The sequence below is a fragment of the Rhizobium pantanalense genome, assembly GCF_030182525.1.
GTDB lineage: Bacteria > Pseudomonadota > Alphaproteobacteria > Rhizobiales > Rhizobiaceae > Rhizobium.
Window position 1 is genome coordinate 113,119 of sequence record NZ_JAQJCH010000003.1, and the last position, 109,719, is coordinate 222,837.

General features: G+C 60.1%; 122 protein-coding genes, 3 tRNA genes and 1 riboswitch (2 of these 126 cut by a window edge). Of the genes, 54 read left to right on the forward strand and 71 right to left on the reverse strand.

Features of this window, described 5'->3' with window-relative positions; translation table 11 throughout:
* The 7 genes from PH558_RS09890 to PH558_RS09920 all read right to left on the reverse strand — a co-directional run.
* Positions 1-63: the 5' end (the start) of a phage portal protein gene (locus PH558_RS09890; protein ID WP_285203944.1), read on the reverse strand. It extends 1,392 nt beyond the left edge of the window; the window shows 63 of its 1,455 coding nt (coding positions 1-63); its start codon is at positions 61-63; its stop codon lies off the left edge, out of view.
* Between the two features lie 8 nt (positions 64-71).
* Complete coding sequence (locus PH558_RS09895) at positions 72-272, reverse strand: phage head-tail joining protein (RefSeq protein WP_285203946.1); 201 nt, start codon at positions 270-272, stop codon at positions 72-74.
* On the reverse strand, positions 272-2,146 hold the full coding sequence (locus tag PH558_RS09900) for a phage terminase large subunit family protein (RefSeq protein WP_285203947.1): 1,875 nt from the start codon (positions 2,144-2,146) through the stop codon (positions 272-274). The genes PH558_RS09895 and PH558_RS09900 overlap by 1 nt, the downstream gene beginning before the upstream one ends.
* Positions 2,147-2,283: 137 nt before the next feature.
* Positions 2,284-2,919: a winged helix-turn-helix domain-containing protein gene (locus PH558_RS09905; RefSeq protein WP_285203949.1), complete on the reverse strand. Its 636-nt coding sequence runs from the start codon at positions 2,917-2,919 to the stop codon at positions 2,284-2,286.
* Between the two features lie 411 nt (positions 2,920-3,330).
* Positions 3,331-4,140, reverse strand: a complete 810-nt coding sequence (locus PH558_RS09910) for a hypothetical protein (RefSeq protein ID WP_285203952.1) — start codon at positions 4,138-4,140, stop codon at positions 3,331-3,333.
* Between the two features lie 310 nt (positions 4,141-4,450).
* Positions 4,451-6,256 (reverse strand): DNA primase family protein, encoded by a 1,806-nt coding sequence (locus PH558_RS09915; protein WP_285203954.1) that lies wholly within the window; start codon positions 6,254-6,256, stop codon positions 4,451-4,453.
* 1 nt (position 6,257) lies between these two features.
* Positions 6,258-7,505 carry a DUF7146 domain-containing protein gene (locus tag PH558_RS09920; RefSeq protein WP_285203955.1) on the reverse strand — a complete coding sequence of 416 codons (1,248 nt, stop codon included), beginning with the start codon at positions 7,503-7,505 and terminating at the stop codon, positions 6,258-6,260.
* Between the two features lie 240 nt (positions 7,506-7,745).
* Here PH558_RS09920 and PH558_RS09925 point away from each other — a divergent pair, with 240 nt between their 5' ends.
* Positions 7,746-8,270, forward strand: coding sequence for a hypothetical protein (locus PH558_RS09925; protein WP_285203956.1), 525 nt, complete (start codon positions 7,746-7,748; stop codon positions 8,268-8,270).
* On the opposite strand, the gene PH558_RS09930 is transcribed toward PH558_RS09925, so the two are convergent.
* From PH558_RS09930 to PH558_RS34225, 8 genes are all read right to left on the reverse strand, one after another.
* On the reverse strand, positions 8,237-8,569 hold the full coding sequence (locus PH558_RS09930; protein ID WP_285203957.1) for a hypothetical protein: 333 nt from the start codon (positions 8,567-8,569) through the stop codon (positions 8,237-8,239). The genes PH558_RS09925 and PH558_RS09930 overlap by 34 nt on opposite strands.
* A gap of 192 nt (positions 8,570-8,761) precedes the next feature.
* Complete coding sequence (locus tag PH558_RS09935) at positions 8,762-9,157, reverse strand: hypothetical protein (protein ID WP_285203958.1); 396 nt, start codon at positions 9,155-9,157, stop codon at positions 8,762-8,764.
* Positions 9,150-10,181: a DNA-methyltransferase gene (locus tag PH558_RS09940; protein WP_285203959.1), complete on the reverse strand. Its 1,032-nt coding sequence runs from the start codon at positions 10,179-10,181 to the stop codon at positions 9,150-9,152. The genes PH558_RS09935 and PH558_RS09940 overlap by 8 nt, the downstream gene beginning before the upstream one ends.
* The gene (locus PH558_RS09945) at positions 10,178-11,566 is read right to left on the reverse strand and encodes a DEAD/DEAH box helicase family protein (RefSeq protein WP_285203960.1); all 1,389 of its coding nucleotides are present in this window, start codon (positions 11,564-11,566) and stop codon (positions 10,178-10,180) included. Before PH558_RS09945 ends, PH558_RS09940 begins: the two co-directional genes overlap by 4 nt.
* Complete coding sequence (locus PH558_RS34220; RefSeq protein WP_350223803.1) at positions 11,566-12,225, reverse strand: GcrA family cell cycle regulator; 660 nt, start codon at positions 12,223-12,225, stop codon at positions 11,566-11,568. The genes PH558_RS09945 and PH558_RS34220 overlap by 1 nt, the downstream gene beginning before the upstream one ends.
* Entirely contained in the window at positions 12,222-12,491 is a 270-nt protein-coding gene (locus PH558_RS09950) for a hypothetical protein (RefSeq protein ID WP_285203961.1), read from the reverse strand. Before PH558_RS09950 ends, PH558_RS34220 begins: the two co-directional genes overlap by 4 nt.
* The gene (locus PH558_RS09955; protein ID WP_285203964.1) at positions 12,488-12,958 is read right to left on the reverse strand and encodes a phage regulatory CII family protein; all 471 of its coding nucleotides are present in this window, start codon (positions 12,956-12,958) and stop codon (positions 12,488-12,490) included. The genes PH558_RS09950 and PH558_RS09955 overlap by 4 nt, the downstream gene beginning before the upstream one ends.
* 87 nt (positions 12,959-13,045) lie before the next feature.
* The gene (locus PH558_RS34225) at positions 13,046-13,327 is read right to left on the reverse strand and encodes a helix-turn-helix domain-containing protein (RefSeq protein ID WP_350223804.1); all 282 of its coding nucleotides are present in this window, start codon (positions 13,325-13,327) and stop codon (positions 13,046-13,048) included.
* On the opposite strand from PH558_RS34225, the gene PH558_RS09960 reads away from it, so the two are divergent.
* From PH558_RS09960 to PH558_RS10000, 9 genes are all read left to right on the forward strand, one after another.
* A complete protein-coding gene (locus tag PH558_RS09960) occupies positions 13,236-14,018 on the forward strand; it encodes a S24 family peptidase (RefSeq protein WP_285203965.1) in 783 nt (260 codons plus the stop codon). The genes PH558_RS34225 and PH558_RS09960 overlap by 92 nt on opposite strands.
* A gap of 116 nt (positions 14,019-14,134) precedes the next feature.
* On the forward strand, positions 14,135-14,368 hold the full coding sequence (locus PH558_RS09965; RefSeq protein ID WP_285203966.1) for a hypothetical protein: 234 nt from the start codon (positions 14,135-14,137) through the stop codon (positions 14,366-14,368).
* Positions 14,369-14,377: 9 nt separating this feature from the next.
* On the forward strand, positions 14,378-14,554 hold the full coding sequence (locus tag PH558_RS09970; protein ID WP_285203967.1) for a hypothetical protein: 177 nt from the start codon (positions 14,378-14,380) through the stop codon (positions 14,552-14,554).
* Entirely contained in the window at positions 14,551-15,222 is a 672-nt protein-coding gene (locus PH558_RS09975) for a hypothetical protein (RefSeq protein WP_285203968.1), read from the forward strand. The genes PH558_RS09970 and PH558_RS09975 overlap by 4 nt, the downstream gene beginning before the upstream one ends.
* A gap of 1 nt (position 15,223) precedes the next feature.
* Positions 15,224-15,520: a hypothetical protein gene (locus tag PH558_RS09980; RefSeq protein ID WP_285203969.1), complete on the forward strand. Its 297-nt coding sequence runs from the start codon at positions 15,224-15,226 to the stop codon at positions 15,518-15,520.
* On the forward strand, positions 15,520-16,026 hold the full coding sequence (ssb, locus tag PH558_RS09985; RefSeq protein WP_285203970.1) for a single-stranded DNA-binding protein: 507 nt from the start codon (positions 15,520-15,522) through the stop codon (positions 16,024-16,026). The genes PH558_RS09980 and ssb overlap by 1 nt, the downstream gene beginning before the upstream one ends.
* A gap of 10 nt (positions 16,027-16,036) precedes the next feature.
* Positions 16,037-16,417, forward strand: a complete 381-nt coding sequence (locus PH558_RS09990) for a hypothetical protein (RefSeq protein WP_285203971.1) — start codon at positions 16,037-16,039, stop codon at positions 16,415-16,417.
* Positions 16,404-17,543: a DNA polymerase III subunit beta gene (gene dnaN / locus PH558_RS09995; protein WP_285203972.1), complete on the forward strand. Its 1,140-nt coding sequence runs from the start codon at positions 16,404-16,406 to the stop codon at positions 17,541-17,543. The genes PH558_RS09990 and dnaN overlap by 14 nt, the downstream gene beginning before the upstream one ends.
* 99 nt (positions 17,544-17,642) lie before the next feature.
* The gene (locus tag PH558_RS10000) at positions 17,643-18,248 is read left to right on the forward strand and encodes a MazG-like family protein (protein ID WP_285203973.1); all 606 of its coding nucleotides are present in this window, start codon (positions 17,643-17,645) and stop codon (positions 18,246-18,248) included.
* 2 nt (positions 18,249-18,250) lie between these two features.
* Here the strand turns inward: PH558_RS10000 and PH558_RS10005 are convergent, their stop codons facing one another.
* Complete coding sequence (locus PH558_RS10005; protein ID WP_285203976.1) at positions 18,251-18,562, reverse strand: DUF982 domain-containing protein; 312 nt, start codon at positions 18,560-18,562, stop codon at positions 18,251-18,253.
* Here PH558_RS10005 and PH558_RS10010 point away from each other — a divergent pair.
* Genes PH558_RS10010 through PH558_RS10020 form a run of 3 tightly spaced genes read left to right on the forward strand, consistent with a single transcriptional unit; the run spans position 18,561 to position 20,167 of the window.
* Complete coding sequence (locus PH558_RS10010) at positions 18,561-18,929, forward strand: HNH endonuclease signature motif containing protein (RefSeq protein ID WP_285203977.1); 369 nt, start codon at positions 18,561-18,563, stop codon at positions 18,927-18,929. The two genes, PH558_RS10005 and PH558_RS10010, sit on opposite strands and share 2 nt — an antisense overlap.
* Position 18,930: 1 nt before the next feature.
* Positions 18,931-19,137, forward strand: a complete 207-nt coding sequence (locus PH558_RS10015) for a hypothetical protein (RefSeq protein WP_285203978.1) — start codon at positions 18,931-18,933, stop codon at positions 19,135-19,137.
* Positions 19,118-20,167 (forward strand): tyrosine-type recombinase/integrase, encoded by a 1,050-nt coding sequence (locus PH558_RS10020; RefSeq protein ID WP_285203980.1) that lies wholly within the window; start codon positions 19,118-19,120, stop codon positions 20,165-20,167. The genes PH558_RS10015 and PH558_RS10020 overlap by 20 nt, the downstream gene beginning before the upstream one ends.
* 80 nt (positions 20,168-20,247) lie before the next feature.
* Here PH558_RS10020 and PH558_RS10025 read toward each other — a convergent pair.
* Positions 20,248-20,321: transfer RNA gene (locus tag PH558_RS10025), tRNA-Gly, on the reverse strand.
* A gap of 59 nt (positions 20,322-20,380) precedes the next feature.
* Entirely contained in the window at positions 20,381-21,475 is a 1,095-nt protein-coding gene (locus PH558_RS10030; protein ID WP_069611245.1) for a 2'-deoxycytidine 5'-triphosphate deaminase, read from the reverse strand.
* A 72-nt stretch (positions 21,476-21,547) separates the two neighbouring features.
* Positions 21,548-21,626: riboswitch (SAM riboswitch) on the forward strand.
* Between the two features lie 43 nt (positions 21,627-21,669).
* On the opposite strand from PH558_RS10030, the gene PH558_RS10035 reads away from it, so the two are divergent.
* The gene (locus tag PH558_RS10035; protein ID WP_285203981.1) at positions 21,670-22,857 is read left to right on the forward strand and encodes an O-succinylhomoserine sulfhydrylase; all 1,188 of its coding nucleotides are present in this window, start codon (positions 21,670-21,672) and stop codon (positions 22,855-22,857) included.
* A 70-nt stretch (positions 22,858-22,927) separates the two neighbouring features.
* Here PH558_RS10035 and PH558_RS10040 read toward each other — a convergent pair whose 3' ends face one another.
* The gene (locus tag PH558_RS10040) at positions 22,928-23,641 is read right to left on the reverse strand and encodes a DNA helicase (protein WP_095433885.1); all 714 of its coding nucleotides are present in this window, start codon (positions 23,639-23,641) and stop codon (positions 22,928-22,930) included.
* Between the two features lie 611 nt (positions 23,642-24,252).
* Between PH558_RS10040 and apaG the strand changes: the two genes are divergently transcribed.
* Positions 24,253-24,645 carry a Co2+/Mg2+ efflux protein ApaG gene (gene apaG, locus PH558_RS10045; RefSeq protein ID WP_095433884.1) on the forward strand — a complete coding sequence of 131 codons (393 nt, stop codon included), beginning with the start codon at positions 24,253-24,255 and terminating at the stop codon, positions 24,643-24,645.
* Positions 24,646-24,715: 70 nt separating this feature from the next.
* Here apaG and PH558_RS10050 read toward each other — a convergent pair whose 3' ends face one another.
* The 3 genes from PH558_RS10050 to PH558_RS10060 all read right to left on the reverse strand — a co-directional run bounded on the left by PH558_RS10050 (position 24,716) and on the right by PH558_RS10060 (position 28,056).
* Positions 24,716-25,705 (reverse strand): Hsp33 family molecular chaperone, encoded by a 990-nt coding sequence (locus tag PH558_RS10050; RefSeq protein ID WP_113406730.1) that lies wholly within the window; start codon positions 25,703-25,705, stop codon positions 24,716-24,718.
* Between the two features lie 159 nt (positions 25,706-25,864).
* Complete coding sequence (argF, locus tag PH558_RS10055) at positions 25,865-26,782, reverse strand: ornithine carbamoyltransferase (RefSeq protein ID WP_113406731.1); 918 nt, start codon at positions 26,780-26,782, stop codon at positions 25,865-25,867.
* A 74-nt stretch (positions 26,783-26,856) separates the two neighbouring features.
* Positions 26,857-28,056: an aspartate aminotransferase family protein gene (locus PH558_RS10060; protein WP_113406732.1), complete on the reverse strand. Its 1,200-nt coding sequence runs from the start codon at positions 28,054-28,056 to the stop codon at positions 26,857-26,859.
* Positions 28,057-28,481: 425 nt separating this feature from the next.
* Here PH558_RS10060 and PH558_RS10065 point away from each other — a divergent pair, with 425 nt between their 5' ends.
* Positions 28,482-29,009 carry a GcrA family cell cycle regulator gene (locus PH558_RS10065; RefSeq protein ID WP_095433881.1) on the forward strand — a complete coding sequence of 176 codons (528 nt, stop codon included), beginning with the start codon at positions 28,482-28,484 and terminating at the stop codon, positions 29,007-29,009.
* A 193-nt stretch (positions 29,010-29,202) separates the two neighbouring features.
* Here the strand turns inward: PH558_RS10065 and phoB are convergent, their stop codons facing one another.
* From phoB to phoR, 7 genes are all read right to left on the reverse strand, one after another.
* Entirely contained in the window at positions 29,203-29,886 is a 684-nt protein-coding gene (phoB, locus tag PH558_RS10070; RefSeq protein WP_285203984.1) for a phosphate regulon transcriptional regulator PhoB, read from the reverse strand.
* Between the two features lie 31 nt (positions 29,887-29,917).
* A complete protein-coding gene (gene phoU, locus PH558_RS10075) occupies positions 29,918-30,631 on the reverse strand; it encodes a phosphate signaling complex protein PhoU (protein WP_015338719.1) in 714 nt (237 codons plus the stop codon).
* Positions 30,632-30,682: 51 nt separating this feature from the next.
* Positions 30,683-31,498 (reverse strand): phosphate ABC transporter ATP-binding protein PstB, encoded by an 816-nt coding sequence (pstB, locus tag PH558_RS10080; RefSeq protein WP_095433880.1) that lies wholly within the window; start codon positions 31,496-31,498, stop codon positions 30,683-30,685.
* Positions 31,499-31,513: 15 nt separating this feature from the next.
* Positions 31,514-32,848: a phosphate ABC transporter permease PstA gene (gene pstA / locus PH558_RS10085; protein ID WP_483314136.1), complete on the reverse strand. Its 1,335-nt coding sequence runs from the start codon at positions 32,846-32,848 to the stop codon at positions 31,514-31,516.
* Positions 32,845-34,326 (reverse strand): phosphate ABC transporter permease subunit PstC, encoded by a 1,482-nt coding sequence (gene pstC, locus PH558_RS10090; protein WP_285204420.1) that lies wholly within the window; start codon positions 34,324-34,326, stop codon positions 32,845-32,847. The genes pstA and pstC overlap by 4 nt, the downstream gene beginning before the upstream one ends.
* Positions 34,327-34,388: 62 nt before the next feature.
* Entirely contained in the window at positions 34,389-35,423 is a 1,035-nt protein-coding gene (locus PH558_RS10095; RefSeq protein ID WP_285203989.1) for a substrate-binding domain-containing protein, read from the reverse strand.
* 185 nt (positions 35,424-35,608) lie between these two features.
* Positions 35,609-36,835 carry a phosphate regulon sensor histidine kinase PhoR gene (gene phoR, locus PH558_RS10100; protein WP_350223805.1) on the reverse strand — a complete coding sequence of 409 codons (1,227 nt, stop codon included), beginning with the start codon at positions 36,833-36,835 and terminating at the stop codon, positions 35,609-35,611.
* Positions 36,836-37,108: 273 nt separating this feature from the next.
* On the opposite strand from phoR, the gene ppk2 reads away from it, so the two are divergent.
* Positions 37,109-37,990, forward strand: coding sequence for a polyphosphate kinase 2 (ppk2, locus tag PH558_RS10105; protein WP_285203993.1), 882 nt, complete (start codon positions 37,109-37,111; stop codon positions 37,988-37,990).
* Between the two features lie 24 nt (positions 37,991-38,014).
* On the opposite strand, the gene PH558_RS10110 is transcribed toward ppk2, so the two are convergent.
* Positions 38,015-39,262 (reverse strand): hypothetical protein, encoded by a 1,248-nt coding sequence (locus PH558_RS10110; RefSeq protein WP_285203995.1) that lies wholly within the window; start codon positions 39,260-39,262, stop codon positions 38,015-38,017.
* Between the two features lie 368 nt (positions 39,263-39,630).
* On the opposite strand from PH558_RS10110, the gene PH558_RS10115 reads away from it, so the two are divergent.
* The 4 genes from PH558_RS10115 to PH558_RS10130 all read left to right on the forward strand — a co-directional run bounded on the left by PH558_RS10115 (position 39,631) and on the right by PH558_RS10130 (position 41,655).
* Entirely contained in the window at positions 39,631-40,590 is a 960-nt protein-coding gene (locus tag PH558_RS10115; protein ID WP_285203998.1) for an NAD(P)H-dependent flavin oxidoreductase, read from the forward strand.
* A 139-nt stretch (positions 40,591-40,729) separates the two neighbouring features.
* Positions 40,730-40,805: transfer RNA gene (locus PH558_RS10120), tRNA-Thr, on the forward strand.
* A gap of 275 nt (positions 40,806-41,080) precedes the next feature.
* Entirely contained in the window at positions 41,081-41,329 is a 249-nt protein-coding gene (locus PH558_RS10125) for a DUF982 domain-containing protein (RefSeq protein WP_285203999.1), read from the forward strand.
* Positions 41,330-41,403: 74 nt separating this feature from the next.
* Entirely contained in the window at positions 41,404-41,655 is a 252-nt protein-coding gene (locus tag PH558_RS10130) for a DUF982 domain-containing protein (protein ID WP_285204000.1), read from the forward strand.
* A gap of 262 nt (positions 41,656-41,917) precedes the next feature.
* Here PH558_RS10130 and PH558_RS10135 read toward each other — a convergent pair whose 3' ends face one another.
* Positions 41,918-42,523: a class I SAM-dependent methyltransferase gene (locus PH558_RS10135; RefSeq protein ID WP_350223806.1), complete on the reverse strand. Its 606-nt coding sequence runs from the start codon at positions 42,521-42,523 to the stop codon at positions 41,918-41,920.
* 305 nt (positions 42,524-42,828) lie between these two features.
* Here PH558_RS10135 and PH558_RS10140 point away from each other — a divergent pair, with 305 nt between their 5' ends.
* Together PH558_RS10140 and PH558_RS10145 are read left to right on the forward strand one after the other, a co-directional pair.
* Positions 42,829-43,707, forward strand: coding sequence for a glycosyltransferase family 2 protein (locus PH558_RS10140; RefSeq protein ID WP_285204006.1), 879 nt, complete (start codon positions 42,829-42,831; stop codon positions 43,705-43,707).
* A gap of 152 nt (positions 43,708-43,859) precedes the next feature.
* Positions 43,860-44,159, forward strand: a complete 300-nt coding sequence (locus tag PH558_RS10145) for a putative quinol monooxygenase (protein ID WP_285204008.1) — start codon at positions 43,860-43,862, stop codon at positions 44,157-44,159.
* A 78-nt stretch (positions 44,160-44,237) separates the two neighbouring features.
* On the opposite strand, the gene PH558_RS10150 is transcribed toward PH558_RS10145, so the two are convergent.
* From PH558_RS10150 to PH558_RS10160, 3 genes are all read right to left on the reverse strand, one after another.
* The gene (locus PH558_RS10150; protein WP_285204009.1) at positions 44,238-44,636 is read right to left on the reverse strand and encodes a hypothetical protein; all 399 of its coding nucleotides are present in this window, start codon (positions 44,634-44,636) and stop codon (positions 44,238-44,240) included.
* 265 nt (positions 44,637-44,901) lie between these two features.
* Complete coding sequence (locus PH558_RS10155; protein ID WP_158225417.1) at positions 44,902-45,051, reverse strand: hypothetical protein; 150 nt, start codon at positions 45,049-45,051, stop codon at positions 44,902-44,904.
* A 165-nt stretch (positions 45,052-45,216) separates the two neighbouring features.
* The gene (locus tag PH558_RS10160) at positions 45,217-46,413 is read right to left on the reverse strand and encodes a LysR family transcriptional regulator (protein WP_285204423.1); all 1,197 of its coding nucleotides are present in this window, start codon (positions 46,411-46,413) and stop codon (positions 45,217-45,219) included.
* Between PH558_RS10160 and PH558_RS10165 the strand changes: the two genes are divergently transcribed.
* From PH558_RS10165 to PH558_RS10185, 5 genes are all read left to right on the forward strand, one after another.
* Entirely contained in the window at positions 46,310-46,600 is a 291-nt protein-coding gene (locus PH558_RS10165) for a hypothetical protein (protein ID WP_285204445.1), read from the forward strand. The genes PH558_RS10160 and PH558_RS10165 overlap by 104 nt on opposite strands.
* Before the next feature lie 288 nt (positions 46,601-46,888).
* Positions 46,889-47,797 carry a glycine betaine ABC transporter substrate-binding protein OsmF gene (gene osmF / locus PH558_RS10170; protein ID WP_095433868.1) on the forward strand — a complete coding sequence of 303 codons (909 nt, stop codon included), beginning with the start codon at positions 46,889-46,891 and terminating at the stop codon, positions 47,795-47,797.
* 233 nt (positions 47,798-48,030) lie between these two features.
* Positions 48,031-49,197, forward strand: a complete 1,167-nt coding sequence (locus PH558_RS10175) for an ABC transporter permease (protein WP_285204012.1) — start codon at positions 48,031-48,033, stop codon at positions 49,195-49,197.
* On the forward strand, positions 49,194-50,141 hold the full coding sequence (locus tag PH558_RS10180; RefSeq protein ID WP_285204013.1) for an ABC transporter ATP-binding protein: 948 nt from the start codon (positions 49,194-49,196) through the stop codon (positions 50,139-50,141). The genes PH558_RS10175 and PH558_RS10180 overlap by 4 nt, the downstream gene beginning before the upstream one ends.
* Positions 50,138-50,887 carry an ABC transporter permease gene (locus PH558_RS10185; protein ID WP_095433865.1) on the forward strand — a complete coding sequence of 250 codons (750 nt, stop codon included), beginning with the start codon at positions 50,138-50,140 and terminating at the stop codon, positions 50,885-50,887. The genes PH558_RS10180 and PH558_RS10185 overlap by 4 nt, the downstream gene beginning before the upstream one ends.
* A gap of 25 nt (positions 50,888-50,912) precedes the next feature.
* On the opposite strand, the gene PH558_RS10190 is transcribed toward PH558_RS10185, so the two are convergent.
* The gene (locus PH558_RS10190; RefSeq protein WP_095433864.1) at positions 50,913-51,296 is read right to left on the reverse strand and encodes a YciI family protein; all 384 of its coding nucleotides are present in this window, start codon (positions 51,294-51,296) and stop codon (positions 50,913-50,915) included.
* A gap of 178 nt (positions 51,297-51,474) precedes the next feature.
* Here PH558_RS10190 and PH558_RS10195 point away from each other — a divergent pair, with 178 nt between their 5' ends.
* Complete coding sequence (locus PH558_RS10195; RefSeq protein ID WP_095433863.1) at positions 51,475-51,870, forward strand: VOC family protein; 396 nt, start codon at positions 51,475-51,477, stop codon at positions 51,868-51,870.
* A gap of 57 nt (positions 51,871-51,927) precedes the next feature.
* Here PH558_RS10195 and PH558_RS10200 read toward each other — a convergent pair whose 3' ends face one another.
* Complete coding sequence (locus PH558_RS10200) at positions 51,928-52,320, reverse strand: PRC-barrel domain-containing protein (RefSeq protein ID WP_095433862.1); 393 nt, start codon at positions 52,318-52,320, stop codon at positions 51,928-51,930.
* A 347-nt stretch (positions 52,321-52,667) separates the two neighbouring features.
* Here PH558_RS10200 and PH558_RS10205 point away from each other — a divergent pair, with 347 nt between their 5' ends.
* Together PH558_RS10205 and pgi are read left to right on the forward strand one after the other, a co-directional pair.
* On the forward strand, positions 52,668-54,365 hold the full coding sequence (locus PH558_RS10205) for a long-chain fatty acid--CoA ligase (RefSeq protein WP_285204016.1): 1,698 nt from the start codon (positions 52,668-52,670) through the stop codon (positions 54,363-54,365).
* 175 nt (positions 54,366-54,540) lie between these two features.
* A complete protein-coding gene (pgi, locus tag PH558_RS10210; RefSeq protein ID WP_095433860.1) occupies positions 54,541-56,166 on the forward strand; it encodes a glucose-6-phosphate isomerase in 1,626 nt (541 codons plus the stop codon).
* A 145-nt stretch (positions 56,167-56,311) separates the two neighbouring features.
* On the opposite strand, the gene PH558_RS10215 is transcribed toward pgi, so the two are convergent.
* The 3 genes from PH558_RS10215 to PH558_RS10225 form a co-directional block, all read right to left on the reverse strand.
* A complete protein-coding gene (locus tag PH558_RS10215; protein ID WP_285204017.1) occupies positions 56,312-57,238 on the reverse strand; it encodes a carbohydrate kinase family protein in 927 nt (308 codons plus the stop codon).
* Positions 57,239-57,315: 77 nt separating this feature from the next.
* Positions 57,316-58,014: an orotate phosphoribosyltransferase gene (locus PH558_RS10220; RefSeq protein WP_285204018.1), complete on the reverse strand. Its 699-nt coding sequence runs from the start codon at positions 58,012-58,014 to the stop codon at positions 57,316-57,318.
* A gap of 126 nt (positions 58,015-58,140) precedes the next feature.
* Positions 58,141-58,791, reverse strand: coding sequence for a TetR/AcrR family transcriptional regulator (locus tag PH558_RS10225; protein ID WP_285204020.1), 651 nt, complete (start codon positions 58,789-58,791; stop codon positions 58,141-58,143).
* A gap of 99 nt (positions 58,792-58,890) precedes the next feature.
* Between PH558_RS10225 and PH558_RS10230 the strand changes: the two genes are divergently transcribed.
* Positions 58,891-59,061: a hypothetical protein gene (locus PH558_RS10230; RefSeq protein WP_285204022.1), complete on the forward strand. Its 171-nt coding sequence runs from the start codon at positions 58,891-58,893 to the stop codon at positions 59,059-59,061.
* Entirely contained in the window at positions 59,058-59,537 is a 480-nt protein-coding gene (locus PH558_RS10235; protein ID WP_285204023.1) for an anthrone oxygenase family protein, read from the forward strand. The genes PH558_RS10230 and PH558_RS10235 overlap by 4 nt, the downstream gene beginning before the upstream one ends.
* 39 nt (positions 59,538-59,576) lie before the next feature.
* Here PH558_RS10235 and PH558_RS10240 read toward each other — a convergent pair whose 3' ends face one another.
* The 6 genes from PH558_RS10240 to PH558_RS10265 all read right to left on the reverse strand — a co-directional run bounded on the left by PH558_RS10240 (position 59,577) and on the right by PH558_RS10265 (position 65,787).
* A complete protein-coding gene (locus tag PH558_RS10240; protein ID WP_285204424.1) occupies positions 59,577-60,728 on the reverse strand; it encodes a GGDEF domain-containing protein in 1,152 nt (383 codons plus the stop codon).
* A gap of 197 nt (positions 60,729-60,925) precedes the next feature.
* Positions 60,926-61,966, reverse strand: coding sequence for a dihydroorotase (gene pyrC / locus PH558_RS10245; protein ID WP_285204024.1), 1,041 nt, complete (start codon positions 61,964-61,966; stop codon positions 60,926-60,928).
* 144 nt (positions 61,967-62,110) lie between these two features.
* On the reverse strand, positions 62,111-62,743 hold the full coding sequence (locus PH558_RS10250; RefSeq protein WP_285204025.1) for a nucleoside triphosphate hydrolase: 633 nt from the start codon (positions 62,741-62,743) through the stop codon (positions 62,111-62,113).
* Positions 62,740-63,549, reverse strand: coding sequence for an ATP-binding cassette domain-containing protein (locus PH558_RS10255; protein ID WP_174718587.1), 810 nt, complete (start codon positions 63,547-63,549; stop codon positions 62,740-62,742). Before PH558_RS10255 ends, PH558_RS10250 begins: the two co-directional genes overlap by 4 nt.
* Positions 63,525-64,589, reverse strand: a complete 1,065-nt coding sequence (locus tag PH558_RS10260; RefSeq protein WP_095433853.1) for an ABC transporter permease — start codon at positions 64,587-64,589, stop codon at positions 63,525-63,527. Before PH558_RS10260 ends, PH558_RS10255 begins: the two co-directional genes overlap by 25 nt.
* Positions 64,590-64,761: 172 nt before the next feature.
* Complete coding sequence (locus tag PH558_RS10265; protein ID WP_095433852.1) at positions 64,762-65,787, reverse strand: sugar ABC transporter substrate-binding protein; 1,026 nt, start codon at positions 65,785-65,787, stop codon at positions 64,762-64,764.
* 251 nt (positions 65,788-66,038) lie between these two features.
* Between PH558_RS10265 and PH558_RS10270 the strand changes: the two genes are divergently transcribed.
* Both PH558_RS10270 and PH558_RS10275 read left to right on the forward strand, forming a co-directional pair.
* Positions 66,039-67,286 carry an ROK family transcriptional regulator gene (locus PH558_RS10270; protein WP_285204027.1) on the forward strand — a complete coding sequence of 416 codons (1,248 nt, stop codon included), beginning with the start codon at positions 66,039-66,041 and terminating at the stop codon, positions 67,284-67,286.
* Entirely contained in the window at positions 67,270-67,704 is a 435-nt protein-coding gene (locus PH558_RS10275) for an RbsD/FucU family protein (RefSeq protein WP_285204028.1), read from the forward strand. The genes PH558_RS10270 and PH558_RS10275 overlap by 17 nt, the downstream gene beginning before the upstream one ends.
* A 159-nt stretch (positions 67,705-67,863) precedes the next feature.
* Here the strand turns inward: PH558_RS10275 and PH558_RS10280 are convergent, their stop codons facing one another.
* Both PH558_RS10280 and PH558_RS10285 read right to left on the reverse strand, forming a co-directional pair.
* Positions 67,864-68,901, reverse strand: coding sequence for a 4-hydroxyproline epimerase (locus PH558_RS10280; RefSeq protein ID WP_285204029.1), 1,038 nt, complete (start codon positions 68,899-68,901; stop codon positions 67,864-67,866).
* 172 nt (positions 68,902-69,073) lie between these two features.
* Positions 69,074-70,378 carry an alpha/beta hydrolase gene (locus PH558_RS10285; protein WP_285204030.1) on the reverse strand — a complete coding sequence of 435 codons (1,305 nt, stop codon included), beginning with the start codon at positions 70,376-70,378 and terminating at the stop codon, positions 69,074-69,076.
* Between the two features lie 317 nt (positions 70,379-70,695).
* On the opposite strand from PH558_RS10285, the gene PH558_RS10290 reads away from it, so the two are divergent.
* A complete protein-coding gene (locus PH558_RS10290) occupies positions 70,696-70,932 on the forward strand; it encodes a hypothetical protein (protein ID WP_285204031.1) in 237 nt (78 codons plus the stop codon).
* Here the strand turns inward: PH558_RS10290 and PH558_RS10295 are convergent.
* From PH558_RS10295 to PH558_RS10305, 3 genes are all read right to left on the reverse strand, one after another.
* Entirely contained in the window at positions 70,929-71,810 is an 882-nt protein-coding gene (locus tag PH558_RS10295) for an aldo/keto reductase (protein ID WP_285204032.1), read from the reverse strand. The genes PH558_RS10290 and PH558_RS10295 overlap by 4 nt on opposite strands.
* A gap of 212 nt (positions 71,811-72,022) precedes the next feature.
* Entirely contained in the window at positions 72,023-72,667 is a 645-nt protein-coding gene (locus tag PH558_RS10300) for a TetR family transcriptional regulator (RefSeq protein WP_113406749.1), read from the reverse strand.
* A 59-nt stretch (positions 72,668-72,726) separates the two neighbouring features.
* Positions 72,727-73,374 (reverse strand): class I SAM-dependent methyltransferase, encoded by a 648-nt coding sequence (locus tag PH558_RS10305; RefSeq protein WP_285204033.1) that lies wholly within the window; start codon positions 73,372-73,374, stop codon positions 72,727-72,729.
* 217 nt (positions 73,375-73,591) lie between these two features.
* Between PH558_RS10305 and PH558_RS10310 the strand changes: the two genes are divergently transcribed.
* Positions 73,592-74,512 carry an oxidoreductase gene (locus PH558_RS10310; protein WP_285204034.1) on the forward strand — a complete coding sequence of 307 codons (921 nt, stop codon included), beginning with the start codon at positions 73,592-73,594 and terminating at the stop codon, positions 74,510-74,512.
* A gap of 75 nt (positions 74,513-74,587) precedes the next feature.
* Here PH558_RS10310 and PH558_RS10315 read toward each other — a convergent pair whose 3' ends face one another.
* Positions 74,588-75,061, reverse strand: a complete 474-nt coding sequence (locus PH558_RS10315) for a BA14K family protein (protein ID WP_285204036.1) — start codon at positions 75,059-75,061, stop codon at positions 74,588-74,590.
* A 149-nt stretch (positions 75,062-75,210) separates the two neighbouring features.
* On the opposite strand from PH558_RS10315, the gene PH558_RS10320 reads away from it, so the two are divergent.
* Both PH558_RS10320 and PH558_RS10325 read left to right on the forward strand, forming a co-directional pair.
* Entirely contained in the window at positions 75,211-75,660 is a 450-nt protein-coding gene (locus PH558_RS10320) for a MarR family winged helix-turn-helix transcriptional regulator (RefSeq protein WP_285204037.1), read from the forward strand.
* The gene (locus PH558_RS10325) at positions 75,657-77,213 is read left to right on the forward strand and encodes an MDR family MFS transporter (protein WP_285204038.1); all 1,557 of its coding nucleotides are present in this window, start codon (positions 75,657-75,659) and stop codon (positions 77,211-77,213) included. Before PH558_RS10320 ends, PH558_RS10325 begins: the two co-directional genes overlap by 4 nt.
* Positions 77,214-77,320: 107 nt before the next feature.
* Here PH558_RS10325 and PH558_RS10330 read toward each other — a convergent pair.
* From PH558_RS10330 to PH558_RS10340, 3 genes are all read right to left on the reverse strand, one after another.
* Positions 77,321-77,397, reverse strand: a tRNA-Arg gene (locus PH558_RS10330).
* 125 nt (positions 77,398-77,522) lie between these two features.
* Positions 77,523-79,043: a sensor histidine kinase gene (locus tag PH558_RS10335; RefSeq protein ID WP_113390017.1), complete on the reverse strand. Its 1,521-nt coding sequence runs from the start codon at positions 79,041-79,043 to the stop codon at positions 77,523-77,525.
* A 174-nt stretch (positions 79,044-79,217) separates the two neighbouring features.
* Positions 79,218-81,224 carry a HAMP domain-containing methyl-accepting chemotaxis protein gene (locus tag PH558_RS10340; RefSeq protein WP_285204039.1) on the reverse strand — a complete coding sequence of 669 codons (2,007 nt, stop codon included), beginning with the start codon at positions 81,222-81,224 and terminating at the stop codon, positions 79,218-79,220.
* A 419-nt stretch (positions 81,225-81,643) separates the two neighbouring features.
* Here PH558_RS10340 and rpmH point away from each other — a divergent pair, with 419 nt between their 5' ends.
* The 3 genes from rpmH to yidC are packed head-to-tail and all read left to right on the forward strand — an operon-like array spanning position 81,644 to position 84,007.
* Positions 81,644-81,778 (forward strand): 50S ribosomal protein L34, encoded by a 135-nt coding sequence (gene rpmH / locus PH558_RS10345; protein WP_041677194.1) that lies wholly within the window; start codon positions 81,644-81,646, stop codon positions 81,776-81,778.
* A 25-nt stretch (positions 81,779-81,803) separates the two neighbouring features.
* Complete coding sequence (rnpA, locus tag PH558_RS10350; RefSeq protein WP_285204040.1) at positions 81,804-82,205, forward strand: ribonuclease P protein component; 402 nt, start codon at positions 81,804-81,806, stop codon at positions 82,203-82,205.
* The gene (gene yidC, locus PH558_RS10355) at positions 82,205-84,007 is read left to right on the forward strand and encodes a membrane protein insertase YidC (RefSeq protein WP_285204041.1); all 1,803 of its coding nucleotides are present in this window, start codon (positions 82,205-82,207) and stop codon (positions 84,005-84,007) included. The genes rnpA and yidC overlap by 1 nt, the downstream gene beginning before the upstream one ends.
* A gap of 99 nt (positions 84,008-84,106) precedes the next feature.
* Here yidC and PH558_RS10360 read toward each other — a convergent pair whose 3' ends face one another.
* Positions 84,107-85,063 carry an alpha/beta hydrolase family protein gene (locus PH558_RS10360; RefSeq protein ID WP_285204042.1) on the reverse strand — a complete coding sequence of 319 codons (957 nt, stop codon included), beginning with the start codon at positions 85,061-85,063 and terminating at the stop codon, positions 84,107-84,109.
* A 105-nt stretch (positions 85,064-85,168) separates the two neighbouring features.
* The gene (locus tag PH558_RS10365; protein ID WP_244575270.1) at positions 85,169-86,086 is read right to left on the reverse strand and encodes an AraC family transcriptional regulator; all 918 of its coding nucleotides are present in this window, start codon (positions 86,084-86,086) and stop codon (positions 85,169-85,171) included.
* 93 nt (positions 86,087-86,179) lie between these two features.
* Between PH558_RS10365 and yihA the strand changes: the two genes are divergently transcribed.
* Entirely contained in the window at positions 86,180-86,839 is a 660-nt protein-coding gene (gene yihA, locus PH558_RS10370) for a ribosome biogenesis GTP-binding protein YihA/YsxC (protein WP_183713274.1), read from the forward strand.
* Between the two features lie 73 nt (positions 86,840-86,912).
* On the opposite strand, the gene PH558_RS10375 is transcribed toward yihA, so the two are convergent.
* The 3 genes from PH558_RS10375 to PH558_RS10385 all read right to left on the reverse strand — a co-directional run bounded on the left by PH558_RS10375 (position 86,913) and on the right by PH558_RS10385 (position 88,828).
* Complete coding sequence (locus PH558_RS10375; RefSeq protein ID WP_095433834.1) at positions 86,913-87,470, reverse strand: fasciclin domain-containing protein; 558 nt, start codon at positions 87,468-87,470, stop codon at positions 86,913-86,915.
* Positions 87,471-87,578: 108 nt separating this feature from the next.
* A complete protein-coding gene (locus PH558_RS10380; RefSeq protein WP_095433833.1) occupies positions 87,579-88,292 on the reverse strand; it encodes an anti-sigma factor in 714 nt (237 codons plus the stop codon).
* Complete coding sequence (locus PH558_RS10385; RefSeq protein ID WP_095433832.1) at positions 88,289-88,828, reverse strand: sigma-70 family RNA polymerase sigma factor; 540 nt, start codon at positions 88,826-88,828, stop codon at positions 88,289-88,291. The genes PH558_RS10380 and PH558_RS10385 overlap by 4 nt, the downstream gene beginning before the upstream one ends.
* Positions 88,829-89,113: 285 nt before the next feature.
* On the opposite strand from PH558_RS10385, the gene argB reads away from it, so the two are divergent.
* On the forward strand, positions 89,114-90,001 hold the full coding sequence (gene argB / locus PH558_RS10390; protein ID WP_095433831.1) for an acetylglutamate kinase: 888 nt from the start codon (positions 89,114-89,116) through the stop codon (positions 89,999-90,001).
* Positions 90,002-90,067: 66 nt separating this feature from the next.
* On the opposite strand, the gene PH558_RS10395 is transcribed toward argB, so the two are convergent.
* On the reverse strand, positions 90,068-90,838 hold the full coding sequence (locus tag PH558_RS10395; RefSeq protein ID WP_285204046.1) for an isocitrate lyase/PEP mutase family protein: 771 nt from the start codon (positions 90,836-90,838) through the stop codon (positions 90,068-90,070).
* Between the two features lie 217 nt (positions 90,839-91,055).
* Here PH558_RS10395 and PH558_RS10400 point away from each other — a divergent pair, with 217 nt between their 5' ends.
* The gene (locus PH558_RS10400; RefSeq protein WP_285204048.1) at positions 91,056-91,760 is read left to right on the forward strand and encodes a pyrimidine 5'-nucleotidase; all 705 of its coding nucleotides are present in this window, start codon (positions 91,056-91,058) and stop codon (positions 91,758-91,760) included.
* A 172-nt stretch (positions 91,761-91,932) separates the two neighbouring features.
* Positions 91,933-92,598 carry an EF-hand domain-containing protein gene (locus PH558_RS10405; protein WP_095433828.1) on the forward strand — a complete coding sequence of 222 codons (666 nt, stop codon included), beginning with the start codon at positions 91,933-91,935 and terminating at the stop codon, positions 92,596-92,598.
* A gap of 69 nt (positions 92,599-92,667) precedes the next feature.
* On the opposite strand, the gene PH558_RS10410 is transcribed toward PH558_RS10405, so the two are convergent.
* Positions 92,668-93,555 (reverse strand): LOG family protein, encoded by an 888-nt coding sequence (locus tag PH558_RS10410; RefSeq protein WP_095433827.1) that lies wholly within the window; start codon positions 93,553-93,555, stop codon positions 92,668-92,670.
* Between the two features lie 214 nt (positions 93,556-93,769).
* On the opposite strand from PH558_RS10410, the gene dapD reads away from it, so the two are divergent.
* The 3 genes from dapD (at position 93,770) to PH558_RS10425 (ending at position 96,566) form a co-directional block, all read left to right on the forward strand.
* Positions 93,770-94,627: a 2,3,4,5-tetrahydropyridine-2,6-dicarboxylate N-succinyltransferase gene (gene dapD, locus PH558_RS10415; RefSeq protein ID WP_285204050.1), complete on the forward strand. Its 858-nt coding sequence runs from the start codon at positions 93,770-93,772 to the stop codon at positions 94,625-94,627.
* A 159-nt stretch (positions 94,628-94,786) separates the two neighbouring features.
* A complete protein-coding gene (dapE, locus tag PH558_RS10420) occupies positions 94,787-95,980 on the forward strand; it encodes a succinyl-diaminopimelate desuccinylase (RefSeq protein WP_095433825.1) in 1,194 nt (397 codons plus the stop codon).
* On the forward strand, positions 95,967-96,566 hold the full coding sequence (locus tag PH558_RS10425) for a hypothetical protein (protein WP_069611175.1): 600 nt from the start codon (positions 95,967-95,969) through the stop codon (positions 96,564-96,566). The genes dapE and PH558_RS10425 overlap by 14 nt, the downstream gene beginning before the upstream one ends.
* A gap of 12 nt (positions 96,567-96,578) precedes the next feature.
* Here the strand turns inward: PH558_RS10425 and arsC are convergent, their stop codons facing one another.
* The 6 genes from arsC to def all read right to left on the reverse strand — a co-directional run bounded on the left by arsC (position 96,579) and on the right by def (position 100,060).
* Complete coding sequence (gene arsC, locus PH558_RS10430; RefSeq protein WP_095433824.1) at positions 96,579-96,980, reverse strand: arsenate reductase (glutaredoxin); 402 nt, start codon at positions 96,978-96,980, stop codon at positions 96,579-96,581.
* Positions 96,958-97,764, reverse strand: a complete 807-nt coding sequence (gene truA, locus PH558_RS10435; RefSeq protein WP_285204052.1) for a tRNA pseudouridine(38-40) synthase TruA — start codon at positions 97,762-97,764, stop codon at positions 96,958-96,960. Before truA ends, arsC begins: the two co-directional genes overlap by 23 nt.
* A complete protein-coding gene (gene fmt, locus PH558_RS10440; protein ID WP_285204053.1) occupies positions 97,764-98,711 on the reverse strand; it encodes a methionyl-tRNA formyltransferase in 948 nt (315 codons plus the stop codon). Before fmt ends, truA begins: the two co-directional genes overlap by 1 nt.
* Before the next feature lie 72 nt (positions 98,712-98,783).
* A complete protein-coding gene (locus PH558_RS10445) occupies positions 98,784-99,203 on the reverse strand; it encodes a type II toxin-antitoxin system VapC family toxin (protein WP_113406756.1) in 420 nt (139 codons plus the stop codon).
* A gap of 15 nt (positions 99,204-99,218) precedes the next feature.
* Complete coding sequence (locus PH558_RS10450) at positions 99,219-99,479, reverse strand: FitA-like ribbon-helix-helix domain-containing protein (protein WP_113406757.1); 261 nt, start codon at positions 99,477-99,479, stop codon at positions 99,219-99,221.
* 65 nt (positions 99,480-99,544) lie between these two features.
* Positions 99,545-100,060, reverse strand: coding sequence for a peptide deformylase (gene def, locus PH558_RS10455; RefSeq protein WP_095433821.1), 516 nt, complete (start codon positions 100,058-100,060; stop codon positions 99,545-99,547).
* Between the two features lie 186 nt (positions 100,061-100,246).
* Between def and PH558_RS10460 the strand changes: the two genes are divergently transcribed.
* The 3 genes from PH558_RS10460 (at position 100,247) to PH558_RS10470 (ending at position 104,965) form a co-directional block, all read left to right on the forward strand.
* Positions 100,247-101,425 (forward strand): DNA recombination protein RmuC, encoded by a 1,179-nt coding sequence (locus PH558_RS10460; protein WP_285204054.1) that lies wholly within the window; start codon positions 100,247-100,249, stop codon positions 101,423-101,425.
* A gap of 101 nt (positions 101,426-101,526) precedes the next feature.
* Complete coding sequence (locus PH558_RS10465) at positions 101,527-102,426, forward strand: ribokinase (RefSeq protein WP_285204055.1); 900 nt, start codon at positions 101,527-101,529, stop codon at positions 102,424-102,426.
* Positions 102,427-102,619: 193 nt separating this feature from the next.
* Positions 102,620-104,965, forward strand: a complete 2,346-nt coding sequence (locus tag PH558_RS10470; RefSeq protein ID WP_285204057.1) for a methyl-accepting chemotaxis protein — start codon at positions 102,620-102,622, stop codon at positions 104,963-104,965.
* A gap of 68 nt (positions 104,966-105,033) precedes the next feature.
* Here the strand turns inward: PH558_RS10470 and PH558_RS10475 are convergent, their stop codons facing one another.
* On the reverse strand, positions 105,034-105,978 hold the full coding sequence (locus PH558_RS10475; RefSeq protein WP_285204058.1) for a nucleoside hydrolase: 945 nt from the start codon (positions 105,976-105,978) through the stop codon (positions 105,034-105,036).
* 231 nt (positions 105,979-106,209) lie between these two features.
* Between PH558_RS10475 and PH558_RS10480 the strand changes: the two genes are divergently transcribed.
* Entirely contained in the window at positions 106,210-106,641 is a 432-nt protein-coding gene (locus tag PH558_RS10480) for an Hsp20 family protein (protein ID WP_095433817.1), read from the forward strand.
* Positions 106,642-106,799: 158 nt separating this feature from the next.
* Positions 106,800-107,057 carry a BQ00720 family protein gene (locus PH558_RS10485; protein WP_069611167.1) on the forward strand — a complete coding sequence of 86 codons (258 nt, stop codon included), beginning with the start codon at positions 106,800-106,802 and terminating at the stop codon, positions 107,055-107,057.
* Positions 107,058-107,216: 159 nt separating this feature from the next.
* On the opposite strand, the gene trmB is transcribed toward PH558_RS10485, so the two are convergent.
* The 3 genes from trmB to PH558_RS10500 all read right to left on the reverse strand — a co-directional run.
* Positions 107,217-107,918, reverse strand: a complete 702-nt coding sequence (trmB, locus tag PH558_RS10490) for a tRNA (guanine(46)-N(7))-methyltransferase TrmB (protein WP_285204060.1) — start codon at positions 107,916-107,918, stop codon at positions 107,217-107,219.
* On the reverse strand, positions 107,915-109,168 hold the full coding sequence (metK, locus tag PH558_RS10495; RefSeq protein WP_095433815.1) for a methionine adenosyltransferase: 1,254 nt from the start codon (positions 109,166-109,168) through the stop codon (positions 107,915-107,917). The genes trmB and metK overlap by 4 nt, the downstream gene beginning before the upstream one ends.
* A gap of 187 nt (positions 109,169-109,355) precedes the next feature.
* Positions 109,356-109,719, reverse strand: the 3' portion of a protein-coding gene (locus PH558_RS10500) for a helix-turn-helix domain-containing protein (protein ID WP_041677790.1). Its footprint extends 56 nt past the window's final position; only the last 364 of its 420 coding nucleotides appear in the window; the start codon falls outside the window, past its right edge — the gene reads right to left on this strand; the stop codon is at positions 109,356-109,358.

Here is a 109,719-nt window from a genome sequence, read left to right on the forward strand (position 1 = left end):
TCGACGCCCATAGCCTGCCGAATTGTAGTCACGCTTTGCGAAAAACTCGCGGATACTGCCCATTATTCCCATCAGTATCCGCCTTCATATTCGGTCAAGATCGCACCGCCAGAGGTATTGCATCCCTCGATTTCGGCCTTGATCACATCGCGAGCTCGCAAAAGCTGGTCAACGCTCGGATACTCGACTTCATGCGTCTGAAAACGAACCCGTTTAGCGCCGGTCGCAATGGCAGAATTGATCGCATCGAGATCATCTTGCGTCCACGCCATTAGCTCTCACCCCAAAACGATGTTTCCTGATCGAACCAGTCATGCTCGCTAGCGGTTTCAGCGGCCGGCTCATCATCAGCCTCGATGGCCGCGCCCTGCTCGCCGCTCGTCTGAATAGCCGCAAGCAAAGGCGCCGGTGCAAACAGGCCAGGGTTAAGAACGCCGTCCGGTACCCCTCGCATCATTGCGAGATTAGCCCATTGATCCGGCGTCATCCGTGAGATGCCGAGGTAGTCGCCGAGGGCATCGCCATAGATCTCACAATCGAGAAAGTGGTTCGCCTGGCCAGCTCGCGGCATCCAAACGCGCCGATCGCGAGCTTTTCCCTTCTTCACCTTCTCGGTCCCGAGATATTCCGAGGTGATCTGTTTGAAGTAGACTTCATCCATCCATCCGCCGAAATGGCAATAGCCAGGAGGATTGCTCTCCTTACCGGCGGCAAGACCTTCCTTGTGCAGGTTGGCGTAGAATGCTCCCTTTAGGGACCACGTTCCGACGCCCCAGACCATCGCGCCGTTTCTGATGCGCTGGCCATTGAAATTGATTTCAACCGGAGAAGGTTGACCAATCGGTGGCCTAGACCAGCCGTCCATGCCTTTTAAGGCGAAAGTCGCGGGCTTGCTACGAACCCAAGTGTAGACGACGTGAGAGCGGAAACCGCAGTCAATGCCAAAGGCATCAACAGCTCTCACAGATCCGAAAGCATCCGGCCATTGACGTGTTCGCAGCTCTTCCAGCTTTAGGAATGCGCCCCCGTGAGGATCATCTGTCGCCCCCTCGATAAATCCGGCATCCACGCGCCATGACTGACGATCCGGGCCATATGCCTTGAATAGATAATAGATGCCGTTCATCTGCACATCAGCTGTACCGATGAAAACAAGACCTCCCGCCGGAATCCTGCCACGCTGCAGTTCCGGGTCTCGCCGCTCCATCAACCGGACGTGATCCGGCGCATCGCCCTTCATGTCGAAGGACAGACCGAGGGTCAGGTTATAGAAAACCTTCAGCTTCTGCGGATCTTCCGCCGCCGCCACGAAACGTGCCGCGATCTTTTCCCAAGGCACAAACGGCGATGTCAGCGCATCGAAATGATATGACGGATATGCGCCCGGCCTACTGGCCTCTGGAATCCATGCACCCCGCTTCATCAGCGAGACTTTTTCGTAGCTCTCGATGATACTGCCGCAGCAAGGCGTCACGTAGTGTGGCTCGTGCGGGTATTCATCGTTGAATTTGAAATAGCGTCGATCAAAAATGAACTTGAATTGATCGCCGCATCCGGGGCACGGCATATGCCAATAGCGCTGATCACCCGCCTCAAAATATCCGTCGATCCGAGATCCGCCTTTGATCGTCGGCGTCGAATTGTAGAGACGAAACCATTCGCCGGACATCAAGAACGATTCCTGGCGCGCCTCGACCATGCCAATCGGATCCCCCTGCCCGTCGAGATCGTCGGGATACTCATCGACTTCGTCGCAGAAGGCCTTCTTGATCGTCGAGGAACGGAGGTCCGCCGCCGAGTTGGCAATCGCCAACTTCAGTGAGCCGCCGCGAAATCGCTTGAATACCGCTGTCGAGCCGTCACCCGACCGGGAGGACTGCTCGCGCACCAGATCGCGAAGCGACGGAGAGCTCTGAATAGCGACCGAAAGCTTTTCGGTGTTGAATTCTTTCAACGCGCCCGTCGTAGGCTGCACGATCATAGCTCGGCATGGATCGGTGACAATCAGGTGACCGCAGGCGGCGAGGATTAGCGTCGTGAAACCAGTCTGCGCCGACTTGCGGATGGCAACCTCGTTGATACCGCTGTCCGTCGAGCACATTTCCAGTGGCTCGGCAATGTAGGGCGTCAAGGTGTCGTCCCACACTTCGCCGGCACGTGGCCCATCCGGAACGACCAGGTTCTGTCGAGCCCATTGCGCAGCAGATAGCTGCTCCGGTGGCTGTATGCCGCCAGCAAGGATGCCGGCGACGATCGCAATCGCGGATCGCTTGAGCGTCACCCTCATTCATTATCTCCGAAATCGATATCGACGTGCACGCCGAGTTTCTCAGCTTCGGCAGCATCTCCGGCTATAGCGGTTAGGCGATTTGCAATCGTCTCGCGCTGTTCGTGGATCTTGCGACGAAGCAGGCGGCGCAAGGCCGGCTCGCCTTCACGAACCGTCTCAAGGATTTCACTCACCCAGTTCATTGGCGCGCCGAGGTCGCGGACAATCGCCTCCGTTACTTTCAAAAGCGCCGCCTCAATTCCGTGTTCGCCACGCACAGGCACCAGTGCACCAGTGCGCTCAGCTAGATCCAGCGCCTTAAGCTTCGCCTCATATTGAGCGCGCTCCGACTGCGCATCACGAAGAGCGGCACTCGCCGGCGCTTGCTGTTCTGCAGACCGCTTCGTTTCGGCGCCCTGCTCACGGTACGCATTCCCGGTCTGCCCGACCAAACGATCGAACGTTGCCATCTCTACAAGGCGTGAACGACCATCCCGGCGCGTTTCTAGTAAACCGTCCTTCTCTAGTCGCGTTACGCGCTCAAGTGCAGTCTGCCGCGTAATATTCTTCCGGCGAGCAAGCTCTGATACCGTGACCCACACGCCATCGCTTTCCGGCGCCGATGACACCTGGTCAAACATATCTGCCATGATTGGAAGCGGCTCTTTGTAAGGTCTTTGTCAGGCGTTGACAGGGTTGTCAGGTCAGTTTTTTGACCATCGAAACTAGCGAAGGCGCGGGGTCCTCCGGGCCCGCAAGGGGCCGGGAACTGGGAAGGACCCGCGATAGAGGGGTCCAGGTCGGGGGTCGGCGACCGTGAAACATCGATGTTTCACGCAACTTTGTTGCTCGTCACTGCATTGATTGTTCGCATCTAGTCGCAACTACGTCCGGATGCTCTATACCGCCATTACAGCGGCGGGGTTCATGACTGCCTCCATCGTGCATGAGGCGCAAACAAAAGACCCGCCGGGCTTGCGCCTAGCGGGTCTATCTAACCTTTTACAGTGTGCTTAATGTGCACCAAACTTCAGTCGCATGTCAATCCGGGTGCATCACATTTATTCTGCAGCATTTACAATGGCTTGGTCATCTAGCTTCTTGGGAGCAACACGTGCCCATGGTTGCCGATCCGGCGTGAATGGAAGAACGTCATAGGCTGAAAGCCTCCCGGTGAGCGATTCACTTAGCGCCTCAAGAGCCGATTGCCAAAGCTGCCACTCAAGGCGGCTGATGACGGCTGCGCGGATAGGTTCGGCCAAACGGTACTTTCGGTAGGCGCCCCTCTTCGGTCGACGCTTGCGATAGTCGAAGCCACTATCTTCGTATTCGATCGGGCGACCGAACGCGTCTTTGGTTGTGCGCTTCACAAACCACGCATCATCCTTTCCATTGAGCTTGATCGTCACCACTTTCGGTTCATCGGCCGCCCAATCCGGGCCGCGCTTCAGTATTGCTGCGCTGGTTACAAGCGTAACGATATGCCGACCATTTAGTCTGCCGCCGCGTTCATAGACCTGTTCGGCTGCAATTCTGTCGACTTCTGCACGAATGATGCCGTGCGGATCGTCCCATTCGGGAAACGGCCACCAACCGGTCATTATCTCAAACCCGTTTCGATCCGCCAACGCGCGCACCGCATCGCCTATTATCACGGCATCCGGGTGCGGTTCGCCGATGTTCACGAAGTGACCAACAACGCCATAGCCGTTTGGGCTTTTGTCAATATTGGTGCCGAGCGTGATCACATCGAACATCATTTGCCAAACCGAAGGCGCGGCGCTCGGTCCTACCGAACCGCTTTCCACTTTCGGCAGCTCTTCGATAAATGCCCAACTCAAAAGGGCTTCGATGCCGATCATCTTCTTCATTTTCACCCTTTCAGACAGTTCTGACAGTTTACTGACAGTTCAACAGATAGTTTTATTATTGTACTTCATACACTTAGACAGTTTCGGATAGTTTTGATCGCGCTTAGTGGATTTACATCCTCCTCACCTCCTCACCACCATTATGCGTATAGGCGTAGAAAACTGTCAGAACTGTCAGACCCCCATTGATTTTGCTGCGTTTTCTTCATTGAAACTGTCAACAAAACTGTCCGGTAAACTGTCAGTATCGTCGGCGTTTTGGGCAGTCTCTGCAGATATTCGACCCTGTAATGAGGGGTTGCGGGGAGCGTCACGGCAGGTCATCGGGCCAAGGCTCCTGTGGATCGAAGCGGCCTTCCGGCGGCTCTGGCTCGCGCGGTTTCGGCTGTGAACGCAGACGGATGCCTTTGTATTGCACCGTGCCGCTCGATCGGTCCTTGTTGAATTTCTTCGCCATGGCTCGCCCGAAGGCCGTCACGTTCATCGGCCTGCCGCCCTGGTCGACGGTATCGTCGCAATAGGCCGCGTAGAGATCCTTGCCTGGCAGCGGCGGCGCCTTGTCATCCTTGATGATACATCGCGCCACAAAGCCCGCTGTGCGGTCCATATCGTCGCGATATTCCTGCGTCGCCCGCTCGACGGCTTCGGGGATCACAAGCCCCTCTCTGAGGAACATGTGAACACCCTCGATCAGCCAGTTCAGGATGCCGGGATATTCGACCTCGAAGGACGAGACGATCTCCTCGAATTCGCGCCTGTCTTCCTTGGCGATCTTGATCGGCCAATGCACCACGGCCATGCGCCGCCATATGCCGTCATCGGTGCCGGTAATGCGGGGATAGCCATTGCCGCTCATCATGGCGATGAAGAGCGGCTGGAAGTCCATATATCCGGCGAACAGATCGCGCGCCGTGATGGTCTCGCCGCCCGTCAGTTCCTTGACGAGGTTTTCGCGCAGATCCTCGCCCTCCGGCAGCTCCTTCACGCGCAAGAGCCGTCGCCCGTACAGCCGCGCCATGTCCGGGCTCGCGCTCCCGGATGACCCTCCCTCGCCGATCAGGCTTGTCGACGGCAGCGTCACGGACACCTCGCCAAGCAGCCGGCAGAGCGTTTCCATATAGACGGATTTGCCGTTGGCGCCGTCGCCATAGTGGAAGAAGAGATATTGCACGGTAATCCCGAGCATGCCGAGGCCGGAGCTAATCTGCACCAGCTTGCGAACTTCTGGATCGGGAAGCTTGCCATTGAGAAAGGTCGTCCATTTCGGGCAAGTCGCCTTCGGATCGTATTTGACCGGGACGATATGGGTGATGAAGTCCTGCCGCCGATGCCCCTCGATCACTTCGAGCGACGAGTCGGTGCAGGCATCCACATATTCCGGCGCATCCGGCGTCTCTTCAAGGCTGCGATAGCGGGGATTGCGCCGCCGCTCCATCTTCCTGTGGAATTTCAGGGTCACATTGCGCAGCGCCACCATCATCTTGTCAGCGTTGAACTCGTCAGCGGATCTCATGATGTGCGGAGCCAGGCAGGCGAGAGCAGCGCTCATCTTGGCCGCATTCTTCGACGTGACGGCGTGATCGAGCCGGCGCTTCACGCGCTTGCCGTGCGCTTCCTTGGCCTTCTCCGCCGCCAGGATCAGGTTGCGCTCGCCTGCAGAGCGATCATCCTCCTTCTTCTGATAGGCCTCCGCCGCACGGTCGATCATGTATTGCTCGAACTCGTTCGGCCGGATGTATTCGGTCTCCTGCGCGATCCGGCCGCCAAGACGCTGCGCGATGGCCGATGCCTTCGGGCCGCCATTGGCGGCATCCCAATGCGAGCCGGTCCAGACGGCGAAAAGCGGCTGCTTTGCCTTCTCCTGGGCGATGACGACGAGATCGTCGCCAAAGTGCAGCTTCATGCGGATGCCGTTGTCAGTGTCGGAATGATCGAGCCCAGCGCAATACTCAACGACCGCTTCGTCGGCATCATGGTCGGCGGCAACGGCGGCTGGCGGTTCGGCCTCGATCTGCGAGGGGGTTTCGGGGAATTCGGGCGCGCGCTGCTCGGCCGCCGCCTCCATCATGCGAATGACGGCTTCCGGCCGGCTATCCTGTTTCTTTGTTTTTGCCACGCTATGTCCCGATCAAATGCGATGTCATGAGTTTGGAAAAGTCAGATCCCTCTGGCGGCCACCACGTCTCGATGGCGCGACCGTCCCGCGAAAAGCGCTCTTCGGCGCGCGCCATGGCGGAGGCGGTGAAAACCGGCTCGCTGTCGCCATCAGCAAGCAGCACGAGCTGCGCCACATGGTCGGGGATCTGCAAAGCCTCGTCCGGCGCCATGTCCGGCTTCGGAACCGGCCCCGGCACGCGCTGGCGGATGGTGCGGCCATTCGCGCTCTGCTTGGTGATGGTCGGATGCGCGAAGGAGGATTTAGGATCGGCCGGACCCGCCAGGTTGCCGAGATCGCCGGCCGCGAAATAGAAGGTATCCTCGCGAAAGCCTTCGGCGCCGGCAATGGCAAGCCCGTTCTCGATCCCCTCGCCGCCGACCCATCGCGCCGATGCCATCAGGCCGAAGAGTGGGATGAGGGAACCCTTCTTCGTGCCGCGCATCTTCTTGGCCGGCAATGGGTTACCGTCCTCATCGATCCCGAGATCCGCACGGAATTTCGGGGCTCGGCTGATGTCGATCCATGTCTGGTGACAACCAGTAATCCGCATGTCGAGATTGACGAAGGGCGCGATCATCGCCGGCCCGGTATAGCGCGCGATCTCAAAGCCGCGGTCATCCTTGCCGTGCCAGTAGGTGCTGCTGGGCAGAAGCCGCAGATTAGCGAATACGCCGTCATGCATCTGAAAGCCGGTGCGGCGGTATAGATATTGCCGCAGCAGATCCGATGTCGTGATTTCCGGCGCCTTGAGATAGATGCCGCGCGCCCGCTCGATCTCGCGCTGGCGAAACCAGTCTTGGTCCTTGTTGGCCTTCTCCGCATTTTCCCGGTTGATGCGCTCGCGCTCTTCGATCCGCTCGAGTCGCGCCTGCCGATCCGCCTCGCTCTCTCGCTCGGCATCCTCCGGAACCGATTGCCCGAGTGCATCGGCGCAGGCGGCAAGAAAGCCTTCACGCTTCGAGGTATCGTGGTGGTTGGCGAGCGCCATGAGGCTTATGCCATCGCGCCCCTTCCCGCCGCATTGGCGGCAATTGAAGGCGCCTGCTGTCGGGCTGATCGAGAACCGATCCTTGCCGCCGCAATATGGGCAAGGACCAGCATGGTTTCTCGTCACCTTGTCGGCGGCGATGATGCCAAGTGACAGCGCAGCCTCGATGACAGTTACGGTGCGCGCCTCTTCGATGAAACGGGTTATGCTGTCGCTCATGATCATGCAGCACCCTCTTGCCATGTATGCACTTCTTCGGTCTGATTGACCAAAACAACCAGAGAGGGCACAGCGTGAAAGAGGCTTGGGAACGATGGGGATGGGGCGTTGCCTTGGCGGCATGCGCCTTGTTCGTACTGCGAATGCTGTGGGGGCGCGACGCATTTTGCGGATCAGGGAGCGAACAATGTCTCCGTGAATGGCTCTCGGCGACTGGTGGATGGATCGCTGTTGCCATAGGTGTTCCAAGCCTTTTTTGCGCTTCGCGAACAAATTAAAGCGGCAGTGAAAGCCAACGAAAATAACGCCAAGATCCAATTGCGCAGGAACTACGCCCTTGCAAAAAAGGTAGCCGTTGTTTCGGATTTGATCATGATGAACGCGACCATTCTGATGGGACAGATCGAAGGGAAGCATATTCCCTTGGAGATCAATACGAATAAGAGCTACACGGTTGGGAAGATCGACCTGATCATCGATTTTTTGCAACGCGGCGGCTTTGATAAATTCGAGGAAGAAATTGAGTATCCAGTACCGTACAGCGCCGATTCCATACGGCGGATAGGCGGCAGGCTGAAGAATTCCATCGCGCAAATAGGCGACATCGTTCTTGCAATAGGGCCTGAAATTGACGTTACTCATTTTTGCGACGTGTGCAGACAATATGCCGAATTCTGCAGCGCAGCCGCTATATCGTTCATCAGGGAAGCCGATGAGATGAGGGGCGTCGATCATGCTGATGCTCTCGACGGGGTAGAAGCGTAAGCGACGTAGTTGGGCCTGTCGTCATCACCCATCGGTCGCACGCGGCCGAGCCGCTGCAGCGTCTCCAGCGCCTGGTCGAGCGCGAAGCCTTCCGGCGTCGCGCCCCAGCTCTGGCGGTTGATGCAGATGAACGGAGTACCAGGCGCAACGCCGCGCAGCTCGATCGCCTTCGTCACGTTGCGGAAGTTATCGATCTGGCCAGGCGTCAGGCCCCATTCCTTGGCGGCGTGCCAGCATTCGTATAGGGTCGGCGCGATGATCAGCAGCACGCGCGGGCTGCGCTTCGGAGCGGTCAGCATCTCACTCACCCCAATATGACATTTCGATCATCACGCTCTCGCGAGCGTCAATGTGATCACTGAAGGGATCGTCGAAGAAGCTCCGCATCTGGCCGGCATATTGCCAACATTCGCGTGCCGTCATTGTCGACCTATGGTAAAAGTGCCATGTGCACTGAACTCGAAAAGCAGCCCAACGGATTGCGGTCAGCATCAGATCCACCTCTGCGATTGAACGAGGTTGCGGATTTCCGGTTTCGGGGTGATCGTCTGCGGGATATCCGCAATTTTTTCGGGAATATCCTCAGCAGCGGAAATGCGCCTGCGGGATATCCACGCTTCCAGCTTCTGCCAGTCGTCATCGGCAAGCCCGATGATGCCATCCATCAGTCGGCGTTCCCGCCAGGCCAGTTCCGCCTGCGACATGCGCTTGCGGCTGGAAAACCAGACGGCGATGCACTTCGATCCGTTCGGGATATTCAGGATATCCTGCGGATCGCTGATGACGCGCACCCATGACGGCGCATTGGTCGTCGCGCACTGCAGCGTGCGCGCCAGCGCCTCTTCCGGGCATTCGGTGACGAGCGTGAGGCGGATGACATCAGGCATCTTCCGCCTCCATCTCCTCGGCCGCATCCTCGAACAGACGATTCTCAGGCGGCTTGTCGAGTTCGGCGAGATTGCGGACGGCCTGGCGGAAATAGGATGGCTTCAGCTCGAAGCCGATGCCTTTGCGGCCCATGTCGACGGAGCAATAGACCTCCGAGCCGATGCCAAGGAATGGCGTCAGCACCTTCTCACCCGGCGCCGACCATAGCTCAAGGCAGCGCTCGATCACGTCGAGTTGCAGCGGCGATATATGCTGCTCGTCCTGATGATCGCGAGCGCCGCGATATTGCAGCGTCCGGGTCTGACGGATATCCGTCCAGACCGGCGAGGCATAGCGCTGCCAGACGCGGACCGACCGCCACATATCCAGCGGCCAAGGCTTATATTCCTCGATCGTCGCCCGCCGCACATAATCGGCGTAAGCGTCCTGGCTGATATCCAGCCCGCCGATGCTTTCGTCATCCTCGCCAATGAAGCTGTCAAACATGCCCTCGATCGGCGTCAGGTTGATGCCTGGCTTGCGGAAGGTGACGATGTAGTCGGCAAGGCCCATGCCGGACAGGCTGCTATCCTTGACGATTTGCTTGTGCAGGAGCCGCAGGCTTTTCGTGCGCTGCTGCGCGACGACAGGATCCTTCCAGATGCAGACTTCGGAATGGAAGATCCAACCCGCCGCCTGGTAGGCCCGCACGATCTCGCCGCGAAAGTCCCGCATGCCAATGAAGCCGTCACGGTTTTTGCTGGTCGGCAGCTGCATGCAGTGAACCGAATGAAGCCGGCCCGCCTTCGTCACGCGCAGCAGTTCGGAGATCAGGAACCCGTAGTGCTCCCAAAACTCCGCGCCCTCATTGTTCGAGATATCGCGGTCGTAATTCGAGAACTTATAGAGGCCTTCGAAGGGCGGGGAATGGATACCGAAATCGACACTCGCCTCCGGCAGGCCCTTGATGAGATCGCAGCAATCGCCCTGATAGATGGCGTAGCGATCATTGACGATCTGGTCGACGGTCTTTGCCTTCTTCATGCGGCCATCTCCTTAAGCCATGTCGGGATCGTCATGCGCTGCGTCGGCGCATAGGTCGGCTTGTCGCGAACAAGGCCGCGAACTTGCGTGGCGGAAAGATCGGCCATGTGCCGCACCATCGCCGCCGCCATGCGGTCGGCGTCAGCTTCCTTGCGGCGGAAGTTGGCGACGACGGCGCCCTCGCGCTCGTCCGCCACGAAATGCGCGTTGACCGGCAGCAACTGGCCGAAACGCCAGAAGCGGCGGATGGCCTGGTAGATCTGCTCGAAGCTGTCAGTGAGACCGACAAAGCCGGTATCGGCGCAATGCTGCCAGTTCATGCCGAAGCCGGCGATCGATGGCTTGGTGATCAGCACGCGGATGCGGCCGAGCGTGAAATCCGTCAGCTTGCGCACCTTCACCGTGTCGCTATCCGAGCCGGCGAGATTGACCGCGCCGGGAATGGCGGCGGCCAGTTGCTCGGCCTCCGAATTGAGATTGCACCACCAGACAAAAGGCCGATCCGTCGGCGTAAGTGATGCCGCCTTGGCGACGCGAACACTGACGCTATCGCGCCGTGCTGCCAGCCGTTCCGAGAGCGTGCGAGCCTCCATCGGAAACAGCGTGCCGGTTTCGAAGCTTGGCTTGAATTCGGCCGCGACCGTATGATGATGGTAGCGCAGCTCCGGCAGGTCATAGCCTTCATCGGAATAGCCGAGATCGGAAGGCTTGCGCAGCATGACGGCCCACGAGGCCATCCACTTCCAGAAGTCGTCTTCGGCGTGCCCCTTGAGGCGCCACGCCTTGGTGTCGCCGCCGTCATGCACGAAGAAAGTGGCGAGCATGTCTGTATAGGACATCACCCCGAGGAATTCGGCGTGGTTGCCCAGCTCCATGAAATCGTTCGGAGCCGGCGTCGCCGTGGCGGCAAGGCGGAACGGCAGCTTGGCGCATTCCTGAATGAGCCGCGTGCGATAGTGCCCGTCGACATTCTTGAGGATCGAGCTTTCGTCCAGCGCGACGCCTCCGAAGCTGGATAGGTCGAAGCGATCGAGCTTCTGATAGTTGCTGATGTCGATCGCGCCGCCAGAACGGGCATCGACGACCTGCGCACTGATGCCCCATTTTTCCGCTTCGGTGCCATGCTGGATCGAGACGGCGAGCGGCGCCAGTAGCAGCACCGGCTTGCCGGTATATTCCGACACGCGATGCGACCAGACCAGCTCCATCAGCGTCTTGCCGAGACCGGTTCCGGCGAAGATCGCCGCCCGACCGCGTCGCAAGGCCCAGTCGGTAATGTCGCGCTGGTGCGGCATGAAGAATTCGGGAAGCTCGAAAGTACCCTCGATGCCTGTTGCCGGATCGAGGATGCGCTTGCGCTCAAGGAAACGTTCGTAGGCGCCCATCAGCCGACCCTCGCGCAAGCAATCATTGCATGGTGAGCGCAATAAGGGCTCGTCCATCCCGTTTCCGGCGAGCCTCGGCGCTGACGACCGCAGCAGGGCATGTCTGGGCCGTCATCATCCTCGAAATTCGTAAGCGGCCACGAGCATTGCCGGCTGGAAAGTGAGGAAAATCGCGTAACCGTCTTCGGATCGACCGCCTGCCCCGCATGCTGGTATCTGCGGCCGCCATCGCCGGCACCGCTTCCGCTTGCCCTCAGCCCGAGGGACGCAAGTCGCGCGCTCGTCTGACGTTGCGGCTGATGATCATGCGATGGGGGCGCCGACCGTTCTCGCGCCGGGAACATGTGAGAATGAGAGCGGCGCGCCATGATGACGCGGTCACGCTTGATGTCCATGATGTTTGCAATCTCGCGGTCGCTTCGACCTTGCTGCCAAAGCATGCTGGCCGTGCTCAGATCCTCTCGGGACCATGGTCGCGATGATTGTTTGAAGTCGCCGCCCACTTGACGGGAAGGAAAAAGGTCACGCTTGCGGTGCGCAATGCCGATGACAGCGTTTCGCTGACAACCCAGCTTCGCGGCGATCTTTGCCGCGCTCATCCGGGTTTCCTTCCACATCTTGGATGCCGCCAAGATCCGTTCATCGGTCCAGAAGCTCATTGGCGCGCCCTCCCGACATTCCGCTCGGCGATCACACGGCGTCGCTGCTCGCGCTCGAAGCGGCTGGATCCCATCGGATCGCGCCAGCAGATCGGCCCTTCGATATCGAAACGCGCCTCGATGTCGTCGATGTCCTGCGAGATCGTCGAGGCGACGGCATTCGGATGGACGGCCGGCTCGATGGCGGCGGCGTGCGCCACGATGACTTCCGCGCGCGGATAGTCCGGATCGATGACGGCACGGAAGCGAGGTTTGACGGCCGTCATGCGCGCACCCGCAGTCTTCCAAGCACATCCTGGAATGCGGAAATGGCCTCGTCGATCTCGCGCGTGATGACGCGCTCCTCGGCGCCATCGATCTGATCGTCGTTGGAGAGGGCCTCGGTGATGGCCTTGACGACATCGGCCGCCTCGTTGGCGATGCGCAGCGCATCCTTCACCGTGACGGGCTTGAGCGAGATATTGGTAATCGCGCCGCCATTGGGCACGAGCTTGTAGCCCAGCATCTCGGCCATGGCGCCGACAATGATCGGCGAATTGGCTTCGAGATCCGCCTCGACGGCCACGTCGATCGGCATGAAGCTCTTCTCTTCCGACTGGCTGCCGTATTTCGAGAGCTGACCGCCATTGACGCGCGTCATGTGCTGAAAGCTCTCGCCGCCGCCTGCCATGTCGATGGCGCGGCGGGTCGAGGCCTTGAGCGTCAGCGCCTGTCTGTCTGAAATTGAACGCAAGTCATCCTCCCCGAGAGTCAAGGAAATATTTTCGGAAATTCTTTCGGTGCAGCGCGTGCGACGCGCGGGTACGGTCAGCCCATCAGATCAAGGGGGACCGCATGAATTCTCATTTGGCGTTTGCAGCTCGATATCTTTCTCCAAAAGGGCGAGCAGGCGCGAAACGGGACCGTTCATCGGGCCGCCGTTTTCCATCCGCGATACGCTCGAACGATCAACACCGAGATAATCGGCAAGCTGATCCTGCGTCCAAGCCAACCGCACCCTGAGAGTTCGAATGTCTAGCTTAGTCATGCAGCGCAGTGTGCATAATGCACGTTTCCATGTCAAGTCGAAACGCACACCGATTTCGTGCAATTTGCACACCATGGAATTTGACGACAGACCAGAACCCGCAAAAAGGCTTGAGCGTGCGCGGAAGGCCAGAGGCTTTGCAACCGCGAAGGAAGCGGCCGTGTTCTTTAGCTGGAACTACGACACGTATGCTCAACATGAAAACGGCACGCGCGGTCTTTCGCGCGCGGCTGAAACCTATGCCAAAGCGTTTCGTGTCAGCGCCGCATGGCTTTTGACCGGCGAAGGCCGGGGTCCTGGCGCGGAAAACGACGCGCCTGCAGGTTTGCGACGAATAAAAGTGGCGGCTCATATCCAGGCAGGTTATTGGGCGGAAACTTGGGAGTGGGAGGAAGACGCACAATATCCGGTCTACATCCCCGACGATCCCGAGTATCGCCCTTATCGCCTCTATGGCGCCGAGACACGCGGCCCCTCCATGAACAAGCGCTATCCTGAAAAGACGGTCCTCGTCTTCACTGATATTCAGGAAACACAGGAGCAGCCAATTGCCGGCAAGCGATATATCGTTGAGCGTCGGCGGGCGAGCGGAGAAGCCGAGCATACCGTCAAACTTCTGCACGTCGACGAAGAAGGAAAATATTGGCTGCTTCCCGAATCTGACGATCCGCGCTTTCAGGCCGCGATATCCATTGATGATGGAATAGATGACGGCGACACGGTCGTTATCGTTGGCCGGGTATGCTATGCGGTTTCAAAGGAATAGCAAAACGCACATCGGTCCGCGTCGCCATCGTTGATGCGCGTTTTGCACTTTTGTGATTGACACTTCTGTGTGCGTAATGCACATTTGCCTGCATTCTACATTACGAGGATGCAGCGATGATCCGTTTCCAGACAATCGAACCAAAGGCAGCGCCTAAGCTCGCGCCGCAGCCACGCCCAACGCGGACGATCATTGATCGCCTCGCAGACGCGATCTGCGAGATTGCCGGCGAGCAACGCCCAGTGACGACCCAAGCGCTGCTTGATCGCGGCTTTCGCGAGCCGGTGATCAAGCGCTATGCCGATCCGGCCCGCGCACTCGCCCGTCGCCGCTTCAACAAGCACATTTGAGGGCGAGCCATGCAGCGCAACGCCTTCACGCCCTTTATCGATCAGCCACGCCGCCGCTCCGGGGTCGAAGAGATGGCCTCGCTTCTCTGCGAAGCTCACCTTTGGCGCATGCGCCTCGTTGAATTGACGATCGCCAGCCTGGTGTTCTTTGCCCTGGGCTTTGCCATCGCCGCGAGGTGCCTATGACGGCAGCCGCGCGCACTTCGCTCCCCCGCCTCGCCGACAAGCAGGTCTGGTCTTTCAACAATGACGGCACGGTCATGGATCTGGCCGCGCCCGATCAGGCCAGCGTCTGCTTTATCGAGATGGGTAACACCCTCTCGGGCGTCCGCCGCTTCAACGGGCGCGGCATTTCCGATGCGCAGCATCTGGTCATGGGCGCGCAGGCTATCATCAACGAAGGCGGATCGTCGCTTCTTGCGGCGCTCTACATCCTGCACGACGGGCACGAATGGGCGCTTGGCGATATCACGCGCCCGATGGAACAGCTTCTTTCGCTGACGCTTCCATCGCTTGCTGTTCGCGAGGCGATCCGCCGGGCGAAGGAAGGCTGGGATGACGCCATCTATGGCGCTGCCGGCCTGCCGCTGCCGGCCGCATGGACTGCGGCGCAGAAGAAGATGGTGAAAGCGATGGATGATCGCATGTGCGCGGCCGAGGCCGTCGCCATCTTCGGTCCGCGCGCCGCCAACCAGTTTCCAAAATTCGTTGTTCCGAAGACGACCGGCGCCATTCGCCCATGGGGCGCGGCCAAAGCCGAAGAGGAATTCCGAAAGCTGCTCACCCGCCTGATCGGCGAGGAGCGGATCGTCAGCCAGGCGGCGCTTGCCGCCGCAGCAAGGGAGCTTCGATAGCATGTTGAAGGCAATTGCCGATGTATTGGACGAGCGCCGGCGGCAGATCGATGTCGAAGGTTTTACCGCCGATCATGATGATCGATATGAAAACGACGAGCTGGTTCTCGCAGCTGTCTCCTACGCCCTATATACGACCTTTCCAGACGATATTCCGCCTCGCCAATGGCCGTTCCCGCTTGAATGGTGGAAGCCCAAGGACGAGCGGCGTGACCTCGTGCGCGCCGCCGCACTGATCGTTGCCCGCATCGAGCAGATCGACCGCCAGGCGTCTGCCTCTGCAAAGCGGAGTGCATGATGGCCGGGGAGCTCGACGAGGTCACCCTGATCGGCAATCTCGGCGCCGATCCCGAAATCCGCCGCACGCAGGATGGTCGGCCCATCGCGAACCTCAATCTCGCCACGGCAGAGCAGTGGAAAGACAAGAATACCGGCGAGCGCAAAGAGCGCACCGAATGGCACCGCATTGTCATCTTCAACGAGCAGCTTGCCAAGATCGCCGAGCAGTACCTTGAGAAGGGCGCCAAGATCTACATCGAGGGCCAGCTCGCCACGCGCAAATGGCAGGACCAGAGCGGCCAGGACCGATGGAGCACGGAAATCGTGCTGCAGGGCTTCGATGCCAAGCTGATCATGCTGAACAAGAAGGACGGCTCCGGCTATCGCCCTGGCGGCAATGGCGCCGGCGATTTCGGCTATGACAGCGACCGCGCCGCCGGCTCTTCCTCATCCACATCCAACCGATCATCACAGACGAGCGGCGGCAATTTCAGCCGCGACCTCGACGATGACATTCCGTTCTGAGGGTTCGACGATGACATTCATTAAGATGACCTGCGAGGTCAATGTCGACCTCTCTGACATTCCCGGAGACGACCTCGCGAAGGAAGTTCACCTTCGCGATGAAATCATGAGCGATCTCAAAGAGCACTTTCGAGAAGAGATCGAGGAAAGCGTCACACTCGAAAGGTTCACCAACGAGGATATCGTCGACGAATTGAAGCGGCGCAAAGTCGAAGGCGTCGGCCATTCTATCCGTCGCATCTATGAAGCAATCGCCGATGGCCGCACACGCGATGCATTGGATGAAATGCACGCCGCGTTTAACGAAGAGGGGCTTGCCCCCCCGTCGACGCAACTTGCGCTCGCCGAGCTGCTATCGGGGCGGAAAGGATCTCCCAATGTTCGTAACTGAAAAGCCGGCGCTCGCCGAAGCGCTCGCTGTCGTGCGCGATGTCGTCAAGTCCAAGAACAAGTTCCCGATCCTCGACAACGTGCTGATCGAGCGCGACGGCGAGCGGCTGACGGCGCTCTCCAGCAACCTGACGCTGGAGATCCGCACGCGCTTCGCCGTCACGATCGGCGAGGAGTTCATTCCCTTCACCTGCCCTGCCCATATCTTCGCCGATATCGTCCGCAACGCGCCGGAGGATCGGATCGCCGTCAACGCGATCGAGCAGGACGGCGTCATGGCGCAAATCCAGATCAAGTCCGGCCGCTCCCGCCTCAAGCTGCCGGTCCTGCCCGCGTCTGATTTTCCCAAGCTCGACGCGGGCAACCTTTCGCACGAGCTGAGCCTGAACGCATCGACCCTGCAGAAGGCGCTACGCGCCGTCGAATACGCCGCTGAGACCAATCAGGCGAAATTCTATCTCTGCGGCGTCCGCTTCGAGCCCGGCGACGATGGCGTCTCGCTGGTGACCACCAACGGCGTTCGCCTGGAAAAGCGGCTGATACCGGCGACAATGTTCGATCAGGACGATTTCGCCGGCATGAAGGCAGTGACCATTCCGAGCGAATCCGTCGACAAGATAATCAAGCTCCTCGAAGGGGCCGACGAGGCGGTCGTTCAATGGTCGCACGATCGCATGCGCGTGACGGCAGGCGAGACGACACTGACGACGAAGCTGATCGACGGCGAGTATCCCTCTTGGCGCCGCATCGATCCGGCACCGGATAGCCTCATCTCCCGCTTCAGCGGCAAGGCCTTGAGCGATGCTATTCAGCGGCTGCTGACCGTCACGCCCGACGCCGGCAATGGCGTCGCCTTCAGCTTCAAGGAAGACATGCTGGCGCTCCGCTCGCGCGACATCAACGTTGGTGAAGGCGAGGACGAGATCCCCGTCGAGACCAATGGCGAAATTCAGACCGGCTTCCACGGCCGCCACCTGCGCGAGGCCATCGCCCACTACGACGGCGACAACTTCGAAATGCTGATCGGCGTCGGCGCCGCCCCCGCCCTGCTCCGCATCGCCGGACAAGAGAGCGGCTACACGATCCTGATGCCGATGCAGGTCAAAGGCGCCTTAGGCCATGGATGATCCTTGGACCGCCGTCCAGTTTAGCGCTTTCACCTTCGCGGCGCTCGCGATCCTCTTTGTCCTCATGCCCATTGTGGTTAGAAACTGGAGAAGCCGGAAATGAACATCACCCTTGCCGACCTTCGCACGGCCAATCTAGCGAGACAGGAAGAATGGTGCCCAGATCAGAAGCCGGATCTGTCGTTTCGAGGCAATGAGCTTGCCGGCGAGATCGGAGAGACCATCGAGGCTGCGGTTCAGGTACTCATCCTCAGCACTCTTGCCGGTCGAGCCTCGAACCTCATCAAGAAGCTGGAGCGTGAGCGCCACGGCTGGATTGGCTCGCGCGTCACAGCAGCCGACCTCGCAGAAGAACTTGGCGATATCGTCATCTGCTGCGACCTAGTGGCGATCACGGCCGGCATTAGCCTGCAGGAGGCCGTCGTCGCCAAATTCAACGCGACCAGCGAGAAAAATGGGCTGACGGTGCAGCTGTCGCCACAGCCGGTGAGCGTTAAGATGCTGGAGTGGAAGCAGCGAGACGAATACTACCAAAGTGCATTAGACGATTTTCAGGGTCTTTATGTAGCAAGTGAGGCTGGGTGGCGGCATACCAGTTTTGGTTCATGGCATGAGGCAATCGGCCTCGATGAAGCCAAAGCCGCCGCCCAAGCCGATTACGAATCCCGCATCCGCTCCGCCCTCGCAGTCGAGACGGGGCAATGAGACTACTCGTCGAACACATAGATCCCGCTCTCGTTCAAGGCATCCAGAAAGGCCTTTCGTGCCGCGACCGGCTTGGCCTTCCCTTCAAGCGTACCGAGGAGGACCGACTGCGCTCGGGCGAATGCCTTTCCTCGAATGCTGGACGGCCATTCCTGCAGCATGAATTCCGCCGCTCGCTCCGGATTCATGATTACGAGCCGCTGGCCGATTTTGCTTGTCTCGACGATCACCGACTTTCCCCAACCAGACATGTTGATGTCCTCCCGCTCATCAACGTTGCTGATCGGCGGATGTTCCTCGCGGGGAGGCGCCATGAGCCGGCGTGACAGGATCCGCGCCCGCATCATGGAGCGCGTCTATATCGATCCGGTCACCGGCTGCTGGATCTGGAAAGGCGGAACATCCGGATCGAACGGTCGCGGCAAGGACTACCCGCGCATGTCGCTCAACGGTCGCACCGTCGCCGTCCATATCGTCATGTGGACGAACGAGCACGGCTACATCCCAGGCAACCGTGAGCTTGACCACGCCTGCCGCAATCGCCTCTGCGTGCGGCCGGACGATGGCCACCTTGAGATGGTCAGCCATAGCCTCAACATTAAGCGCCAGTGGAAGGCGCGCAAGGAAGCGTCGATGCTCGGCCACAATGGCGGGGCGCCGCTCGTCTGCGAGGAGATCTGAGATGGCACGACGCGCCGCGATACGATCGAGCGATATCAAGACGACAGTTTCGGCACTGAAGGAAGCCGGCCTCACCCCTCTCGCACTCGACACCTTGCCTAACGGTGGTATGCGGTGGCATTTTACAGCTCCGCAGGGAACCGGCGAGGATGACCTCGACCGGGAATTGAGAGAGTTCGAAGAACGACATGGTGCAGGTCGAGCTTAAAGGCATTCATACGGTCAAGGCTAAGGGCCGCGTCTACTATTACGCCTGGCGCGGCGGCCCAGCCCTGCGTGGCGAGCCGGGAACACATGAATTCATGGCCTCTTATAACGAGGCCATCGCAGATCGGCAGGCGCCGGATGAAGGCAAGTTCCGCTCGATCATCACCCACTACAAGACGCATGAGTTTCCCAAGCTGGCCGCATCGACCAGGCGCGTCTGGACGCCCTGGCTTGACAAGATCAGCAAGTATTTCGGTGATCTCCGGATCGCGCAGTTCGACAGGCCGGAGAAGATCCGACCCGTCATTCGCCGCTGGCGCAGTCAGTATGCCGAAACGCCACGCACCGCGGATCTCGGCCTGCAGGTGCTTTCGAGGATCCTGTCGCATGCCGTCGACCCAATGGGAAAGATCGCATCCAATCCCTGCGACGGCATCAAGCACCTCTATTCCAGCACGCGCGCCGAAATCATCTGGACCGATGACGACATCAAGCAGCTGAAAGCTGAAGCGTCTGCAGAAGTCGGCTTCGCCGTCGACCTGGCCGCACATACCGGCCTGCGTGTCGGCGATCTCGTGCGCCTTTCATGGTCGCATATCGGGCCTGACGCCATCGTCATTTCGACCGGCAAGAGCAAACACCGCAAGGAAGCGGTCATTCCTCGCTATGATGCCCTGAACGAGCTGCTCGCCCGCATTCCCAAGCGCTCCCCCGTCATCCTCACCAACAGCCGCAAGAAGCCCTGGACGCAGGACGGCCTCGCCAGCTCCTTCTGGACGGCAAAGGTCGAGGCCAAAATGCAGGAGCGCGATCTCCACTTTCACGACCTACGCGGCACGGCTGCCACCAAGTTCTATATCGCCGGCCTCTCGATCCGCGTGATTGCCGAAATCATGGGATGGGAAGAAGATCAGGTGGAGAAGATAATCAAGCGCTACGTCAGCCGTGGCGCCGCCACGCGCGAAGCCATCCGTCAGCTGAATGAAGCCCGCCAGCGCAAGCAGGACGAATCGAAAAAGAACGAGGGATGAACAGGTTGCTGTAAAACAGCCTGTAAAACCACGGTTTGTTCTCGCTATCGGAACGTCGACTAAGCCATTGAAAAGGTTGCTGGAGCGGGCGAAGGGAATCGAACCCTCGTATTCAGCTTGGGAAGCTGCTGCTCTACCATTGAGCTACACCCGCCTGACCCCCGTGAGATGTCCAACAGTTGGCGGCCTCTGTCAAGGCCGCCCAAGTGTCGATCACAGCCGGAAGTGCTTCGAGAGCTTCAGGCCCTGTGCCTGATAGTTCGAGCCGAGGCCGGAGCCGTAGAGGCTGCTCGGCTGTTCCAGCATATGTTCGTAGATCAGGCGGCCGACGATCTGGCCGTCCTCAAGGATGAAGGGCACCTCATGGCTGCGCACTTCCAGCACCGCGCGGCTGCCGCGACCACCGGCTGGCGCATGGCCGAAGCCCGGGTCGAAGAATCCGGCATAGTGGACGCGGAATTCGCCAACCAGCGGATCGAACGGCGTCATTTCGGCGGCGAAGTGCGGGGGAACATGCACCGCCTCGCGCGAAACGAGGATGTAGAATTCGTCGGGATCGAGGATCAGCTCGGTGCGGCCGCGGCTATAAAGCGGCTCCCAGAAATCGAAAATATCGTGCTGGGCCTTCTTATCGACATCGACAACGGCGGTGTGGTGCTTGCCGCGATAGCCGATCAGTCCTTCCTTGTCGCCGGCAAGGTCGATCGAGAGCGCGATGCCGCCGCCGGTGATGTTCGGCTTCTTACTGGCGACAAGAGTCTCGCTCTCATGCAGCGCCAGCAATTCCGGTTCGGTGAGTAGGGCCTGGCCGACGCGGAAGCGGATCTGCGACAGGCGGGAACCGCGGCGCACGACGATCGGGAAGGTGCGCGGGCTGATTTCGAGATAGAGCGGGCCGGAATAGCCGGCCGGGATCTTGTCGAACTCCTGCGCCCGATCGGTGATGACGCGGGTGAAGATATCGAGACGGCCGGTCGAGCTCTTCGGATTGGCGGAGGCCGACATATCCTCGGGTAGATCCAGCCGCTCCATCAGCGGGACGATATAGACGCAGCCCGTTTCCAGCACCGCGCCTTCGGAGAGATCGACCACATGCAGTTTCAGCCGGTCGAGCTTGTCGGCGACGAGATGTGATGGACCGGGCATGAAGCTGGCGCGGACGCGGAATGCATGCGAGCCAAGCCGCAAGTCAAGGCTTGCCGGCTGGATCTGATCGACATCCAGTTCTCTCTCGCTTGTCAGCCGCCCCGTTTCAAACAGCGCTGCGATGGCGCGATCAGCCAAAATTCCAGTATTGCGAGCCATCATGCTTCTCTCATAATTTGTCGCAGACAAAACCAAACTCGGGGAATTGACGCAAGCCGTCAACGGCAGTATTGCAACTTATCCCGTGGTGATTTGGCCGGTCGGCTTGCAGCCACGTTAAACAAATGGCTAAAAAGACCGGGGTTGAACCGGTCTGCTTTCGCGACCGGTTTTTTTGTTTTGAAAGTGGTGATGGCATGAGCAAGACTTGGCGCCCCGCAACCCAGCTCGTACACAACGGAACGCTCCGTTCGCAATTCGGCGAGACATCCGAAGCAATCTATCTAACCCAGGGCTTCGTCTATGACACCTCGGAAGCCGCGGAAGCCCGCTTCAAGGGCGAGACGGATGGTTTCATCTATGCCCGCTACGGCAGCCCCACCAACGACATGTTCGAAAAGCGCATGTGCGCGCTGGAAGGTGCTGAAGACGCCCGCGCCACCGCCTCCGGCATGGCTGCCGTCTCCGCCGCCATCCTCTGCCAGCTGAAGGCCGGCGATCATATCGTCGCAGCCCGCGCCCTCTTCGGTTCCTGCCGTTGGGTGGTCGAGACGCTGGCTCCGAAATATGGCATCGAATGCACGCTCGTCGATGGCCGCTTCACCGAAAACTGGGAAAAGGCCATCCGCCCGAACACCAAGGTCTTCTTCCTCGAAAGCCCGACCAATCCGACGCTGGAAGTGGTCGACATCGCCGCCGTCGCCAAGCTCGCCAACCAGATCGGCGCCAAGGTCGTGGTCGACAACGTCTTCGCGACGCCGCTCTTCCAGAAGCCTTTGGAACTCGGCGCCCATATCGTCGTCTACTCCGCCACCAAGCATATCGACGGCCAGGGCCGTTCCCTTGGCGGCGTCATCCTTTCGGACAAGCAGTGGATCGACGAGAACCTGCAGGACTATTTCCGCCACACCGGCCCGGCCATGTCACCCTTCACCGCCTGGACGCTGCTGAAGGGCATCGAGACGCTGCCGCTGCGCGTTGCGCAGCAGACGGCGAACGCCTCCAAGGTTGCCGATTTCCTCGCCGAGCAGGGGAACAAGGTCGCCCGCGTGATCTATCCAGGCCGCAAGGACCATCCGCAGTCCGAGATCATCGCCAAGCAGATGAGCGGCGGCTCGACCCTCGTCGCCTTCGAACTGAAGGGCGGCAAGGAAGCAGCCTTCAAGCTGCAAAACGCGCTGGAGATCGTGAAGATTTCCAACAATCTCGGCGACTCGAAGAGCCTGATCACGCATCCGGCCACCACGACGCACAAGAACCTCACCGATGAAGCCCGCGCCGAGCTCGGCATTTCGCCGGGCACCGTGCGCTTCTCCGCCGGCATCGAGGACAGTGCCGATCTGGTCGAGGATTTCGCCCGCGCGCTCGAACAGGTTTCCGCCTGATATCAATCGAGCCGCCTGGAGATTTCCGGGCGGCTTGACTTCTCATTTTACGGGCAATCCAATCAGGCCGTCAGCTGGCGGCCTTGAATTCGACCAGACCGTTGTTCAGGAAGACCGTCTTGTCGAACAATTTGAGATCCAGCGGATTCGGCAGGCGAATATCCGAGAGATCGGGCACTGGTTTCAGCGCCGGATCGTAGGAACGGTCGATCTGCGAGATGAAGACGACGATCACGCCTCTGGCGCGCGCAAACGCCTTCAGCGCCTGAACCTGGATCATCAGCTCCGGTTTTTCCCGCTTCTGATCGAGCAGCTGCAGAAAATCGACGACCGCCAATGTGCCGCGCGGCGCCTCGGCCAGCCTCTCGACGATATAATCGGCGCTGATGGTATCTGAATTGTCGAATTCGAACAGATCGGCAAATTCCGCATAATCGGCGCCGATGACAGGAAAACGGTCCAGGACCACCTTTTCCGTATCCTCTAACGTGAAGAAGACACCGCGATTGCCAGCCTTCATGGCCTCGACGGCAATCCGCAGGCTCATCAGGGTCTTGCCGTGACCGCGCCGCGCGCCAACCAGCACCAGATCGCCTGGGCTCAGACGCGAATACAGCTCGCTGACGGACACGGCTGAGCTCGTTTTACTTGCAAGCAAGCTCCAACCTGCAAAGCCTTCGCCGGCCGCGACGCGATCCAGCGCGGCGTGCAAAGGGATATTCTGCTGGCGAGACAGGAGCTTCGCCTTGCGCTTCAAATGATAAACAGGGGCGGAAAGCCTCATCTAAACCTCCTATTGCGAGCAATGACCGCAACCCCTCCTTATGCCAGGCGCTCAAACAGTCGGTTTGGATATCGACGGCCCCGCATGAAATATACTTTCCCGGATGGAGGGGGGAGGCACGGGCCATGCCAGAATCAAATGATAGCCGAAATCCTCCTGAGAGGGAATCCGGCGCAAGTTCCCTCGGCGGAACATAAAGAAGGGACAGCGGTTTATAGCCGGGAGGTTTTAATAACTGGCGACCAGATGTGATGTCCGATCCCTGAAGTGCACCAGCAATTGCGGCAAGCGTATCCGCACCCCATAAGCTCCATCGGCGGCACTATGGTAGACAAGACTAAATGACGAGCGAAACGAGATACTTTGAGAAGAAAGGACTAACCTTCTTCATTCGGCGTAATAGCTGAATTTCAGAATGATCCGCCTCCTTGAGCGAGATTTCATCACGCCGTTCCTTGACGGAATGGATTGGTTATAGGATACCGCTAGATATCCTGCGCTTTGCGGGAGCAGTGGAAAGCGGATAATATGCCGCAGACGTGAAAATGCTGAGACGACAATGGGGCTTCGAGGAGCCTTCGACGCTTCAGAGCAGTGGCAAGGTATCAGGCATGTATCGCGCCCTAACACGCGACATCGAAGTGGTTGTAGAGCCGTTTTATCTGGAGGAGCAATCCGATCCGGACGATGATCGCTATGTCTGGGGGTATCGCATCGTCATTTCCAACCACTCGAAGCGAGCCGTGAAACTGGTGACGCGATACTGGCACATCACCGACATGAATGGCATGGTGGATGAAGTAACGGGGCCAGGAGTCGTCGGTGAGCAACCGCATCTGAAGCCCGGCGATACCTATGAATATTCCTCCGGCTGCCCGCTGGACACGCCCTCAGGCATGATGTTCGGCCATTACCAGATGGAAACCGACGACGGGGAACTCTTCCATGTCAAGATCCCCGCCTTCTCGCTTGATACGCCGAACCTGCTGCGCACGCTGAACTAGAGCAGTTTCGCTTTTCTTCGAATCGCAAAAATGCTCTATCCCTTTGTTTTTACGCAATTCCAAGGCGGCGTTAAGCCGTCTCTATCTCCGACACTTCGAAGCGATAGGTGGTCGAGCAGAACTCGCAGGTCACGGCGATCTCGCCATTGTCCTGGCTGGCCTCGATCTCCTCGGCCGTGAAACCCTTCAACACACCCTTCAGCTTGTCGCGCGAGCACGAACAACGGTCATAGACGGCCTTCGGTTCATAGACGCGTACGCCGCGCTCGTGGAAGAGGCGATAGAGAAGCCGCTCGGTGCCGACCTGCGGGTCCGTCAGCTCGTCGGCGTCAATGGTCTCCACCAGGCTGCGTGCTTCCGCCCAGGCATCGTCCTCCACGTGATCGCGCAGGCCGGTATCGCCATCGCCGCCATGCAGGTCCGGCTGGCGCATGCGCTCAGGCGCTTCCGGCAGGAACTGCGCGATCAGGCCGCCGGCCCGCCAGCGGTGACGCGGCTTGCCATTCTCATCACGGTCGAAAAGTTCTGCCGCGCCCAGACGCACGCGCGTCGGGATCTGTTCCGACTGGCGGAAATAGGTACCGGCAATCTCCTCGAGCGAGGCGCCATCAAGCGCGACAATGCCCTGATAGGGCTGGCTGAAACGGCCCTGATCGATGGTAAAGGCGAGGACGCCCTTGCCGAGCAGCTGTTCCGGCTCGGTCCGGCCTTCGGCGACTGCCTTTGCCAGCGCTTCTTCGTCGAAACGGGCATAGGCGCGAACATTTTCCGGCGTCGTGAAATCGGCAACCAGAAGGTCGACGGGACCGTCGCCCTTGGTCTGCACGGTGAATTTGCCTTCGAATTTCAGCGACGTGCCGAGCAGGACGGTCAAGACGATGGCCTCGGCCAGAAGGCGTGCAACCGGCGTCGGATAGTCATGCCGGGCAAGGATCGCGTCCAGCAGCGGACCGAGCTGTACGGCACGGCCGCGCACGTCCAAACCTTCCACCTGGAAGGGAACGACATGATCGTCACCGGCGAAATCAAACTGACCCAGCGTTGCGGCATTTTCGGCCATTGCTTTACTCCTGGAGCATGACGCCGAAAAGTGAGAGCGGTTTTCGGGCGCCGTCATGCTCTATTTCTTTAATTCTAGACCGGATTCAGGCCTTAGGTCGCTTCGACCTAAGGCCATCCGGCTCTAGGGTCCGCGTCCTTGAGACGCGGTTTAATATCTTCAAATCGCGCCCAGGCACCAAGCAAGAATCGACTTTTGCGCATGAAGGCGGTTTTCCGCCTCATCGAAGACAACGGATTGCGGGCCATCGATCACCTCGTCCGTCACTTCCTCCCCGCGATGGGCGGGCAGGCAATGCATGAACAAAGCGTCTTTGCCGGCCTGTGCCATCAAAGCCTTGTTGACCTGATAGGGCTGGAAGACGTTGTGACCGCGAGCCCGGTGTTCCTGATTCATGGAAACCCAGGTATCGGTTACCACGCAATCGGCGCCGGCGACCGCACGGTCTGCATCATGCGAGAGCATGATTTCGGCGCCCTCGTTGCGGGCCCAGTTCAGATAGTGATCCTTCGGCTCAGAACCAAGGGGTACCGCCATATTCATGCGATAGCCGAAGCGCGCGGCCCCTTCGATTAGCGAATGCAGCACGTTGTTACCGTCGCCCGTCCACGCGAGCGTCTTGCCCTTGATTGGGCCGCGATGCTCCTCGAAGGTCATGATATCCGCCATAATCTGGCAAGGATGCGTATCGTCGGTCAGCGCATTGATGACTGGAACGGTCGCATGTTCGGCCAGCTCCAGCAGGCGCGAATGATCGGTCGTGCGGATCATGATCGCATCGACATAGCGCGACAGCACCTTGGCCGTATCGCCGATGGTCTCGGCGCGGCCAAGCTGCATCTCGGTGCCCGAGAGGAACAGCGTCTCGCCGCCCAGCTGGCGCATACCGACATCGAAGGAGACGCGGGTTCGGGTGGACGGCTTCTCGAAGATCATCGCCAGCATCTTGCCGGTCAGCGGCTTGTCGGCCGTGCCGGCCTTCTGCGCGCTTTTTCGCACGATCGCGTCGTCGATGATATTGCGCAGATCGGCAGCCGGAACGGCAGAGAGGTCGAGAAAGTGTTTCGGAGAAGCCATGTCCTTACCTGTACTTCAGAAAAAACAATAACGCCCGCGAGGGGCAGGAACGCCCCCAAATGCGGGCGATAAGCTTAAGCCGATTTTTTGACGCGGGCAGCGCGCGCACGCTCGGCAGCACGCTCCAGGCGAGCGAGACCTTCGCGCGCTTCTTCGGCCGTGACGACCAGCGGCGGCAGCAGGCGGATGACGTTATCGCCAGCCGGCACGCCAAGCAAATGCTCGGCGCGGATCGCCTGCAGCAGCTCCGCCTGCGGGATGGCCGCCTTGACACCAAGCATCAGGCCTTCGCCGCGAACGTCCTCGATGATATCCGGGAAGCGATCCTTGAGCGAGGCGAGCCCCTGGCGGAACACCAGCGCTACATCGCGCACATGCTGCAGGAAGCCTTCGGCAAGCACGATGTCGAGAACGGCGTTGCCGACTGCCATGGCAAGCGGATTGCCGCCATAAGTCGAACCGTGTGTGCCGGCTTTCATACCGGAAGCGGCTTCCGCCGTCGCAAGGCACGCACCGAGCGGGAAGCCACCGCCGATGCCCTTGGCGACCGCCATGATATCGGGCTTGATGCCGGCCCATTCGTAGGCAAAGAGCTTGCCCGTGCGGCCGACGCCACACTGTACTTCGTCGAGGATCAGCAGCAGGCCGTGCTCATCGCAGATCTCACGCAGCCCGCGCAGAAACTCGTTGGTCGCGGGACGAATGCCGCCCTCGCCCTGGACCGGCTCGATCAGGATCGCAGCCGTCGCATCCGTGATGGCGGCACGCACGGCATCGAGATCACCGAACTCCACCTGATCGAAACCCGGTGCCTTAGGCCCGAAGCCCTCGATATACTTCTCCTGGCCACCTGCGGCGATGGTCGCGATGGTGCGGCCGTGGAAGGCGCCCTCGAAGGTGATGATATGGAACTTCTCGGGATGCCCCTTGGCGAATTGATAGCGCCGCGCCGTCTTGATGGCGCATTCCAGCGCCTCGGCGCCTGAATTGGTGAAGAACACCTTGTCGGCGAAGGTCGCTTCCGTCAGCCGCTTCGACAGCTTCTCCTGACCAGGCACCTCATAAAGGTTGGACAGATGCCAGACCTTGTCGGCCTGGGCCTTCAATTCGGCGACGAGATGGGGATGAGCGTGACCGAGCGAGTTGACCGCGACGCCGGCTGCGAAATCGAGGTAGCGCTCGCCATTTTCGGTGACCAGCCACACGCCCTCGCCTCGCTCGAACCGTAACGGAGCGCGCATATAGGTGTCATAAAGCGGCGTGGTCTCGGCCATGGCCATATCTCCTCGATCACAACTTTAAGGACCGATCGCTTCCATTTGATGAAACGGGTCCGAAAAAATCAAAAATGCCGCCTTGCGGCGGCCTGGGCACTATTGATGTTTTGCACCGCGATGTCAACAAAACTGGCGCTTTAGCAGGTGCGAGATAGCGCTTGCGGGCAAAAGAGATAGGTTCAGCCGCGCCTATTGCAGAAATGCCACGCCTGGGCAGCAAGTTGGGGAAAACCTCGAAATCGATTCCTCAAGATTCTCGCGACTCTTGTCACGGAGTCAGCCTCACACTAGGTTAAAAAGCAATTGCTAGACTGCATGCGGCGGAACTAGTCACCACAATTTTAGAGCGTTTCGCGCCTCGTTCCCATGCGAGGCAATGGTGAGGGATTCTGCCATCGGAAACGCGACAGCGGAGACAGGGCATGAATTGGACAGACGAACGCGTCGAGAAGCTGAAAAAGCTATGGTCCGAAGGGTTGAGCGCCAGCCAGATCGCTGCGCAGCTCGGTGGCGTGAGCCGTAATGCCGTCATCGGCAAGGTGCACCGCCTGAACCTTCCTGGCCGAGCGAAGGCGGGCGGCACGGCAACCGCGGCGCGCACGCCGAAGCGCAGCGCAGCAGCACCCCGCACCGCAACCTACGGATCGCGCGTTGCCACCCGTACGGTCGTCGCCCGCCAGCAGGGCGCAACCATGCTGAAGGAAGAGATCGAGGTCGATTCCGTCAATGAAATCCAGTATCGTCCGGCATCGAACGTCGTCGTTCCGATCTCTCGCCGCCTCGGCCTGACGGAACTGACGGAGCGCACCTGCAAGTGGCCGGTCGGCGACCCGCTGAAGGACGACTTCCACTTCTGCGGCAATGACAGCCCGGATTCTTCGCCGTACTGCACCTATCATCAGCGCATGGCATACCAGCCGGTGCATGACCGCCGTCGCAACAACGGCTGAAAGTCACAGCAAGACAATGAGAAACGGGCCCATCGAGGCCCGTTTTTCTATTTCCGCCGCTATTTAAAGCACGTCACGATCTTTCAGATTCGCTTCCCGTGCTTTAGGTTTTCCGTCTGGCGCATGTCGTTCTCGCAAAACCGCTACGCACTTTTGCGCGACATGCTTTAGTGATACCCGAGCGGCAAACCGCTCAGGTTTCCATGGAATAGCCCGCGCCGCGAACGGTGCGGATGACATCCTGCATATTGGAGAAATTGAGCGCCTTGCGCAGGCGGCCGACATGGACGTCGACAGTGCGTTCGTCGACGTAGATATCGTGACCCCATACGCCGTCGAGCAGCTGCGAGCGCGAGAAGACGCGGCCGGGCGAGGACATCAGGAATTCCAGCAGGCGGAATTCCGTCGGCCCCAGCCGTACTTCGCGGCTCTTGCGGTGGACGCGATGGGTTTCTCGGTCCAGCTCGATATCGCCGCAGCGCAGCACCGTGGAGAGAACCTCCGGGCGGGCACGCCGCAGCATCGCCTTGACGCGAGCCATCAGCTCCGGCGTCGAGAACGGCTTGACGACATAATCGTCCGCGCCGGTCGAAAGCCCACGCACGCGCTCGCTTTCCTCGCCGCGGGCCGTCAGCATGATGATCGGCAGTCGCTCCGTCTCCGGCCGCATACGCAGCCGGCGGCAGAGCTCGATGCCCGATACGCCGGGGAGCATCCAGTCGAGGATCAGGAGATCGGGGATGCGCTCCTGGAGACGCAGCTCGGCCTCATCGCCTCTGAGGATCGTGTCGACCTCGAAGCCTTCGGCCTCAAGATTGTAGCGCAGCAGAACGCTGAGCGCTTCCTCGTCTTCTACAACAGCAACTCTCGGAACCATGCGCCTATGGTCTCCTTTCTTCGCTTCCAGATTATTCCGTCACTGCGCCGACGGTATTGGCGGTATCGTCCTTCGGGCGCTCGCCTTCGGGCTGAGCACCTGTCGCCATGTAATAGATCGTCTCGGCGATATTGGTGGCGTGGTCGCCGATGCGCTCGATGTTCTTGGCGCAGAAGAGAAGATGCGTGCAGGTGGTGATGTTGCGCGGATCTTCCATCATGTAGGTCAGCATCTCGCGGAAGAGCGAGGTGTACATGGCGTCGATTTCCTCGTCACGTTCGCGGATCGACACCGCCTTATCGGGCGAGCGGGTCGCGTAGACATCGAGAACTTCCTTGAGCTGGCTCAGCGCCAGTTCGGAGAGATGCTCGATGCCGCGGGCGAGACGGCGGGGGACGCCAGTGCCCTGCACGGCGATGACGCGCTTTGCGGTGTTCTTTCCGAGATCGCCGACGCGCTCCAGGTCAGAAGCGATGCGGATCGATCCCATGATTTCGCGAAGGTCGGCTGCCATCGGCTGGCGGCGGGCGATGGTGACGATCGCCTTGTCACCGACTTCGCGCTCGGCATGGTCGAGAACCACGTCGTCGGAGATGACTTTCTGGGCCAGAGCCGCGTCGCTGTTGACGAGAGCGCGTACGCTGTCGCTAACCATCTGCTCGGCCAGGCCGCCCATTTCAGCAATGCGGCGCGTCAGGAACTTCAGGTCTTCGTCATAGGCTGACAGAATGTGAGTGGAGACCATTTTTCTATCCTCAAAGTGAACTGTGTGAAAGGAGCCGCGCGCCTGCCATCATCAACCAAAACGGCCCATGATGTAATCCTGCGTGCGGAAATCGTCGGGATTGGTGAACATCTTATCGGTGTCGTTCTCCTCGACCAGGTGGCCGAGATGAAACATTGCGGTACGCTGCGAGACGCGGGCTGCCTGCTGCATGGAATGCGTCACGATGACGATGGTGAAATTCTCCCGCAGCTCGTGGATGAGATCCTCGACCTTGGCGGTCGCGATCGGATCGAGCGCCGAGCACGGCTCGTCCATCAGGATGACCTCCGGGCTGACGGCAACGGCGCGCGCGATGCACAGACGCTGCTGCTGACCGCCCGACAAGCTCGTGCCGGCGTCATGGAGGCGATCCTTCACCTCACCCCAGAGACCGGCCTTCTGCAGGCTTGTTTCGACGATATGCTGGAGATCGGCCTTTGAGCGATGCAGGCCATGGATGCGCGGACCGTAGGCGACGTTCTCATAGATGGACTTCGGAAACGGGTTGGGCTTCTGGAAGACCATGCCGACGCGCGCGCGCAATTCCACCACGTCAATGCTGTCGTCGTAGACATCCTGATCGTCGAGCGTGATCTTGCCGGTGACGCGGCAAGTCTCGATCGTATCGTTCATGCGGTTGAGGCAGCGCAGGAAGGTGGACTTGCCGCAGCCTGAAGGGCCGATCAGAGCCGTGACCGTATTGGCGCGGATCTTCAGATTGACGTCGAAGAGCGCCCGCTTGTGGCCGTAATAGACCGAAACATCCTGGCCGATCATCTTGTAGGGGATCGTCGTCATCTTCTTGGCCAAGGCTCTTTCGCTGGCGGCTTCCGTCATCATGTTCATTTCGTGCGCCCTCCCTTACCAGCGCCGCTCGAAGCGGCGGCGCAGCAGGATGGCGCCGATGTTCATCGCGACGAGGAAGAAGAGAAGCACAATGATGGCGCCGGATGTCCTTTCGACGAAGGCCCGCTCGGCTTCGCTCGCCCACATGTAGATCTGCACCGGCAGCGCCGTCGAAGGATCGAGCGGCGATGCCGGATAGTTGGCAACGAAGGCGACCATGCCGATCAGAAGCAATGGCGCGGTCTCGCCAAGCGCATGGGCAAGCCCCAGGATCGTGCCTGTCAGAATGCCGGGCATCGCAAGCGGCAACACATGATGGAAGACCATCTGCATCCGCGAAGCCCCAAGCCCGAGCGCCGCGCTGCGGATCGACGGCGGCACGGCCCGCAGCGCCGAGCGTGTGGCGATAATGATCATCGGCAGCGTCATCAGGCTCAGCACGAGACCGCCGACCAGCGAGGCCGAGCGCGGCAGACCCATCATGTTGATGAAGATCGAGAGGCCCAGCAGGCCGTAGACGATCGAGGGGACGGCAGCGAGATTGTTGATGTTGACCTCAATCAGATCCGTCAGCCGGTTCTTCTGCGCGAACTCCTCCAGATAGATCGACGCCGCGACTCCGACCGGCAAGGCAAGTACGAGAACGGTCAGCATCAGGTAGAACGAGCCGATCAGCGCGACGCCGAGCCCGGCGGCTTCCGGCCGGCTCGAATTGCCCGATACGAAGAGGCCGCTGTTGAAGGCCTTGTAAAGCGCGCCGCTTTCGCTGAGTTTCTTCATCCACGCGACCTGACGGTCGGACACCTTTCGATCCTTCTCGTCGACCTTCAGATCGATCTGGCCTTTGTTGGCGGAATCGATATTGGCGCTGGCGAGGAAGGTGACGTTCTGCGTCGTTCCGATGATCGAGGGATTGACGACGACCCTGTCCCGCAGCGCGATCCTGGCGCCGTCCGACACCATCGCCGTCGCCTCGCGAACGAGCGCACGGTTGCCCGGATCGATGCCAAGCGCCTTCACCAGTGCATCGCGGACCAGAACCGGGTAGTTGGCCGATATCAGCACCTTCGGATCGCTCGTGCGCTTACCCGCCGGGTCGATCACCTTCTCGGAGAATTCGATCGGTAGGGTAATCGAGGTCTGAACGAAGGCGGTATAGCCTGTACGGACCACGGTCGAGACCAGGATCATAAGGAAGACGAGACCGAAGATGACGGCGGTCATCCCATAGGCGCGGAAGCGGCGTTCGGCAGCATAACGCCGCTTGATGCCGATATCGCGGTGCACGGATGCACCCGGCGTCAGCCCGCGCGGCATGTTGAGCTGAGAGGAGGATACGACGTCGCTCATTCGTATTGCTCCCTGTATCGACGGACGATGTAGAGCGCATAGACGTTGAGGCACAGCGTCAGGCAGAACAGGGTGATCCCGAGAGCGAAGGCGACGAGCGTCTGCGGCGAGGTGAACTCCAGATCGCCGGTCAGCTGATTGACGATCTTCACGGTGACCGTCGTCATCGGCTCGAAGGGATCGAGCTGCATGCGCGCGGCAACGCCTGCGGCCAGCACCACGATCATAGTTTCGCCGATCGCCCGCGACGCGGTCATCAGCAGCGCGCCGACGATGCCGGGAAGAGCAGCCGGCAGGAGCACGCGCTTGACCGTTTCCGACCGCGTGGCGCCAAGCCCGAGCGAACCGTCGCGCAGCGAACGCGGCACCGCCATGATGATATCGTCCGACAGCGACGAAACGTAAGGGATGAGCATCACGCCCATGACAAAGCCGGCGGTCAAAACGCTCTGCGCCTCGATGAAGCTTCTGTAGTTTCCGGTCATCAGCCCGTCGATCTCGGCGGAGATATCGCGCAGGAAGGGGCCGACTGTGACAAGGGCGAAGAAGCCGTAGACGATCGTGGGAATGCCGGCCAAAACCTCCAGCATCGGCTTGGCGATGGAGCGGACGCGAGCCGAGGCATATTCGGCCATGTAGATCGCCGCGAACAGGCCAATGGGCACGGCGAAGAGCATGGCCACGAGCCCGATATAAATCGTGCCCGCCAGCAATGGGATCAGGCCGAAGGTGCCTGAGGTCTGAGCGCCGGCGCCGGTGAAGCGCGGGTCCCAGACGGTTCCGAAGAAGAACTCGCTCGCTGGCACCATGCCGAAGAAGCGTGCGGCTTCCGAAAGCATGGAAACGACGATGCCGACCGTCGTCAGCACTGCGATAGAGGAAGCGACGATCAGTGCGCCGAGAATGACCTGTTCCACACGATTGCGGGCGCGAAAGCGCGGGGCAATGGCGCGCAGACCGTAGACCGCGCAGAGCAGCGACAGGATGATCGCTGCCGCCGACATCACCAATCGGCTCACTTCACGCATGCCGTTATACTTGTTGGCGGCGGCGATCATGTAGCCCGTGGGGCGAACGGCGAGCGGAACGCCCTTCTGCGCCAGCAGCAACTGAAGATCGGCCTTGCCGCCATCGACATCAGCAAGCTCCCGGCGATCAAGCATGCGCATGCCGTGGGCGATGCTGCGCACCATGCCGTAGCTAAGATTGAGTTCAGCCGGCGGCAGAGACTGAACCTCCTCGGGAAAGGATTTTGTCACCAGACGGTCGATGACGATGGGGCTCGCGATCAGCCAGACGCAAACGAGCGCTAGGGGCGGAAGTATCGCCCATATGGCGGCATAGGCACCGTGATAGCCGAGGCGGGAATGCATGGACGAAGGCCTGCCGCCCGATAGCACAGCCGCCCTCACCCGCCCCAGCACGAAAGCGGAGGCGCCGAAGACCGACAAGCACAACAGCAGCAGCGATACACTCATTCCCATTCCCCGGCGAACGCCGGCGCGGCGAAAATCCACGCCGATGCTCGACCCTTCAGCAGTCACATGATCTTCCCGCCCGCGAAATCCTTACGGATCTGGTCACGCTCAGCATCCGGCGCCGGCACGAGGCCATATTCCGCCAGCGGGCCGTCCGGTCCGATCATCTGATCGCTCGTGAAGAAATCGACATATTCCTTGAGCCCCGGTATGACACCCAGATGGGCCTTCTTGATGTAGAAGAACAGCGGACGCGATACCGGATAGGTGCCGTCGGCGATCGTCTGGCCTGAGGGCACGATGCCGCTGACGGCGGCGACCTTCAGCTTGTCGGCGTTGTTCTGGAAGAAATACAGGCCGAACACACCGATGCCATGCTTGTTGGCGTTGATGCGGGCTAAGGTCTCGGGATAGTCGCCGTCGATATCGACCGCAACGCCATCCTTGCGCACAGCTATGCATTTCTTGGCCTGCTGGCCGGCATCGGAAACTGCGGCCTTGATGACATCGGCCGCGCCGGAAGCCTTGCAGCCGGCGGCAAGCACCTTCTCTTCGAAGACTTCGCGCGTGCCATGCTTCTCGCCCGGGATATAGGCGGCGATTTCAAAATCCGGCAGCGACGGATTGATCTCAGCCCACTTCTTGTAAGGATTGGCGACGAGCTTGCCATCGACGACCACTTCGGCAGCAAGCGCCTTATAGAGATCGACCGGTTCGAACTTGATGTCGGGATTGCTCTTGTCGAAGGCAAAGACGATGCCGTCATAGCCGATCTTGACCTGCTGGATATCGGCGACACCGGCGGCCTTGCAGGCTTCGACTTCGCTATCCTTGATGGGACGCGACGAATTGGCGATGTCGATCGAATCCGTTCCGACGCCCTTGCAGAATTCCTTCAGCCCGGCTCCGGAGCCGCCGGACTCGACCACCGGGGTCTTGAAATTCGTGAAGGTCTCGCCGAAGGTTTCGGCCACGACCTTGGCATATGGAAATACGGTCGATGAGCCGGCAATCTGAATTTGATCGCGGGCGGTTGCAGTGCCGGCAAGGGCAACCGATGCAACCAGCGCAAGAACGGATATTTTCAAAGCATTCACAACGAATCCCCCTGATGAGCTTTGAAGAGCGCTGAGGCGGACGCCACATCCACTTTTTCAGCAGTCCATTCTTACTGGTGAAAACACCGCCCTTTTATGTCAGATGAGTGAAACAATTATGACAGGCTATATACCTGATATGATTTGGATAAATCAGTGGCCCAAAGAGCGTTTCACGGAGGTTCTCAGAAGCGGACCGTAAAGTCGGTTCCCTTTCCAACCTCCGACTTGACGATCAGTCTGGCGCGGTGGCGGGTCAGAATATGCTTGACGATGGCAAGCCCGAGACCGGTTCCCTTCTTGGACCGGCTGTCCTCAACGTTAACGCGATAGAAGCGCTCGGTCAGGCGCGGCACATGTTCTGCGGGTATCCCCGGCCCCTTGTCCGAGATGACGACCTCGACGGCTTGGCCGGCACCGTTCAGCAGCGAAACCTCGACCGACTTGCCTTCCTGGCCGTATTTGCAGGCATTCTCGATCAGGTTCTCGAAGACCTGCACCAGCTCGTCGCGATCCCCCAATACTTCCACCTTGCCCGCCGGCAAATGCAGATTGATGGTCACATCGAGATCTCCGGCAAGCGGCAGCAGGGAGTCGCGCACATGGCCGAGCAGAGGTACGAGATCCACCTTCTGATCCGGCGCGATATGCGACTTCAGCTCCAGCCGCGAGAGTGACAGAAGATCGTCGACCAGCCTGCTCATGCGCGTCGTCTGGTCCAGCATGATGCCGAGAAAACGCTGCTGCGCTTTTGGGTCGGCCTTGGCAGGTCCCTGAATCGTCTCGATGAAGCCGCGCAGCGACGCCAGGGGCGTGCGCAATTCATGGCTGGCGTTGGCGACGAAATCGGAGCGCATGCGGTCGATGTGGCGCAGCTCCGATATGTCGCGGAAGGAGAGCAGGAAGAGCGCATCTTCCTGCCTGTCAATCTCCGGCAGATCAATCGGCGCGATGCGCACTACATAGACCCGTTCCGAAGGCAGGCGCTCGGAATGCTCGATCTGGTTCGGCGTATTGGTCGCTATGGTCTCGCGCACCATGTCGAGCAGACCCGGCGAGCGTAGCTTGGAGGAAATATGTGCGCCGATCGGAAAGGCGCCGAAGGCTTTTTCGACGGCCATGTTCTGTACCAGCACCGATGCCTCGCGATCGATGATCAGCACCGGCATATCGAGTGCCGCAAGTCCCGCAAAGGCGGTGCGCAGCAAGGTTTGCGCATCGGCAGGCGCAGGTTCGGCCTGTGACGGCACCTCCACCCGCTCGACCAGGGGTGGACGAATGAGCGTGACGATCATGACGATCGCCCAGATCCAGAACACGGCTCCGGTGTTGATGCCTTCAACGAGGGCGAGCGCGGCAATCAGCGTCGCCAGAACCAGGATCGCACTCTCCTGCCGCAGCCGAACTGCCAACCTCCTGACAAATGACCATTCGTCTTCCAACTGCGCCGTCCTTCGCCTGCCATCATGGAACGCTGGATCCCGCGTCTTATCTGCGATTCATGACAGAAGTATTCGGCTCTATCCACAGAAGCCAGCAACTGGCAAAAATAAATGTAGCCGGCAAAAGAGGGCGGCGGCAAAAGGCTTGAAACTATTGAATAAATGCCCCAGTTTCCTGGCCAAGCTTTTTTGCCGCCGTCTGCGGCAGGGTTAACACCATGTAAACAGCCGAGGAGCCGACATATGGGGGAGAAGACAGAAAGCCGGGCGGTGGAGCTGGATATTCATGGCATCAAGCGCATATTCGATGTCGATGATCCCGTGCTTCCGAGCTGGATCGATGACGAGGCTCTGACCTCGGGTGGCTATCCCTACAAGAAGAAGCTGAAGGAAGACGAGTATCTCGATGAGCTGAAAGCGCTGCAGATCGAACTCATCAAGGTGCAGTTCTGGCTGCAGGCGACCGGCAAACGGGTGATGGCGCTCTTCGAGGGACGCGATGCCGCCGGCAAGGGAGGTTCGATCGCCGCGACCTCAGCCCACATGAACCCTCGTCTGGCGCGCGTGGTGGCGCTGACGAAGCCGACCGATCGCGAAAGCGGCCAATGGTACTTCCAGCGCTATGTCGCCCAGTTTCCGACTGCGGGCGAATTCGTGCTCTTCGACCGCTCCTGGTATAACCGCGCCGGCGTCGAACCGGTCATGGGCTTCTGCACGCCGAAGCAATACGAGCAGTTCCTGAAGCAGGCGCCGCAGATGGAAAAGCTCATCGTTCAGGACGGCATCTATTTCTTCAAGTTCTATCTCGACATCGGCCGGGAGATGCAGCTGAAGCGTTTCCACGACCGGCGCCACGATCCGCGCGCCGTCTGGAAACTCTCCTCGATGGATATCGCCGCCCTGCCGAAATGGAAGGATTACAGCGAAAAGCGCGACCGCATGCTGAAGGAAACGCATACGGACCATGCACCCTGGACCGTCCTCCGCGCCAATGACAAGCGTCGCGCGCGCCTGAACCTTATCCGTCATATTCTGCTGACGCTCGATTATGACGGCAAGGACAAGGAGGCCATCGGCAAGGTCGACGAGAAAATCCTCGGCATGGGATCGGACATTCTCGCCTGACGATCAAGGGCACGCGGCTCGGGCTTATTGCCCGGGCAATACGCGAATGGCGTAGATGTTGACACCGCGGGCCTTGCCATCGACGTCGCTGTTGATGATCAGGCGTCCCGAACCGGTCGGCGCCATAGCGCGATCGAATTTGACCTGGAACAGCGAATCCGTCTTTTGCCGGCTGACGGTGAAACGATGTCGGCCGCAACGACCGAGAGAACCGAAATCGCACTCCACGGTGATCTGCGTCGGTGCATCCGAGGTGGACTGCAATGTCAGCGCGACCGTCGAGGCTTTTCCCACCATCTGCTGCAGCACATTGACGGGCACCTCGATCGAGCCGCTGCCGTCCGCGCCGCTGCTGAGCGAGGTCAGCCGCACGGCCGGCCCTTCGTTTTCCGATACGTTTTCGGCCTTCGACTGCGAGCCGGTCGTCACCTTAGGCGCGTCGGTGGGCTTCAAGATTTCGAGCCATTCCGCCGAGAAGCTGTTCTGCGGATCGATGGTCGCAAGGCCCGGATTGACCGGACCGCTATTATCGTCCTGGTCCGACATGTCCTCGTCGTTGCCGTTGCCGCTGAAATCCTGGGAATCGACATGTGCCGGCGGATTGGGCACGCTCGTATCCCTCTGGGAGGCGGACATGAGCAGGCCCGAGGTCTTGATCCACCAGGCACCGACGCCGAGGAAGGCGAGCAGGATGCAGAAGACCAGCAGGCGCGAGAAGAACTTGCGCGGCTTGCGGCGCACGGCCGCCCGCTCCGGCTTGAAGTTCATCGACCGCGCCGGCGGCGCATCGTCCGTCGGACGCACATCGCTGTCCGCACCGAGATGATCGGCGGGTCCGGCGCGCATATCGCCGAAATCGTCTTGACGTGCCGCCAGCTCGGCCGAGGTCGGCTCTGCCGGAACAGCGGGGCCTGCCGACATTGGCGGGTCGCGTGTTTCTCCGCGCACGCTCATGACGGGTTCCTGCGGCGTTGCCGCTGCCTGCCTTGCATCGGACCTGGGCACAGAAGGAGAAACATGCGGAGCATCCAGCTCCGGCGAAACCGGTATCGCCTGTGCGGGACGGGCGCGCTCCTCGGCCTCGATCTCGCGGATCGTCGCCTCCAGACGCTGGCGCTGGGCGGCGATGACGTTGACATCGGTAATGTCCTGCTTGCGAAGGCCGGCTTCCAGAGCCTGCCGCGCAGATTGATAGATGCGAGCCCGAATTTCCGGATTGGTGCGATCAGACCGATCCAAGGCGCTTCTGATAGCCGTTTCTAATCCGCTCACATCCGATCCTTTATGCTCACTCGCACCATACGCGCATACTCTGCCGATAAGGCAGCCATATTTTCATCATCCGTTAACCGGATTCGGTAACGCCCAGTTTTGCAATACGCAAGCCTTCGGCAAGGGTTAAGGGCACTCGGGCGGGGGATAAACGGCAAAGACGACGCAAATGGGGTGGAGGTGGGCAGTAGGCGAAAAGCGCCTATTGCGAAACGGTCAATCGCTTTCGCCCACCCCCGTCGCCTTTTCCCGCTGCCTATTGCCTACTGCCTACTGCCTACTGCCTATTTCCCCCTCCATCTTCCCCTCTCGACAGACATCTGCTATCCCTTTTGACGTTTTCGTAAACGTCAAAAGGGACGATGTTCATGGCCCTCCCCTCCATCCTGACCGAGCGTCTGCGCCTGCCGGTCGTGGCTTCGCCGCTTTTCATCATCTCCCACCCCGCCTTGACGCTGGCACAATGCAAGGCCGGCGTCGTCGGCTCCTTTCCGGCGCTGAACGCGCGCCCGGAAAGCCAACTCGACGAGTGGCTTGCCATGATCACGGAGGACCTTGCCGCACACAATGCCGCAAATCCGGACCGTCCGGCAGCTCCATTTGCGGTCAATCAGATCGTCCATACGTCGAACAAACGCCTCGAGCACGATCTGATGCTTTGCGTGAAATACAAGGTGCCGATCGTCATTTCCTCGCTCGGCGCCGTGCCCGAGGTGAACGCCGCGGTGCATTCCTACGGCGGCATCGTCCTGCACGATATCATCAACAACCGGCACGCCAATTCGGCGATCCGCAAAGGGGCAGACGGGCTGATTGCCGTCGCTGCCGGCGCCGGCGGCCATGCCGGCCAGCTTTCCCCCTTCGCGCTGGTGCAGGAAATCCGCGAATGGTTCGACGGGCCGCTGCTCCTGGCCGGCGCCATCGCCACCGGCGGCGCCATCCTGGCCGCCCAGGCGACCGGCGCCGATCTTGCCTATATCGGCTCGCCCTTTATCGCCACGGAGGAGGCGCGCGCCGTGGACGCCTACAAGCAGGCGATCGTCGAGGGAACCGCCGCCGATATCGTCTACTCCAACTATTTCACCGGCGTCCTTGGGAATTACCTGAAGCCCTCGATCCGTGCCGCCGGCCTCGACCCGGACAACTTGCCCGAGGCCGATCCTTCCAAGATGGATTTCGAGGCCGCCACGACCGGGGTGAAGGCCTGGAAGGATATTTGGGGTTCCGGCCAGGGCATCGGCGCCATCAAATCCATCCAGCCCGTATCCGCCCTCATTGACCGGCTGGAAGAAGAATACCGGCAGGCACGCGTCCGGCTGGCACTTTGATCGGGCGCGAAATGCGATACTTTTTTTCGCAAGCATCCCGCTTTTTTGCCAATTGGCAATTTGAGCGCTTGAAATCTGCCCACATAGACTGTATCAGCGCCATGCAAATCGCGGGGCCGAACCGAACGCTCCGCAGAATGCCGCTTTAGCTCAGTCGGTAGAGCACATCATTCGTAATGATGGGGTCACGTGTTCGAGTCACGTAAGCGGCACCATTTGTCCTGTCTCCCCAAATCCTCAGCTCCATTCCAGGGCATTGCCAGTCTTCGGCGGATCGCCCGCGCCGTCGATCAATTTTGCTGCGAGAAGCAGCGATCCCGGCGTGATCGGCCAGCCCCACGCACTCAGGCGCGATTTTGCTGATATCGCAGGCATGCGGGCGAAGATTGATCATATATGCCCAAAAGCGTGCCGGCAGATTAAGAAAGTTAAATGCGCGCCTAATGGCAAAAGGCCCAAAACAGCCTCTGCCTTGACGGAGTCCTCGACCATGAGCATCGTGCCGCACTTCTCTCCCATCCGCGTCATTCGCAACGATTCCGGTGAAGCGAAATCCGTAGGCACGGCCGACGAAGTCTGGAAGACGCTTCTCGATGACTGGCCCTCGGAGGAAGGCGACTGCTTTCTGTCGGCATTGCTCATCTGCATCGACGTCCAACGCGGCTGGCGAGCACCTGAGGAAGCGCGCGTCGCCTTCATTGCCGCAGCGGCCGAAGCGGGAGTTCCCTTGCTGTCGTGACAGTGCGGATTCGACCGGCGGGCCTCCTGGAACATTCCAGCCAACGGCACGTTGACCGCGGAAGGAGAAACTTCATGGCCCAATGGTGGAGCAAACCCGTAATCGTCGAGACCCGCAAGACGGGCGACCGGCTGGTGATATCGAATGCGGAACGCGCCATGGAATACATGGCGAAGGAGTGGCCGACGCTCGAGGACGGGCAAGCCTATAGGATCGCCAGAAAAGCGCTGGCGGACGCGCATGAGGGCACGCTCGAGGCGGAGAAGGCCAGGGAAGCTTTCATCGCGGCTTTGCAGGAAGGCGACATCTTCATCTTCGAGGATTGAACCTGCATCGGCCCACGATTGACCGGTGTTCAAAATCCAGGTGTGAACATCCTCGCCGATAGGTCGGCCGCTACAATCAGCTGGCACCAGACACCGAACAGCAGCGGACTTATTGCGCTCGTATCAGCGACGGGGTGCTTGCCGGCCACAGGCCATGGTGCCTAAAGCGCGATCTTTCAGATTCGCTTTTCGCGCTTTAGGTCTTTGATTTTGCGTATGTTATGTTGTCGCAAAACCGCTGCGTACTTTTGCGCGGCATGCTTCAGAGCCGCTTCAGCGAGAATGAAAAATGCCCGTGGGATTCCAGGGTCATGTATTCGAACTGCCAATGGAAATCCTTGCAGAATTTGGTGCAGGCTTCGACCACGCCATATGGAATGGCATCGACGACATTGCCGGTGCAGAAGTCGTGGCCGGCGATGCGGCCGTCCTGCTTGACCTTGAAGTGGCTGATCTGCAGCTCCTCCAGGGTCGTCTCGTAGCTGTGATTAGTGTCGACATAGATCCAATCGAAAAAACTATTGGGAAATTCCGAAAGCCGCACGGTGGAATAGCCCTGGACGATGCGCAGGCGGCCTTGATCCAATGCGCCCCGGAATTTTGACCTTATCTGCTCCAGACCCTCCTGATAGCGGGGCGTATCCCACGCGTCGATCAGGTAAAGCTCTCGCGGCGCGTTCTTTTCAAAGATCTCGGCGGTGAAATCGCCGAAAGCCGCGCCGATCTCGGCGCAGACGCTGCCATGCGGCAGGCGGTGCAGAAGCTCGCCGCGATCGGGCAGCAGCCGGGCATTTTCCATGTGATGCAGGCCGAGCTGCGTATGCGGCATGCCGCTCTTGTACTGAAATCTCGAGTCGCGCGTTTGCATTTGGCAGCGGATACCTTCGATATTGGCTGAAGGGCAGATCGCAGAGACGACCTGCTTCTGAACCGTGGATGCTACAAGTCTTGGCATTCATGGCTTGCGTCAGGCATTCGAGCCGATCACGAATGCCCGGCCCGCGAGACAGCCGCCCTCTTTCGAAACGCTCTATCGATGGCTGTAAATGGGCCGGCCTCCGACAACGAAACAGCTTTTGCGCGCAATCCGTCGAATGCAGGCGATTAGCACAACCAAAGATTCAGCTTTTGGTGGTTCCGTGCGCCTCGGGATCATATTATGGGGGATGCATCATGAAAATTGCCGTTGGCGTGGCGACATGCGGTCGCAAGGCGATTCTCGCCGCGATGATCGATAGATTGGCGAAGCAAGCCCGCAAGCCGGATCATCTCTTCCTGTGTCCGGCTAAGGGCGATGACATCGATACGGAGCGCTTGCGTTCCGCACCCTTCCCCGTGACGATCGTCTCTTCACCGCAGGGAAGCTGCCCGCAACGCAATGCCATCATCGATGCAGCCGTCGGCATAGATGTGGTCGTCTTCTTCGATGACGATTTCTTCCCGGCAACAAATTATCTCGCCGAAACGGAAGCCCTGTTCGAGGCGGATGAAGAGATCGTCGTGGCGACCGGCGAAGTGGTCCGTGACGGTATCCTTGGACCAGGCTTAACGGCGGACGAGGCCGATAAAGCGCTCGCCGCCGATGCCACGCCATTTCCGGCGGCGGAGATCGAAGCCACGCACAACGCCTATGGCTGCAACATGATTTTCCGCCGGAAGCAGATGCTCGCAAACGGCATCTATTTCGACGAGGATCTGCCACTCTATGCCTGGCAGGAGGATGTGGATCTGTGTCGGCGGCTGCGTCCTTTCGGCAAGATTGTCAAGTTCAATCGCCTGCGTGGCGTCCATCTCGGCGTCAAGACCGGCCGCACATCGGGCCTGCGCCTTGGGTACTCCCAGGTCGCCAATCCGCTCTATCTCGTCAAGAAGCGCTCGGTCTCGCTGAAATGGGCGCTGAAGCTGATGGGCGGCAATATCGCCTCGAATGTCGTCGGCTCCGTCAATCCACCGCCCTATATCGACCGGCGCGGTCGCCTTCAGGGCAATCTCCTTGCAGTCGGCCATCTGCTGAGCGGATCGCTCGATCCGAAATACATCAATCGGATGTGAGCGCCGCGATCCAGCAAGAATCCCATGCCAGATAAAAATTGAAGTTTGGCGTTCGGACGGACCCGTTCCGTGATAATGGTTGAAACCGGTCGCACATCCGGTGGCGTCCGTTATTCCCCATCCATATTGAATATCGCTTCAAGGACATCTCCATGATTCACGTACTCGCCATCCTTACCGCCCATCCCGGCAAGCGCGCCGAAGTGCTCGAAGCATTCCAGGCAAATGTTCCGGCCGTCCACGCCGAAGACGGCTGCATCGAATATACCGCTGTCGTGGATGTCGAAGGGGCCAATCCGGCCTTTGGGCCTGACACCTTCGTCGTGGTCGAGAAGTGGGAAAGCCTGGCGGCGCTGAAGGCACATGGCGCTTCCGCGCATATGGCCTCCTACGGCGAGAAGGTAAAGCATTTGATGGCCGACCGCGCCGTTCACGTTCTGAACCCGGCGTGAACTTGTCGCTGCCGGACAGCTTATGACGCCATGATGAAACGGCGCCCCGGAGGCGCCGTTTTGCCAGCGGTCAGGCCGTCAGTTGTGCGAGAAGTGCGGCTGGCTGTAATAGCGCCAGTGGCCACCGCCGCCGTGCCATCCGCGATGGCCGCCGGCATACCAGCCGTGATGATATCCGCGACCGCCATACCAACCGTGGTGATGGCGATAGCCGCCATAGCCGCCGAAAACACCGAATACCCCTAAGGGATAGTAGGGCTGGTAATAACCGTAATAAGGTCGGTCATAGCCATAATACGGCGCGTAGTAGCCGTAATAGGGGCGATAGTAGTGATGGCGGTAATAGTAGTGATGGTGATAATGCCGATGGACGACCATCCGATGGGGGTGCCCATGGTGATGAGGACGCGCCTCGGCATAGGTTGCCGGCAACACGACCATACCTAGCGCAACCAGCGCTGTTGCCAGAATTTTCATTTCCAGCCTCCTTGAATGCCGGACGTAAACGCTACTCGTATTACTCGCGTCCTCCGGACGATATAGTAAACGCAACAGCGCTTTCGAAAGTTCCGCTATCCCTTGGAGAGCAGGCGTTTTCGCGACATCGCCGTAGGCCCGTCTAAGCGCGATCGCGCACTTGTCGGCCGATGGTTTCAACCGGCATCGTCAAGACGGAATGAGGAGGACGCAATGGATGGGACAGTCGCAAAAACGGCGCCCGAAGACGCCGTTTTCATGCCCATCAACTGCCATCAGGCGTGCGAGAAATGCGGCTTGCTGTGCCAGCGATGATGGCGATGCCCATGCCGCCATCCTTCATGGCGATGCCAGCCATGATGATGGGGGCGATAATCGCGATGGTGATGATGCCAGCGGTGATGGTGATGATCACGCGCCTCGGCATAGGTAGCAGGTAAAACAATAATGCCCAATGCGACGAGCGCCGTTGCAAGAATTTTCATTTATGGTCTCTCCTTGGATGCCGAACGCGCCCCCCGGCTGCGTACGCCCGGACTAACCTAACCCACCTAAACGCGAATATGTCCCATTTGTTCCGCTATTCGCGGGACGACAGGCGCTTTCGTGTCGTTCCCATCTCTCCAACCAGTTCACGAACCGCCTGCTGGATCAGCCGGCAGGCTTCCACCGAGGCTTTGCGGCCGTTATGGGCGAGATGATAGGACAGCGGCAAGATCTCATCCGGATCGACGATGCGGACCTTGTCGGCGATCGGAAGCGCGCTGACCCGGCCGAGAAACGACACATAGCCGTGGTTGGCGACGAGATCGACGATGACGGGTAGGGAATCGGCCGAGGTGATGTCCCGGCCGCGAAACCGGCGGCGATCGCGGCTGTCATAGCCGAAGGCCGTCGCGGCATTGCCGATACCGGTCCGGGGGCTCGGCACGCAGAGCGGATGGTTTTCGACGAGCGCGGCGAATGTCTGCTCCATGCTGTCGAGCGGGGCGATCGCCACCATGTCCGTCGCGACAAGCTCCATATGTTCGAAGGCGTCGAGGCCGAAGACGGAATCGACGATGGCGACATCGATACGGCCTGATCGAAGCGCCTCGCGCAGATCATCGGCCGTCATCAGCAGCAGCGACAGCATGTTGCTGTTGCCTCCTATGTTCCAGCGCGACACCAGGCTCGCCAGCGAGCGGGCAACCCAGCTTTCCGAACCTGTGGGAATGATCGAGCCGATGCGGACCGCGCGCGCAGTGCGCTGAAAGCGCTCGTCCGCCGCCGCTTTCATCTCGTCCCAGGCCTGTGCGATCGCGGCGAGAATGGCGTGAACCTCCTGCCCCGCTTCCGTCAGCACCGAACCCTGTGCCTGCCGCTCGAACAGGCGGCAACCGAACAACTCCTCCAGATTAGCGATCTGCAACGAAAGCTGCGGCTGGCCGAGACGCAGGCGTCGGGCGGCGCGATTGATGCTGCCCTGATCGGCGACTTCGAGGAAACGTTCAATGGTGGCGATCTTCAGCGGCAGGCGCGCGGCCCAATGGTCATAGTCCGGGGAAGCCGGCCGCTCCTTCACCAGGGCGGAAAGCTGACGCATGCCCGCGAGAATGGGTTGCAGGCCCTTTTGAACCTTCGAACTCGCCAGAAGGGTTGCAAGCTCGCCGGAGGCGCGCTCGACAAGCTTCATGGCCAGCTCGGTCTCGAGTCGGCGCAGCGCGCTTGAGACGGTCGAAGCGGAAAAAGACAGCCGCCGCGCGGTCTCCCTCACCGAGCCGATGGAGAACACCATATCGGCTATGAACAATGCGCCGAGATACAAATCAGATCTCCTCAGCCGCGGCACGCATCCTGGCTCGACCGCAGCAATATCAATGATATCCCGACGATATGACGTGTTCTTAAAAAAAGATATCCCTAAGCCGAAAAGCGACAGCTATCGTTTCTTTGGCGCCTTACCGATCCAGCCGCAAGAATGAGATCGGAACAGCGCCAAACGGGTAAGGGGAACAAAAACAAACGCACTTGCCCCCGAAAAAAGAAATCCAATTTCGCGCGAATGTCGAGTACGCTCGTCATAATCGCGCGACTGCAACGGGAATCCGAAGCGCATCGACTTTTCCGCGATGAGCGCTAGGTGCCCGAAGTAGTCACGAATTCGCCTGTGGGCCGCCGGCCCGCTCCAAACCTGCCTGTCCGGACTACGGCCCTTCAAGGCAGCGCGGGCAAGCAGAAGAACGATTTAACGGGGTACAAAGGGAAACATCATGTTCAAGAAGCTTGCACTTGCCGCCACGCTGACGGCTCTCCTTGCCAGTGGCGCCAGCGCCGCCGACGTCGTCGTCTCCTCGAAGATCGACACCGAAGGCACGCTGCTCGGCAACATCATCCTCGCAGCGCTCAATGCCAACGGCATCAAGGCGCAGGATCGCATCGCTCTCGGCACGACGCCGGTCGTGCGCAAGGCGATTACTGCGGGCGAAATCGATATCTATGCCGAATATACCGGCAATGCCGGCTTCTTCTTTAACAAGGCCGACGATGCGGCCTGGAAGAATCTGCAGCAGGGTTACGATCTGGCCAAGAAGCTGGATTATGACGCCAACAAGATCGTCTGGCTGACGCCTTCGCCGGCCAACAACACCTGGGCGATCGCCGTGCGCAACGATGTCGCCGGCCCGGCGAAGTTGAAGACCATGTCGGACTTCGGCAAGTGGGTCGCTGGCGGCGGGTCGGTGAAAATTGCCGCATCTTCGGAATTCGTCAATTCGCCGGCAGCCCTGCCGGCCTTCGAGACGACCTATAGCTTCAAGCTGAAGCCGGATCAGGAAGTGGTGCTTTCGGGCGGCGATACTGCGGCGACGATCAAGGCTGCAGCCGACCAGACCAACGGCGTCAACACGGCCATGGTCTATGGCACCGACGGTGCCATCGAAGCGGCGGAACTGACTGTCCTCGAGGACGACAAGAGCGTGCAGCCGGTCTATGCGCCGACGCCGATCATCCGCGAAGCTGTGCTGAAGGCCAACCCGAAGATCGAAGAGGTTCTGGCTCCGATCTTCAAGGGTCTGACCGCCGACGTGCTGCGCAAGCTGAACGGCCGCATCCAGGTCGATGGCGAACCGGCCAAGGCTGTTGCCGAATCCTACCTCAAGGACAATGGCTTCCTGAAGTAAGGCATTGACGCTGCTCTCGAGCATGATGCCGAAAAGTGTCAACGGTTTTCGGACAACATCATGCTCTACTCCTTTTGTTCCGGAGCGGATTCAGATTTTAGGTCTTGCAGACCTAAAATCATCCGTTCCGGCGGCTCCATTTTGATAAGGCGGAGCCGCGGACATTCGAATGGGCATGATCTTGTCCGAACCCGCCTTGAATTCTGGACTTATGCGCTGACGGAGCTTGCCTGATGGAAGATGCGCTAGCGGTCCGTAGAGTGGACCGCCTCGGAGTGGTATTGGTGGCCGGCGGCGCGCTGGCAACGGCCTGGATGCCGTTCATCATCGTCAAGGCAAACCGCATTGCCGCCGGCAAGCCGCAACTGCTGACGCAGCTCATTGCCCAGCCGTCCGCGCTGTTCCTGCTCGTCCTTCTGGCCGCAGCCGCGTTCGCCGCGCTTTTCCTGCGCAACCAGATCATGCGCCTCGGAGTCGCAACACTCGCGATCGCCATGTTGATCGTCACCCTCGGACTGGTCTCGACGGCAGCGACGCCTGCGGGCAGCACTGTGGCGCGCATTACCCCCGGCGGCTGCTTCTGGGTGCTGCTCGCCGTGGTGGGATTGATGATTTCGGATGCGTTGGTGAAGCTACGGCTGACGCCCTGGCTGCGGGTCGGGGCGCTGGCTGTCTACGCCGCGCTGCTTGCCGTCGTCCTGCGCTCCGGCCTGCTCAACAATCTCTCGATCATGAAGGAATATGCCAACAATGCCGACAAGTTTTGGCACGAGGCGCTCAACCATGTATTCCTGTCTCTGGGCTCGGTCGCCATCGCCATCGTGCTGGCGCTGCCGCTCGGCATCTTCTGCTATTGGCAACCTGGCATCCGCGCCGTCGTGCTGCGGGCGCTGAGCCTGGTGCAGACCATCCCCAGCCTTGCCCTCTTCGGCATTCTCATGCTGCCGCTCGGCTATATCGCCGCCAACGTACCTTTCGCCGCCGAGATCGGCGTCAAAGGCATTGGCGTGGCGCCGGCGCTGGTAGCGCTCGTCATCTATTCGCTGCTGCCGATCGTCGCCAATACCGTCGTCGGCCTTGCCGGCGTCGATCCTTCCGTGCGCGATTCCGCCGCCGGCATGGGCCTGACGCGCCGGCAGATCCTGACCGGCATCGACCTGCCACTCGCCTTCCCCGTCATCCTCACAGGCATCCGCATCGTGGTGGTGCAGGCGATCGGCCTCGTCACCGTGGCAGCACTGATCGGCGGTGGCGGCTTCGGCCTCTTCATCTTCCAGGGCATCGGCCAGACGGCCAATGACCTCGTGCTGCTCGGCGCCGTGCCGACGGTCTTTCTCGCCTTCTCATCGGCCGTCATCCTCGATGCGGTCATCGACAGCATCCGGGGACAACGCGCATGACCAGCATGATCGAGCTCAAGGGCGTCACCAAGCGGTATGGCAACGCAACGGTCGTCGATAATGTCAGCATGAGCATGGAGAAGGGCACAATCACCGTCATCGTCGGCACCTCCGGTTCCGGCAAATCGACGCTGATGCGCATGATCAACCGGCTGGTGCCGATATCGGCAGGTCACATCTCCGTTGCCGGCGAAGACATCATGAATGTGCCGGCGACCGAGCTTCGCCGCCGCATCGGCTATGCCATCCAGGGGCACGGGCTTTTTCCACATCGCACCGTCGCGCAGAATATCGCCACCGTCCCCGAGCTGCTGGGCTGGAAAAAGACGCGCATCGACAGCCGTGTCGAAGAACTCCTCAATCTCTTCCATCTCGACCCCGGCACCTTTGCAGGCAAATATCCAAGCCAGCTTTCCGGCGGCCAGCAGCAGCGCGTCGGCGTCGCACGCGCGCTTGCAGCGGAGCCGGAATTGCTGCTGATGGACGAGCCCTTCGGCGCGCTCGACCCGGTCATCCGCGGCAAGGCACAGGACGATCTCCTCGCCATCCAGAAACAGTTCGGCACCACCATCGTCCTCGTCACCCACGATATGGACGAAGCCTTCCATCTCGGCGACAAGATCGCCGTCATGAGCGGCGGCAAGCTGCTGCAATGTTCCGAGCCTGAGAAGATCCTGACCGAGCCAGCCGATCCCTTCGTGCAGCAGCTTACCGGCACATCCGACCGCGCCTTGAAGCTGATGTCGTTGCTGCCGCTGAAGGAAAGTATGCAGCCGCCGCGGCCCGGCCTCGGTCATAGCCTGCCGCAGACCCTCAATCTGCGCGATGCCTTGGCTGAACTCATCTGGCAGGGCGCAGATGAGGCGACAGTGGAGGACGAGCGCAAGGTGCCTGTCGGCTCGATCTCGATCCAGCACCTGATCGAGCTGGGCCGCAAAGCATGAGATTTCTTACCGCCAATCTCTTCCGCCTCCTGGCTCTGGCGCTGCTGCTGGTGATGCTCTTCCGTCCGGAATGGCTGATACCTGTTCTGGCGCCGCTGACCAAATTCGGTGCGTCGCCGATCTATACGCAGAACAGCCTGCCGAGCCTGGCGCTCAGCCATCTCGAACTCATTCTGATCTCGATTGCGGCAAGCGGCATCCTGGCGGTACTCGGCGGCATCTTCGTCACGCGGCCGATCGGAGCCGACTTCCTGCCGCTGTCGCGGGCGATCGCCAATGCCGGGCAGACCTTTCCGCCAGTTGCCGTGCTGGCACTTGCGATCTCGACCACCGGCTTCGGCGCCGTCCCGACATTCATCGCGCTGTTTCTCTACGCGCTGCTGCCGATCTTCGAGAACACGGTCGCAGGCTTGCAGCAGGTACCCGCCTCGGTGCTCGATGCCGCCGACGGCATGGGCATGAACGGCTGGCAGCGGCTCTTCCGCGTCGAGCTGCCGCTCGCCCTGCCGCTCATAATCGAAGGGCTGAAAATCGCGACCGTGATCAATATCGGCACGGCGACGATCGGCTCCACCGTCGCCGCCAAGGGGCTGGGTGAAGTCATCATCGCCGGGCTCATCAACGACAACACCGCCTTCATCCTGCAGGGCGGCCTGATCGTCGGCCTGATGGCGGTGCTGATCTATGACGGCATGGAGATGATCGAGCGCTCGGTCACCAGGAAGATCGGCCTTCAACCTCATTGAGGTCGACGCCGATCACAGCTTCCCATCAGTTGCCTTCGCCTGACGGCAAGGATGCGCCGGGCAGGTAAAGCGAAATCGGTCTGACTTCATAAACGGCGGTGGGATTGACGCGGCGCAATTCGCGCGCTGCCTCGACTGCCTCCTCAATCGTCGGAAAATCGACGACGTAGAAGCCGAGCAGCTGTTCCTTGGTTTCTGCAAACGGCCCGTCGATGACCATGCCCGCACCCTTCCCCCGCAAGGTCACGGCATTCTGGGTCGATCCAAGACGCGCAGCCGGCCCCAGCGATTTCTGCGCGACCATGCGGTCATTGATCTCCAAAAGGTCCGTCATGAGCGCGGCATCTTGCTCCTTACTCCAGGATTCGACGATACCTTCCTCGTGATAGGCCAGAATGGCATAGTACATGGTTTCCCCCCCTTGAGCCCTATACGTGGGCGCCAGGGAGTTAAGCAGACCGATCGCAATCCGGAAACCCTGGATCTATGCTCGATCGGAGATATGGCGAGTTTCCCCATGCTTGCCTTCAATGGCTGCCGATGGCATTGGCTGCAATGACATGCCCTGACGATTTATGGAGACGCCGATGGCCAAGATGATTCACTCGATGATCCGCGTACTGGACGAGGCGCGCTCGACCGAATTCTACGACAAGGCCTTCGGCCTGAAGGTTGCCGACCGCATTGCCTTCGAGACCTTCACTCTGGTCTATCTCAGCAATGCCGAGACCGGGTTCGAACTGGAATTGACCGTCAATCAGGGCCGCATCGAGCCTTATGCGCAAGGGGATGCCTACGGCCACCTTGCGGTTTCGGTCTCAGAACTGAAGGACGAGCATGCGCGCATGACCCAACTCGGGCTCAATCCCGGCAAGATCATCGAACTCAATCGTGATGGGAAGCTTTTTGCATTGCTGTTCTTCGTCACCGACCCCGATGGTTACAAGATCGAGGTGGTGCAAAGGCTTGGGCGGTTCAACTAGCCCAAACAGGGAGCAAGCCCCGCATCGGCGGGGCATCCGGCAGTTCCGCCAGCGCGCTCACATCCAATAGGGCGGCACGCCAAAATAATCGTGGCTCTTGTGGCCATGATTCTTATGGTCGTGGTCGTCCTTGGCAGCGAAGCGGCACGCCTTTTCGATGTCGTTCTTGGTCATGCTGACGCGATAGCCGTCGATGTGAGCATCGTAGCGCAGCTTCTCCCACGGCAGCCGATAGTGCTCCTGGCCGATGCCGAAGAAACCGCCGAAGCTCAGAATGACGAAAGCGATGCGTCCATCACTTTTTTCCAGCATCAGCCGCTCGATATGACCAATCTGTTTGCCGTCCGAGCCGTATACTCTCGACCCTTCGACGCGATCGCAGGCGACCAGCATCGACATGTCCTTGATGTAAAGGTCACGACCCGAAAAATCGGCACTCTCTTTATGCATATGCGCACCTCCTTTTGGATACGCGTCACATAAACTATGGAGCGTCCGATCTGCTCTTTGGGGCAGCACGATGCTCCGATGGGTTTAAACCCATGGCGCTATTAACGCTCCGTTGTCATAAAAGTTCCAGTACTTTTTTCAGGATTGTAAAAAAACGTGAGCGCAAGACGATTATTGACGTTTACGTCAAGGTTATTGTGGCTTCAGTTGTGCTCTGATGATTTAATTGAGAGCAACACGAGGGCGATGTGAAAAGCGGGAGACTTTTTGATCGTCCAATGACACTCTGCATAGCCGCCGCATATGACGGCCGGGCGTGGTGATGGTGCGTAGAGGAGGAAATGCGCATGAATTCGGTCTCCGCTCCTTCGGATAGACCGCAGGTCAAGAAAATATGGCTTGCCTCCTATCCGGATATAGTACCGGCGGAGCTGCCGCCGCTGGAGCATGCATCGCTCGCCGAACTGCTGGAGGAAAGCTGCGCGCGCTATGCCGACAGACCCGCTTTCACCAGCATGGGCAAATCCATCACTTATCGCGATCTCGATCTGCAGACGCGCAAGATTGCCGCCTGGCTGCAAAGCCTCGGCCTGCAGAAGGGCGATCGCGTTGCCGTCATGATGCCGAACGTGCTGCAGAACCCGATCGCGGTTTATGGCATTCTTCGCGCCGGGCTCGTCGTCGTCAACGTCAACCCGCTCTATACGCCGCGCGAGCTCGAGCACCAATTACGCGACTGCGGCGCCAAGGCGATCTTCGTTCTGGAAAACTTCGCCCATACGGTCGAGCAGGTGCTGGCCCATACGGATGTGCGCCATGTCGTCGTCACGGCGCTTGGTGACATGCTCGGCGTCAAGGGCCACATCGTCAACTTCATCGTCCGCAAGGTGAAGAAGCTCGTTCCGGCCTGGTCCATTCCCGGCCATCGCAGCTTCAAGAGCGTGATTGCCGAGGGCTCGCGCCTCCCCTTCAAGCTGTCCGAGCTCACCGGCAGCGATATCGCCTTCCTGCAATATACCGGCGGCACGACCGGCGTCGCCAAGGGCGCGATCCTCACCCATGCCAATCTGCTGGCAAACCAGCTGCAATTGTTGCTCTGGCTGCAATCCGCCTATATCAGCAAGCCGCGTCCCGAACAGCTGACCTTCGTCTGTGCGCTGCCGCTCTATCATATCTTCGCGCTGACGGTGAATTCTCTCATGGGCATGTCGCTCGGCGGCCATAACGTGCTCATCGCCAACCCGCGCGACATACCGGCCTTCATCAAGGAGCTCGGCAAATACAAGTTTGACCTGTTCCCTGGCCTGAACACCCTGTTCAACGCGCTGATGAACAATCCTGAGTTTACCAAGCTCGACCTCTCCAATACGGGAACGCTTGCCGGCGGCATGGCGGTGCAACGGCCCGTCGCCGAGCGGTGGCAGAAGATGACGGGGGCCTGGATCACCGAGGGCTACGGCCTTTCCGAGACGTCGCCGGTCGCAAGCGCCAATCGTTTCGACAGCCCGGAATTCACCGGCACGATCGGTCTGCCGATCACGGGCACCGATTTCGATATTCGCGACGAGAACGGCAATTCGCTGCCGCTCGGCGAAGTCGGCGAGATCTGCATTCGCGGGCCGCAGGTCATGGCCGGCTATTGGAAGCAGCCGGCCGAAACCGCACGCGTCATGACGCCGGACGGCTTCTTCCGCAGCGGCGATATGGGCTTCATGGATGAGCGCGGCTACACCAAGATCGTCGATCGCAAGAAGGATATGATCCTGGTCTCGGGCTTCAATGTCTATCCGAACGAGATCGAGGAAGTCGCCGTCATGCATCCGGGCGTGCTGGAGGCAGCTGCGATCGGCGTTCCCGATCCGCATTCCGGCGAGGCGGTAAAGCTCTTTATCGTCAAGAAGGATCCGGCTTTGACCGAGGCCGACGTCAAAGCTCATTGCGCTGAAAATCTGACCAATTACAAACGCCCGCGCTTTATCGAATTCCGCACCGAACTGCCGAAATCGAATGTCGGCAAGATCCTGCGCAAGGAGTTGCGCGGCTGACATAATTCCGTGTCATTCAGGAAGCCGCTCGTGCTTGTTTCGCGAGCGGCTTTTTTCGTTTTGGGCGATAGGTGAACTTGATTTACGCCCTACATAGGGAATAGTTTTCGCGACCAAACTCAAAGCGCTTGGCCCGGTTTTGAAGGCCAGTAGCGCGAACCGCAAGGAGCCTCCCATGAACGCCCTCGTCGATCAACTGAAGAGCACCGCATCGGCAACGAAGGCTACGGATATTCGCGCCGCTTTCGCCGCCGATCCGAAACGCTTTTCCCGCTTCAGCGCCTCGTTCGACGACCTGCTGATGGATTACTCCAAGACGGCTGTTAACGACGATATCCTTGCCCTGCTCGAGAAGCTCGCAGCCGAGGGCGGCGTTGCCGCCAAGCGCGAGGAAATGTTCTCCGGTGTCGCCATCAACTTCACCGAAAACCGCGCCGTCCTGCACACCGCGCTGCGCAACCGCTCGAACAAGCCGGTGCTCGTCGACGGCAAGGACGTCATGCCTGACGTCAATGCGGTTCTGGCCGCCATGGGCAAGTTTGCCGACGGCATCCGCTCGGGCGCACTGAAGGGCTCGACGGGCAAGGCGATCACCGATGTCATCAACATCGGCATCGGCGGCTCCGATCTCGGACCGGTCATGGCAACACTGGCGCTCGCCCCCTACCACGACGGGCCGCGGTCGCACTTCATCTCCAATATCGACGGCGCCCATATCGCCGATATCCTGAAGCTCGTTAAGCCGGAAACGACGCTCTTCATCGTCGCTTCGAAGACCTTCACGACGATCGAGACGATGACCAATGCCCAGACGGCGCGCAAGTTCATCGCCGATGCGCTCGGCGAAGCTGCCGTGCAGCATCACTTCGCGGCCGTTTCGACGGCGCTCGACAAGGTCGCCGCCTTCGGCATTGACAGCGAGCGCGTCTTCGGCTTCTGGGATTGGGTCGGCGGCCGCTACTCGATCTGGTCTGCTATCGGCCTGCCGCTGATGATCGCGATCGGCCCGGAAAACTTCGGCAAGTTCCTCGATGGCGCGCATGCCATGGACAATCATTTCCGCCAGGCGCCCTTCAAGGAAAACCTGCCGATGCTGCTTGGCCTGATCGGCTTCTATCACCGCAACGTGCTCGGCTATCCCACGCGCGCGATCCTGCCCTATGACCAGCGCCTGTCGCGCTTCCCGGCCTACCTGCAGCAGCTGGATATGGAATCGAACGGCAAGGGCGTCACCATCGACGGCACGCCGGTCGAGGGCAATTCCGGCCCGGTCGTCTGGGGCGAGCCCGGCACCAACGGCCAGCACGCCTTCTATCAGCTCATCCACCAGGGCACGAGCATCATCCCGGCCGAATTCATGATCGCCGCCAACGGTTTCGAGCCGGAACTGCGTCACCAGCACGACCTGCTGATGGCCAATTGCCTGGCGCAGTCGGAAGCACTGATGAAGGGCCGCACCTTCGAGGAAGCGAAGGCTCAGCTCACCTCCAAGGGCATGGACGACAAGAAGGCTGATTTCATCGCGCCGCACCGCGTCTTCACCGGCAATCGCCCGTCGATCACCTTCGTCTACGACAAGCTGACTCCCTTTGCGCTCGGCCGCCTGATCGCGCTCTACGAACATCGCGTCTTCGTCGAGGGCGTGCTCTTCCGCATCAACTCCTTCGACCAGTGGGGCGTCGAGCTCGGCAAGGAATTGGCAACGGGCCTGCTGCCCGTCATCGAAGGCAAGGAAAGCGCCGCCGGCCACGACTCTTCGACGCAAGGGCTGGTGGCTGCGCTCGCAAGCCGGGCGAAGTAAAAGCGTTCATCCACCTCCCCCTTGAGGGGGGAGGTTCGCCGCAAAGCGGCCGGTGGGGGTGACTAGGCTCTCCGCGTTAGTGATTTAAAGGATCACCCCACCCCGGCACTATGTGCCGACCCTCCCCCTCAATGGGAGGGTTGGATCAAAGACCGATCTCACTTGCCCAGGGCGGATTTGCACCCGCGCGCGACACCGTGACCGCCGCAGCCTTGGCGCCCAGAGCCAGCGCATCCTGCAACGCCTTCTCGTTCAGCGATGCCACCTGCGCCTTGGTCAGCAGGTTGTTCATCTTCAGCGATGCCAGAATGCCAGCATCGAAGGTATCGCCCGCGCCGACCGTATCGACAACGGTGACGCGTTCACTCGGCACCGAGACCTTCAGCGACTTGGTATAGCCTGTCGCCCCCTCAGCACCCTTGGTGATGACGACGAGCTTGGCGCCCTGGTTCAGCCAATGGTTGGCGAGTTCGTCGTGATTGCCAGATATGCCGAACCATTCCAGATCCTCATCGGAGAATTTGAGAATATCGGACATGGCGGCCATCCGGCTGATGCGACCCATATGAGCTGCCTTGTCCTTGATGAAGCCCGGGCGGATGTTCGGGTCGAGCGAGATGACGCGGCTCTGATGCTCGCGCTTCATCAGCGCCTCGTAGGTTGCGCCGCAGGGATCGGGGATAAGGCTGATCGCACCGAAATGCAGTGCTTCGCAATCGTTGCCGAGCGTCGGGAGATCGGCTTCAGTGATCATGCGGCCGGCCGTGCCTTCATCGTAGAAGGCATAGGTCGCCTGACCATTGACGAGCTTGACGAAGGCAATCGTGCTCGGACGCGGAGTAATGGCGCAATAGCTGAAATCGACCTTGGAGACCGACAGCGTATCGCGCAGGATTTCGCCCATCATGTCATCGGCAATGCCGGTGAAGAAGCCTGTGGGAATGCCGAGGCGCCCAAGCGCGATCGCAGTGTTGAAGATCGCGCCGCCGGCGTAAGGGGCAAAGCCCTTCTCACCCAGCGTCGTATCCCGCGGCAGCATGTCGATCAAAGCTTCGCCACAGCACAATATCATTCCGGCCTCCCAAAGAGCGCGTCTGTCTTATCCAGTTACATAAATCGATTAGATAGATTCAATGCAAAAGCAAAGCGTCAGTTTGTCGGCAGCTTCGAAATGCCGCCATTCCAACCGGACCAGGCGAGCGGCGCATTGAGAAAGGCCTCGACTTCTTCCAGCGTCTTGTCGTCGAACAGCTTCTGCTCCTTGGCGACGGCGAGCACTTCGCGCCAGGTCGTGATGTATTGCAGGCTGACTTTCCGGTTGGCAAAGCGTTCGACCGCCTCGGGGAAGATGCCGTAATAGAACAGCGCCATGCCATGATCGACGATACCGCCGGCTGCGCGGATCGCGTCGATGAAGGTGAACATGCTGCCGCCGGCCGTCGTCAGATCCTCGATAACGAGCACGCGGGCGCCGTCCTTCATGTCGCCTTCGATCTGGGCGTTGCGGCCATGGCCCTTCGGCTGCTTGCGTACATAGATCATCGGCAGGTTCAGGCGCTCGGCCAGGAAGGCGGCGAAGGGAATGCCCGCCGTCTCGCCGCCGGCGACGCAATCGAACTGCTCGAAGCCGACATTGCGAACGATGAGGCTTGCGGCGAAGTCCATGACCGTCGAGCGAATACGCGGATAGGAAATCAGCTTGCGGCAATCGATATAGACCGGGCTCGCCATGCCAGACGCGAACTTGTAGGGCTTGTCGGCATTGAAATGGACTGCCTTGATCTCCCAAAGCATCCTGGCCATCAGCTCAGCCATGACAGTGCGATCAGTAAATATCATCTGGGTCATGCAGGGGCCTCCTTCGCGAGCGCTAATGTTCCAGCGGCAATAGCAGCAAGCGGCCCGAGTTTCCAGACGTATAGAAGGTTTTGCAGGCATAGCCGCGGCTGCAGGGCAAGGGCGGCTCTCAGCAGCCTACGGCACGAGTCCGAGGTCGGCAGGCAACATGGCCTTGAACAGCGCCATAACCTTGTCGCCCTCCTCCCTTTCGATCGAGATCGCGTAGCGGACGGCAGCGGCGACCAGCTGCATGGTCAATCGGGCTGTTCTGGCCAATTCAGCCTGGTCATGTTCCGGCCAAAGGCGTTTGAGGACAGTCAGAAATGCCTGCGAATGCCACTCCATATCCCCGGCATCGATCTGCTGCAGCAGTTTGTCGGCATGGGTGGCGTGCCAGATGTCGCGCATGACGGGCTCCTCCAGAAACATGGCGTAGTAGCCGTCGACGATGCGGCCAAGGGCCGACTGGAGCTGGTCGCGGCTCTTGATCGCCGCCAGCTCGTCCTCGACGCATTGCCGGCCCTGCTCGTTGAAACGCTCCGCCAGCACGCGGATGATCGCCGTCTTGTCGGGAAAATATTGGTAGAGCGAACCGAAGGAAACGCCCGCTTTTTCGACGATCTCGCCCATGCGCAGCGCGTCGCTGCCGTTCCTGGCAATCAGATCGGATGCTACCGAAAGGATCAAGTCGACGCGTTCGCGGCCGCGCTGCTGGCTGGGTATGCGTCGCGGTGTGCCCGCCTCGTCCTTGCTGCGCCTGCGCCTCGCGGTCGGCTTCTGCGTCATGCCATTCCCTGCCTGTGTCCGTTGACAAGCAATATAAGAGAGTTTATCACATTTCGCAAATGAGAGAATTTATCACATTTTACGCTGGAGGAGCTCGAAATGCAGACCTGGACAATTGCCATCATCGGTGGATTGGGAACATCGGCAGAGGGCTTGCGCGGCTCGCCTGTCATGAACGGCGACAGCCAGATCCTCGGCGGACAAGCCAAAGACTTTTCAGCTTACGTCCGACAAACCGCCGCAACCGGCATCTGGAGTGCCCAGTCATGACCTTTCCGATCACGAACATCGCCCTCGTCATCGCAGCGCTCTGCAGCGGGCTTCTCGCCGGCGTCTACTTCGCTTTTTCGACCTTCATCATGCAGGCCTTCGCCCGCCTCCCCGTCGATCAGGGGATCGCCGCCATGCAATCGATCAACACGACGATCGTGCGCTCGCCCTTCATCGTGCTGTTCCTGCTGACGGCAGCGCTGTCGGTCTTCATCGCCGCCATGGCCATCATCTATTGGCGGGGCAGCGTCAGCGTGATGATGCTGGCGGGAGCTGCGCTCTATATCGTCGCCAGCTTCCTCTCGACCATCGTGTTCAACGTTCCGCTGAATGACGCGCTCGACAAGGTCGATGGCCATACAGCAGAAGCAGCACAGCTGTGGGTGACCTTTCTCAGCGATTGGATGCAGTGGAACTATGTGCGCACAGTCGCATCGCTTCTTGCCGCATGCGCCTTCGTGAAGGCCCTGTTCTGAAAGTTGGGGAATTAGTTGGACATCCAGCCAAACGTCGGGCTAGACCGCCCGCAGATAGGCTGCGACCTCCACACGATTGCGGCCGTTTCGCTTCGCCTCGTAGAGCGCCTTGTCGGCGGCGCGAAGCACATCGTCAAAACCGAGCCCTTCGGCCGTGCCGGTCGCGACGCCCGCGCTGACGGTGCAGGCGAAAGATTTGTCTTCGATGCTGACCACTCGTGCCGCAAAAGCATCGCGTACCCGCTCTGCCACCTGCTCCGCACGGCCCGGCAGGGCATTGTCGAGAACGAGCGCGAACTCCTCGCCGCCAAGACGGGCCACAGTATCGGAAGAACGCAAGCCGAAGGAAAGTTCCTCGCCGAAAAGCTTGAGTACGAGATCGCCGGCGGCATGGCCATGCTGATCGTTGATCGTCTTGAAGCGATCTATGTCGAAGATGATGACGGCCATCGAGGCACCGAAGGACCGGCGGCCGTAGAGATCGAACAGCGCGCGGCGATTGAGCAGCCCGGTCAGGGAGTCGGTGATCGCCTCCTGACGGTGAAAGGCGGCCTGACGCCATTGATGCAGGGCCAGCGACAACGCCCCGATCCCGGTCATTCCGGCAATGCAGATCGCGAGACTCAAATCCTCCGCCCAATTGTTGGGCGCGTGACCGAGCACCAGCTTGCCGTCGGCGATCAATACGGCCGCGCATAGCGCGAAGGAAATCGCCGTCAGCGTGTAAAGCGCGGTGATGCCATAGAGCGGCGTCGGCGCCTCGCGCCGGCTCAGCCAATATTCACGCGCTGTCAGAAGCAGAAGAACGCAAATGACGAGGTTGTCACCGATGAAGGCCAGCCCGTCATAACCCGCCAGCATCGGCCCGACCGATGCTGCTATGCCCACCAGGCAACCGAGGGCGAAGCGGATTTTGGAAAAACGGCGCTTGCGGAACTGATAACCCGCCGCCCAGATCGCCGCGAAGCCGATGAAGAACAGCACGAAGGTCAGAATTGCGAAAATCGGGCGCGGCGTGTCGACGTAGGAACCGTAGATGAAGATGCCGCCAACGAGAGGCACAAGGCCGGCGGAACAGGTCAGGAGAAAGGTATCGGGCCGACGCGAAAACCAGCTTCCGACCAAGGTGACCGCAAGACATGAGGCGGAGACACCGAGGGCCAGAAGAAGCGAGTTGTAATCGACCAGCATCATGCTCTTTCAACGGTTTGATTTCTACCGCAGGGGATTGCTGCCACGCTAGGCCGCCAAGGGTATCAAATTAGTTACGGCAAATAATAAAGAAAATGTGTTTCAACAAAATATACGTTCAAAATTGCGGCATACACCAATTGAGTGCCGCAATACAGTCTTATATATTTATTTTTCTTATGTAGATTAAACTAAAATTAGATCTCGACATCCCAGTGCAAAGGGAACATCGGGTCGAAAACGGTGACCGGACCGGCGCCAGTTTCGATCTTTGCCGGGAAGGTTACAGCCTCCGGCCGGCGTACGAGCGTGATGCTATCCTCGTTGACCGGCAGGCCATACCAGGCCGGACCGTTCAGCGAAGCAAAAGCCTCAAGCCTGTCCAATGCACCTTCCTGCTCGAAGACATGCGCAAGGCAGCTCATGGTGTTGATCGACGTATAAATACCGGCGCAGCCGCAGGCGCATTCCTTCAGCGGATCAACATGCGGCGCCGAATCCGTGCCGAGGAAGAACCTGGCATCGCCGCTGGTTGCGGCCGCACGCAAGGCCAGACGATGGTTTTCGCGCTTGGCGACCGGCAGGCAGTAATAATGCGGGCGAATACCGCCGACGAGGATGGCATTGCGATTGATGATCAGGTGATGCGTCGTAATGGAGCCGGCGAGATTTGCCTTTGCCGACTTGATGTAGTCCACACCGTCCGCGGTGGTCACATGCTCCATGGTGACCTTCAGTTCAGGCAGGCGTTGGCGCAACGGATCGAGCACGGTTTCGATGAAGACGGCTTCACGATCGAAAATATCGACGTCTGGCGTCGTGACCTCGCCATGAACGCAGAGCGGCAGGCCGATCTTCGCCATGCGCTCCAGCACCGGCATTGCCTTGTTGAGATCCCGCACGCCGCCATGCGAATTGGTCGTCGCACCCGCCGGATAGAGTTTGATGGCCGATATAAGGCCGCTCTTCTTGCCTTCTTCAACGTCGTCGGGATTGGTGTGTTCGGTAAGATAAAGCGTCATCAGCGGTTCGAACCGATCGCCCGCCGGCAGTGCTTTCAGGATGCGCTCGCGATAGGCTGTCGCATCCGCCGTTGTTACCACAGGCGGCACGAGATTGGGCATGATGATGGCGCGGGCGAAATGCCTGGAGGTATCAGCAATCACACCCTCCAGCATGGCTCCGTCACGCAAATGCAGATGCCAGTCGTCAGGACGGCGGATGGTGAGCTTTTGCATGGGCGCGACCTCTGGAAATGTGAGCGCGATCTTGTCTGAAAGCCGTCTCGGCCTCTTCGGGATTGTGCTCTTTGATATCGCGCTTCGATAGCACCATCCGCCCTCGCAAAACAATCCGCGACGGCGGTTAAATGATGGGCGAGCTCAATCCTGCACGATATCGAAGGTAGCGTCCGCCCGGCGGCGGTTCTCGAGGATAAGCCGGCCATTCGGCAGATCGTTGCCATAAACCTTGGCCCGGGCGGCTTCTTCATCGAGCTTGTAGCCCCGCCAGCGTGCCCACAGGCGCTCTTCCAGCACTTCCATCGGCGGGGCGAGCATGATCGAATAATCGAACATGCCTTCCAGCTCCGCCCATTTTCCCTGGCTGAACAGCAGATAATTTCCCTCGATGACGATGAAGCGATGATCGGCCGAGACGATGCGGGCAGAGGCGATCGCAATCTCCCGCGAACGGTCGAAGACCGGTACGAGAACCTCCTGATCGGCGGCACGCACGGCCTTGACGATATCGAGGAAGGCGCGCACGTCGAAACTGTCAGGCACGCCCTTCCGCTTCAAAAGTCCCTTCTCGATCAGGACGGCATTGTCCATATGGAAGCCATCCATCGGCAGAACTTCGGCGCTCTCACCCCTCGCCTTCAGCGCCTTGGCGACATTATCGGCCAGGGTGGATTTGCCGGCGCCGGGCGGGCCGGCAATCGCGACCAGGAAGCGTTTCGCGTTGCCGGCGCGGGCGATGATCTCGCCGGCAACATCGTCAAGAGAAGCACTCATGCAGCAACATTCTCAACCGGCGGAGCCTTGGCGCCGGTCATGAAAGCAACAGCATCGGACATCGAATAATCCTTGGGATTGATGACGGTCAGGCGTCGTCCAAGGCGATGGATGTGAATACGATCCGCAACCTCGAAGACATGCGGCATATTGTGCGAGATCAGGACGATCGGCAAGCCGCGCGCACGCACATCGAGGATGAGTTCGAGAACCTTGCGGCTTTCCTTGACACCGAGTGCGGCCGTCGGTTCGTCCATGATGACGACCTTGGAACCGAAGGCGGCGGCACGGGCGACGGCGACACCCTGGCGCTGGCCGCCGGAAAGCGTTTCCACCGCCTGATTGATGTTCTGGATCGTCATCAGGCCGAGTTCGGTCAGCTTGTCGCGGGCGCGCTTTTCCATGGCCGGCCGGTCGAGCATGCGGAAAACGGATCCGAGAATGCCGGGCCTGCGCACTTCGCGGCCGAGGAACATGTTATCGGCGATCGAGAGCGCCGGCGACAGGGCCAGGTTCTGATAGACCGTTTCGATGCCGGCCTCGCGCGCCTCCATCGGCGAGCGGAAGTGGACGGGCTTTCCTTCCAGCTTGATCTCGCCCTCGTCGGGAGTGACCGCACCGGAAATCGCCTTGATCAGCGAAGACTTCCCAGCGCCGTTGTCGCCGATCACGGCGAGGATTTCGCCGGGATAGAGATCGAAATCGGCATTGTCGAGCGCGGTCACGCGTCCGTAGCGCTTGACGAGACCGCGGGCAGTGAGGATGGGTTCGACGGTCGTGGTCATGCCGATACCTTTCTGATCCATTGATCGATCGCGACGGCGCCGATGATGAGCACGCCGGTCAGAAGCACTTTCCACTGCGGGTCGGCGCCGAGCATGTTGAGGCCCATGGAGACGACACCGACGATCATGGCGCCGAAGAGCGTGCCAAGGATCGAGCCGCGGCCGCCGAAGAGCGAGATGCCGCCGATCACGGTTGCGGTGATTGCCTGAAGATTGAAATCGGTCACGGCAGAAGACGGGGAGACCGAGCCATTGCGGCCGATGGAGACCCAGGCGGCAAGCGCTGCAATCAGTCCCGAAACGCCATAGACCGCGAGAAGAACCTTCTTGGTCTGGATACCGGCAAGTTTTGCAGCTTCCGGGTCGTCGCCGACGGCATAGACGTGGCGGCCCCAGGCCGTGTGATTAAGGACATACCAAAGGCCGATGACCAGAAGCACCATGGCGATGACGCCGAGGGTCAGCACGGCACCGCCGACGCGGAAGCTCGCAGCGAACAGATGCAGCAGCGGCGCCTTTTCATCGACATCGGTATCGCGGATGGTTTCATTGGCCGAATAGATGAAGTTCGTCGCCATGACGATATTCCATGTGCCGAGCGTCACGATGAACGGCGGCAGCTTCATATTGGCAACCAGGAAACCGTTGAGCAGCCCGCAGATCCCGCCCACCACCATGCCGGCGACGATAGCGACCGGTGTCGGCAAGCCGTATGTCACGGCGACATTGCCCATGACGACCGAGGAGATGACCATGATGACGCCGATCGAGAGATCGATGCCGGCGGTCAGGATGACCAGCGTCTGGGCCGCGCCGAGAATACCGACGATGGCGATCTGTTGCAGGATGAGCGTCAGCGTATAGGCGGAAAAGAACTTCCCGCCGATCGTGATGCCGAAGATCACGATCGCCAGCACCAGGACGATCAGCGGCACCGCCGCCGGCGTCGAATGCAGAAAGTGCTGCACGCGCTTCAATAGAGAGACATCGTTGTGCTCGAACGAAGCGACATTCTTGTCGCTGCCGTCGAGAACACGTTCGAATTCCTGTGCTCCGGACATAATTATTCCTCCGCCACCGCGCATATGCGCGGAAACCGCCGGCTGTTGGGGGCCAGCCAGGATCTGAACCCGACCGACGTGACTGTTTCGATTGTCTTCTCCCTGTAAAAGAGCCGCGCCCGCAGACGCATGACGCGGCTCCCGAAGGGACTATATCACATTCGTGAGGGGCTTAGCCCCAGCACTTGTTCAAGCCTTCCTTGGTGTCGATGGACTTCAGGCCCGAGACCGGCTTGTCCGTCACCAGGGAAACACCGGTGTCGAAGAAGCTCTTGCCTTCCGTCGGCTTCGGCTTTTCACCGCTATCGGCGAACTTCTTGATCGCCTCGACACCGAGGGCCGCCATCATCAGCGGATACTGCTGAGCGGTTGCGCCGATGACGCCATCCTTGACCGACTTGACGCCGGGGCAGCCGCCGTCGATCGATACGATCAGCACTTGCTTTTCGAGGCCGACGGCCTTCAGGGCCTGATAGGCACCGGTTGCGGCCGGTTCATTGATCGTGTGGATGACGTTGATGCTGGAATCCTTCTGCAGAAGGTTTTCCATGGCCTTGCGGCCGCCCTCTTCATTGCCGTTGGTGACGTCATGGCCGACGATGCGCGGATCGGTTTCGTCGCCGATCTTATTCGGATCCTTCGGGTCGATGCCGAAGCCGATCATGAAGCCCTGGTCGCGCAGAACGTCGACTGATGGCTGCGACGGCGTCAGGTCGAGGAAACCGATCTTGGCATCCTTGGCCTTGTCGCCCAGAGTTTCCTTGGCCCACTGGCCAACGAGCTTGCCGGCGAGCAGGTTATCGGTTGCGAAGGTGGCGTCGGCGGAATCAGCCGGCTCAAGCGGCGTGTCGAGCGCGATAACAAGCAGGCCGGCATCGCGTGCCTTCTTGACTGAGGGAACGATGCCCTTGGTGTCGGATGCAGTGATCAGGATGCCCTTGGCGCCATCTGCGATGCAGCTTTCGATCGCGGCAACCTGGCTTTCGCTGTCGCCATCGATCTTACCGGCATAGGACTTCAGCGTGACGCCGAGTTCCTTGGCCTTGGCGGTCGCGCCTTCCTTCATCTTGACGAAGAAGGGATTGGTATCGGTTTTGGTGATGAGGCAAGCGGATACGCCGGCAGCCTTTGCAGGTGCGGCAAATGCAACGCCAAGCGCCAGGGCTGCAACGGCTGCGGAAATAACGGATTTCTTCATTCAATCCTCCCGATGTTTGAAAAGCCGGACCCTCCGGCTGTCGCGGGCTCACTTCGAACCCGGTTAAAGATACGCCAAGCCTGTCGGATTGTTTTCGGTGGACCTCCTCCAAGGCTATGTGCACATCCTCGACGGCCAATATCAGACCCTAAAGAAATCCACCTGTCAATAAATAAATCGGATTGAATTATTAATTCGATGTGGCATTCTTGAAGAAAATAAGGCATGGCCATGATGGAAGGAGCAGGCCCATGTCTCTCGTGCACGACCCGGAGGACACACCCACAACACCCGCTATTCTCGACCCTTCCGGGGGCGCGAACCAGCTTGGCGTGCGCGCCCATAACGAACGGCTCGTGCTGTCGCTCGTGCGCCGTCACGGCGCGCTCTCGAAGGCCGATATCGCGCGGCGGAGCGGGCTTTCGGCGCAGACGGTGTCCGTCATCATGCGGGAGCTGGAAAAGGACGGGCTGCTATCCCGCGATGCACCGGTTCGCGGGCGCGTCGGCCAGCCTTCCATTCCGATGCGGCTCAATCCGGACGCCGTACTCTCCTTTGGCATCAAGATCGGCCGGCGCAGCGCCGATCTCGTGCTGATGGATTTCGTCGGCGGCATCCGGATGCAACTCCATCAGATCTACCCCTATCCGCTGCCGCAGGACATCATCACCTTCGTCGCGGCCGGTATTAAGGAACTGGAAGGGCGCCTCAGCGAAGAGCAGTGCCGCAAGATCGCGGGAATGGGCGTTGCCGCACCGTTCGAGCTCTGGAATTGGGCCGAGCAGGTCGGCGCGCCGCCAGGAGCGATGGATGCCTGGCGAGGCTTCGATCTAAGAGCCGAAATCGCCTCGCGTGTGTCTTACCCCGTCTTTCTGCAAAACGACGCTACCAGCGCCTGCGGTGCCGAACTGGTCTTCGGCGTCGGCCCCCATTATCCGGATTTCGTCTATTTCTTCATCGGCTCGTTCCTCGGCGGCGGCATCGTCCTGAATTCGTCCGTCTTTGTTGGCCGGACCGGCACGGCCGGCGCACTCGGCCCCTTGCCCGTGCGCGGCCGCAACGGCGAGAACCGTCAGCTTCTGGAAATCGCCTCGATCTTCGTGCTGGAAAACCTATTGCGGGATCATGGTTTCGATCCACGCCCTCTTTGGTATTCGGCTGATAATTGGATCGATTTCGGCGAACCGCTGGAGATCTGGATCCAGGATACGGCCAAGGCTCTCGCACAGGCGATCGTCGCCTCCGCCTCCGTTCTCGATTTCAGCGCCGCCGTCATCGATGGCGGCTTTCCCGGCTGGGTGCGGGAACGCGTGGTGCGCGCAACCATCAAGGCAGCGGCGGAACTGGATCTTCAAGGTGTCGTCATGCCCGAGATCATCGAGGGCGCCGTGGGGCCGCAGGCACGCGCCATCGGCGGCGCCAGCCTGCCGATCTTCGCGCGCTACCTCATCGACCAGAACGTTCTTTTCAAGGAGATTGAGCATGCTGAAGGGCATTGACCCGCTGTTGAGCCCGGAACTTCTGGCGACGCTACGCGCCATGGGCCACGGCGACGAGATCGCCCTCGTAGACGGCAATTATCCCGGTCTCGAACATGGCCGCCGTCTCATCCGCCTCGACGGTCACGGCGTCATTCCCGTGCTCGATGCTGTGCTGAGCGTGCTGCCGATCGACGATTTCGTGCCGCAGGCGATATTCCGGGCGACCGTCAAGCAGGATCGCGATGCCCTCGACCCCGTTCATGCGGAGATGATCGAGTGCTGCGCCCGGCATGCGCCCGAGATCAAGGTCGTGCCGCTGCTGCCGGCGGAATTCTACGAGCGGGTGCAGCGTGCGCATGCGCTGATCCAGACCAGCGAGCCGCGGCTCTATGGGAATATCATTCTGCGCAAGGGTGTGATTTATCCGAAAGTGTAAAGAACTCTCCAAAGGCCCCTCATCCGGCCTTCGGCCACCTTCTCCCCGCTTGCGGGGAGAAGGAGATGGGCGCAACCACAGCCTTCCTTCCAGAAAATTGCTCAGACGAGAGGGAGAGGGCCGGAACTCGCCAACTGATCGAGGCGTATTGCTTGGCCCTCAAATATCGCCCGCCGAAGGCCCCCAGACATCCGTCATGGCAAAACCTTCCGCCATTGGGTCGAACGGATCAAGCGCCACCTGGCTCAAGCCGAATGTGAAGCCGCGGCCGGTGATGGTCGGGATAATGGCCGCTTTGCCGGTCACTTCGGTCTCCGCCAGCAGGCCGACCTCGAACTCCGAACCGATAATCGAACGGGACTTGAAGATATCGCCGACCTTGGCCTTGCCGCGAGCATGCAGCGTCGCCAGATTAGCGGAATTGCCGGTGCCGCAGGGCGAGCGGTCGGCGCGGCCAGGCCACATGGTCGTGCAGGTGCGGATGGCGCCATCGGCGTCGATATCGCGGAACATGACATAGGCAACGCCCGAGATCGCCGGAATTTCCGGATGAACCACGGTCATCGCCCGGTTGATCGCATCCTTGAGGATCATGCCGGCCTGCACGAGGGCGGCTGCATTGGCCTTTTCGATCTTCAAGCCGATCTGACCGACATCGACGAGTGCATAGAAGATGCCGCCATAGCAGAGGTCGAGCTTGATCCTGCCCCATTGCGGCGTCTCAAGCTCGACATCCAGTTCATGTACGAAGGAAGGCACCATGGTCAGGCGCACCTTCTCGCAACGGCCGTCGCGGCAGGTCGCAGTCGCACGGACGAGGCCGGCGGCCGTATCGAGCGTGACGACAGTTTCCGGCTCCTTCATCTCGACGATGCCGGATTCCAGCAGCGCCGTGGTCACGCAGATGGAGTTCGAGCCGGAGCTTGCATGCGCCTGGTCGGGCTGCAGGATGATGAAGCCGGCATCGGCCTCGGGATGCTTGGCCGGCAGCAGCAGATTGACGGAGCCGATCGGCGCGCCGCGCGGCTCCAGCACGAGGAACCGGCGCAGCTCCTGGCCTTTCGGATCCGTGTTCAGCCAATGCAGCTGCTCGGCAATGCTGTTGCCTGGGATCTTCGGGACGCCGCCAATGGCAACCTTGCCGATTTCACCTTCGCAGTGGACATCCAGCAGCTGGATCGTGCGCTTCCATCTCATTTCACAGGCTCCCATCAGACGTTGCGTCATGCCGCCGCCCAATGCGGGTATTCTGGCGGGTAAAGCGAGCCAGCGCCATGCGCAATTCTCTGATATATCAGATCGAGCAGCATGACTATGGCATTTTGCGGCGGCGCTGAACCGCCACCGCCGAGAACTTGCTGTGAAAGCGCTATTGCTTCAATGCGTCGCCGACATTGTTGCCCGTCGCCTCCACGCTATCGCCCAGCGAGCCGACGGTATTGTTCGCCGATGCGCCGACGCGACGCCATTGCTCGCCGTAATTCGCCCGCGTCCGAGGATCGAAAATGGCAATCGGAGCACTGACGGCAGCACCCGCGACACTGCCGACCGTCTGGGCGGCGCCCATGGCGACCGCGCCGACGGCATCGCCGATGCCGACATCGGAATCGGTGATAGTCTGGCCGGCAATCAGCCGCGCGCCGATCAGCTTCACCACTTCCGGACTCTCGGCGAATTTGCCGTGATTGAGGCCATCGCCGGTCTTGAGCTTGGTGAGATCCAGCACGGTGATCCCCTGTTTTTCCAGCTCGCTGCGATAGGGCTCGGTGGTGGGATCGATCTGACCGAGCCGGTCGATATTGCCGGAAATGCGCCGCGACAGCGAAAGAGCACGGTCATCCCGCGAGACGAACAGCGTGAAATGCGGTTTGTCCTTGCCGAGTGCCGCGAACTGCCTTCCGAAGACATCGACGTCTAGATCGGGCGAAGCGAGAATGACGTTCTTGATCTTCGGCGCGACGCGGCCGTTGCGGATCGCCATCTGCCGCAGCGATTCGACCGCGAGCCAGCTGCCCATCGAATGCGCCATGACGGTGATATCGCCGACGGCAGGATCGGCGGCAACCCGGCGCAGCAGCTCTTCCAGCGAGTCGCGGGAATAGTTGGTGCTTTCCTTGTCGTAGGCATAGTCGAAAATGCTGGCGCGCGACGGCCAGGTGAACACGATCGGCGCGACATCGGCATGCGAATCGTGAACGATCTGCGCGAAGCGGTAGACGGCATCCTCATAGCGGTTGTTGAAGCCATGTACGAAGATCAGCACCCGCTTGTTTTTCGGCAGTTCCGCATGCACCCAGGCACGCCCGTCCGCCTCCGTCGCCAAAGGCTTGACGGCCGTCGTGACGAAATTCTTCAACGGATTGCCTGGCAGACGGCTCGGCCACTGCACCTGACCAACCTTGCGATTGGCCTCCGGCGGAATGGAGACGCTGACGGCATCCACCTTGAGCCCGGGACCGCGCTCGCCCGAAAACAAGATGGCCGGATCCCTGTCCGGCAGGCGCGTCGTGGCAACGAGCAGGTCGACCTTGGATGTGCCAGGCACATTTTCACTGATGGGCTGCATAACCCCGATGGGGCGGCCGCATGCGGCCAACGACAATGTCGCAACGACAGCTATAGTTCGGAAAAACAGCTTTCCCCATCGGTCCGAACCTGCCATGCGCTGCATCATGCAACCTTTCCTTACCGCCGTAACGTCGCGCCACTCTACGCATGCATGTCCACGGCGCAAGCGACTCCAGCGGTTCTTTGGCTCATGACGCAATGCTAATTCGCGATAACATTGCAAAGGCGCAACGCAATCGCCCAACACCGCTAACTGATGATCTGGCTGAAAATAAAAAAAGAGCCCGATGCGGGAGGAGGATGCATCGGGCTCTTGATCCGGATTGGCAACTGGGAGGAGGAGGAGTGTTGCCAATCATTGAAGGAGCGCTGGGAGGAGGAGTGCGCTGCCTTCGAGGGAGTAGATATAACGAGCGGATGGGGATGAACAGACCAGCTTTCGCAATGCAGCAATGCGCTGAGCGCATCGCTTTCTTCTCAGGCGCCGAAAATATCGCATACCGCTGGCGCTCTGAGCGTTTCAACGCCTATTTTGCAGTCGTTATCGACCCTAATCCTGAGATTCACATGATTGTGATCGGCGTTTCTGCATGGGAAGGCGCTCTCGCCGACGCTTGTCCGGTCAGCCACCGCCCACCGGACAAGCGAATTTCGATTTAGGCTGCCTTGAAGGCCTTCTTGCCTTCGGCATCGAGCGCCGCAAACTCCTCGTCGGACAGAATAATATCGACCGCGGCGGTATTTTCTTCGAGGTGCTTGACCTTGCCCGTTCCGGGAATCGGCAGCATCACAGGGCTGCGCTTCAGCACCCATGCAAGCGCGATCTGGCTCGGAGCGGCATTGTGCTTCTTCGCGATGGTGTCGAGCAGCGAGCCTTCCTTGGCGAGATCGCCGGCGGCCAGCGGGAACCACGGGATGAAGCCGATGCCGTGCTTCTCGCAATAGTCGAGCACGTCTTCGCTGGTGCGATCGACCAGGTTATAGCGGTTCTGCACCGTGACGACCTTGAAATGCTTCGATGCGGCTTCGATGTCGGCAACGGTCACTTCGCTCAAGCCCGCATGACGGATGATGCCGTCATTTAGCAGCGATTTCACGGCATCGAATTGCTCCGCCGCCGGCACCTTGGAATCGATGCGATGCAGCTGCCAGAGATCGATGCGATCAACACCGAGGTTGCGCAGGCTCTTGTGCGCCTGCTGGATCAGATATTCAGGGCGACCAACGGGCACCCAGACATTCGGTCCGGTTCGGGTAAGACCACCCTTGGTCGCAACCACAAGGCCGTGGCCATAGGGATGGAGCGCCTCCTTGATGAGACGCTCGGAAACATCAGGACCATAGGAATCTGCGGTATCGATGAAATTGATGCCGAGCTCCGGCAGGCGCCTCAGCGTGCGGACGGCTTCGTCATGGTCCTCTGGCTCACCCCAGATACCGGCGCCGGTAATGCGCATGGCGCCGAAACCGAGACGATGAACAGGAAGGTCACCGCCGATCTTGAATTGACCGGACCTGGCTGCGTCGAATTCTGACATGGTTATAGTCCCTTTTGCTGATCTGAAATGTAGCTGGCGTTTCCGGCATCCGAGGGGAGCCGAGATTCGAGGGGCAAATCGAGGGTTTCGCGAGGGAGAGATACAGTCGCGACCCGATACTAGATGGGTCTGCATCGCGGCATATGCAATGCATCGATACGCGATGCGCCGCCACCGATCAGGGCGGTTTCCCTTGGTCTAGCCTGGTGCAGTCATGTACGCCGTTGCACCTGTTTGCCGAGATCGGTAAGCGTGGCCCAAAGCTCATCGAAGAGGTTACGAGCGAACTGCTCTACGGAAACATCCTGCGGAGATTGCATCCAGCGCTCGCTGCCGATGCGCAGCATCGTCACGACCGCGGCCGCAAGCATGCCAAGGCGAAGACGCTCCTCCTGGCTGCCGCTGCCGCGGGCAAACAGTGCATCCGCAAGCTTCTTCTCCAGCTTGGCGTATTTCAGTTGGTCGCGGGCTTGAAGCGTCGGCGTATTGTGAATCAGGGCAGCCAGAGCAAGGCTCTGCGGATCGGCGATGACAGCACGAAGGGCAGAATTGACAGCCCTCTCGATGACGTCGACGATCGAAGCATCTTCGGGTTGCGCCGCGACCGCGCCGATCAGCTCGCGAGCAAAACCATCCTGCCAGGCGGCGACCACATCTTCCTTGCTGGGGAAATAATCGAAGAAGCTGCGCTTGGAAACATCGGCAGCTTCCGTGATGTCCTCGATGGTGGTGGCCTCGAAGCCACGCTCGAGGAACAGCTGCAAGGCGGCGGACTCGATGCGTTCGCGGGTTTGACGACGCTTGCGTTCGCGCCGGCCTTCCTTCACCGCGCTATCGACATCCGGCTTTTTCGCCATCCGCTACCCCCGGAACTCACTTCGGGCCGCCCCAAATCGGCCTTGCCGGCTTCGGGCGCCTAAGCGCTGATTCCGGCATTCTCTCCGGTGCTACGATATTTGGAGCCAGCAATCGAGAGCTCCAGAGGATTTTGCCGCGATATCCTGTAGACGCCGGCCGGTGGAATGTTGCGCACCGTACCGCCGATGCGCTTTGCCGTGAGCCCCAGGCTTTCAAGGATCGGTTTCTGCACCGGACAGCGCGGGCCGTAGGTGAACTGATAGAAAGCTCCTCCCGGCTTTATCGTTTCGAAGGCGCCGCCGACGATGGCAGCCACCTTGGAGGGCGGCATGGACAGCAGCGGCAGGCCGCTGATGACGGCGCCGAACGGCTCGTCGTCGAAAAGACCGCATTGGCCAAGCTTGGCTGCATCCATATGCACCACCCGCGCTTCGGGGAAGCGCTCGCGCAGGCGGACGGCAAACTCCTCGCCGAACTCGACGAGTGTCAGCGCACTTTCGGGGATGCCTCGCGCCAGCAGCGCCCGCGTGAATACGCCGGTGCCCGGACCGAGCTCGAGGATCGGACCATCGAACGGCTCGATCTCCTGGGTCATCAGCCTTGCCAGCCTCTCACCGGAGGGCGCCACCGCGGCAACGCGCATGGGATTGCTCACCCAGGAGCGGAAGAACTGCACGAAATCAGCGCATGAGGTCTTGGTCGTCATTCCGCAAATCCAATCTTCGGTCACATGATTTGATGAGGGCCGAACAGCGTGGCAATTCGAAGGCATACAGCGCCGCTAGACCGTCGAAAGTCATTGATATGCAAGCATCATTGCATATTTTGCACTTACATATTTTCATTTATTGCAAACTTGCATTTAGTATAGAAATCACCAGATACAATGGGCAACGCCAAAATCTCTCCACAGGAGCACCGCAATGCCAGACTGGACAGTGAAAGATATTCCGCCACAGACGGGCCGTATTGCAGTCATCACCGGCGCCAACAGCGGTATCGGCTACGAGGCAGCGAAGGCTCTGGCAGGGGCCGGCGCCGCGGTCGTCATCGCATCGCGCAACGAGGCCAGGGCCAATGAGGCACTCGCCAGGATCCGTGCAGCAACACCGGGCGCAGACGTGACATTCGAAGCGCTCGATCTTGCCAGCCTCGATTCCGTCGCGCGCACGGCAACCCGCATCGCCGATAGGCTGCCGCATATCGACCTGCTCATCAACAATGCCGGCGTCATGGCCATCCCGGACCGGCACGAGACCGAAGATGGTTTCGAGATGCAGATGGGCGCCAATTATATCGGCCATTTCGCCTGGACGATGCGGCTGCTGCCAAAGGTTTCTGCGGCGGAAAATCCGCGAGTGGTCACGGTGAGCAGCCTGGCGCATCGCAGCGGCCGGATCAATTTCGACGACCTGCAGTGGCGCAAGCGCTATCGTCCCTGGCCCGCCTATTGCCAATCTAAACTGGCAACGCTGCTCTTCAGCCTGGAACTCGATCGCATCGCACGCGCCGAAGGCTGGAAGCTTAAAAGCATTGCCGCCCATCCCGGCTATGCCGTCACGGGCCTGCAAACCACCGGTCCCCGCATGGGCCGAGACAGGCCGGGCAGTCTTGAACTCCTGACAAAACTGCTGGGACCGTTTACATCGCAATCGGCAGCGGCTGGCGCCTTGCCGACGCTTTTTGCCGCCACAGCACCGTCCGCGGAAGGCGGCACCATGTATGGCCCGAACGGTTTCTATGAGCTCAAAGGTCCGCCGGTGCGTGCCAAGATTGCCGCTCATGCCCGTGATCAGGCGGTCTGGCGGCGGCTGTGGGACGTCTCCGAACAGTTGACCGGTTGAAGACATCCCTTCCCGCGACGGTCTGAAAAGAAATCCCCCTTCGCGAAACGAAGAGGGATTTCGATCTGCTTCACATTACGGGCTGACGCACTGACGGCGCGGACCGTTGGTCGGCTGATAGGTATTGTCCGACACACGATAAGTCTTGTAGCGGCTTGCACACCAGCGAACATGCGCACTGCCGCGCGGCGGATGGGCAACCGCACCGCCGATGATTGCGCCGGCGGTGAAGGCGGCCATCGGATACCACCAGCCATCATGCCGCCGGTAGCCTGGACGGTAATAGCGATAGCCGCGATGGCCATGCCAATAACCCGGGCGATGATCCGGACGGTAGTGCGGACGATAATGAGGGCGATGCCGCCCGCGATAGTGCCTGTTGTGGTGGCGATATTGAACTTCAGTCAGGCCAGCGGGCTGATTGTCCGCCTGCTGGATTACCGGCTGGATCAGCGGCTGGATCGGTGCAGCGGCCACCGGGTCGAAAGACGTAACCGCAAGCAAGGCACTCAGGGCAGTCACTGTTACGGTTGTCAGAAATCGTTTCACAGCTCTTCTCCTCCTATCGAGTCGTAATACTGATGAACAACGCGCAATGATTGAAAATCTTTCACAATATTATCGCTTGCGCAAGTACAGGCAGCGCGATAGGGATATAGATAGGAAGCCTATCTATCTATGTGCGAACGAGGCTATCGATGAGCAAAGCCGACCGTCATGACGGGGTCGAGGAAGCCTATGCGCTGGCAGAGGCATTGCGTCCTGCCCTTCATCGCCTGCATCGACAATTGCGGCGCGAGAGCGACGAGGCCGGGCTGTCGCCGCTGCACGCCTTGTTACTCGTCGCCATCATTCAACAGCCGGGCATCGGCGTTGCCGAACTGGCGCGGCTGGAGAGACTGCGCGGACCGACGATTTCAGGTCATGTGAAAACCATGGAGCGGGATGGCCTCATTGCCCGTTCGAAACCGGACCCGAGCGACCGCCGCCGCAATGGTCTGGTGGCGACCAAGAAAGGTGAGGAAATCATCCGAAGCCTGAAACGGCGCAGAACCGACTGGCTCGCCTCCGAACTCGCCAAATTGTCGCCGCAGCAACGCGATGCCATTCGCGTCGCAATCGAACCGCTCATGGAGATCGGACAATGAATACGGCTCGTCCGAATGCTGTCCCACCATCCGCTCCGACGGCAGGCGGCCCGCCCGATCGCCGCGAGATCCGCGCCGTCATCCTAGGCCTGATGATCGTTCTCGGCCTCGGCGCCATAGACCAGAGTATCGTCGCAACGGCGCTGCCACGCATCGTCAGCGATCTTGGAGGCCTGACGCACCTCTCCTGGGTGGTCAGCGCCTATGTACTCGCCTCGACCAGCACCATGCCGCTCTATGGCAAGCTCAGCGACCAATATGGCCGCAAGCCGATGATCTATGCGGCGATCCTCATCTTCCTTCTCGGCTCGGTGCTGAGCGGCATGGCGCAGACGCTGATGCAGCTCATCATCTTCCGAGCGATCCAGGGGATCGGCGCAGGCGGATTGCTGCCGCTGGCGCAGATCATCATCGGCGATATCGTGCCGCCGGCGAGACGTGGGCGCAATCAGGGTTCGATCGCGGCCGTCTTCGCCATCTGCAGCGTCATCGGCCCGATTGCCGGTGGCGTCATCACCGATCTCCTGTCATGGCACTGGATCTTCTACGTCAACCTGCCGATCGGCGCCGTCGCCCTCGTCATGATCGGCCGTGCACTCAAGCGGCCGCATCAGGCGCGCAGCCGCCGCATCGACTATCTCGGCGCGGCTCTGCTGACCAGCTGCACGACCAGCTTCCTGCTGGTGCTGGCCCTCGGCGGCAACGAATGGGCCTGGAATTCGCCTGAGATTTTCGGGCTTTCCGTCCTCGCGTTCCTTCTCTTCGTCTTTTTTATCCTGCATATCCGGCGCGAACCGGAGCCGGTGCTGCCGCCCGATCTCTTCCGCAACCGGCTGTTCGTCGTCGCCTGCATCGTGCTCGCTCTGACGTTCATGGGCATGCTAGGAGCAAGCCTCTTCTTTCCGCTGTTCTTTCAGATGGTCATGGGGGTCAGCGCCTCGCATTCCGGCCTGCTCACCGGCCCGCTGATGATCGGCGTGGTCATCTCCTCCATGGTCAACGGGCGCGTGCTGCTGCATCGCTTCGGGCGCTACAAGCCGGCGCAGCTCTGCGGTCTCAGCCTAGCAACGGCTGCCTTCGCCGCGCTCGCCTGGGCGGCCGCCACCAGCCAGGGCTTCTGGATCATCGAGCCGACGGTCTTTGCCCTCGGCCTCGGCCTTGGCCTCGTCATGCCCACAATGACGATCGCGGTGCAGAATGCCCTGCCCCTTGCCCATCGCGGTGTAGGTACTGCGACGCTCGCCTTCTTCCGCTCGCTCGGCGGCCTCATCGGCGTCACCGGCTCGGGGGCCATTCTTGCCTATCGCGTTCAGAATGCCGGCGGCATCCTCGATGGGATGCATGGTTCCTCATTGACCGAGGCCGGCATGAAGCAGCTCGCCACCGCCTCCCCGGAGGCGCATGACGCCGCGATAGCGCTCTATCGTCACGCGATCGCCATGACTTTCGCGACGGGCACGGCCATCGTGGCCTTGGCGCTGATCGTGCTGTTGTTCTTGCCGGAATTACCGTTGGCGACGGATCATGGGCAGGAAATGAAGCGCCAAGGTTGATCGACGCAAAGAGGACGTCAGTCCCTCAACGCGTACAGCGATTATCCAGCGACAGATCCATAGTGCATAAGCATTATGCCGTCAGTCAAAAAAGCAGATGGAGAAAATGGCGCACCCGAAGAGATTCGAACTCCTGACCCCCAGATTCGTAGTCTGGTGCTCTATCCAGCTGAGCTACGGGTGCGTGGCCGAAACGGAAGAAACCGTTGGCGTGGGCGGTTCTCTAAAGCCTCCCTTGAGGGAATGCAAGTGGATTTCTGAAAAAGATCGCGATTTTCGCGCATATTGATGCCAAGCAGCTGAAAACAATCAATTTTCTTGGAGGCTTCTGCTGCGGTAATCATCGAGGGATACCGGGCGGTCGGGAATTTCGATGCGGAACTGCGTGCCGGCTGCGGGTTTTTCGACGAGCGCGATCGTGCCGCCATGGGCGAGGACGAGCTCACGGGCGATCGCCAGGCCAAGACCCGTGCCGCCGGAGCGGGCGGAACCGCGGAAGGCCGTAAACAGGTTCTCCCGCGCCTTTTGCGGCATGCCCGGCCCGGTATCGTCAACGGTGATGCTGACGACGCTGCCGATCCGATGCGCCGAAACCGTAATCCTCCTGACGCTGTCAGGCTCCGCCTCGCCGAAAGCGATCAGCGCCTGATGGGCGTTGCGGCAGAGATTATGAATGACGCGGAACAGCTGCTCGCTGTCGGCATCGACCTCCAGGTCCGGGCTGAGCTGTTCGATGAACTCGATGCCGCTATCCGGATCGATCGCCAGAATATCGCGGACCTCCTCGACAAGCTCGAATATGCGAATCTTGCGCCGGCGCGGCGCCGATTCGGAGGTCTGGCCAAAGGAAAGAACTTCGGTCGTATAGCCGACGGCGCGATCGATGGTGCGCAGCAGCTTCGGGGCGAAGCGCTTGACCATCGGGTCATCGACATCGACCAGACGGTCCGACATCAGCTGCGCGGCCGAGAGGATATTGCGCATGTCATGGTTGATCTTCGACACAGCGAGGCCGAGGGCGGCGAGATTTTTCTGCTGCTTCAGCGTCTTCTGCAGCTGCGATTGCATCGAGGCCAAATGGCGCCCGGCAACAGCAAGCTCATCGCCGCCCTTGTCGGGAACGAGAACGCGGCCGGGATCCTCCGGATCATCGGAATAGGCTTGCATGCTGTCGGTCAGTCGGCGGATGGGACGAATCATCATGCGGTTGATCGCAAAGAAGATCAGCGTTGCGGTGAACAGCGAGATGAGGATGGAGACGAAGAAGACGCTGGTCGAATAGGCAAGCATCGCATTGCGCAGCCGTGTATCCTTCAGCACCACCTCGATACCGGTGTTGGCATCGCCGCCGACGGGACCGAACACGCGGATGATGCGATTGCCGCCGAACAGCAGCGTATCGAGCGCATCCTTGATGGCGGTGAGCTGCGACACGTCGCTGAGATCGTATTTTTCATCGACGGAGGCCGGCATCTCGGCCGTTGCCAGCAGGCGCGACGTGCCATCCTTGCGGAGGACGATGGCCCGCGTGCCCGTCGCCATCAGCGTCTCCTTTTGCAGAGCACGCGGCAACTCGGCCGGCTGCAGGCCGTCGATGACGATGGCAGCGGCAGCGGCGGTGTTCAGCCGATCCTCCAGCCACCGCAGCCGCATATTGGCGACCGACGGCACGAAGATCAGCACTTCCGCCAACGAAATGAAAACGACGGTGAGAATGAGAAGCTTGCCGGAGAGGCCGCCGAAAATGCCTGTGGGACGGCAAAGCTGGGACAGGCGGCTTTTCTCGACCTTGCCGTCCTTTACGGCCCCCTTGTCCTGCCCACTGTCCATTTCAATTGTCCCGCTTCGCTTAAAAAGCGATCTGATGCGACCTGATCGAAACTCGATAATAGGCGATTGTGGGCTCTTTTCCAATCGGCTGCGGATTTTGGCACAAGACGAAGGCCGGCAACGATGCACAAGCGCCGCAGCCAGCCTCATATTGGTGAGATCAGATCGGCAGGATCAGAACTCTTCCCAGCCCTGCGCCGCGGCAGCTGGAGCAAGCGCTCCTCCGCCAAATGCAGTCGCGACCCTGTCGATCATGCGCCGGGCCGGCGAAGCGGCCGGACGATGCGTCTCGGCGCGTGCTGGAACGGGAGCGGAAACGTTGGCTGCGTCGACCTTGAAGCGCGAAACGAGGTGGACAAGGCCATCTGCCTCAGCCGCCAATCGGTGGGTCGCGGCCGAGGTTTCCTCGACCATGGCGGCGTTGCGCTGTGTAACTTCGTCCATCTGGTTCACGGCGTTGTTGACCTCGGACAGGCCAGTTGCCTGCTCGCGCGCCGCCGTTGCGATCGAGTGGATATGGTCGTTGATCTTGAGGACGCGCGCTTCGATGGACGACAGCGCCTCGCCGGTCGCCTGCACGAGCTTGACGCCGATTTGCACCTCGCCACCTGACTTGCCGATCAAGGCCTTGATATCCTTGGCAGCTGTCGCGGAGCGCTGGGCAAGCTCGCGTACTTCCTGGGCAACCACCGCGAAGCCCTTGCCTGCCTCGCCGGCGCGCGCGGCCTCGACGCCCGCATTCAATGCCAGAAGATTGGTCTGGAAGGCGATATCGTCGATCACACCGATGATCTGGCTGATCTCGCCCGAGGCCTGCTCGATGCGCCCCATGGCATCGATGGCATTGCGAACGACCGTGCCGGAGCGTGCCGCATCGTCCTTGGCTTCGCTGACCATGACACTGGCCTCGCGCGCCCGCTCCGTGGAATTCTGCACGACGGAGGTGATCTGATCGAGCGCCGCCGAGGTCTCTTCCAGGGCGGCCGCCTGCTGTTCGGTGCGCTTGGAGAGGTCGTCGCTGGCGTGGCGAAGCTCGTTGGTGTTGGAGTTGATCGAACCAGTGGTCTCGCGCACTTCGCTCATGGTGCTCTTCAGCGTCGCAAGCGTCGTATTGACGTTCTGCTGCAGTTCGGCAAAGGCGCCCTGGAATTCGCCCTTCATCGCCTGGGTCAGATCTCCGTCAGCCAGGCTCGCGATAACGCGGCGGACCTCGCCGATTCCTGTGTCGACGCTGATCAGGAGCTCGTTGACGTTGCGCGCGAAGCGGTTGAGATTGACGTCACCGTAGTCCTTCTCGATGCGCTGGCTGAAATCGCCGGCCGCCGCGGCCGAGACCACGAGAGACATGCTCGACTGAAGCTCGTCGCTTTTTGCGCGCAGGGCCGTTTCCTCGGCATTCATGCGGCGCACGGCATTGCCATTTTCCTTGAAGATGTCGACGGCCGCGGCCATCTCGCCGATTTCGTCGCCACGGCCGGCAAACGGCACCTCGATATCGAACTGGCCGTTGGCGACATTCTTTATCGCATCAGTCACCTTGCGGATCGGGCGGCTCAGATGGACGGTGCCGATATAGGCTCCCAGGCCGACGCCCGCCACGATACCGGCGATCATGATGGAGAGGACCATCCAGAGTACAGTGCTGTGGAAGGTTGCAATCTCGGTCTCCGCCTTCGCAAGCTCCGCCTTGTCGGTCTGGACGATCGCATCGATCTCGGCCTGGAAAGCCTTGCGGTTGGCGCGGTTGGCTTCATTGTTGCCCTGCTTGCCGGCGGCATCTGGACCATCCGTCACGCCGAGCCTGGCCGTTTCCGTGCGAAAGGCGCGAAACTCCTGGGCGCGGGCCTGCAGCTTGGTGAATTCCGGCTTCTGCGTATCCGGCACCAGAGGCGCCCAGCTCGTCAGCACCTTGTCGATTTCGTCGAGATCGGCCATCAGGCCATCGGCAAAGGGTTTGGAATCCTTTGCCGCGGCAGCGGCATAAATGCCGCGCGCTTCCATGACCACCGCAGTCACGTAACGGTTCAGGCGCTCGCCCATGTAAGCGCGGCTTGCCGTCTGCTCGTAGCTCTGTAATTTCTGGTCATATTGGTGCAACGCATAGAGGGCGGTGGCGCCAATCAGAAGCGCCGCCCCGGCCATGACAGATACAAGCAGATTTATTTTGCCGCGAATTTTCACAATACCCCTCCGGCGCAGATCCCATCCCCCACAAATCGATGGGTTTTACGACATAGAGCTAGATATCGACTAAAATCATTAACGTTATATTGAGGTATTTTTAATCTAGACATACGGCATTCTCAACTATACTTTCCATATATTTTAGAATATCCGCAATCTATATTTAAGGTTGCAGACACATTCCAGCAAACATGGCCGCTAAATGCGCGTTGGCGCTGCCGGTAGCGCGAATTTGCCTGATTTCAAGGAATCTGCGCTCCTATAATTGACTTCCAGGGCCTTGATCCGTATAAGCCCGCGCACGTCCGGTCATGGAGCCTGCATTTGCGGGCCAAGTCCGTTCGCCATAATCAACAACGCTCCTTGCTATCAAAAGCAAAGCTCAAGAAGGGCCGCACTCCGCGGTGTTTAAATAAATGAAGCGTACCTACCAACCATCCAAGCTTGTCCGCAAGCGTCGTCACGGCTTCCGTGCGCGCATGGCCACCAAGGGCGGCCGTGCGGTTCTTTCCGCTCGCCGTAACCGCGGCCGCAAGCGTCTTTCGGCCTAAGGGCCGAAGTGCCCGATAATCCAGGATGGCGGGCAAATTGACGAATGAACGACCCAAAAAGACTGTCGGGCGGCTGAAAAGCCGGCCGCAGTTTCTTGCAGTCCGCGAAGGCGAGAAGCGCCGAGGCAGCTTCTTCCTCATCGAAATGCTGGACCGCAAGATCACCGACGCCGAACCCCGCGTCGGTTTTACCGTTACCAAAAAACATGGCAACGCGGTGGAGCGCAACCGCATGCGACGCAGGCTGAAAGAAGCCGTGCGGCTTCACGCCGGATTTGCAATGCAGCCCGGACACGACTATGTGGTTGTCGCGCGACGCGAGGTGCTGACCGCGCCTTTCGAAAAACTGGCGAGCGAACTCGTAAGCCGCATCGAAACCAGGCCGAAACACCGGCGGTCGGAAAAGGACCGCTCCAGGAAAGTATGATGGAAAACAACCGCAATTACTTCATTGCAATTGCACTGTCTGTGCTGATTGTTCTCGGCTGGCAGTTTTTCTACATGAACCCGCGCCTCGAAGCGCAGCGCCAGGCCGAGCAAGCCGCCAAGCAGCACCAGCAGGCGCAGCAGGCCCAGACGACGCAGCCAGCTGCTGCAGGCACTGCAGTCAACGGTTCGCTGCCGGCAAACGGCCAGACGACGCCTACGGTCCTCACCCGTGACCAGTCCGTCGAAAAGACCGCATCCGCGCGCGTTGTCATCGATACGCCGGCCCTTGCTGGCTCGATCAACCTGGAAGGCGCCCGTCTCGACGATCTCCGTCTCAAGGCCTATCACGAGACTGTCGACAAGAGCAGCCCGATCATCACGCTGTTCAGCCCGGCCGATACCAAGGACGGCTATTTCACCGAACTCGGCTATGTCGGCAGCGACGCGACCGGCGCGGTCCCCGGCCCCTCGACGGTTTGGAAGCTCGCAAGCGGCGACAAGCTGACCGACAAGACACCGGTGACGCTATCCTACACCAATGACAAGGGCATCACCTTCAGCCGCACGATCTCCGTCGACGATCGCTATATGTTCACGATCACCGACAAGATCGCCAACGCCAGCCAGGCGCCGATTGCACTGTCGAGCTATGGCCGCGTCACCCGCTACAACAAGCCCGAGACGCCTTCCGCCTACGTCCTGCATGAAGGTTTCATCGGCGTTATCGGCGATGACGGCCTGATCGAGACCAAGTACGCGTCTACCGAAAAGGAAGCCACGACGCCCGCCAAGGCGACGGGCGGCTGGCTCGGCATGACGGACAAGTACTGGGCCGCGACCATCGTGCCGCCGCAGTCGACCGCTTATGATGCCCGCTTCTCGCACTTCGCGGATGGCACGCCGCGTTACCAGGCAGACTACAAGCAGGATGCGATCACGGTTGCCCCTGGTCAGTCGATCGACCTGAAGAACCTCGTCTTCGCCGGCGCCAAGGAAGTTCCGGTCATCGACCGCTATGAGACCAGCTATTCGATCCCGCGCTTCGATCGCCTGATCGACTGGGGCTGGTTCTATTTCATCACCAAGCCGATGTTCAAGCTGATGGATTTCTTCTTCCGCTACTTCGGCAATTTCGGCGTCGCGATCCTCTGCACCACCATCGTCGTCAAGGCGCTCTTCTTCCCGCTCGCCAGCCGGCAATATGCCTCCATGGCGAACATGAAGCGCGTGCAGCCGAAGATGGAGGAGCTGAAGGCCAAGTTCGGCGACGACCGCATGGCCCTGCAGCAGGCGACCATGCAGCTCTACAAGGAAGAGAAGATCAACCCGATTGCGGGCTGCTGGCCAGTGCTCCTGCAGATCCCGATCTTCTTCTCGCTCTACAAGGTGATCTATATCACCATCGAGATGCGCCACGCGCCGTTCTTCGGCTGGATCCAGGATCTTTCCGCTCCGGATCCGACCTCGATCGTCAACCTGTTCGGCCTGCTGCCCTTTGCGGCTCCGACCTTCCTGCATCTCGGCGTCTGGCCGCTGATCATGGGCGTCACCATGTTCTTCCAGATGCGCATGAACCCCACGCCGCCGGACCCGACCCAGGCGATGATCTTCAACTGGATGCCGCTGGTATTCATGTTCATGCTGGCAAGCTTCCCGGCCGGCCTCGTGATCTACTGGGCCTGGAACAACACGCTCTCGGTCATCCAGCAGTCGATCATCATGAAGCGCCACGGCGTGAAGGTGGAGCTCTTCGACAATCTGAAGGGCCTCTTCAAACGAAAACCGGCACCATCGAAATGACGACAAAAGCCCTGCCTCGGCGGGGCTTTTCTTTTTCTGCAATGGTTTGCCGTCAAGCTGAGGCGCAGGTTTAGAACCACGCTTGGGATGCGGAACTGCCTAAAGATGCCGACGGAAGAAGGCCAGCACCTCAGCATCAAACGACTTGTGGAACGAGATCCTGTCGAATCCGTCCTGATCCTTGCAGATCTCCGGCTGCGATGAGGCCAAGGCAGCTGGACATGGCGCCAGAAAGGCAAAATGCGCCGAGCCCGGCACGACGTGGAAATCGGGCTTTTGAGGCAGATTGGCAGCCAATGCGGCGACATTCTCAGGCAGCACGCCATCGCCGCCATGCTCGGAACTCCAGAGTTGGATGGGCGCATCGACGGACTTCAAGCTCTTCTTGTCCGTAAAGAAGCTCAACGGGTCGGCAAGCACGAGCGCCTTTATTCGTCCGTCGCGGACGAGCGGCTTGGCCGGTATTTCATTGCGGCGAATTTCACCGCAGATGGGGGCAGGCTCCGGGCAAGGCACTGTAGGATCACGAAAGTCAGGGACCGCGCCTGCAAGCACGAGACCGGTATAGCCGCCTCGCGAGAAGCCGAAGAAGCCGATGCGATCGGGATCGACCTTTGCTGCGCCCGACCATTTGCCGAGGATGAAGTCAAGCAGGCGCTTAACATCCGCTGGTCGCTGGAACATGATCGAAATATCGCCCGCCCGAGTGAGATCGGAGAAATTGTCGCCGGGATGATTCAACGCAACCACCACAAAACCCGCATCTGCTAGCGCCTCTGCCGCATCGTGATGATTGAGGGAGCCGCCGCCATGTCCATGCGACACGATCACCAGCGGCAGCTTCTCGCCCGCAATCGGGCAATCGCGTACGGCAGGCAGTACAACCGGCCCCAGCTGCACCTCGCCCGCCGACGTCGCACAGGGCGACCAGACGAAGCCGCTCAAGGCGGGGCCATCGTCACTGGCGGGCATGTTGATCGACGCCAAGCCCGCGGCTTGAGCCGACACCGAGGCTAAGGCGATGACGATGAGAAATCCAATTTTCGAAATGCGCATTTTTCTTCTCCGGACAGGATGAGGAAAGGCAAAAGAACAAGCATCGGCGAACCGTCTCATGGCCGGTCGTTCGCTCAGGATTGAGATGTCAACGATGGAGAATGGTTAGGTGGTGCGGGCGCTGCGAATGGGGATCAGTAGATCGGTGGCAATTTCATGCTCCATCACCTTGGTCGGATGATTGAGATAGAGCTCTATCACCGGGCGATCATCTGGCTCGAAGCCACTCTGCGGCAACCAGCTGCCGAACAGCGTCTGGAATGTCGATGAAATGAGCGCATAAGGTCCGACGAGCCGGTAGCAGGCATAACGGCCTCCTGCCACATCGTATCGCTCAAGCCCTTCCGTGACGATGCTGTCTTCCGGAAACACCACGCCGGCAAAATAGCGAAAACCCTCCCCCTGCTCCGGATCGCCGGAGCCAATGCCGACCCGCGTCAGATCGCTCCAAACCATTCCTCGCTCCGATAATTTCAGCGCAACACGGCGGTAGGTGTGCGGGATCGTCTGAGCAGGGCCTTCATGCGACAAACCAAATATCGTGACGTGCAACCGATCGCCAATGGTGACCAATGGCAGGTTTGCTGCAATCGACTGCTGCTGCATCTGAAACTCCGTCGGGCTCAGGCCCGTCAGGCTGCGAAAGGCGCGTGCGAAACTTTGAGAGCTGTCGTAGCCGGCCTCCAACGCCGCCTCCGTGATCGAGACCGGATTTGTAACCAGCTGATATGCCGCCTGAGCAAGCCGCACACGCCGGATCGTGGCCGCAACGCTTTCCCCCGTCATCGCCCGGTAGAGCCGATGAAAGTGAAACGGCGAGAAATGGGCTACTGCGGCGAGACTTTCGATGGAATGCGGCGCCGAAGGATCAATCATGATCGCTTCGATGACCCTTGCGATGCGGCGACGATAGCTCTGTTCCGTTGCAGTCTTCATGGCGTCAAGCCTTAGCATGGCTTGCGCAGCCTCGTGGTGCAGCAATTGCGGATTTTGCATCGATGGATCGAATTTGGCCGGCGCCATCGTGCTGGTCGGCTTCCGTTTGGTGAACGAAACTTGACTTTCGCGGATAAAACCTCGAAGCCAATCCACTCATTCAAGCAAAAGACTGAGCAAATGGCAGATCAGACGACAAAAGACGACAAGCCGCTTTTCGGGCGTCCGTGGATTTTCATCCGCGGCGTGCCGTCGATGAAATTTCTGCCCCCGGAAGGGCCGCCGGAAATCGCCTTTGCCGGCCGCTCCAATGTCGGCAAGTCGTCGCTGATCAATGCTCTGGTCGGACATAAGGGATTGGCGCGTACTTCGAATACGCCGGGACGCACGCAGGAACTCAACTATTTCGTTCCCGACGGCTTTTCCGGCGAAGCTGGCGATCTGCCGCCGATGGCCCTAGTCGACATGCCCGGCTACGGCTATGCCGAAGCCCCCAAGGATCAGGTCGATGCCTGGACGAAGCTGGTCTTCGACTATCTGCGCGGGCGCACGACGCTGAAGCGCGTCTATGTGCTGATCGACAGCCGCCACGGTATCAAGAAGAACGATGCGGAGGTCCTGGACCTGCTCGACAAAGCCGCCGTTTCCTATCAGATCGTGCTGACCAAGACCGACAAGATCAAGGAAGCAGGCATACCGAAACTGCTAGCCGATACCGCTGAAAAAATCCGCAAGCGCCCCGCCGCCTATCCCGGCATCCTCGCCACCTCATCGGAAAAAGGCGTTGGCCTTCAGGAATTGCGCGAGGCCATTGGCCTGACGGTCGGCATCCAGGTCTGAAGACCGACCGGTCGAATGAGGCCGCCGCCCCCGACCCCGCATAAGGCGACGGCGGCCGTGTTGCCGGTAAGGATTACATCTTCGGCAACAACACCTTGTCGACGACGTGGATCACACCGTTCGACTGCTTGACGTCGGCGATTGTGATATGGGCAATGCCGCCGGCTTCGTCGGTCAACGTCAGCTTGCCGCCCTTGTCCACGGCCTTGATCGTGCAGCCGCCGACCGTCTTCAGATCGTATTCGCCGCCCTTGCTCATTGCCCATTTCTTGATGGCGGCGGCCATGTCGTCACCGGCGACGACGTGGCAGGTCAGCACCTTGACCAGCTTCTCCTTGTTCTCGGGCTTCAGCAGGGTTTCGACCGTGCCCGCCGGCAATTGCTTGAAGGCTTCATTGGTCGGCGCAAAGACGGTGAATGGGCCTTTACCTTCGAGGGTCTCGACGAGGCCGGCCGCCTTGACGGCTGCGACCAGGGTCGTGTGATCCTTGGAATTGACGGCATTCTGGATGATGTTCTTGCTGGCATACATCGCAGCACCGCCCACCATCGGGTCCTTGGCATAGGCTAGGCTGCTTGCGGCCGACAGGATTGCGGCAGCGGCGGCGATGCGAAACACGGTCTTGATCATAACGTACCTCTTCCTCTCTGTTGCCCCGATCAGGCGGGGTCGGAAGAAGATACGGAGCAAGCTGGCAGAGAGTTTCAGCCGCGATCGTTTTTCGGGAACCAAAATTCCTCAGGGCAAATGGATCGTGCCGGAAGCAACCACATCGCCCGTCGGTTTGCCGGTCGGCGAGCCGCCAAAGGGCTCGACACTGACGGCGATGATGGCGCCTTCAGTCAATTTGGCGTGAAGCTCCGGCGACAAGACGATTTCGCCATCGCCGGTCGGCGGCAGGATGCCCAGCGCCTCGGCGGGATCGCTGCCGCGAATCAGCCAGAGCTCCAGCGATTTCTCCTCGGGCTTGCCGGCGGCGACCGGCGTAATTTTCAGGCGCCCATTAGCGACGTCGTAATTGGCGAGGAGATTGAAGGGATTGTTCTGGCCGGAAAGGGATGCGGTGAGCTGCTTGCCCGGGCTCGTGCGCAAGCCGCCTTCATTCGTGATGGCGAAGACGAGTACGCCGGCGGCCAAGAACAGCGAGCCGAAGGCGACCGAGCGCCACAGCGTCAGCGAATTCCAGAGATGGGCGCCAAACGCCGCTTCGCCGAAAATCCGCTTTTCGATCTTCGGAAATACGGCGGCCGCAGGCGTCACCGCCTCATATTCCTCGTTGAATTCCGAGAGATTCTGCTCCCAGCGGCTAACGATGGCGGCAAACTGGCGGTCGCTGCGCATGCGGCGCTCGACCTTCTGCCGGTCCTCCAGGGAAAGCACGCCAAGCACATATTCTCCGGCCAGGACTTCATCGCGGGAGCGGCCTCCCTTGCTTTGATCGGGCGTACTCATCGGTCCATGCACTCTCTCAGTCTGATCAGGCTTCGGCGCAGCCAGGTGCGCATAGTATTCAATGGCACAGCGTGTTGGTCGGCGAGCTCCTGATAGCTCAAGCCCTCGACATAGGCGCTGCGAACGGCCCGCGCACGATCAGCTTCCAACTCTTCCATGCACCTGTCAATCCGCCTTCCCTCTCCCTTCACGATTGCTTGCTCTTCGGGGCCAGGTTCCAGGTCGGCGAGATCGTAAGCGCTGTCTATTTCGTCAGCCACGGGCTTGCGGGCGCGGATGAAATCGATGGCGCGATTGCGCGCGATCGTCATCAACCAGGCCATTGCCGGCCCTTCCGCAACGGCAAATTGCTCGGCCCGCTGCCAGATCTTGATATAGACCTCCTGCAAAACCTCTTCAGCATCCGCCTTGTTGCCGACGATACGCAGGCAAACACCGAGAAGTTTCGGGCTGGTACGTTTGTAGAGTGCGGCAAAGGCTTTCTGGTCGCGCATGGCAATGCGGCCGATCAGCGCTTCCGTCTCCTCGCTCGCCATACAAATCCCCGGGGTGTGACGCCTGCACCATCTTTAGAAGAAAACTCCGCTTCAGCAAACGTATCCGCACCATCAATTTCGGCGACGCTAATGTGACATAGCGTCAACGAAAGCGCAGCGCGATCTTTCATATGCACTTTTCGCGCTTTAGGTCTTTGATTTTGCCCATGTCGTTGTCGCAAAACCGCTGAACACCTTTGCGCGAGATGCTTTAATCCCGAGATCATTATTCCCTCTGTCAAAAACTTGAGATAAAAGGCCGCGATCAATTTCGAAGGGTGCACCATGTCCGAAGCCCAAAGCGAACTCCAAGCCAACCTGCTCGCACAGGCGCTGCCCTACATGCAGCGTTACGAAAACAAGACCATCGTCGTGAAATATGGTGGTCATGCCATGGGCAATGTCGAACTTGGCAAGGCCTTTGCGGCCGATATCGCGCTCCTGAAGCAGTCCGGCGTCAACCCGATCGTCGTCCATGGCGGCGGCCCGCAGATCGGCGCCATGTTGACGAAGATGGGCATTGAATCGAAGTTCGAAGGCGGCTTGCGGGTCACCGACCAGAAGACGGTCGAGATTGTCGAAATGGTGCTCGCCGGCTCGATCAACAAGGAAATCGTCGCACTGATCAACCAGACCGGCGAATGGGCGATCGGCCTTTGCGGCAAGGACGGCAACATGGTCTTCGCCGAAAAAGCGCGCAAGACCATCAAGGACCCCGATTCCAACATCGAACGCGTGCTCGATCTCGGTTTCGTCGGCGAAGTGGTCGAAGTCGACCGCACGCTGCTCGATCTGCTTGCCAAGTCCGAGATGATTCCGGTGATCGCCCCGGTCGCCCCAGGCCGCGACGGCGCGACCTACAACATCAACGCCGATACCTTTGCCGGTGCGATCGCCGGCGCGCTCAGCGCCACGCGCCTGCTTTTCCTCACGGATGTTCCGGGCGTCCTCGACAAGCAGGGCCAGCTCATCAAGGAATTGTCCGTCGCCCAGGCCCATGCGCTGATCGCCGACGGCACGATTTCCGGCGGCATGATCCCGAAGGTCGAAACCTGCATCGACGCCATCAAGGCCGGTGTTCAGGGCGTCGTCATCCTCAACGGCAAGACGGCCCATTCCGTGCTGCTCGAAATCTTCACCGAGCACGGCGCGGGCACGCTGATCGTTCCGTAAGGCAGCCTGGCCTTCAATGTCTCAAAGGCGCTCCGCACATGCAATTGCGAAGCGTCGACAGCTGCGTCAGGACGGCCGATAGATCGCTTCGGCCTCGCTTTTCAGCATTCCCATGATCGAACGATAGGGAGCCGGCCCATAGCTGATGCGGCTGACACCCAGCCTTGCCATGGTCTCATTGTCCGGCGTCGTCGGGCGCACCATGATGTTAACAGGGAGAGGCGAGCGTTCGCAGAGGGCGCCGATCAGATCCGGTTCGACCAGACCTGGCGCGAAGAAACCGCTAGCACCGGCCTCGGCAAAAGCATCGGCGCGCTGAAAGGCGTCGTCCAGCAGGAGCTGATGATGCGCCGTATCGCTTTCCTGCAGGAAAAGATCGGTTCGGGCATTGATGAACAAGGGCATTTCCCGGCGATCGGCCATTTCGCGGATGGCACGGATGCGTGCCGCTTGCGTTTCGATAGGATGAACGCCCTGGCCGCCGATCACCTGATCTTCGAAATTGATCCCGATGGCGCCGTGATCCATGATCTTTTCGACATTGGCGGCGACTTCTTCAGGCTCGACTGCATAACCGCCCTCGAAATCGACCGACAGGGGCAACGGGCTCGTCACCGAAATCAGCCTGGCGGTCACCGCCAGCAGCGATAGCGGGATTGCCTGGCCATCGCCGAAACCATTGGCAGCGGCGACCGACCAACTCCCCGTTGCCAGCGCCTTGGCGCCCGCCTCCGTGACCGCCTTGGCAGAGCCCGCATCCCAAATATTGAAAAGGATCAGCGGCTCCCCCTTCTTGTGCAGCCGTGCGAATTCCTGCGCCTTTTCCACCTGACTCATCGCATCCCCTCCGAAAAGCCCGGCCGGGTGATTTCTCCTCCGCGACCCAAAAGAGCGTAAGCTCTCCCTCACATGGCAAATAGAGTAAAACCCCGGAAATCAATGGTAAAATCATAGCCGGCATTAGATCGCACGGCAATCTCCCCAAAATGGCTGAGACGCGGCGGCATGAATATTTCCCTTCCCTCGGCCGGAGCGGGCGTGCCATAAGACAGGCATGAGCCAGACAAAAACGCTATCCGAGCCAGCCGATTTCTCCCACATCCGCGATTGGGTGTTCGATCTCGACAACACGCTCTATCCGCATCATGTCGATCTCTTCGCGCAGATCGACAAGAACATGACGGCTTACGTCTCCGCCCTTCTGCACATGGAGCGCGAAGACGCCCGCAAGCTGCAGAAGCAATATTACCTCGATCACGGCACGACGCTGCAGGGTTTGATGATCCATCATGGCATCGACCCCAACGACTTCCTGGAGAAAGCGCACGCGATCGACTATTCGGCGCTGACGCCGCAGCCGGAGCTCGCCGCCGCCATCAAGGCATTGCCGGGGCGCAAGTTCATCTTCACCAATGGCAGCGTCAAACACGCTCAGGCAACGGCCGGCGCGCTCGGCATCCTCGATGGCTTCGACGATATTTTCGATATCGTCGCGGCCGACTACGTGCCGAAACCCGCCGGCAGCACCTATGACAAGTTCATGAGCCTGCATCGCGTGGATACGAAGAAGGCGGTCATGTTCGAGGACCTGCCGCGCAACCTCACCGTGCCCAAGGCGCTCGGCATGAAGACGGTGCTTCTCGTGCCGCAAAATCTCGAGACGACCATCGTCGAATGGTGGGAGCGAACGACCGGCGAGGACGATCACATCGACTATGTGACCGACGACCTCACCGCTTTCCTGAAAGTACTGGTTTAACCATTCATTTGAGCACTTTAGGAAAAGTGCGCAGCGGTTTTCCGTTCGGAATGCGAAAACGCACGCCCAAGGCGGGGTTACCAAAGTTTCATGCGCCTTACAGAGGTTTAATTGGTCGTTTTCGACCACCGACCGTATCGTTTGATCATTCCTCGACACGAAAGGAAAAACGATGAACGGGAAAAAACTTCTTCTGGCCGGACTTTCCGCAACCCTGCTTCTCGGCGGTGCCGCACAGATGGCGCTCGCCGCTTCGCATGATGGCGACCGTGGGGGCAGGCATCATCACGGCCGCTGGCACAGACCGCATATTTCGCCCGAAGTCCTTTACGTGCGCATGCTGAAGGAATTTGGCAATCCCGGTGACACGAAGCTCACCAAGGATGAGGTAAAGGCCGGCGTCGACAAGATCTTCGACCAGATCGACGTCAACCACGACGGCGAAATCACCCCCGGCGAGTATCGCGCCTACCGCCAGGAGCAGTTCAAGCAGTGGCGAGCCGAGCATGCCAAGGCTGATGGCGATAAGGCTCAAGATGGCCAGGCTCCGGGCGGCGATCAAGCCCAAGACAACCAGGCTCCGGCCGACCAATCCAAGAGCGACCAGGCTCAAAACGACAATGACAACGACAAGGGTGGCGAAGGCCATCGCCATCACAGACCGCATGGCCGTTTCATGCATGAAACGATGATCTTCCGCTTTGCCGATACCGATCAAAGCGGCCAGATCAGCAAGAAGGAGGCCGAAGACGCCATGAACAAGGTCTTCGACCGACTGGATCGCAACCACGATGGCGTCGTCAACCTGGACGACATGCCAGGCCGTCCGCTGCTGTAAGCCGATCGCTCCAGCAATAGTCCAGGAACAAAAGCCCGCCCTCGCCCAAGCGATGGCGGGCTTTCGGTTTCAGTGACCGTTATCGTGGTGACCGTTGTCGCGTTCGTAGAAATCGGCGACGATCTTCCAGGCTTCGTCGGCGGTATCGACAAAGCTGATGAGGTTCACATCGTCGGGCGCGATGGTGCCGAACTCGGCCAGCGCCTCGAAATTGATGATGCTGCGCCAGAATTTTTCGCCGAAGAGAATGAGCGGCAGGCGCTCCATGCGGCCGGTCTGGATGAGCGTCAGGCATTCGAACAATTCGTCGAGCGTGCCGAAGCCGCCCGGGAACACCGCGATCGCCTTGGCGCGCACCATGAAGTGCATCTTGCGGATCGCGAAATAATGGAAATTGAAGCTGAGCTCCGGCGTCACATAGGCGTTCGGCGCCTGCTCGTGCGGCAGCACGATGTTGAGGCCGATCGAGGGCGCGCCTTCTTCCGCCGCGCCGCGATTGCCCGCTTCCATCACACCAGGGCCGCCGCCGGTGACGACGACATATTCGTGGTAATCGAAGCCGGCGGAATAACGGGAGCAAAGCCGGGCGAACTTGCGCGCCTCCTCGTAATAAACCGATGCTGCCTCAAGATTGGCGCGCTGCACGTCGTTGCGGGCAGCCCAGGCATTGGTGCCGGGGGCAGGAATGCGTGCGCCGCCGAACATGACGACGGTCGACTTGATGCCGCGCTCGGTCAGCGACATTTCGGTCTTCAGCAATTCCAGCTGCAGGCGGATCGGCCGCAATTCCTCACGGCAGAGGAAATCCTCATCGGCATAGGCAAGCCGGTAGGACGGCGACATCGACTGCGGCGTGCGCGGCACCGACTCGGCCCGCTGCTTGTCTGCCGAGCTCGTCTTCAACGGGTCCCAAACCCCATCCTTGCGCCTCAGCCTGCCGTTCTTCCCCTTGCTCATCTATTCATGCCTTTCGAATCGATCATGACGGCCTTTCCTGCCGAAGGACAGGAATGCCCAAGCTCTTGCATATGCCCCTACAACGCCTTGAATCCAAGCTCAATCGGCGCGGAAAAGACATTCCATTTTCGGCATGCATGCTATAGGACCAATCGACCGCATCCGGACCTTTATCCGGAAATCACGATAGGCCCTGACGTTGTAAGGAATTCCCATGAGCGCTACCGACCTCGCTTCCCTCGAAAAGTCCATCGAGGCTGCCTTCGACAATCGCGACAATGTGAACACGTCGACGCGCGGCGAAGTCCGCGATGCCGTCGAAACGGCGCTCGATCTCCTCGATAGCGGCAAGGTTCGCGTGGCCGAACGTGGCGCGGATGGCAACTGGACCGTCAACCAGTGGCTCAAGAAAGCGGTCCTGCTCTCCTTCCGCCTCAACGACATGAAGATCGTCGAAGGCGGCTCCGGCGGCGCCACCTGGTGGGACAAGGTTCCCTCGAAGTTCGAAGGCTGGGGAGAAAACCGCTTCCGCGAAGCCGGCTTCCGCGCCGTGCCGAACGCCGTCGTCCGTCATTCCGCCTATATCGCCCCCAACGCCATCCTGATGCCGTCCTTCGTCAATCTCGGCGCCTATGTCGGAGAAGGCACGATGGTCGACACCTGGGCGACGGTCGGCTCCTGCGCTCAGATCGGCAAGCATGTGCATCTTTCCGGCGGCGTCGGCATCGGCGGCGTGCTGGAGCCGATGCAGGCCGGCCCGACCATCATCGAAGACAATTGCTTTATCGGCGCCCGTTCCGAAGTCGTCGAAGGCTGCATCATTCGCGAAGGTTCCGTGCTCGGCATGGGCGTGTTCATCGGCAAGTCGACCAAGATCGTTGATCGCGCCACCGGCGAGATCACCTATGGCGAAGTTCCGCCATACTCGGTCGTTGTCGCCGGCGCGCTGCCGAGCGGCAACACCATGGCGAATGGCCAGCCGGCGCCCAGCCTCTATTGCGCCGTCATCGTCAAGCGAGTCGATGAAAAGACCCGCTCGAAGACCGGCATCAACGAGCTGCTGCGCGACTAATCTCGCAAAATTTGGGAAGCGCGGTTGCCATATCGCGCTTCCCTTATGCTTGCCGGGGGAGCATGCCTGTGCGATTGCTGGAATCGCGGCAAAGATTTTCGAGTCGTCACCGATCCTTTGCCATCGCTTTGCCATTTCCCGCCGGATAAATTGCCTCCGATGACTGTTACCAATCCCATTACGAACCTGCAGACCCTGATCCGCTGCGCCTCCGTCACCCCTGCCGAGGGCGGCGCGCTGACCGTGCTTGCCGGCATGCTGCAGCCACTCGGCTTCAAGATCGAGCGCATGACGGCGAGCGAGCCAGGAACGCCCGATATCGAAAATCTCTATGCGCGGCTCGGCACGGATGGACCGCATCTGATGTTTGCCGGCCATACGGATGTCGTGCCGGTCGGCGATGCCGCTTCCTGGAGCCATCCGCCTTTTGCTGCCGAAATCGCCGATGGCGAGCTTTTCGGCCGTGGCGCGGTCGACATGAAAGGCGGCATTGCCTGCTTCGTGGCAGCGGTTGCGCGTCATATCGAAAAGCATGGCAAACCCGCCGGCTCGATCTCCTTCCTGATCACCGGCGATGAAGAGGGGCCGGCGATCAACGGCACGGTCAAGCTGCTGCAATGGGCGGCCGAGCGTGGCGAGACATGGGATGCCTCGCTCGTCGGCGAACCGACCAACCCCGACCGGCTCGGCGACATGATCAAGATCGGCCGCCGCGGCTCGATTTCCGGCACTATTACAGTCCATGGCGTTCAGGGCCACGCCGCCTATCCGCACCTTGCCGACAATCCGGTGCGCAGCATCATCAAGCTGACGGAAGCGCTGCTCGATCCACCCTTTGACGCGGGTACGGACAATTTTCAGCCGTCGAACCTCGAAGTGACGACGATCGACGTCGGCAATGCCGCCACCAACGTCATTCCCGCCAAGGCAACCGCTGCCTTCAACATCCGATTCAACGACACCTGGACTGCCGATACGCTGAAGGCGGAAATCCTGGCACGCCTGGATGCAGCCGCCGCCGACCAGACGCTGCGACCCGGGCGTCCGCCGGCGAAATACGACATCGTCTGGTCCGAGCGTCCGAGCCAGGTCTTCCTGACGCGCAACAATGCGCTGATCGCCTCGCTCTCCTCCGCCATCGAAAACATCACCGGTCAAAGGCCGGCGCTGTCGACCACCGGCGGCACGTCCGACGCACGCTTCATCAAGGACTACTGCCCCGTCGTGGAATTCGGGCTTGTCGGCCAGACCATGCATATGATCGACGAGCGTGTGGCGCTCTCGGATCTCGAAACGCTGACCGGGATCTACCAGACCTTCATCCAGCGCTGGTTCGAGAATGCCGAGCTTTAAGGAAGTCCAATACTACCTGTCCGGTCTGTGGCTGTTGATCCGGATGGATGCACGCGGCTTCCAGTATCTGGACATATCGGACCGCGGCATGATGCGCTCCTTCTGGGCAATCCTCTGGTGCTTGCCGTCGATCGGCATTTCATGGCTGTGGTGGCAAAAGGCCTATCTGACCGCCATGCCGCCGGAGACATCGACGGGTCTTGCTTTCTTTCTGCGCCTGGCCTTGGTCGAATTTGCGAACTGGTTGATCCCGCTCGTGCTTGCTGGCGTGTTGCTGCTGATTTTCCGCTTCGGCGACAAGTTCACGCCGATCGTCGTCGTCGTGAACTGGCTTGGCGTGCCGACATCCTATCTCAATGCGCTGCTCATCGCCTTGATCGCTTTCGTTCCCGGCTCCAGCGGGTTGGCGGCGTTGCTGTGGCTGGCGCTGATGATGGCGATCATCTTTTCGCTGGCGCGCATGCTCAGAATGATCTGCGGCACACATCCGCTCTTCATCGGCACGCTGACGCTGGTGCTGCTCATTCCGACCATGCTGCTGACGGACTTCCTGCAGCGCTTCCTCGGCGTCTATCCGCCAGGCTGAGGCAGTCACGTTCTAGCGGTTGACGACCTCACCATCTTCCTTGGTAAAAGGGCCGATGTCCGGGTTCGGCAGGATACCGAGCACGAGTTCGGAGGGCCGGCAGAGGCGCACGCCTTTGTCGGTCACCACGATCGGACGATTGATGAGGATCGGGTGCTCGATCATCCGATCCAGCAGCTGATCGTCGGTGAGATCGGGATTGCCAAGGCCGAGCTCGTCATAAGGTGTTCCCTTTTGGCGGAGAAGATCACGAACCGTCAGGCCCATCGCGGCAATGAGCTCCGCCAGCTGTCCGCGGCTGGGCGGCGTCTTCAGATATTCGATAACGACGGGTTCTTCGCCGGACTGGCGGATCATCGCCAGCGTGTTGCGCGACGTGCCGCAGGCTGGATTATGATAGATCGTCACCGTCATCGATAGTCTCCCCTTCGTTGCCGGCCGAACCGGCACCGTCACGATAATCCACCTGCGTGAAATAGAGCCCATCCGGCGGAGCGACAGGACCGCAGGCCTTGCGGTCCCGAGCTTCCAGCGCCGCGCGCACATCGTCAGGCGTCCATTTGCCCTCGCCCGCGAGCTTCAGCGTGCCGGCGAAGGAGCGGATCTGATTGTGCAGGAAGCTTTGCGCGGTGGCGCGGATCTCGATCAGCTCGCCGCTGCGCGTCACATCCAGCCGGTCGAGCGTGCGCACCGGGCTGTTCGCCTGGCAATGCGCCGAACGGAAGGTGGTGAAATCATGCCGTCCCACAAGGGCCTGCGCCGCGGCATGCATGACCTCGTGGTCCATATCCTTCGGCACCCACCATGCACGACCGGCTTCCAGTGCAAGCGGCGCGCGGCGGGCGATGATGCGATAGAGATAGTGGCGGCGGACGGCCGAGAAGCGTGCATCGAAGCTTTGGTCGACCGCGACGATATCGAGAATGGCGATACGGTCACCGGCCATCCTCAGATGGGCATTGAGCGCATTGCGCAGCGTATAGACCTTCCATTCCTTGGAAAGATCGGCATGCATGACCTGCCCCATGGCATGCACGCCGGAATCGGTGCGTCCCGCCCCGCGGATCGAAACGGTTTCGCCGGTCAAGGACAGGATGGCCCCTTCGATCGCACCCTGCACTGAGGGGCCATTTTCCTGACGCTGCCATCCGACATAGGGAATGCCGTCATATTCGACGGTCATTTTGTAACGCGGCATCAGCCCTGCTCCGAGGCAAGCATGGTGCTTGGTGCGATCGGTGTGCCACGCAGGAAATCAGCTGTGGCCAAGGGCTTGCCGCCGGCTTTCTGCAGTTTCGTCAGCTTGACGGCACCGGAAGCGCAGGCAATGACAAGATCATCCGTCAGGACCTGACCGGAGGCTCCGTTGCCCTCTGCCAATTCCGAGCCCAAGACCTTGATGCGCTCGGGACGACCGGCGATGTCGGCCCCGAACCATGCACCGGGAAAAGGCGACAGGCCGCGAATATGATTGTGAACATCGGTCGCCGGCTTGCCGAAATCGATGCGGGTTTCGCCCTTGTCGATCTTTGCGGCATAGAGAACGCCTTCGGATGGCTGCGCGGTCAGAGGCAGCTCATCGTGCTCCAGCTTGTTCATGGCCTCGGCCATGGCTTTTGCGCCGACGAGCATCAGCCTGTCATGCAGTTCACCCGCGGTCATGGTGTCGCCGATCTCCACTTCGCGTGCCAAAGCGATCGGCCCGGTATCGAGCCCCTTGTCCATCTTCATCACCATCATGCCGGTCTTGGTGTCGCCAGCCATGATCGCCCGCTGGATGGGAGCCGCACCACGCCAGCGCGGCAACAGGGAGGCATGACCATTATAGCAGCCGAGACGTGTCCCGGTGAGGATCGCTTCCGGCAGCAGCAGGCCATAGGCGACGACGACAGCGACATCGGCGTTCAGATCGCGGAAGCGCTGGCGTTCGTCGGGATCCTTGAAGTTGACGGGCGTGAAGACCGGCAGGCCCAGCAATTCGGCCGCCTGATGCACCGGCGACTTCTGCAGGTCGAGCCCTCGCCGGCCGCCGGGACGCGGCGGCTGCGTATAAACGGCACGAATCTTGTGACCGGCATCGATCAGGGACCGCAATGTCGGCACGGAGAATTCGGGCGTTCCCATAAAGATGATGTTGAGCGACATGCGATCCATCCGGCTAAGATTTGAGGTTTCGAACGACCCTGCGGTGACGGCACGCGCCATCGGGGTCAGACGCTAGCCGCCTTCAAACGGGTTTATGAGCTTGAGATCAAGCCCCTCGAAGTCTTTTGTGTTGCGCGTCGCCAATGTCGCGCCGTTCGCAAGGCAGATGGCGGCGATCATGGCGTCCTTCGTTTCCATCCTTCGCCCAATCTTGTGGCGCTGAGCGGAGATTATTCCGTATTGATGGGCAGCATTGCTCGAAAATCCCAGAACGCGGCCCGAAAACTCTGCCTCTATCGCGTCCAGCTCCGCAATCAATGCCGCCTTGCGCTTCCCGTCAGCCAAAAGCTCCAGTCCGAACCGGATCTCGCCGATGGTGATGGTTGTCAGAAAAACGGCCTCGATGGCGACGCTATCAAGCCAGGACAATATGCGTTCGCTATGCAGCCGCCCTTGCAGCTCCGATACGACATTCGTGTCCAGAACGATCATGCGCAGGCCACAAGGCTATTCGAAATGGGGCGGTTCGCGATCCGGCGCATTTCGAAACGCGTTGATCGCCTCGATTTCTTCTTCGCTAAGTTTTTCTACGCCGAGAACGGCTCTCAATCGCTGCCCCGCCGACTTGCTTTCATCCCGCTCACGCCCGAGCGACTGACGTAACAGGGAGATTGCCTCATCCGAGAGGCTGCGGCCATGCCTGCTGGCATTGGCCTGCAACTGCTTCTTCAAGCTGTCGTCGATGCCGCGCAACAACAGATCACTCATTCGCGCCTCCATTTGATATCAATGATATCATAGGCGTCTCAGGCCGATCTTTCAATGGCGGGGGATCACAGAGCCTTCGACTTGGCGGCCTTGGTAAACTTCTTGATGACCATGTCGCGCTTCAGGCGCGAGATATAGTCGATGAAGAGCACACCGTTCAGATGGTCGATCTCGTGCTGTACGCAGGTCGCCAGTAGGCCGTCGGCCTCGGTGAGCTGTTCCTTGCCGTCGCGGTCCAGATGCTTGACGGTGACGCGCGCGGGGCGCTCCACCTCGGCGTAGTAATCAGGAATGGAGAGGCAGCCTTCCTCATAGACCGAACGCTCGTCCGAAGACGCGACGATCTCTGGATTGATGAAGACCAGCGGCTTCTTCTCTTCGCCTTCGCGCGCAACGTCGATGACCAGCATGCGGCGGGGAACGCCGATCTGGATCGCCGCAAGGCCGATGCCCGGCGCGTCATACATGGTTTCCAGCATGTCGTCGGCAAGGCGCTGAATTTCGGTATCGATCTGCTCGATGGGCTTGGAAGCCTGGCGGAGCAGCGGGTCGGGCAAAATGATGAGTGGCTTGATCGTCATGACGTTTCCCATAACGCATCTTGCTGTGCGATGGAATCGCCAAGATGGCGGTGAGGCGGTGTTTTTTCAACGGCAGCTATCCGAATGGCAGCGGATGGCCTCGAAATTTTGTTCACGGTTTGATCTGGATATTCACAACAATTTTGCTATGCTCGCACGAAGAACTTCATCAGCGCGCCAGGTTTCATGTCTTTCATCATCTTCGGCCAAGCCATTTCCACGGTCCAGGTTCTGACCAGCCTCGTTTTCCTGCTTGCGATCGCAGTCATCGTCCTTTTCGTCCGCGGCAGGGCGCGGGCGGAAGACGATGAGCTCGATGCCGAGCATACGATGGCGGCGCTGCTGCGGTCGCAGGCGGAGATGCAGGGGCGGCTTGCCACCATGGCTGAGGTCTTCGGCTCCAGGCAGGCCGAGCTCAATCAGGCCATCGGCCAGCGTCTCGACGGCATGTCGCAGCGGGTGACGGCAACGATCGGCGAGCAAACGCGCTCGACGCATGAGAATCTGCGCCGCCTGCAGGAAAGGCTTGCCGTCATCGATGCCGCGCAGACCAATATCCAGACGCTGGCGAAGGATGTCGTTGGGCTGCAAGCCATTCTCTCGAACAAGCAGACGCGTGGCGCCTTCGGCCAGGCACGCATGGAAACCATCATCGCCGATGGGCTGCCGATGGGCGCCTATGCATTCCAGGCGACGCTATCGAACGGCTCCCGGCCTGACTGTACCGTTCGCATGCCGAACGGTTCGCCACCGCTTGTGATCGACGCGAAATTTCCGCTGGAGGCCTGGAATGCCATTCGCAACGCCGCCAGCCCCGAACATGGCAAGATCGCCGCACAGCAGTTCCGTCGGGATCTGGAGCTGCATATTCGCGACATTTCAGAGAAATATCTGATCCCCGGTGAGACGCAGGATACGGCCTTTCTCTTCGTGCCGTCCGAGTCGATCTTCGCGGAGATCCACGAGAATTTCGAGGCGATCGTCCAGAAGGCCCAGCGCGCGCGCATCGTCATCGTCTCGCCCTCGCTGCTGATGCTGTCGATCCAGGTCATCCAAGCTGTCCTGAAAGACCAGCGCATGCGCGAGCAGGCTCATGTCATCCAGAGCGAGGTGGCGCATCTGATGGACGACCTCTCGCGCCTCGATGAACGCGTGCGCAAGCTGCAGGGGCATTTCGCCATGGCGCAGAAGGATGTCGACATGATCGTCACCTCTGCCGACAAGCTGGCGAGGCGTGGCGAGCGGATAGAGGCGCTGGAATTCGAGGCGGCGAAAGAGCCTGCAAAGGCGCGCACGGAAGAACGGTCCAAGCCTGTCGACAACCGCACGAGCCAACTCAAGCTCAGGGTAGTTGACGAAGACTGATCGCTTCGGCAGTGTCGCGCCCAATCGATGCATGATCCGAAAAGACAAAGGCAGCCTTCGGGCAGGATCATGCGAGATCAACACCCAGGGCAGGACATCGCATGATCACTATTTTCGGCTCCATCAACATGGACCTCATCGCCACCACGGATCGTTTGCCGAAGCCGGGCGAAACCGTCGCCGGTAACGGCTTTTCCACCGCGGCCGGGGGCAAGGGCGCCAATCAGGCGCTCGCCGCACGCCGCGCCGGTGCGACGGTGCGCCTCAGCGGGGCGGTCGGCGATGACGCCTTCGCAGAACCCGCACTTGCCTTGCTCGACGCGGCAGGGACCGATCTTTCTACCGTCCGGCGCGTGTCAGAACCGACCGGTACTGCTCTCATCCTGGTGGGCGGTGACGGCGAGAATATGATCGCTGTCGTTCCGGGCGCCAATGGCACCAATGCGGCCGAACACGTTGCCGCCGCCGTCGCCGCTCTGAACGCCGGCGATACGCTGATGCTTCAGCTCGAAATTCCGGTTGCCGCCGTTGAGATGGCGCTGAATACGGCGAAAGCAAAGGGCGTGCGCACCGTGCTCAATCTGGCCCCTCTGATCCCTGAGGCTGCCCGCCTCGGCCGGCTTGCCGATATCGTCATCGCCAACGAGACGGAATTCGAGAGGCTGGCCGGCCAGGACAACATGTCGGAATCCGAGCGTGAGGCTGCCCTCGTCCGCCTGCATGGTGAAACCGGCCAGACGCTGATCGTCACGCTTGGCGGCGACGGCGTAATCGCCATTCGCGACGGCGAGCTCGCGCGCGCCAAGGGCCTCGTCATCGAGCCGGTGGATACCGTCGGCGCCGGCGATACCTTCTGCGGCTATTTTGCCGCGAGCCTCGATCAGGGTCTGGATTTCCATGCCAGCCTGCGCCGCGCCGCCGTCGCCGGTTCGCTGGCTTGCCTGAAGCCGGGCGCGCAGCCGTCCATCCCGGTTGCCAGCGAAGTCGCCGAAAAGCTTTAGGGTTAAATTTCACAACCCTTGCGAAGCGCAATTAATTAAATTTTTGCGCTTCCATATCATTCTCCTCTGGCCTGGCGCGCATAGCCTTTGAGCCGCGGCAGGAATCTTAACGGCGGCTCCATGACAGGGCCATCCTGCGCCGACCTTGCATTCGGATAATGTGTATCCGACGCATCGCTTTTTCGAGGAAATGATGTTCATCTTTCGCATGAAGTCGCTTGCGGCCAAGCTCATCTTGGTCACCGGGCTGGCGATCGCACTCGTTCTGCTGGTTTCCAATTTTCTGCTGATTTCCCAGACCCGCGATCGCGTCGAGACGCTGACGATGGATCAGGCGAATACCGAGGCCAAATCCATTTCCAACGAGATCGCCGCCAATGTCGGCGAAATGGCGAGTGCCGCCCGCTCCATGGCCGCCATCATCGGCCGCGCCCACGAGGGCCATACCTTCGACCGCAAGGGCATGGTCAATATCCTCAAGGCGAATGTCGAGCAGAATGCCTTTGCCTTCGGCAGCTGGTTCTGTGAGCAGCTCGGCGCGCTGGATGGCAAGACGACCGAGCTTGCCAACAACAAGGATCAGGCCGTAAACGACAAGGGCGCCTTCACGCCCTATTGGTCGAAGACCAAGGATGGCGGCATCCAGTTCTCGACCTTCGACAATGATTACAGCGCCGCATGGTGGAAGCTTGCTGCCGACAGCGGCAAAGGCGCGATCACGCCACCCTACCTCGCGCAGGGCACCGATGTTCCGACGACCATGAGCTCGATTGCTTATCCGGTCATGTCGGGCGGAAAGCTGATCGGCGTTGCAGGCGTCGATATCTCCCTCAATTCGCTTTCGACGAAGCTGCAGAAGATGCAGCCTTTCGGCACCGGCCGCGTACTGCTGGTTTCCCAGGACAACAAATGGCTGGTGGCACCGACCGCCGACCTGCTGATGAAGGACTATAATGGTTCCGGCGCTGACGTCATCAAGGCAGCTTTGACCTCCTCTTCCGCAAGCATCCTCAAGAATCTTTCCGATGCAGGCAGCGAAGAATTCGACCGCGTCGTCTATCCTTTCGCCGTTCCGGGTCTCAATGCCACCTGGGTCGTTCTCATCGACGTACCGCACAGCGCAATCGCAGCACCCGTACGCGATCAGACCTACATGATGATCGTCGCTGGCATCCTGGTGCTTGCTGCCGTGATGCTCGCTCTTTACGCCGCTGTGCGCAGTTTCGTGCAGACGCCGCTTGCCGGCCTCGTCGCCAGCGTCAATCGCCTCAGCGCCGGCAATTATGCCGAGCCGGTCGCCGGTCAGGCTCGTGCGGACGAAGTGGGGTCAGTCGCCAAGGCATTGGAAGGGTTCCGCTTTGCGCTAGCCGACACCAAGCGCCTGGAAGGTGAAGCGAACGACCAGCGCCTGGCTGCCGAAGGCGAACGCCGCCGCTCGGAGAGCGAACGCAACGAGAGCGTTACCCTTCAGCGCCATATCGTCGGCATTCTCGGCCAAAGCCTCGCTGAGCTCTCCAAGGGCAATCTCACTCAGCGGATCACCGACGACTTCCCCGGCGAATATGCCCAGCTCAAGCAGGACTTCAATGCCGCGCTGGCGAGCCTCGAGGAGACGGTTCATACCGTCAATGTCAGCGTCGGCAATATCGGCAGCGGCACCGGCGAAATCAGCAATAGCGCCTCGGACCTCGCCCGCCGCACCGAACAGCAGGCGGCGAGCCTTGAAGAGACGGCAGCGGCCCTCAACGAGCTGACCGCGCAGGTCAATTCCAGCGCTGAAAACGCTCGTACGGCGGCAACCAGCGTCAATGCCGCATCAGAGGATGCAGAGCATTCCGGCGAAATCGTGCAGAAGGCCATTTCCTCCATGCACGGCATCGAGCAATCGTCGCAGGAGGTGTCGCGCATCATCGGCGTCATCGACGAAATCGCGTTCCAGACCAATCTCCTGGCGCTCAACGCCGGTGTCGAAGCAGCGCGTGCGGGCGAAGCAGGTAAGGGCTTTGCCGTGGTCGCGCAGGAAGTGCGCGAGCTGGCCCAGCGCTCGGCCAATGCCGCCAAGGAGATCAAGACCCTGATCAACGCTTCGGCCGGACAGGTCAAGGAAGGCGTCGATCTGGTCGGCCGCACGGGTGATGCCCTGCACAAGATCGCCCAGCAGGTCATGGAGATCAACGGCTTGATTCGCCAGATCTCCGCTTCCGCAAGCGAGCAAGCTATCGGCCTGAAAGAAATCAACTCGGCCATGAACCAAATGGACCAGGTAACCCAGCAGAATGCCGCGATGGTCGAGGAAACCACAGCCTCGAGCGTCGCGCTCGCCGAGGAAGCCCAGTCGCTCAGGGCGCTCGTTGCACGCTTCCGCACCGCCCGCGCCGTTCCGGACAATGCCAGCGCATTGCGGGCGACCGCCCAGCAGATGCGGGCTCCGGCGGCGCCGCGTCGCGCGCCTGCGCCCGCGGCAGCACCGGCACGCAAAGCCATTCCGCAGACACAGGGTGCCACGGCGCTTGCCCAGGACGATTGGGAAGAATTCTGAGCCAAATCGCTTGGGATATAATCAAAAAGGCCGCCGGAGCGATCCGGCGGCCTTTTGCATGGATCTGATCAGATGCGGGCGAACCGTTCCGTCAGCAGCGCGAAGAAGCCATCGGCATCGACGTCGCGCATGACCTTGGCATTGCGCTTGCGGTCGGTGACGTGCCACCAGTCGACGACAGTCATACCGACGGTCAGTTCCGAGGTCACTTCGATCTCGACATTGCATTCGCGGCCCTTGAAGAGCTCGGGCTTCAGAAGGTAGGCGATAACAGTCGGGTCGTGCAGCGGACCGCCGTCCGAACCGTATTTCTCCATATCGAAACGCTCGAAGAACTGCAGCATTTCGACCATGGCCTTGGCCGGGGGGGTCCCGACCGCGGCGATGCGCTCGACGCGATCCTTGCGCGTCAGCAGCTTGTGAGTGACGTCGAGCGGCATCATGATGATGGGAACGCCCGAACGGAACACGACGTCTGCCGCTTCCGGATCGACATAGATGTTGAACTCGGCGGCCGGCGTGATGTTGCCGCCCTCGAAGAAGCCGCCGCCCATCATCACGAGCTCGCGCACGCGGCCGACGATGTCAGGGGCCTTCTGAAACGCCATTGCGATATTGGTCAGCGGGCCAAGCGTGCAGAGGGTCACGGCGTCCTCAGGCTCCTTGCGCAGCGTATCGATGATGAAATCGACGGCGTGGCCTGGCTGCAGTTCCATTGTCGGCTCGGAGAGTTCCGGACCGTCGAGGCCGGTCTTGCCATGCACATGTTCGGCAGTGACCAGCTTGCGCTTGAGCGGCGCGTCGGCACCGGCAAACACCTTGACGTCGCGGCGATTGCAGAGCTCGCAGACGATGCGGGCATTGCGGCTGGTCAGCCGCAGCGGCACGTTGCCAGCGACGGTCGTGACGCCGAGCACCTCGATCTCCTCGCGGCTGCCGAAGGCGAGAAAGATCGCCGCGGCGTCATCCTGGCCGGGGTCGGTATCGATGATGATTTTTCTAGGTTCGGTCATGTCTTCAACTTTCCTCCGGTGCAGATCGACAGGCTTTGTCGCGGGTCCGGTCCGGCTTTGTCAAGCGCTCGCTCGCCATGCCACAAAACCATTTTTCACGATGGATTTTGATCTCGCACATGCGAAGACCTCATGGCTTGCACTCGCAGGCGCGTACTCCCATATTAGGGACAACCGGGTGCTGAAGATCAGGTCCGGAACGGTCGCTTGACACCCAAGGACTTTGAGACGATGAGCCGGACGACTCCCTTTGCCAGCCCGCTGCTTCTGGGCTTTGATACTATGGAAAAGACGCTTGAGCGGATTTCCAAGGTCAGCGACGGTTACCCTCCCTATAATATCGAACGAATGCGTGCGGACCGCCTGTCGGGCGAGCCGGAGCGTTTGCGCATCACGCTGGCGGTCGCCGGCTTTTCCGAAGACGAGCTTGACGTCACGACGGAAGAAAACCAGCTGCTGATCCGCGGACGCCAGATGGAACAAGGCGAGCGCGACTATCTCTACCGGGGCATTGCCGCCCGGCAATTCCAGCGCGTTTTCGTTCTTGCCGACGGCATGCAGGTGCTCGGCGCCACGCTGAAGAACGGTCTGCTCTCCGTCGATCTCATTCGGCCGGAACCGGACCGCGTGGTAAAGAAAATTAACATTTCGGTCTCACAGTAGAACAACGGCCTAGAGCCGGATGATTTCAGGCCGAATCAACCTGAAGTCTGAATCGGCTCTAGAATCAAAGAACTAGAGCACGACGTCACCTGAAAGCCGCTCACACTTTTGGTCATCATGCTCTGGAGCCGTTGGTCCCTCATACTGGAGGTACGAGCATGTTGTTGAAAGAAGCCACCGCCCGCCTGACCCAATCCGAACTTGCCAATATCGGAACCGGTGAGGTCGCCTATATCAGAAAAATGGATTGGTCCGAAGTATCCCGCTGCTTCCCGGAAGCGCCCGATATCGATCCGGATGTCGATCTTTGGGCGCTTTTTGGCGCCGACGGCACCCCGATCCTCTTGACGGACAATCGCTCCAGCACCTTCTATCGTGCTGCCGAAGACGAATTGAAGACGGTCAGCCTGCACTGACCACGAGCGTCGCCCGACGGTGAAAGTCACCGTCTGCAAGGACCGCATCGAACCGGCCCCCTCTTGCGATGCATGCGCATGATCCAGACCGCCCAAAGCGGCGGTCTTCGCGGGAGGGCGCGATCACATATATCTCAATTTCACCGTGATAACGAGCGATCAGGCTCTTTTGAAGGTCAGATAGGCCGACGAGCGCCCTTCGCGCCTGGCCTTGGCCTCGTAACGCGTGCTCGGCCAGCCCTCATAGGGCGTCAACCAGTCGGCGGCATTCTGCGCGGTCCACTCGAAGCCACCATGCGCCTGGCAATGCTGCAGCGTCCAATTGACGTAGGTGTCGATGTCGGAAGCGAAGCAGAAGAGCGCGCCAGGCTTCAGAACGCGATGGAAGCGGGCAAGGTTCACCTGCGAAACGAAACGGCGCTTCCAGTGCTTCTTCTTCGGCCAGGGATCGGGATAGAGCAGGTCGATCTGGTCCAAGCAGCCGTCGGGCAGCCAATCCAGCACCTGCGTCGCGTCGTCATTGTAGACACGGATATTGCGCGCGCCCGCGTCGTCGACGCTAGCAAGCAGCTTCTGCATCGAATTGACGAAAGGTTCCACGCCGATGAAGCCGGTCTTTGGCTGCTCCAGCGCCCGGTGAATCAGATGCTCTCCGCCGCCGAAACCGATCTCCAGGCGCAGACGCTCGGTCGGCACCGGGAAAAGGTCGTTCAGCGGCTGTGGCGCCGGGGCGGAAAGGTCGATGATGAACTGCGGCAGCAATGCTTCCAGCTTTTCAGCCTGTTGGCCGCGCAAGGCTTTACCCTTGCGCCGGCCGAAGAATGCTTCCGTCGCCCGCGACCGGCGCTCGGTATCTATCATGCGGCTTCCCGGAGCTTCACGGCTTCCTTGAGGGCCTTCACCAGGTCCGTACGCTCCCAGGAGAAGGAGCCGTCACGGCCGGCCTTGCGGCCGAAGTGACCGTAAGCCGAGGTCTTGGCGTAGATCGGCTTGTTGAGGTCGAGGTGGCGGCGGATGCCGGTCGGCGAGAGGTCCATGTTCTTGCGGATGGCCGCTTCGACCTGATCCTCGGTGACGCCCTTGCCCGTGCCGTGCAGGTCGACATAGATCGACAGCGGCTGAGCAACGCCGATGGCGTAGGAAAGCTGAATCGTGCAGCGATCGGAAAGGCCGGCGGCAACGACGTTCTTCGCCAGATAGCGGGCGGCATAGGCTGCGGAACGGTCGACCTTGGTCGTGTCCTTGCCGGAGAATGCACCGCCGCCATGCGGGGCTGCGCCGCCATAGGTATCGACGATGATCTTGCGGCCGGTGAGGCCGGCGTCGCCGTCTGGACCGCCGATGACGAACTTGCCCGTGGGATTGATGTACCACTTGCAATCGGAAGCGATCTTCAGGTCGCCGAGCGCTTCGACGATATAGGGCTCGACAACGGCACGAACCTTCTTCGAATCCCAGCTCTCGTCGAGATGCTGGGTGGAAAGCACGATCGAGGTCACTTCGGACGGCTTGCCGTCGACGTAACGGACCGTCACCTGGCTCTTGGCGTCGGGGCCGAGCTTGGCGACTTCACCATCGCCCTTCTTGCGGGCGGTAGCGAGCAGCTGCAGGATCTTGTGCGAATAGTAGATCGGCGCCGGCATGAGATCAGGCGTTTCCTTGCAGGCGTAGCCGAACATGATGCCCTGGTCGCCGGCACCTTCGTCACCCTGCTGGTCGGCGGCATTGTCGACGCCCTGGGCGATATCGGCAGACTGCGAATGCAGGAGCACGTCGATGCGTGCCTTCTTCCAATGGAAGCCGTCCTGCTCGTAGCCGATGTCCTTGATGGCGCGGCGTGCGGCAGCCTTGAACTTCGAAGGATTGATGACGTCGTTGCCATCCTTGTCCTTCTTCATCAGGCTCGGCGGCAAACGCACTTCACCGGCGATGACGACGCGATTGGTGGTGGCAAGGGTCTCACATGCAATGCGCACGGTCCATGGGTTTACGCCGGTCTTTGCAGCCTCGCGGTAAACCAGATCGACGATTTCATCGGAAATGCGGTCACAAACTTTATCCGGGTGACCTTCGGCAACAGACTCACTCGTAAACAGATAATTCGCGCGCATGCGGGATTCCCCTCAAAGAACAAATCTCTGCTTTTGATATTCGTCTCCGCCTCGAAAAACAAGCCGCACAAGGACATAAATATATCTTTATATCCCTGCTCAAGTGATAAAATTTTGCCGTAAATAGCGAAAAGGCGGCCAAAATGACCGCCTCTCGACTTTGCCAGTTTAACCCCGCTTCGAAGGGTTATTCGGCATCCGCCTCGGCCGCGAGCGCCTTCACCAGCTCGACAACCTTGCGTCGGACCTTGCCATCGGAAATTTTCACGAAGGCGCGGTTGAGCTGCAATCCTTCGGAAGACGACAGAAAGTCGACGACGTAGTTGGAGCTGGATGCCTCGGCCATGCCGCCCGCGCCGGCCGCGTGTTCGCCCGGTGCATCCTCGAAAAAGAAGGAAACCGGGACATTGAGGATGCTGGAGATATTCTGGAGGCGGCTGGCGCCAACGCGGTTGGTGCCTTTTTCGTATTTCTGGATTTGCTGAAACGTGATTCCGAGGCTTTCGCCGAGCTTCTCCTGGCTCATGCCAAGCATCGTGCGGCGGAGGCGT

Excerpts from the sequence above, each read along its gene's own strand:
- PH558_RS09895 (WP_285203946.1), bottom strand. The coding sequence starts at position 272 with ATGGCGTGGACGCAAGATGATCTCGATGCGATCAATTCTGCCATTGCG.
- PH558_RS09905 (WP_285203949.1), bottom strand. The coding sequence starts at position 2,919 with ATGGCAGATATGTTTGACCAGGTGTCATCGGCGCCGGAAAGCGATGGC.
- PH558_RS09910 (WP_285203952.1), bottom strand. The coding sequence starts at position 4,140 with ATGAAGAAGATGATCGGCATCGAAGCCCTTTTGAGTTGGGCATTTATC.
- PH558_RS09920 (WP_285203955.1), bottom strand. The coding sequence starts at position 7,505 with ATGAGCGACAGCATAACCCGTTTCATCGAAGAGGCGCGCACCGTAACT.
- PH558_RS09930 (WP_285203957.1), bottom strand. The coding sequence starts at position 8,569 with ATGCTGACCGCTCCGAAGCGCAGCCCGCGCGTGCTGCTGATCATCGCG.
- PH558_RS09935 (WP_285203958.1), bottom strand. The coding sequence starts at position 9,157 with ATGCCTGATGTCATCCGCCTCACGCTCGTCACCGAATGCCCGGAAGAG.
- PH558_RS09940 (WP_285203959.1), bottom strand. The coding sequence starts at position 10,181 with ATGAAGAAGGCAAAGACCGTCGACCAGATCGTCAATGATCGCTACGCC.
- PH558_RS09945 (WP_285203960.1), bottom strand. The coding sequence starts at position 11,566 with ATGGGCGCCTACGAACGTTTCCTTGAGCGCAAGCGCATCCTCGATCCG.
- PH558_RS34220 (WP_350223803.1), bottom strand. The coding sequence starts at position 12,225 with ATGAGCTTCTGGACCGATGAACGGATCTTGGCGGCATCCAAGATGTGG.
- PH558_RS09950 (WP_285203961.1), bottom strand. The coding sequence starts at position 12,491 with ATGACGGCCGTCAAACCTCGCTTCCGTGCCGTCATCGATCCGGACTAT.
- PH558_RS09960 (WP_285203965.1), top strand. The coding sequence starts at position 13,236 with ATGTCTAGCTTAGTCATGCAGCGCAGTGTGCATAATGCACGTTTCCAT.
- PH558_RS34225 (WP_350223804.1), bottom strand. The coding sequence starts at position 13,327 with ATGGTGTGCAAATTGCACGAAATCGGTGTGCGTTTCGACTTGACATGG.
- PH558_RS09965 (WP_285203966.1), top strand. The coding sequence starts at position 14,135 with ATGATCCGTTTCCAGACAATCGAACCAAAGGCAGCGCCTAAGCTCGCG.
- PH558_RS09970 (WP_285203967.1), top strand. The coding sequence starts at position 14,378 with ATGCAGCGCAACGCCTTCACGCCCTTTATCGATCAGCCACGCCGCCGC.
- PH558_RS09975 (WP_285203968.1), top strand. The coding sequence starts at position 14,551 with ATGACGGCAGCCGCGCGCACTTCGCTCCCCCGCCTCGCCGACAAGCAG.
- PH558_RS09980 (WP_285203969.1), top strand. The coding sequence starts at position 15,224 with ATGTTGAAGGCAATTGCCGATGTATTGGACGAGCGCCGGCGGCAGATC.
- ssb (WP_285203970.1), top strand. The coding sequence starts at position 15,520 with ATGGCCGGGGAGCTCGACGAGGTCACCCTGATCGGCAATCTCGGCGCC.
- PH558_RS09990 (WP_285203971.1), top strand. The coding sequence starts at position 16,037 with ATGACATTCATTAAGATGACCTGCGAGGTCAATGTCGACCTCTCTGAC.
- dnaN (WP_285203972.1), top strand. The coding sequence starts at position 16,404 with ATGTTCGTAACTGAAAAGCCGGCGCTCGCCGAAGCGCTCGCTGTCGTG.
- PH558_RS10000 (WP_285203973.1), top strand. The coding sequence starts at position 17,643 with ATGAACATCACCCTTGCCGACCTTCGCACGGCCAATCTAGCGAGACAG.
- PH558_RS10010 (WP_285203977.1), top strand. The coding sequence starts at position 18,561 with ATGAGCCGGCGTGACAGGATCCGCGCCCGCATCATGGAGCGCGTCTAT.
- PH558_RS10005 (WP_285203976.1), bottom strand. The coding sequence starts at position 18,562 with ATGGCGCCTCCCCGCGAGGAACATCCGCCGATCAGCAACGTTGATGAG.
- PH558_RS10015 (WP_285203978.1), top strand. The coding sequence starts at position 18,931 with ATGGCACGACGCGCCGCGATACGATCGAGCGATATCAAGACGACAGTT.
- PH558_RS10020 (WP_285203980.1), top strand. The coding sequence starts at position 19,118 with ATGGTGCAGGTCGAGCTTAAAGGCATTCATACGGTCAAGGCTAAGGGC.
- PH558_RS10030 (WP_069611245.1), bottom strand. The coding sequence starts at position 21,475 with ATGATGGCTCGCAATACTGGAATTTTGGCTGATCGCGCCATCGCAGCG.
- PH558_RS10035 (WP_285203981.1), top strand. The coding sequence starts at position 21,670 with ATGAGCAAGACTTGGCGCCCCGCAACCCAGCTCGTACACAACGGAACG.
- PH558_RS10040 (WP_095433885.1), bottom strand. The coding sequence starts at position 23,641 with ATGAGGCTTTCCGCCCCTGTTTATCATTTGAAGCGCAAGGCGAAGCTC.
- apaG (WP_095433884.1), top strand. The coding sequence starts at position 24,253 with ATGTATCGCGCCCTAACACGCGACATCGAAGTGGTTGTAGAGCCGTTT.
- PH558_RS10050 (WP_113406730.1), bottom strand. The coding sequence starts at position 25,705 with ATGGCCGAAAATGCCGCAACGCTGGGTCAGTTTGATTTCGCCGGTGAC.
- argF (WP_113406731.1), bottom strand. The coding sequence starts at position 26,782 with ATGGCTTCTCCGAAACACTTTCTCGACCTCTCTGCCGTTCCGGCTGCC.
- PH558_RS10060 (WP_113406732.1), bottom strand. The coding sequence starts at position 28,056 with ATGGCCGAGACCACGCCGCTTTATGACACCTATATGCGCGCTCCGTTA.
- PH558_RS10065 (WP_095433881.1), top strand. The coding sequence starts at position 28,482 with ATGAATTGGACAGACGAACGCGTCGAGAAGCTGAAAAAGCTATGGTCC.
- phoB (WP_285203984.1), bottom strand. The coding sequence starts at position 29,886 with ATGGTTCCGAGAGTTGCTGTTGTAGAAGACGAGGAAGCGCTCAGCGTT.
- phoU (WP_015338719.1), bottom strand. The coding sequence starts at position 30,631 with ATGGTCTCCACTCACATTCTGTCAGCCTATGACGAAGACCTGAAGTTC.
- pstB (WP_095433880.1), bottom strand. The coding sequence starts at position 31,498 with ATGAACATGATGACGGAAGCCGCCAGCGAAAGAGCCTTGGCCAAGAAG.
- pstA (WP_483314136.1), bottom strand. The coding sequence starts at position 32,848 with ATGAGCGACGTCGTATCCTCCTCTCAGCTCAACATGCCGCGCGGGCTG.
- pstC (WP_285204420.1), bottom strand. The coding sequence starts at position 34,326 with ATGAGTGTATCGCTGCTGCTGTTGTGCTTGTCGGTCTTCGGCGCCTCC.
- ppk2 (WP_285203993.1), top strand. The coding sequence starts at position 37,109 with ATGGGGGAGAAGACAGAAAGCCGGGCGGTGGAGCTGGATATTCATGGC.
- PH558_RS10115 (WP_285203998.1), top strand. The coding sequence starts at position 39,631 with ATGGCCCTCCCCTCCATCCTGACCGAGCGTCTGCGCCTGCCGGTCGTG.
- PH558_RS10125 (WP_285203999.1), top strand. The coding sequence starts at position 41,081 with ATGAGCATCGTGCCGCACTTCTCTCCCATCCGCGTCATTCGCAACGAT.
- PH558_RS10130 (WP_285204000.1), top strand. The coding sequence starts at position 41,404 with ATGGCCCAATGGTGGAGCAAACCCGTAATCGTCGAGACCCGCAAGACG.
- PH558_RS10135 (WP_350223806.1), bottom strand. The coding sequence starts at position 42,523 with ATGCAAACGCGCGACTCGAGATTTCAGTACAAGAGCGGCATGCCGCAT.
- PH558_RS10140 (WP_285204006.1), top strand. The coding sequence starts at position 42,829 with ATGAAAATTGCCGTTGGCGTGGCGACATGCGGTCGCAAGGCGATTCTC.
- PH558_RS10145 (WP_285204008.1), top strand. The coding sequence starts at position 43,860 with ATGATTCACGTACTCGCCATCCTTACCGCCCATCCCGGCAAGCGCGCC.
- PH558_RS10150 (WP_285204009.1), bottom strand. The coding sequence starts at position 44,636 with ATGAAAATTCTGGCAACAGCGCTGGTTGCGCTAGGTATGGTCGTGTTG.
- PH558_RS10165 (WP_285204445.1), top strand. The coding sequence starts at position 46,310 with ATGGCCAGCTCGGTCTCGAGTCGGCGCAGCGCGCTTGAGACGGTCGAA.
- PH558_RS10160 (WP_285204423.1), bottom strand. The coding sequence starts at position 46,413 with ATGGTGTTCTCCATCGGCTCGGTGAGGGAGACCGCGCGGCGGCTGTCT.
- osmF (WP_095433868.1), top strand. The coding sequence starts at position 46,889 with ATGTTCAAGAAGCTTGCACTTGCCGCCACGCTGACGGCTCTCCTTGCC.
- PH558_RS10175 (WP_285204012.1), top strand. The coding sequence starts at position 48,031 with ATGGAAGATGCGCTAGCGGTCCGTAGAGTGGACCGCCTCGGAGTGGTA.
- PH558_RS10180 (WP_285204013.1), top strand. The coding sequence starts at position 49,194 with ATGACCAGCATGATCGAGCTCAAGGGCGTCACCAAGCGGTATGGCAAC.
- PH558_RS10185 (WP_095433865.1), top strand. The coding sequence starts at position 50,138 with ATGAGATTTCTTACCGCCAATCTCTTCCGCCTCCTGGCTCTGGCGCTG.
- PH558_RS10190 (WP_095433864.1), bottom strand. The coding sequence starts at position 51,296 with ATGTACTATGCCATTCTGGCCTATCACGAGGAAGGTATCGTCGAATCC.
- PH558_RS10195 (WP_095433863.1), top strand. The coding sequence starts at position 51,475 with ATGGCCAAGATGATTCACTCGATGATCCGCGTACTGGACGAGGCGCGC.
- PH558_RS10200 (WP_095433862.1), bottom strand. The coding sequence starts at position 52,320 with ATGCATAAAGAGAGTGCCGATTTTTCGGGTCGTGACCTTTACATCAAG.
- PH558_RS10205 (WP_285204016.1), top strand. The coding sequence starts at position 52,668 with ATGAATTCGGTCTCCGCTCCTTCGGATAGACCGCAGGTCAAGAAAATA.
- pgi (WP_095433860.1), top strand. The coding sequence starts at position 54,541 with ATGAACGCCCTCGTCGATCAACTGAAGAGCACCGCATCGGCAACGAAG.
- PH558_RS10215 (WP_285204017.1), bottom strand. The coding sequence starts at position 57,238 with ATGATATTGTGCTGTGGCGAAGCTTTGATCGACATGCTGCCGCGGGAT.
- PH558_RS10220 (WP_285204018.1), bottom strand. The coding sequence starts at position 58,014 with ATGACCCAGATGATATTTACTGATCGCACTGTCATGGCTGAGCTGATG.
- PH558_RS10225 (WP_285204020.1), bottom strand. The coding sequence starts at position 58,791 with ATGACGCAGAAGCCGACCGCGAGGCGCAGGCGCAGCAAGGACGAGGCG.
- PH558_RS10230 (WP_285204022.1), top strand. The coding sequence starts at position 58,891 with ATGCAGACCTGGACAATTGCCATCATCGGTGGATTGGGAACATCGGCA.
- PH558_RS10235 (WP_285204023.1), top strand. The coding sequence starts at position 59,058 with ATGACCTTTCCGATCACGAACATCGCCCTCGTCATCGCAGCGCTCTGC.
- PH558_RS10240 (WP_285204424.1), bottom strand. The coding sequence starts at position 60,728 with ATGCTGGTCGATTACAACTCGCTTCTTCTGGCCCTCGGTGTCTCCGCC.
- pyrC (WP_285204024.1), bottom strand. The coding sequence starts at position 61,966 with ATGCAAAAGCTCACCATCCGCCGTCCTGACGACTGGCATCTGCATTTG.
- PH558_RS10250 (WP_285204025.1), bottom strand. The coding sequence starts at position 62,743 with ATGAGTGCTTCTCTTGACGATGTTGCCGGCGAGATCATCGCCCGCGCC.
- PH558_RS10255 (WP_174718587.1), bottom strand. The coding sequence starts at position 63,549 with ATGGATCAGAAAGGTATCGGCATGACCACGACCGTCGAACCCATCCTC.
- PH558_RS10260 (WP_095433853.1), bottom strand. The coding sequence starts at position 64,589 with ATGTCCGGAGCACAGGAATTCGAACGTGTTCTCGACGGCAGCGACAAG.
- PH558_RS10265 (WP_095433852.1), bottom strand. The coding sequence starts at position 65,787 with ATGAAGAAATCCGTTATTTCCGCAGCCGTTGCAGCCCTGGCGCTTGGC.
- PH558_RS10270 (WP_285204027.1), top strand. The coding sequence starts at position 66,039 with ATGTCTCTCGTGCACGACCCGGAGGACACACCCACAACACCCGCTATT.
- PH558_RS10275 (WP_285204028.1), top strand. The coding sequence starts at position 67,270 with ATGCTGAAGGGCATTGACCCGCTGTTGAGCCCGGAACTTCTGGCGACG.
- PH558_RS10280 (WP_285204029.1), bottom strand. The coding sequence starts at position 68,901 with ATGAGATGGAAGCGCACGATCCAGCTGCTGGATGTCCACTGCGAAGGT.
- PH558_RS10285 (WP_285204030.1), bottom strand. The coding sequence starts at position 70,378 with ATGATGCAGCGCATGGCAGGTTCGGACCGATGGGGAAAGCTGTTTTTC.
- PH558_RS10290 (WP_285204031.1), top strand. The coding sequence starts at position 70,696 with ATGAACAGACCAGCTTTCGCAATGCAGCAATGCGCTGAGCGCATCGCT.
- PH558_RS10295 (WP_285204032.1), bottom strand. The coding sequence starts at position 71,810 with ATGTCAGAATTCGACGCAGCCAGGTCCGGTCAATTCAAGATCGGCGGT.
- PH558_RS10300 (WP_113406749.1), bottom strand. The coding sequence starts at position 72,667 with ATGGCGAAAAAGCCGGATGTCGATAGCGCGGTGAAGGAAGGCCGGCGC.
- PH558_RS10305 (WP_285204033.1), bottom strand. The coding sequence starts at position 73,374 with ATGACGACCAAGACCTCATGCGCTGATTTCGTGCAGTTCTTCCGCTCC.
- PH558_RS10310 (WP_285204034.1), top strand. The coding sequence starts at position 73,592 with ATGCCAGACTGGACAGTGAAAGATATTCCGCCACAGACGGGCCGTATT.
- PH558_RS10320 (WP_285204037.1), top strand. The coding sequence starts at position 75,211 with ATGAGCAAAGCCGACCGTCATGACGGGGTCGAGGAAGCCTATGCGCTG.
- PH558_RS10325 (WP_285204038.1), top strand. The coding sequence starts at position 75,657 with ATGAATACGGCTCGTCCGAATGCTGTCCCACCATCCGCTCCGACGGCA.
- PH558_RS10335 (WP_113390017.1), bottom strand. The coding sequence starts at position 79,043 with ATGGACAGTGGGCAGGACAAGGGGGCCGTAAAGGACGGCAAGGTCGAG.
- rpmH (WP_041677194.1), top strand. The coding sequence starts at position 81,644 with ATGAAGCGTACCTACCAACCATCCAAGCTTGTCCGCAAGCGTCGTCAC.
- rnpA (WP_285204040.1), top strand. The coding sequence starts at position 81,804 with ATGGCGGGCAAATTGACGAATGAACGACCCAAAAAGACTGTCGGGCGG.
- yidC (WP_285204041.1), top strand. The coding sequence starts at position 82,205 with ATGGAAAACAACCGCAATTACTTCATTGCAATTGCACTGTCTGTGCTG.
- PH558_RS10360 (WP_285204042.1), bottom strand. The coding sequence starts at position 85,063 with ATGCGCATTTCGAAAATTGGATTTCTCATCGTCATCGCCTTAGCCTCG.
- PH558_RS10365 (WP_244575270.1), bottom strand. The coding sequence starts at position 86,086 with ATGGCGCCGGCCAAATTCGATCCATCGATGCAAAATCCGCAATTGCTG.
- yihA (WP_183713274.1), top strand. The coding sequence starts at position 86,180 with ATGGCAGATCAGACGACAAAAGACGACAAGCCGCTTTTCGGGCGTCCG.
- PH558_RS10375 (WP_095433834.1), bottom strand. The coding sequence starts at position 87,470 with ATGATCAAGACCGTGTTTCGCATCGCCGCCGCTGCCGCAATCCTGTCG.
- PH558_RS10380 (WP_095433833.1), bottom strand. The coding sequence starts at position 88,292 with ATGAGTACGCCCGATCAAAGCAAGGGAGGCCGCTCCCGCGATGAAGTC.
- PH558_RS10385 (WP_095433832.1), bottom strand. The coding sequence starts at position 88,828 with ATGGCGAGCGAGGAGACGGAAGCGCTGATCGGCCGCATTGCCATGCGC.
- argB (WP_095433831.1), top strand. The coding sequence starts at position 89,114 with ATGTCCGAAGCCCAAAGCGAACTCCAAGCCAACCTGCTCGCACAGGCG.
- PH558_RS10395 (WP_285204046.1), bottom strand. The coding sequence starts at position 90,838 with ATGAGTCAGGTGGAAAAGGCGCAGGAATTCGCACGGCTGCACAAGAAG.
- PH558_RS10400 (WP_285204048.1), top strand. The coding sequence starts at position 91,056 with ATGAGCCAGACAAAAACGCTATCCGAGCCAGCCGATTTCTCCCACATC.
- PH558_RS10405 (WP_095433828.1), top strand. The coding sequence starts at position 91,933 with ATGAACGGGAAAAAACTTCTTCTGGCCGGACTTTCCGCAACCCTGCTT.
- PH558_RS10410 (WP_095433827.1), bottom strand. The coding sequence starts at position 93,555 with ATGAGCAAGGGGAAGAACGGCAGGCTGAGGCGCAAGGATGGGGTTTGG.
- dapD (WP_285204050.1), top strand. The coding sequence starts at position 93,770 with ATGAGCGCTACCGACCTCGCTTCCCTCGAAAAGTCCATCGAGGCTGCC.
- dapE (WP_095433825.1), top strand. The coding sequence starts at position 94,787 with ATGACTGTTACCAATCCCATTACGAACCTGCAGACCCTGATCCGCTGC.
- PH558_RS10425 (WP_069611175.1), top strand. The coding sequence starts at position 95,967 with ATGCCGAGCTTTAAGGAAGTCCAATACTACCTGTCCGGTCTGTGGCTG.
- arsC (WP_095433824.1), bottom strand. The coding sequence starts at position 96,980 with ATGACGGTGACGATCTATCATAATCCAGCCTGCGGCACGTCGCGCAAC.
- truA (WP_285204052.1), bottom strand. The coding sequence starts at position 97,764 with ATGCCGCGTTACAAAATGACCGTCGAATATGACGGCATTCCCTATGTC.
- fmt (WP_285204053.1), bottom strand. The coding sequence starts at position 98,711 with ATGTCGCTCAACATCATCTTTATGGGAACGCCCGAATTCTCCGTGCCG.
- PH558_RS10445 (WP_113406756.1), bottom strand. The coding sequence starts at position 99,203 with ATGATCGTTCTGGACACGAATGTCGTATCGGAGCTGCAAGGGCGGCTG.
- PH558_RS10450 (WP_113406757.1), bottom strand. The coding sequence starts at position 99,479 with ATGAGTGATCTGTTGTTGCGCGGCATCGACGACAGCTTGAAGAAGCAG.
- def (WP_095433821.1), bottom strand. The coding sequence starts at position 100,060 with ATGACGATCAAGCCACTCATCATTTTGCCCGACCCGCTGCTCCGCCAG.
- PH558_RS10460 (WP_285204054.1), top strand. The coding sequence starts at position 100,247 with ATGTCTTTCATCATCTTCGGCCAAGCCATTTCCACGGTCCAGGTTCTG.
- PH558_RS10465 (WP_285204055.1), top strand. The coding sequence starts at position 101,527 with ATGATCACTATTTTCGGCTCCATCAACATGGACCTCATCGCCACCACG.
- PH558_RS10470 (WP_285204057.1), top strand. The coding sequence starts at position 102,620 with ATGTTCATCTTTCGCATGAAGTCGCTTGCGGCCAAGCTCATCTTGGTC.
- PH558_RS10475 (WP_285204058.1), bottom strand. The coding sequence starts at position 105,978 with ATGACCGAACCTAGAAAAATCATCATCGATACCGACCCCGGCCAGGAT.
- PH558_RS10480 (WP_095433817.1), top strand. The coding sequence starts at position 106,210 with ATGAGCCGGACGACTCCCTTTGCCAGCCCGCTGCTTCTGGGCTTTGAT.
- PH558_RS10485 (WP_069611167.1), top strand. The coding sequence starts at position 106,800 with ATGTTGTTGAAAGAAGCCACCGCCCGCCTGACCCAATCCGAACTTGCC.
- trmB (WP_285204060.1), bottom strand. The coding sequence starts at position 107,918 with ATGATAGATACCGAGCGCCGGTCGCGGGCGACGGAAGCATTCTTCGGC.
- metK (WP_095433815.1), bottom strand. The coding sequence starts at position 109,168 with ATGCGCGCGAATTATCTGTTTACGAGTGAGTCTGTTGCCGAAGGTCAC.